Annotated in this window: 102 protein-coding genes, 1 tRNA gene, 1 pseudogene and 1 CRISPR repeat array (2 of these 105 cut by a window edge); of the genes and pseudogenes, 61 read left to right on the plus strand and 43 right to left on the minus strand. The window is 38.8% G+C overall.

What is annotated here, in order from left to right:
• Positions 1 to 190, minus strand: partial view of a sensor histidine kinase gene (locus ACLCDL_RS01430; protein ID WP_423146213.1) — the 5' end (the start) only. 1,007 nt of this gene lie to the left of the window's left edge; the window shows 190 of its 1,197 coding nt (coding positions 1-190); the start codon lies at positions 188 to 190; its stop codon lies beyond the left edge, outside the window.
• A gap of 175 nt (positions 191 to 365) precedes the next feature.
• Between ACLCDL_RS01430 and ACLCDL_RS01435 the strand changes: the two genes are divergently transcribed.
• The gene (locus ACLCDL_RS01435; RefSeq protein WP_423146214.1) at positions 366 to 569 is read left to right on the plus strand and encodes a hypothetical protein; all 204 of its coding nucleotides are present in this window, start codon (positions 366 to 368) and stop codon (positions 567 to 569) included.
• A 124-nt stretch (positions 570 to 693) separates the two neighbouring features.
• Positions 694 to 2,511 carry a sensor histidine kinase gene (locus tag ACLCDL_RS01440; protein ID WP_423146215.1) on the plus strand — a complete coding sequence of 606 codons (1,818 nt, stop codon included), beginning with the start codon at positions 694 to 696 and terminating at the stop codon, positions 2,509 to 2,511.
• A 46-nt stretch (positions 2,512 to 2,557) separates the two neighbouring features.
• Here ACLCDL_RS01440 and ACLCDL_RS01445 read toward each other — a convergent pair whose 3' ends face one another.
• On the minus strand, positions 2,558 to 3,097 hold the full coding sequence (locus ACLCDL_RS01445; protein ID WP_423146216.1) for a hypothetical protein: 540 nt from the start codon (positions 3,095 to 3,097) through the stop codon (positions 2,558 to 2,560).
• Positions 3,098 to 3,344: 247 nt separating this feature from the next.
• Here ACLCDL_RS01445 and ACLCDL_RS01450 point away from each other — a divergent pair, with 247 nt between their 5' ends.
• Positions 3,345 to 5,162, plus strand: coding sequence for an ATP-binding protein (locus tag ACLCDL_RS01450; protein WP_423146217.1), 1,818 nt, complete (start codon positions 3,345 to 3,347; stop codon positions 5,160 to 5,162).
• A gap of 127 nt (positions 5,163 to 5,289) precedes the next feature.
• Here the strand turns inward: ACLCDL_RS01450 and ACLCDL_RS01455 are convergent, their stop codons facing one another.
• From ACLCDL_RS01455 to ACLCDL_RS01500, 10 genes are all read right to left on the minus strand, one after another.
• On the minus strand, positions 5,290 to 6,948 hold the full coding sequence (locus ACLCDL_RS01455) for a UxaA family hydrolase (protein WP_423146218.1): 1,659 nt from the start codon (positions 6,946 to 6,948) through the stop codon (positions 5,290 to 5,292).
• A 12-nt stretch (positions 6,949 to 6,960) separates the two neighbouring features.
• Positions 6,961 to 7,752, minus strand: a complete 792-nt coding sequence (locus ACLCDL_RS01460) for an L-fucose dehydrogenase (protein ID WP_423146219.1) — start codon at positions 7,750 to 7,752, stop codon at positions 6,961 to 6,963.
• Between the two features lie 77 nt (positions 7,753 to 7,829).
• On the minus strand, positions 7,830 to 8,660 hold the full coding sequence (locus ACLCDL_RS01465; protein ID WP_423146220.1) for an amidohydrolase family protein: 831 nt from the start codon (positions 8,658 to 8,660) through the stop codon (positions 7,830 to 7,832).
• 2 nt (positions 8,661 to 8,662) lie between these two features.
• On the minus strand, positions 8,663 to 8,992 hold the full coding sequence (locus ACLCDL_RS01470) for an L-rhamnose mutarotase (RefSeq protein WP_423146221.1): 330 nt from the start codon (positions 8,990 to 8,992) through the stop codon (positions 8,663 to 8,665).
• 16 nt (positions 8,993 to 9,008) lie between these two features.
• Positions 9,009 to 10,259, minus strand: coding sequence for an L-fucose:H+ symporter permease (gene fucP / locus ACLCDL_RS01475; protein ID WP_423146222.1), 1,251 nt, complete (start codon positions 10,257 to 10,259; stop codon positions 9,009 to 9,011).
• 57 nt (positions 10,260 to 10,316) lie between these two features.
• The gene (locus ACLCDL_RS01480) at positions 10,317 to 11,912 is read right to left on the minus strand and encodes an aldehyde dehydrogenase (NADP(+)) (protein WP_423146223.1); all 1,596 of its coding nucleotides are present in this window, start codon (positions 11,910 to 11,912) and stop codon (positions 10,317 to 10,319) included.
• Between the two features lie 106 nt (positions 11,913 to 12,018).
• Complete coding sequence (locus ACLCDL_RS01485; protein ID WP_423146224.1) at positions 12,019 to 12,855, minus strand: fumarylacetoacetate hydrolase family protein; 837 nt, start codon at positions 12,853 to 12,855, stop codon at positions 12,019 to 12,021.
• A gap of 35 nt (positions 12,856 to 12,890) precedes the next feature.
• Positions 12,891 to 13,748, minus strand: coding sequence for a fumarylacetoacetate hydrolase family protein (locus ACLCDL_RS01490; RefSeq protein WP_423146225.1), 858 nt, complete (start codon positions 13,746 to 13,748; stop codon positions 12,891 to 12,893).
• Between the two features lie 10 nt (positions 13,749 to 13,758).
• Positions 13,759 to 15,048 (minus strand): alpha-L-fucosidase, encoded by a 1,290-nt coding sequence (locus ACLCDL_RS01495; RefSeq protein ID WP_423146226.1) that lies wholly within the window; start codon positions 15,046 to 15,048, stop codon positions 13,759 to 13,761.
• 10 nt (positions 15,049 to 15,058) lie between these two features.
• On the minus strand, positions 15,059 to 15,823 hold the full coding sequence (locus ACLCDL_RS01500; protein WP_423146228.1) for an SDR family NAD(P)-dependent oxidoreductase: 765 nt from the start codon (positions 15,821 to 15,823) through the stop codon (positions 15,059 to 15,061).
• Positions 15,824 to 15,973: 150 nt separating this feature from the next.
• On the opposite strand from ACLCDL_RS01500, the gene ACLCDL_RS01505 reads away from it, so the two are divergent.
• The gene (locus tag ACLCDL_RS01505) at positions 15,974 to 16,858 is read left to right on the plus strand and encodes an AraC family transcriptional regulator (protein ID WP_423146229.1); all 885 of its coding nucleotides are present in this window, start codon (positions 15,974 to 15,976) and stop codon (positions 16,856 to 16,858) included.
• Positions 16,859 to 17,299: 441 nt separating this feature from the next.
• Positions 17,300 to 17,373 (plus strand) — tRNA-Ala (locus tag ACLCDL_RS01510).
• Here ACLCDL_RS01510 and ACLCDL_RS01515 read toward each other — a convergent pair.
• From ACLCDL_RS01515 to ACLCDL_RS01540, 6 genes are all read right to left on the minus strand, one after another.
• Positions 17,347 to 18,276, minus strand: a complete 930-nt coding sequence (locus ACLCDL_RS01515) for a family 20 glycosylhydrolase (RefSeq protein ID WP_423146230.1) — start codon at positions 18,274 to 18,276, stop codon at positions 17,347 to 17,349. The two genes, ACLCDL_RS01510 and ACLCDL_RS01515, sit on opposite strands and share 27 nt — an antisense overlap.
• Entirely contained in the window at positions 18,273 to 18,548 is a 276-nt protein-coding gene (locus ACLCDL_RS01520; RefSeq protein ID WP_423146231.1) for a hypothetical protein, read from the minus strand. Before ACLCDL_RS01520 ends, ACLCDL_RS01515 begins: the two co-directional genes overlap by 4 nt.
• Before the next feature lie 166 nt (positions 18,549 to 18,714).
• The gene (locus tag ACLCDL_RS01525; RefSeq protein WP_423146232.1) at positions 18,715 to 19,320 is read right to left on the minus strand and encodes a TetR/AcrR family transcriptional regulator; all 606 of its coding nucleotides are present in this window, start codon (positions 19,318 to 19,320) and stop codon (positions 18,715 to 18,717) included.
• A gap of 189 nt (positions 19,321 to 19,509) precedes the next feature.
• Complete coding sequence (locus tag ACLCDL_RS01530) at positions 19,510 to 20,646, minus strand: hypothetical protein (RefSeq protein WP_423146233.1); 1,137 nt, start codon at positions 20,644 to 20,646, stop codon at positions 19,510 to 19,512.
• A 69-nt stretch (positions 20,647 to 20,715) separates the two neighbouring features.
• Positions 20,716 to 21,630, minus strand: coding sequence for a Gfo/Idh/MocA family protein (locus ACLCDL_RS01535; protein WP_423146234.1), 915 nt, complete (start codon positions 21,628 to 21,630; stop codon positions 20,716 to 20,718).
• 61 nt (positions 21,631 to 21,691) lie between these two features.
• Complete coding sequence (locus tag ACLCDL_RS01540; protein ID WP_423146235.1) at positions 21,692 to 23,218, minus strand: L,D-transpeptidase scaffold domain-containing protein; 1,527 nt, start codon at positions 23,216 to 23,218, stop codon at positions 21,692 to 21,694.
• Between the two features lie 217 nt (positions 23,219 to 23,435).
• Between ACLCDL_RS01540 and hisG the strand changes: the two genes are divergently transcribed.
• From hisG to ACLCDL_RS01585, 9 genes are all read left to right on the plus strand, one after another.
• The gene (gene hisG, locus ACLCDL_RS01545) at positions 23,436 to 24,287 is read left to right on the plus strand and encodes an ATP phosphoribosyltransferase (RefSeq protein WP_423146236.1); all 852 of its coding nucleotides are present in this window, start codon (positions 23,436 to 23,438) and stop codon (positions 24,285 to 24,287) included.
• Positions 24,288 to 24,291: 4 nt separating this feature from the next.
• On the plus strand, positions 24,292 to 25,584 hold the full coding sequence (gene hisD, locus ACLCDL_RS01550) for a histidinol dehydrogenase (protein WP_423146237.1): 1,293 nt from the start codon (positions 24,292 to 24,294) through the stop codon (positions 25,582 to 25,584).
• Positions 25,585 to 25,596: 12 nt separating this feature from the next.
• Complete coding sequence (hisC, locus tag ACLCDL_RS01555; RefSeq protein ID WP_423146238.1) at positions 25,597 to 26,667, plus strand: histidinol-phosphate transaminase; 1,071 nt, start codon at positions 25,597 to 25,599, stop codon at positions 26,665 to 26,667.
• Positions 26,667 to 27,812 carry a bifunctional histidinol-phosphatase/imidazoleglycerol-phosphate dehydratase HisB gene (hisB, locus tag ACLCDL_RS01560; protein ID WP_423146239.1) on the plus strand — a complete coding sequence of 382 codons (1,146 nt, stop codon included), beginning with the start codon at positions 26,667 to 26,669 and terminating at the stop codon, positions 27,810 to 27,812. Before hisC ends, hisB begins: the two co-directional genes overlap by 1 nt.
• A 24-nt stretch (positions 27,813 to 27,836) precedes the next feature.
• On the plus strand, positions 27,837 to 28,445 hold the full coding sequence (gene hisH / locus ACLCDL_RS01565; RefSeq protein WP_423146240.1) for an imidazole glycerol phosphate synthase subunit HisH: 609 nt from the start codon (positions 27,837 to 27,839) through the stop codon (positions 28,443 to 28,445).
• A gap of 1 nt (position 28,446) precedes the next feature.
• Positions 28,447 to 29,196: a 1-(5-phosphoribosyl)-5-[(5-phosphoribosylamino)methylideneamino]imidazole-4-carboxamide isomerase gene (locus tag ACLCDL_RS01570; protein ID WP_423146241.1), complete on the plus strand. Its 750-nt coding sequence runs from the start codon at positions 28,447 to 28,449 to the stop codon at positions 29,194 to 29,196.
• Positions 29,197 to 29,336: 140 nt separating this feature from the next.
• The gene (gene hisF / locus ACLCDL_RS01575; RefSeq protein WP_423146242.1) at positions 29,337 to 30,092 is read left to right on the plus strand and encodes an imidazole glycerol phosphate synthase subunit HisF; all 756 of its coding nucleotides are present in this window, start codon (positions 29,337 to 29,339) and stop codon (positions 30,090 to 30,092) included.
• A 46-nt stretch (positions 30,093 to 30,138) separates the two neighbouring features.
• Positions 30,139 to 30,726, plus strand: coding sequence for a bifunctional phosphoribosyl-AMP cyclohydrolase/phosphoribosyl-ATP diphosphatase HisIE (gene hisIE / locus ACLCDL_RS01580; protein WP_423146243.1), 588 nt, complete (start codon positions 30,139 to 30,141; stop codon positions 30,724 to 30,726).
• On the plus strand, positions 30,726 to 31,637 hold the full coding sequence (locus ACLCDL_RS01585; RefSeq protein ID WP_423146244.1) for a WD40 repeat domain-containing protein: 912 nt from the start codon (positions 30,726 to 30,728) through the stop codon (positions 31,635 to 31,637). Before hisIE ends, ACLCDL_RS01585 begins: the two co-directional genes overlap by 1 nt.
• A 9-nt stretch (positions 31,638 to 31,646) precedes the next feature.
• Here the strand turns inward: ACLCDL_RS01585 and ACLCDL_RS01590 are convergent, their stop codons facing one another.
• From ACLCDL_RS01590 to ACLCDL_RS01600, 3 genes are all read right to left on the minus strand, one after another.
• Positions 31,647 to 32,039 (minus strand): type II toxin-antitoxin system VapC family toxin, encoded by a 393-nt coding sequence (locus tag ACLCDL_RS01590; RefSeq protein WP_423146245.1) that lies wholly within the window; start codon positions 32,037 to 32,039, stop codon positions 31,647 to 31,649.
• Positions 32,026 to 32,244, minus strand: coding sequence for a hypothetical protein (locus ACLCDL_RS01595; RefSeq protein ID WP_423146246.1), 219 nt, complete (start codon positions 32,242 to 32,244; stop codon positions 32,026 to 32,028). Before ACLCDL_RS01595 ends, ACLCDL_RS01590 begins: the two co-directional genes overlap by 14 nt.
• 68 nt (positions 32,245 to 32,312) lie before the next feature.
• A complete protein-coding gene (locus ACLCDL_RS01600) occupies positions 32,313 to 33,101 on the minus strand; it encodes a C40 family peptidase (protein ID WP_423146248.1) in 789 nt (262 codons plus the stop codon).
• Between the two features lie 73 nt (positions 33,102 to 33,174).
• Between ACLCDL_RS01600 and ACLCDL_RS01605 the strand changes: the two genes are divergently transcribed.
• Positions 33,175 to 33,660 (plus strand): universal stress protein, encoded by a 486-nt coding sequence (locus tag ACLCDL_RS01605; protein WP_423146250.1) that lies wholly within the window; start codon positions 33,175 to 33,177, stop codon positions 33,658 to 33,660.
• A 53-nt stretch (positions 33,661 to 33,713) separates the two neighbouring features.
• Here ACLCDL_RS01605 and ACLCDL_RS01610 read toward each other — a convergent pair whose 3' ends face one another.
• A complete protein-coding gene (locus ACLCDL_RS01610; RefSeq protein WP_423146251.1) occupies positions 33,714 to 34,067 on the minus strand; it encodes a 4Fe-4S binding protein in 354 nt (117 codons plus the stop codon).
• Positions 34,068 to 34,165: 98 nt separating this feature from the next.
• Between ACLCDL_RS01610 and ACLCDL_RS01615 the strand changes: the two genes are divergently transcribed.
• The 6 genes from ACLCDL_RS01615 (at position 34,166) to ACLCDL_RS01640 (ending at position 38,618) form a co-directional block, all read left to right on the plus strand.
• Positions 34,166 to 35,188 carry an aldehyde dehydrogenase family protein gene (locus tag ACLCDL_RS01615; protein WP_423146252.1) on the plus strand — a complete coding sequence of 341 codons (1,023 nt, stop codon included), beginning with the start codon at positions 34,166 to 34,168 and terminating at the stop codon, positions 35,186 to 35,188.
• A gap of 45 nt (positions 35,189 to 35,233) precedes the next feature.
• A complete protein-coding gene (locus tag ACLCDL_RS01620) occupies positions 35,234 to 35,443 on the plus strand; it encodes a fructose-6-phosphate aldolase (protein ID WP_423146254.1) in 210 nt (69 codons plus the stop codon).
• Positions 35,440 to 36,123: a cell division ATP-binding protein FtsE gene (locus ACLCDL_RS01625; protein WP_423146255.1), complete on the plus strand. Its 684-nt coding sequence runs from the start codon at positions 35,440 to 35,442 to the stop codon at positions 36,121 to 36,123. Before ACLCDL_RS01620 ends, ACLCDL_RS01625 begins: the two co-directional genes overlap by 4 nt.
• Before the next feature lie 102 nt (positions 36,124 to 36,225).
• Entirely contained in the window at positions 36,226 to 36,810 is a 585-nt protein-coding gene (locus ACLCDL_RS01630; RefSeq protein ID WP_423146256.1) for a nucleotide exchange factor GrpE, read from the plus strand.
• Positions 36,811 to 36,881: 71 nt separating this feature from the next.
• The gene (gene dnaJ / locus ACLCDL_RS01635; RefSeq protein ID WP_423146257.1) at positions 36,882 to 38,033 is read left to right on the plus strand and encodes a molecular chaperone DnaJ; all 1,152 of its coding nucleotides are present in this window, start codon (positions 36,882 to 36,884) and stop codon (positions 38,031 to 38,033) included.
• A gap of 105 nt (positions 38,034 to 38,138) precedes the next feature.
• Complete coding sequence (locus tag ACLCDL_RS01640; protein WP_423146258.1) at positions 38,139 to 38,618, plus strand: GNAT family N-acetyltransferase; 480 nt, start codon at positions 38,139 to 38,141, stop codon at positions 38,616 to 38,618.
• 84 nt (positions 38,619 to 38,702) lie between these two features.
• On the opposite strand, the gene ACLCDL_RS01645 is transcribed toward ACLCDL_RS01640, so the two are convergent.
• The 3 genes from ACLCDL_RS01645 to ACLCDL_RS01655 all read right to left on the minus strand — a co-directional run bounded on the left by ACLCDL_RS01645 (position 38,703) and on the right by ACLCDL_RS01655 (position 41,874).
• Positions 38,703 to 39,284, minus strand: a complete 582-nt coding sequence (locus ACLCDL_RS01645; RefSeq protein ID WP_423146259.1) for a riboflavin synthase — start codon at positions 39,282 to 39,284, stop codon at positions 38,703 to 38,705.
• A 63-nt stretch (positions 39,285 to 39,347) separates the two neighbouring features.
• A complete protein-coding gene (gene accC, locus ACLCDL_RS01650) occupies positions 39,348 to 40,835 on the minus strand; it encodes an acetyl-CoA carboxylase biotin carboxylase subunit (protein ID WP_423146261.1) in 1,488 nt (495 codons plus the stop codon).
• Positions 40,836 to 40,851: 16 nt separating this feature from the next.
• Positions 40,852 to 41,874 (minus strand): threonine aldolase family protein, encoded by a 1,023-nt coding sequence (locus ACLCDL_RS01655; protein ID WP_423146262.1) that lies wholly within the window; start codon positions 41,872 to 41,874, stop codon positions 40,852 to 40,854.
• A 172-nt stretch (positions 41,875 to 42,046) separates the two neighbouring features.
• Here ACLCDL_RS01655 and ACLCDL_RS01660 point away from each other — a divergent pair, with 172 nt between their 5' ends.
• The 9 genes from ACLCDL_RS01660 (at position 42,047) to cas2 (ending at position 57,878) form a co-directional block, all read left to right on the plus strand.
• Positions 42,047 to 42,904, plus strand: a complete 858-nt coding sequence (locus tag ACLCDL_RS01660) for an N-acetylglucosamine kinase (protein WP_423146263.1) — start codon at positions 42,047 to 42,049, stop codon at positions 42,902 to 42,904.
• A 190-nt stretch (positions 42,905 to 43,094) separates the two neighbouring features.
• A complete protein-coding gene (locus ACLCDL_RS01665; protein WP_423146264.1) occupies positions 43,095 to 44,195 on the plus strand; it encodes an AI-2E family transporter in 1,101 nt (366 codons plus the stop codon).
• 69 nt (positions 44,196 to 44,264) lie between these two features.
• Positions 44,265 to 45,170, plus strand: coding sequence for an ABC transporter ATP-binding protein (locus ACLCDL_RS01670; RefSeq protein ID WP_423146265.1), 906 nt, complete (start codon positions 44,265 to 44,267; stop codon positions 45,168 to 45,170).
• A 2-nt stretch (positions 45,171 to 45,172) separates the two neighbouring features.
• Positions 45,173 to 46,477 (plus strand): ABC transporter permease, encoded by a 1,305-nt coding sequence (locus ACLCDL_RS01675; protein ID WP_423146266.1) that lies wholly within the window; start codon positions 45,173 to 45,175, stop codon positions 46,475 to 46,477.
• Between the two features lie 115 nt (positions 46,478 to 46,592).
• The gene (locus ACLCDL_RS01680; RefSeq protein ID WP_423146267.1) at positions 46,593 to 47,525 is read left to right on the plus strand and encodes a Ppx/GppA phosphatase family protein; all 933 of its coding nucleotides are present in this window, start codon (positions 46,593 to 46,595) and stop codon (positions 47,523 to 47,525) included.
• A 96-nt stretch (positions 47,526 to 47,621) separates the two neighbouring features.
• Positions 47,622 to 51,938, plus strand: coding sequence for a hybrid sensor histidine kinase/response regulator (locus ACLCDL_RS01685; RefSeq protein ID WP_423146268.1), 4,317 nt, complete (start codon positions 47,622 to 47,624; stop codon positions 51,936 to 51,938).
• A gap of 134 nt (positions 51,939 to 52,072) precedes the next feature.
• Positions 52,073 to 56,512: a type II CRISPR RNA-guided endonuclease Cas9 gene (gene cas9, locus ACLCDL_RS01690; protein ID WP_423146269.1), complete on the plus strand. Its 4,440-nt coding sequence runs from the start codon at positions 52,073 to 52,075 to the stop codon at positions 56,510 to 56,512.
• A 1-nt stretch (position 56,513) separates the two neighbouring features.
• The gene (cas1, locus tag ACLCDL_RS01695; RefSeq protein WP_423146270.1) at positions 56,514 to 57,545 is read left to right on the plus strand and encodes a type II CRISPR-associated endonuclease Cas1; all 1,032 of its coding nucleotides are present in this window, start codon (positions 56,514 to 56,516) and stop codon (positions 57,543 to 57,545) included.
• A 3-nt stretch (positions 57,546 to 57,548) separates the two neighbouring features.
• Positions 57,549 to 57,878 carry a CRISPR-associated endonuclease Cas2 gene (gene cas2, locus ACLCDL_RS01700; RefSeq protein ID WP_423146271.1) on the plus strand — a complete coding sequence of 110 codons (330 nt, stop codon included), beginning with the start codon at positions 57,549 to 57,551 and terminating at the stop codon, positions 57,876 to 57,878.
• Positions 57,879 to 58,013: 135 nt separating this feature from the next.
• Positions 58,014 to 62,457: a CRISPR direct-repeat array (repeat unit 46 nt; unit sequence GTTGTGGCTAATATCGCAAAGAACAAATCTGAAAGCAAATCACAAC).
• Between the two features lie 17 nt (positions 62,458 to 62,474).
• Here cas2 and ACLCDL_RS01705 read toward each other — a convergent pair.
• The 4 genes from ACLCDL_RS01705 to ACLCDL_RS01720 all read right to left on the minus strand — a co-directional run bounded on the left by ACLCDL_RS01705 (position 62,475) and on the right by ACLCDL_RS01720 (position 66,427).
• The gene (locus ACLCDL_RS01705; RefSeq protein ID WP_423146272.1) at positions 62,475 to 62,936 is read right to left on the minus strand and encodes a DinB family protein; all 462 of its coding nucleotides are present in this window, start codon (positions 62,934 to 62,936) and stop codon (positions 62,475 to 62,477) included.
• A gap of 106 nt (positions 62,937 to 63,042) precedes the next feature.
• Positions 63,043 to 64,434 (minus strand): outer membrane protein assembly factor BamB family protein, encoded by a 1,392-nt coding sequence (locus ACLCDL_RS01710; RefSeq protein ID WP_423146273.1) that lies wholly within the window; start codon positions 64,432 to 64,434, stop codon positions 63,043 to 63,045.
• A 109-nt stretch (positions 64,435 to 64,543) separates the two neighbouring features.
• Positions 64,544 to 65,320: a LytR/AlgR family response regulator transcription factor gene (locus ACLCDL_RS01715; protein ID WP_423146274.1), complete on the minus strand. Its 777-nt coding sequence runs from the start codon at positions 65,318 to 65,320 to the stop codon at positions 64,544 to 64,546.
• A 9-nt stretch (positions 65,321 to 65,329) separates the two neighbouring features.
• Positions 65,330 to 66,427, minus strand: a complete 1,098-nt coding sequence (locus ACLCDL_RS01720) for a sensor histidine kinase (RefSeq protein ID WP_423146275.1) — start codon at positions 66,425 to 66,427, stop codon at positions 65,330 to 65,332.
• Between the two features lie 123 nt (positions 66,428 to 66,550).
• On the opposite strand from ACLCDL_RS01720, the gene ACLCDL_RS01725 reads away from it, so the two are divergent.
• Positions 66,551 to 67,474, plus strand: coding sequence for a Nif3-like dinuclear metal center hexameric protein (locus ACLCDL_RS01725; protein ID WP_423146277.1), 924 nt, complete (start codon positions 66,551 to 66,553; stop codon positions 67,472 to 67,474).
• A gap of 3 nt (positions 67,475 to 67,477) precedes the next feature.
• On the opposite strand, the gene pncA is transcribed toward ACLCDL_RS01725, so the two are convergent.
• Genes pncA through ACLCDL_RS01745 form a run of 4 tightly spaced genes read right to left on the minus strand, consistent with a single transcriptional unit; the run spans position 67,478 to position 70,739 of the window.
• Complete coding sequence (gene pncA / locus ACLCDL_RS01730; protein ID WP_423146278.1) at positions 67,478 to 68,089, minus strand: bifunctional nicotinamidase/pyrazinamidase; 612 nt, start codon at positions 68,087 to 68,089, stop codon at positions 67,478 to 67,480.
• Entirely contained in the window at positions 68,055 to 68,798 is a 744-nt protein-coding gene (locus ACLCDL_RS01735) for a hypothetical protein (protein ID WP_423146280.1), read from the minus strand. The genes pncA and ACLCDL_RS01735 overlap by 35 nt, the downstream gene beginning before the upstream one ends.
• A gap of 27 nt (positions 68,799 to 68,825) precedes the next feature.
• Positions 68,826 to 69,671, minus strand: coding sequence for an aminotransferase class IV (locus ACLCDL_RS01740; protein WP_423146282.1), 846 nt, complete (start codon positions 69,669 to 69,671; stop codon positions 68,826 to 68,828).
• A gap of 30 nt (positions 69,672 to 69,701) precedes the next feature.
• Positions 69,702 to 70,739 carry an RluA family pseudouridine synthase gene (locus ACLCDL_RS01745; RefSeq protein WP_423146283.1) on the minus strand — a complete coding sequence of 346 codons (1,038 nt, stop codon included), beginning with the start codon at positions 70,737 to 70,739 and terminating at the stop codon, positions 69,702 to 69,704.
• A gap of 168 nt (positions 70,740 to 70,907) precedes the next feature.
• Between ACLCDL_RS01745 and ACLCDL_RS01750 the strand changes: the two genes are divergently transcribed.
• The 3 genes from ACLCDL_RS01750 to lat are packed head-to-tail and all read left to right on the plus strand — an operon-like array spanning position 70,908 to position 74,342.
• Entirely contained in the window at positions 70,908 to 71,990 is a 1,083-nt protein-coding gene (locus tag ACLCDL_RS01750) for a DUF6588 family protein (protein ID WP_423146285.1), read from the plus strand.
• 57 nt (positions 71,991 to 72,047) lie between these two features.
• Positions 72,048 to 72,953, plus strand: a complete 906-nt coding sequence (locus ACLCDL_RS01755; RefSeq protein WP_423146287.1) for a 1-aminocyclopropane-1-carboxylate deaminase/D-cysteine desulfhydrase — start codon at positions 72,048 to 72,050, stop codon at positions 72,951 to 72,953.
• 57 nt (positions 72,954 to 73,010) lie between these two features.
• Complete coding sequence (lat, locus tag ACLCDL_RS01760) at positions 73,011 to 74,342, plus strand: L-lysine 6-transaminase (protein WP_423146288.1); 1,332 nt, start codon at positions 73,011 to 73,013, stop codon at positions 74,340 to 74,342.
• Here the strand turns inward: lat and bshB1 are convergent, their stop codons facing one another.
• Positions 74,343 to 75,065 (minus strand): bacillithiol biosynthesis deacetylase BshB1, encoded by a 723-nt coding sequence (gene bshB1, locus ACLCDL_RS01765; RefSeq protein WP_423146289.1) that lies wholly within the window; start codon positions 75,063 to 75,065, stop codon positions 74,343 to 74,345.
• 106 nt (positions 75,066 to 75,171) lie between these two features.
• Positions 75,172 to 75,795, minus strand: a complete 624-nt coding sequence (locus ACLCDL_RS01770; RefSeq protein WP_423146290.1) for a DUF4294 domain-containing protein — start codon at positions 75,793 to 75,795, stop codon at positions 75,172 to 75,174.
• 119 nt (positions 75,796 to 75,914) lie between these two features.
• Here ACLCDL_RS01770 and ACLCDL_RS01775 point away from each other — a divergent pair, with 119 nt between their 5' ends.
• The 4 genes from ACLCDL_RS01775 to ACLCDL_RS01790 are packed head-to-tail and all read left to right on the plus strand — an operon-like array spanning position 75,915 to position 81,280.
• Positions 75,915 to 78,149 (plus strand): RelA/SpoT family protein, encoded by a 2,235-nt coding sequence (locus ACLCDL_RS01775; protein ID WP_423146291.1) that lies wholly within the window; start codon positions 75,915 to 75,917, stop codon positions 78,147 to 78,149.
• A 57-nt stretch (positions 78,150 to 78,206) separates the two neighbouring features.
• Positions 78,207 to 78,680 carry a Fur family transcriptional regulator gene (locus ACLCDL_RS01780; protein WP_423146293.1) on the plus strand — a complete coding sequence of 158 codons (474 nt, stop codon included), beginning with the start codon at positions 78,207 to 78,209 and terminating at the stop codon, positions 78,678 to 78,680.
• Positions 78,681 to 78,703: 23 nt separating this feature from the next.
• Entirely contained in the window at positions 78,704 to 79,978 is a 1,275-nt protein-coding gene (locus ACLCDL_RS01785) for an adenylosuccinate synthase (RefSeq protein WP_423146294.1), read from the plus strand.
• 24 nt (positions 79,979 to 80,002) lie between these two features.
• Complete coding sequence (locus ACLCDL_RS01790; RefSeq protein ID WP_423146295.1) at positions 80,003 to 81,280, plus strand: anthranilate synthase component I family protein; 1,278 nt, start codon at positions 80,003 to 80,005, stop codon at positions 81,278 to 81,280.
• Positions 81,281 to 81,433: 153 nt separating this feature from the next.
• On the opposite strand, the gene ACLCDL_RS01795 is transcribed toward ACLCDL_RS01790, so the two are convergent.
• Genes ACLCDL_RS01795 through ACLCDL_RS01810 form a run of 4 tightly spaced genes read right to left on the minus strand, consistent with a single transcriptional unit; the run spans position 81,434 to position 84,254 of the window.
• Entirely contained in the window at positions 81,434 to 82,222 is a 789-nt protein-coding gene (locus ACLCDL_RS01795; protein WP_423146296.1) for a M48 family metallopeptidase, read from the minus strand.
• Between the two features lie 34 nt (positions 82,223 to 82,256).
• A complete protein-coding gene (gene plsY, locus ACLCDL_RS01800; protein WP_423146297.1) occupies positions 82,257 to 82,904 on the minus strand; it encodes a glycerol-3-phosphate 1-O-acyltransferase PlsY in 648 nt (215 codons plus the stop codon).
• A gap of 57 nt (positions 82,905 to 82,961) precedes the next feature.
• Positions 82,962 to 83,819, minus strand: coding sequence for a carboxylating nicotinate-nucleotide diphosphorylase (nadC, locus tag ACLCDL_RS01805; protein ID WP_423146298.1), 858 nt, complete (start codon positions 83,817 to 83,819; stop codon positions 82,962 to 82,964).
• Positions 83,820 to 83,852: 33 nt separating this feature from the next.
• Entirely contained in the window at positions 83,853 to 84,254 is a 402-nt protein-coding gene (locus ACLCDL_RS01810) for a DUF4783 domain-containing protein (RefSeq protein ID WP_423146299.1), read from the minus strand.
• 88 nt (positions 84,255 to 84,342) lie between these two features.
• Here ACLCDL_RS01810 and gpmI point away from each other — a divergent pair, with 88 nt between their 5' ends.
• Together gpmI and ACLCDL_RS01820 are read left to right on the plus strand one after the other, a co-directional pair.
• Positions 84,343 to 85,863 carry a 2,3-bisphosphoglycerate-independent phosphoglycerate mutase gene (gene gpmI, locus ACLCDL_RS01815; RefSeq protein WP_423146300.1) on the plus strand — a complete coding sequence of 507 codons (1,521 nt, stop codon included), beginning with the start codon at positions 84,343 to 84,345 and terminating at the stop codon, positions 85,861 to 85,863.
• 2 nt (positions 85,864 to 85,865) lie between these two features.
• Entirely contained in the window at positions 85,866 to 86,390 is a 525-nt protein-coding gene (locus tag ACLCDL_RS01820) for a hypothetical protein (protein WP_423146301.1), read from the plus strand.
• A 65-nt stretch (positions 86,391 to 86,455) separates the two neighbouring features.
• Here the strand turns inward: ACLCDL_RS01820 and ACLCDL_RS01825 are convergent, their stop codons facing one another.
• The gene (locus tag ACLCDL_RS01825; protein ID WP_423146303.1) at positions 86,456 to 87,097 is read right to left on the minus strand and encodes a tetratricopeptide repeat protein; all 642 of its coding nucleotides are present in this window, start codon (positions 87,095 to 87,097) and stop codon (positions 86,456 to 86,458) included.
• A 317-nt stretch (positions 87,098 to 87,414) separates the two neighbouring features.
• Between ACLCDL_RS01825 and lon the strand changes: the two genes are divergently transcribed.
• The gene (gene lon, locus ACLCDL_RS01830; protein WP_423146304.1) at positions 87,415 to 89,892 is read left to right on the plus strand and encodes an endopeptidase La; all 2,478 of its coding nucleotides are present in this window, start codon (positions 87,415 to 87,417) and stop codon (positions 89,890 to 89,892) included.
• 41 nt (positions 89,893 to 89,933) lie between these two features.
• Entirely contained in the window at positions 89,934 to 90,893 is a 960-nt protein-coding gene (locus ACLCDL_RS01835; protein WP_423146305.1) for a lipid A deacylase LpxR family protein, read from the plus strand.
• 7 nt (positions 90,894 to 90,900) lie between these two features.
• On the opposite strand, the pseudogene arfB reads toward ACLCDL_RS01835, so the two are convergent.
• Positions 90,901 to 91,308: pseudogene (arfB, locus tag ACLCDL_RS01840) on the minus strand (alternative ribosome rescue aminoacyl-tRNA hydrolase ArfB); the annotation flags it as partial.
• A 64-nt stretch (positions 91,309 to 91,372) separates the two neighbouring features.
• Between arfB and cmk the strand changes: the two are divergent.
• Together cmk and ACLCDL_RS01850 are read left to right on the plus strand one after the other, a co-directional pair.
• Positions 91,373 to 92,053 (plus strand): (d)CMP kinase, encoded by a 681-nt coding sequence (gene cmk, locus ACLCDL_RS01845; protein ID WP_423146307.1) that lies wholly within the window; start codon positions 91,373 to 91,375, stop codon positions 92,051 to 92,053.
• 108 nt (positions 92,054 to 92,161) lie between these two features.
• Positions 92,162 to 93,442 (plus strand): glycosyltransferase, encoded by a 1,281-nt coding sequence (locus tag ACLCDL_RS01850; protein ID WP_423146308.1) that lies wholly within the window; start codon positions 92,162 to 92,164, stop codon positions 93,440 to 93,442.
• 5 nt (positions 93,443 to 93,447) lie between these two features.
• On the opposite strand, the gene ACLCDL_RS01855 is transcribed toward ACLCDL_RS01850, so the two are convergent.
• Positions 93,448 to 93,696: a hypothetical protein gene (locus ACLCDL_RS01855; RefSeq protein WP_423146310.1), complete on the minus strand. Its 249-nt coding sequence runs from the start codon at positions 93,694 to 93,696 to the stop codon at positions 93,448 to 93,450.
• A gap of 186 nt (positions 93,697 to 93,882) precedes the next feature.
• On the opposite strand from ACLCDL_RS01855, the gene rpsA reads away from it, so the two are divergent.
• From rpsA to ACLCDL_RS01920, 13 genes are all read left to right on the plus strand, one after another.
• Positions 93,883 to 95,844 carry a 30S ribosomal protein S1 gene (gene rpsA, locus ACLCDL_RS01860; RefSeq protein WP_423146311.1) on the plus strand — a complete coding sequence of 654 codons (1,962 nt, stop codon included), beginning with the start codon at positions 93,883 to 93,885 and terminating at the stop codon, positions 95,842 to 95,844.
• Between the two features lie 115 nt (positions 95,845 to 95,959).
• A complete protein-coding gene (pyrR, locus tag ACLCDL_RS01865) occupies positions 95,960 to 96,502 on the plus strand; it encodes a bifunctional pyr operon transcriptional regulator/uracil phosphoribosyltransferase PyrR (protein ID WP_423146312.1) in 543 nt (180 codons plus the stop codon).
• Between the two features lies 1 nt (position 96,503).
• Complete coding sequence (locus ACLCDL_RS01870) at positions 96,504 to 97,448, plus strand: aspartate carbamoyltransferase catalytic subunit (RefSeq protein WP_423146313.1); 945 nt, start codon at positions 96,504 to 96,506, stop codon at positions 97,446 to 97,448.
• Positions 97,449 to 97,461: 13 nt separating this feature from the next.
• Positions 97,462 to 97,770 (plus strand): hypothetical protein, encoded by a 309-nt coding sequence (locus ACLCDL_RS01875; protein ID WP_423146314.1) that lies wholly within the window; start codon positions 97,462 to 97,464, stop codon positions 97,768 to 97,770.
• A gap of 115 nt (positions 97,771 to 97,885) precedes the next feature.
• A complete protein-coding gene (locus ACLCDL_RS01880; protein WP_423146316.1) occupies positions 97,886 to 100,924 on the plus strand; it encodes a tetratricopeptide repeat protein in 3,039 nt (1,012 codons plus the stop codon).
• Positions 100,925 to 100,928: 4 nt separating this feature from the next.
• Positions 100,929 to 102,620 carry a porin family protein gene (locus ACLCDL_RS01885; protein ID WP_423146317.1) on the plus strand — a complete coding sequence of 564 codons (1,692 nt, stop codon included), beginning with the start codon at positions 100,929 to 100,931 and terminating at the stop codon, positions 102,618 to 102,620.
• Between the two features lie 41 nt (positions 102,621 to 102,661).
• Positions 102,662 to 103,846, plus strand: coding sequence for an HU domain-containing protein (locus tag ACLCDL_RS01890; protein WP_423146319.1), 1,185 nt, complete (start codon positions 102,662 to 102,664; stop codon positions 103,844 to 103,846).
• Between the two features lies 1 nt (position 103,847).
• Entirely contained in the window at positions 103,848 to 104,543 is a 696-nt protein-coding gene (locus ACLCDL_RS01895) for a MotA/TolQ/ExbB proton channel family protein (RefSeq protein WP_423146320.1), read from the plus strand.
• The gene (locus tag ACLCDL_RS01900; protein ID WP_423146322.1) at positions 104,540 to 104,935 is read left to right on the plus strand and encodes an ExbD/TolR family protein; all 396 of its coding nucleotides are present in this window, start codon (positions 104,540 to 104,542) and stop codon (positions 104,933 to 104,935) included. The genes ACLCDL_RS01895 and ACLCDL_RS01900 overlap by 4 nt, the downstream gene beginning before the upstream one ends.
• A gap of 1 nt (position 104,936) precedes the next feature.
• Positions 104,937 to 105,755: a RodZ family helix-turn-helix domain-containing protein gene (locus ACLCDL_RS01905; RefSeq protein WP_423146323.1), complete on the plus strand. Its 819-nt coding sequence runs from the start codon at positions 104,937 to 104,939 to the stop codon at positions 105,753 to 105,755.
• 25 nt (positions 105,756 to 105,780) lie between these two features.
• Entirely contained in the window at positions 105,781 to 107,073 is a 1,293-nt protein-coding gene (locus ACLCDL_RS01910) for a bifunctional folylpolyglutamate synthase/dihydrofolate synthase (RefSeq protein WP_423146324.1), read from the plus strand.
• A gap of 121 nt (positions 107,074 to 107,194) precedes the next feature.
• On the plus strand, positions 107,195 to 107,935 hold the full coding sequence (gene cmoA / locus ACLCDL_RS01915) for a carboxy-S-adenosyl-L-methionine synthase CmoA (RefSeq protein WP_423146325.1): 741 nt from the start codon (positions 107,195 to 107,197) through the stop codon (positions 107,933 to 107,935).
• A 2-nt stretch (positions 107,936 to 107,937) separates the two neighbouring features.
• Positions 107,938 to 108,660, plus strand: coding sequence for a methyltransferase family protein (locus ACLCDL_RS01920; RefSeq protein WP_423146326.1), 723 nt, complete (start codon positions 107,938 to 107,940; stop codon positions 108,658 to 108,660).
• A 54-nt stretch (positions 108,661 to 108,714) separates the two neighbouring features.
• Here the strand turns inward: ACLCDL_RS01920 and ACLCDL_RS01925 are convergent, their stop codons facing one another.
• Entirely contained in the window at positions 108,715 to 109,530 is an 816-nt protein-coding gene (locus ACLCDL_RS01925; RefSeq protein ID WP_423146327.1) for an energy transducer TonB, read from the minus strand.
• 200 nt (positions 109,531 to 109,730) lie between these two features.
• Here ACLCDL_RS01925 and ACLCDL_RS01930 point away from each other — a divergent pair, with 200 nt between their 5' ends.
• The 4 genes from ACLCDL_RS01930 to ACLCDL_RS01945 form a co-directional block, all read left to right on the plus strand.
• On the plus strand, positions 109,731 to 111,905 hold the full coding sequence (locus tag ACLCDL_RS01930) for a glutamine synthetase III family protein (RefSeq protein WP_423146328.1): 2,175 nt from the start codon (positions 109,731 to 109,733) through the stop codon (positions 111,903 to 111,905).
• A gap of 200 nt (positions 111,906 to 112,105) precedes the next feature.
• Positions 112,106 to 113,290 carry an AIR synthase related protein gene (locus ACLCDL_RS01935; protein WP_423146330.1) on the plus strand — a complete coding sequence of 395 codons (1,185 nt, stop codon included), beginning with the start codon at positions 112,106 to 112,108 and terminating at the stop codon, positions 113,288 to 113,290.
• Between the two features lie 103 nt (positions 113,291 to 113,393).
• Entirely contained in the window at positions 113,394 to 114,782 is a 1,389-nt protein-coding gene (gene lpdA / locus ACLCDL_RS01940) for a dihydrolipoyl dehydrogenase (RefSeq protein WP_423146331.1), read from the plus strand.
• Positions 114,783 to 114,856: 74 nt separating this feature from the next.
• Positions 114,857 to 115,343, plus strand: the beginning of a protein-coding gene (locus ACLCDL_RS01945) for a hypothetical protein (RefSeq protein ID WP_423146332.1). It continues 782 nt past the right edge of the window; the window shows 487 of its 1,269 coding nt (coding positions 1-487); it begins with the start codon at positions 114,857 to 114,859; its stop codon lies beyond the right edge, outside the window.

The following is a 115,343-nucleotide window of genomic DNA, read 5'->3' on the forward strand; positions in this document are numbered from 1 at the left end:
CCGTTTGCAGAAGCTGCTCCAGGCAAATCAGATTTTCCTCTATATCGTCAACTAAAAGAATAGTGAAGTTATGTGCTTTACGTAAGAAAGATGACTCATCTGCTTTTGCTGCCTCTTCAGACCGGATTACCCGCAGTTGTGTGCCTGCAATTTCATCCCCGCTCCAGTTTACTACCGTTTCTGCCCCCATTAATACTCGAAAATTTTGCTTTTATACGCACATGGGGCCATAAAGTTGTGAAAGATAATTTCTGTTAACAAAGGTGTTACACCGCTCATCATGTAGCGCATTACCCCCCTGCTCTAGAAAAACTTTTTGTGTGTTTACCAGTTTTATAACCACCTTATAACCAATAAAATTTGATATGAATAAATTTTTCAGGGCACTGATAGCCGGATACGGTGCTAAAAAACTTGGTGGCGGCTGTTTTTCAACCATCCTCATTTTTATTCTTATATATGTGGCTTTAGGTCAGTGCAATAAACAAACGGCACATGCTTCGGTAACGCATAAAAAACAAAGTACAGTTGTGATAAAACCAGCTGTCGCGAAAACAGAAAAGCATTAAAAATACTAACAGGCACACTCTTGGCGATGTCAGATTAAGGATACCATAAAAATATTGATACCCTTTTCATGAGCAACATCAAATCCCAATTGTCTTAGTATATTAGATGCCCAATAAATAAAAAATGCCCGTAAATAATCCGTTTCTGCAACCACATAATATTATTGAAAACCTGCCGATAGCTACTGCCCTTTTCGAAGGCATTGAAATGAAGCTGGTTTCTGTAAACGAGGCGATGCTTAAACTTTGGGGCAGGGAAAAGAGCATAACCGGTAGCCGCCTTCTGGATTTTATGCCTGAACTGAAAGAACAAAAGTTTCCGGGCTTACTAAAAGAAGTGTACGAAACCGGCAACCCTCATTACGAGTACGATGCAGCCGTTTATATACAGGTTGAAGGTGCACTGAAAGAAATCTTTATGGATTATACTTATAATGCTTTAAAAGATTCATCAGGCAATATTTATGGTATTCTGGTTACAGCTTTAGATGTTACAGAACGTATACTGTCTAAAAAGAAGCTTCAGGAGTCTGAACAGAATTTCAGAAATTTAGTACTTCATGCACCGGTTGCCATGTGTGTTTTAAAAGGCCCGCGTCTGCAGGTTGAAATTGCGAACGAACGTATCTTTGAATTGTGGGGTAAAAAACCCGAAGAGGTAACGCACAAACCTATATTTGAAGGTTTACCGGAGGCCAGGGAACAAGGACTGGAAGAAATTCTACAGCATGTTTATACCACAGGAAATCGTTTTATTGCAGACGAGCGCCCTGTAAATTTGCTGCGAAACGGTAAAATTGAAACTACCTATATCAATTTTGTTTATGAAGCTTTATATGAAACAGATGAAAAAATAACAGGCGTTATGGCTGTAGCTGTTGAAGTTACAGACCAGGTAGAAGCCCGTCATAAAGTAGAAGAAGCAGAAGAACGGGCCCGCCTCGCGATTGAAGCTGCTGATGTAGGAACTTTTGATTTAAACCTTGAAAGCCACGAGATGATCACTTCTGCACGGCTGGATACTATTTTTGGCATAGAAGAGCCAGCTGATCACCGCGATTATGTAGCAAAAGTCCATCCCGAGGATAAATCTGTAAGAGAAAAAGCACACGCAGAAGCGTTAAAAACCGGAAAGCTGTTTTATGAGGTCAGGTTGTTAACAGACAATAATAGCATAAAGTGGGTCCGGGCAGAAGGCAAAGTACACTATGTTAGTTCAAAGCCGTCCCGAATGCTGGGTACAATGACAGATATTACAAGTGAAAAAAACATCCGGCAGCAAAAAGATGATTTTATAGGCATTGCCAGTCATGAGTTAAAAACACCAATGACCAGCCTTAAAGCTTCTTTACAATTGCTAACCAGAAATTTAAAAAACGAACTAACACCTGCGGCTGCCGCGCTGCTTAATCAAAGTAACAGCAGTTTGGCTAAATTAGGTAATCTGATAGAAGACCTGCTAAATGTTACCCGTATCAATGAAGGGCAGCTAAGTATTCATAAAACAAAGTTAAATGTTGCCAAACTTACTAACGGTTGTTGCAATCATATTAAATCCACAGGTTTTGATATCATTTATGAGGGAGACCTCGATTTGCAGATTTATGCGGATATGCTGCGTATCGAACAGGTACTGATTAATATGCTTAACAATGCTGTTAAATATGCACCCAATTCAAAAACGATTGTAGTAAAGGCCGAAAAACTACCTGGATTTGTAAAAATCTCAGTTATAGATAGAGGACCGGGCATACCAACCGACAAGATTCCTCACATTTTCGAAAGATATTACCAGGCAGATAATAAAGGTGTGCAGTTTGCCGGTCTCGGACTTGGACTCTATATCTCTGCACAAATAATTAACAGACACGGCGGTAAAATAGGTGTTGGCAGCGAACCCGGCAAAGGAAGCACCTTCTGGTTCACGATTCCCGAAGAGTAAGAATCAATCTGTATTGCACCGCCGAGAATTTGCAGATACTTGCATCTTACCAGGAAACCTCAAATAGATGATCGTCTTCTTCACGGATACCCTTCTCATTGGGTTCTATTGTAACTGCCATCGGAAAACCCGGAGCTTCTTTGTATTTTCTGAGAAGGCTTATTAAAACACCCCTTTGAAATTCTGCCGGATAAGGCATTTTACATTTCATTTGTGCCCGCTTCTTTTTGTCGTCATAAAAGAGCACTTCGCAATAGCCCGCATCACCGTTTCGATGATTTGCCTGGTATATTTGATTTACCGCCATCAGTGCCGTCTGCAGGTTATCAAACTGGTAGGGAAATGATTCGGTTACAAGCTTACCCAGGGTAAAAAGAGTAAAAGGCCCATACTTTTTTAACACCTCCTGCAGCGTATCCAGAAATTTTTGAAGCAGGTACCAGTCCTGGGTTCTTATATCGCTAATCCCATGCTCGCCCAACAGCTTTTTCACAACCTCAGAATAATTTGGCATTCCTTCTGCTACCGGCTTTAAAATCCGACCACTTACCTCGGCTATGGACGAATATGATCGGAACAGCGACATCTAAAAAATAAATAATGCAAGCTCAAAAAAGGTTTTAGCACAGCATCCAAAAACTAAAATAATTATACTGCAACATCAGTTTCTTTTGTATCTTTCAATTGTTCCATTATTTCCATTCATTCTGAACCTTCTTGTCAAACAATTCGTAAAAGTTTGAATGAAGCAATATGAAGAACTTATATTTTTAATATAACCTTACATCTTCCAATTATTAAAACGATTCTATTGATAGCTAATATTTGACACTGTGTTTCTTTTCTCGCTGCCAAAACAGTATTTTCAATTTGTTACTGACAGAGTTACCAAACAGGATGCAGATCCGATAAATCAGGCACGCATTAAAATGCTGGTTTTCGGCTTATCCGTAAACCTGTTCTTTGCCGGACTTTCTGTTATAATTTACCTTATTTCGGGGCCTTATCTTCAATTTATACGGTCGTTAATTGTTTTTACCGTAGGCGGTATTCTCTTTATTTCGGTTTTAAAGTGGCCAATCTGGCGGCAGGTTTCTCACACACTAATGGCGCTGTTAACAGTGCTTATCTGGTCTAATATTTTTATTTATGTACAGGGAACAAATATTCCCACTTTACAATTCGTCTTTATAATTATTGTTTATACGTTTTATGTACATGGTTTACGGTGGGGAGTTTTTTATGCCCTCGCCAATATTCTGCCTATATTCATTTATACACTGCTTGGAGGAAAAGATTATTTCTCTTTCAATATTCAACCTCAGGTAATTAATAAACCGGCTTATATACTGGTACTTTGTTATAACTTTTCGTTAATAATTTTCCTGCATTATCATTTTTTTAAGGCTTTTATTAAGAATATCTCAAAATTAACCCGTGCAGGCGAAGAGCTTAAAGAACTGAATAGCCGTTTACAGCATACGATGACTGATCTGGAAAAATCATCCAATGCAAAAATTGATTTTCTGTCTGCAATGTCTCACGAACTCCGTACACCTTTAAACGGCGTTATTGGCTTATCGAACGTTTTATTATTGCACCAACCCCGAGAGGATCAGAAAGAAAACCTGGGCATTCTGAAATTCTCCGCTGAAAATTTACTTGCCTTAATTAATGATATCCTCGACTTTAATAAATTGGAATCAGGAAAGATTGAATTGGAAGCAATTCCGTTTAATCTTTCGCAGCTGCTAAACAATATCTGTGGCGGCCTCAGGATAAGGGCAGATGAAAAAGATCTTAATCTGAGCCTCGTAATTGATCCGGAATTAAAAAACACCACTGTTTTTGGCGATCCCACCCGGCTAACACAGGTGTTAGTTAATTTAATTAACAACGCAATCAAATTCACAGAAACCGGATCAGTTACTGTAAAGGCCGCGGTTGTGAAACGAGATCAGTCTGAACTAACCGTTGATTTTTTTATAGAAGATACGGGAATTGGAATTGAAACAACGGCGCTGGAAACAATCTTCGACCCTTTTACGCAGGCATCTAAAAGTATAAACAGAAAATTTGGAGGAACGGGATTAGGGTTGTCTATTGTTAAGGGTATTTTGGAAAAGATGGACTCGAAAATTAACCTGAGAAGCGTTTCAGGGCAAGGCACGACCTTTTACTTTACTGTTTCTTTTGGATATAAGCCCGAAGTGGATTCTGAAAAAGACAGGGAGGCTGTTACAGAACTTTCAAAACCATTAAACTTCTTAAAAGTACTGGTTGCCGAGGATAACCCGATTAATGTTTTGGTAATTAAAAAGCTTTTTTCCACATGGAACATTTCTCCGTTATTTGCCGGTAACGGACGTGAAGCAATTGATGTACTTCTGTCGGAAGATTTTGACATGATTTTAATGGATTTGCACATGCCTGAAATGGACGGCTTCGAAGCAGCGGTTGAGATCAGGCAATTACAGGATAAGCAAAAGTCAGAAATTCCGATTATTGCGCTTACTGCATCTGTTTCTGAAGATATAAAAGAAAAAGTAAAAGCCTGCGGAATGAACGATTATCTTTCAAAACCCTTTAACCCGGATGACCTGAAAGAAAAGTTAGCATTGTATTCGGTGGTTGAAAACTATTCGATCTAACAGTTTACCGGCATTGGTTCACTAAATAACAACAAAAACGTATTACAGAACGAAGTCCGATAGTTATATCGGACTTCGTTTAAGTGTTTTGAGTCAGCAAAGTTCAACTGCCGGATCTCTGTTTATTCTATAGTGAAACACCGCGCTTCCACGGAATAAAATCATTTTGCCCGTGCCTTACTGCAGCAACTTCTGTTTCTCCGCTGGCTACCGCAATTACATAATCCAATATCCTTTCTCCGGCTTGTTGAATTGTTTCTTCGCCTTCTATAATAGTTCCGGTATTTAAATCAATTATATCATGCATCTTATTAAAAAGGGCAGTGTTGGTTGCCAGTTTTATAACCGGAGCTACCGGATTTCCGGTCGGCGTTCCTAAACCGGTTGTAAACAGAACAACATTCGCCCCGGCTGCTACCTCTGCCGTTGTTGACTCTACATCATTGCCCGGAGTACAAAGTAAATTAAGGCCTGCCTTTGTTACTTTCTCAGGATAATCCAACACATCAGTAACAGGTGAAGTTCCGCCTTTTTTAGCAGCACCTGCAGATTTTATAGCGTCTGTTATCAGTCCGTCTTTAATATTCCCCGGTGATGGATTCATATAAAAGCCTGAACCTACGGCCTCTGCCCTGTCGCTGTAGGCTTTAACAAGTTCAGAAAAACGCTCCGCTTTTTCAGTATCAACACAACGGTCGATCAGGTTCTGTTCTACGCCGCATAACTCTGGAAATTCTGATAATATAACAGACCCTCCCAGTGCAACCAGCAGATCGGATGTGTACCCAATAGCAGGATTTGCAGATATACCTGAAAAGCCGTCAGACCCGCCGCATTCTAAGCCAATACACAATTTACTTAATGGCTGAGGAGTACGCTGGCCTTTGTTTGCTTGTATCAGTCCGGCAAAAGTTTGTTTTAAAGCTTCTGTAAGCATGACAGATTCTTTCCCAACCGTTTGCTGATCTAAAATATAAAGCGGCTTATCAAAATTCGGAGACCGTTTGCTGATCTCCTCTTTCAGCATACTTACCTGTGCATGCTGGCAGCCCAGGCTAAGCACCGTTGCACCCGCAACATTCGGATGTGTGATATAGCCAGCTAATAAACCGCATAAAGCCTGCGCATCCTGGCGTGTTCCTCCGCAACCGCCTGCATGTGTTAAAAACTTTATTCCGTCAATATTCGGAAATAAGCGGTTATTTCGGTTTGATGTGTTATTCACCTCCGTTTGCAGATCAGCAGCCAGAATCTGCTCTACATCAAAACCCGACTTGTATAGTTCAATTAATTGGCGGCCCTGATTGTGGTAGATCTTATTCCGGCCATACCCCAGCTGGTCGGTCAGTGTTTCCTCCAAAACATCCAGATTCCTGTTCTCACAAAAAACCATGGGAATAACGATCCAGTAATTGGCTGTTCCTGCACTTCCATCCGAGCGGAGGTAGCCATTAAAAGTTTTGTTCTCCCATTTTGAAACATCCGGCTTTATCCAATCTGTATTTCTGCTGCCCGTAGAAAAATTGTTAGCAGCATGCTTAACATTATTGATGCTTAACAATCCTCCTGCCGGGATATCCGTTTGTGTTTTCCCAACCAAAACTCCGTACATAATTACATCATCGCCTTTTAACAGATCTGAAGATGCGAATTTATGCTTGGCAGGTATAGGATCTTTGATAAGATAAGTTTCGTTACCGAGGGTCAGGTTTTCGCCTGCGGCAATATCCGTAAGAGCAACCACGGCATTATCTGCAGGATGTATTTTTACAATTCTTGTTTTCATTTCTTAATAAATTTAACGTGCATTGGCTAAAGCACGATCCAGGTGGACATAGCCACCATCAACATAAATTAACTGTCCGGTGGTATGGCTGGAGACATTTGACAATAAGAATACCGCCATATTTGCTATTTCCTCCGCTGTTGTCATCCGGTTTTCGAGCGGAATCTTAGCAGTAATTTCTTTTAGCTTTTCCTCGGGGTTAGCGAGTGAAGATATCCATTTTTCATATAAAGGAGTCCAGCATTCTGCAACTACAATTGCGTTTACACGAATACCATATTTTAACAGTTCTACTGCCCATTCGCGTGTAAGGGCATTTCGGCCACCGTTTGCCGCCGCATAAGCTGAAGTTCCGCCCTGCCCGGTATCGGCCGTTTTTGAATTTATATTTACTATCGCTCCTTTAGATTCTTTTAAAGCAGGCAAGGCATAATGAGCCATTAAATAATAATGCACTACATTCTTATGGAGCGAAGACATAAAACCTTCATAGCTTCCGTGTTCAAGGCCTACGCCATCATTTACTCCGGCATTATTCACTAATCCGTCTATACGGCCGTATTTTTTGAGAATTGCTTTTACCGCTTTTTCCGATTCTTCAGGAATTGTAAGCTCTGCCTGTACCTGGAATCCCCGGCCTCCGGACGCTGTTATTTCTGAAAGTGTGTTTTCATTATCCTCTCTGTTCCGGCCAACAATTACCGGGATTGCACCCTCGGAAGCAAGTGTTTTAACAATACCGGCACCAATACCTTTGGCTCCCCCTGTTACGATAATAATTTTATCTTTTAAGTGTAAATCCATTACTACATCTTTTTATGTTTTTTTCTTTTACCGGATGCTCTCCTTCAACGCATTCGGAATGACAAAGTATTTTAATTTTATAGCCGATAAAAGTTCATCGCATTTCCTCCCCAGAAAGCTTCCTGTTCGTTTACTGAAAGTTGCCTGGTGTAATTGCTGACAATTTCTATTACTTCCGAATAACTTGCCGCTACCAAACATACCGGCCAGTCCGAGCCGAACAGAAGCCTTTTTGCTCCAAATACCTCAAAAACAGTGTCTATATATGGGTAGAAATCTTCCTTCTTCCAGTTCTTCCAGTCAGCTTCAGTTACCATTCCCGAAATTTTGCAGGATACATTTTCAAATGCGGCAACAGCCTCTATTTCTTTTCTCCATTCGTTTATTTTACTGTTTTTAATATCCGGCTTTGCCAGATGATCGATAACAAAGGGCTGATCGGGAAAGCTTGAAACAAATTCAGGAAGATATTGCAGCTGATCCGGAAAAATCAGGATGTCATAGGTATAATTGTACTTATTCAACTTGCTGATACCTCTTTTAAACTCCGGCTTTAACATCAAAGCCCGGTCAGCTTCACCCTGCAGTACATGCCTGAAGCCCTTCATTTTTTGAAACCGACTGTAATAATCCAGTCTTTCTTCAACATTTTCTTGCTGAAGATCAACCCATCCGACAATCCCTTTAATGAACGCATTTTCTTCCGCATGGGTAAGATGAAAAGCATTTTCCTCTTCCGACTGGTCGCTTTGAACAGCTATACAACCTTCAAAGCCATGCTGCTTTAAAAGCGGCTGAAGGTCTGCAGGAGTAAAATCTTTTTGGATAGCCCGCATTTCTTCTGTTATCCAACTGTCTCTAACCGGATCGAACTTCCAGAAATGCTGATGTGCGTCAATTCGTACCATCACTATAATTGAAAAATTTTCTCCATCAACACCCATTTCTCACCGGGTTTTGTTCCCGGTAAAGGCTGCTGAAACTTCCACATCAGTTCTTCCCACTCCTGCACTTTTGGATTTGACGCATCCATCTCCCCTTTTTTGCTAAATGAAAAACTATCATTTGTATCCATGATCATAAAGAGCCGGTTACCGAAACGGTAGATTTCCATATTGGCAATTCCGCTGTTTAAAATACTATCCTTTATCTCCTTCCAGATTTCTTTATGATAATTTTCGTATTCTTCAATCAGTTCCGGATCATCTTTCAGATCAAGTGCTAAACAATATCTTTTCATATTTTTTTCCTTCTGATTAATGAGATACCGCCATTTTTAACTGTTTTACCTGCAAGTTTTTAACAGCAAAATAAAGTATTACTACAAAGCACATCGCCGGCACGATGTAGGCTGTCTGGATATTGCTGCTGTCAGAAATCAATCCCATTATTAAAGGGAAAACAGCTCCGCCCACAATTGACATAATTACCAGTGACGAACCAATTTTTGTACGTGCCCCCAGGCCCCTAATGCTTAAGGAGAATATGGTAGGAAACATGATGGACATGAAAAACTCCACACCAACCAAAGCGTAGACTGAGAAAATTCCATCCAGCATCACTGCCATAATCAGCAGAATAAAATTGAGCACACTATAAAGTGCGAGTAATTTTGCCGGTGCAATATATCTCATCAGGAAAGTCCCGATAAAACGGCCCAGCATAAAGCCCAATAAAGCTGCAGAAAGAAACATGGCAGCCGACTTTTCTTCTATTCCGGCAACGTGTTTTGAAAAACGGATAAAGAAACTGCTGACGCATACCTGGGCTCCTACATAAAAAAACTGTGCTGTTACTCCGAGCATCAGGTTCTTTTCTTTCAAAATAGATCCTTCAACCTTGTCAACCCCGTCTTCTTCAATTACATCCGGCAATGTTGTTCTCCATAAAAGGATCGCAACCAGTAATACAACCGAACCTATAACAAGAAAAGGTACCTGTACAGAAGAAGCTTCGTGCTGCAGGTAATTATTTAGATCAGCAGGTGACATGGCCGATTCCTGTTGCTCTGTTAAAGTTTTTCCTGATAAAATAAAAGTGCCGCCAATTAAGGGCGCTAAAGTGGCAGCAAGCCCATTAAAGGATTGAGCAAAGTTTATGCGTTGGGTAGCGCCTTCAGGATCTCCTAAAATAGTAATGTAGGGATTAGCCGCGGTTTCTAAAAAAGCAAGCCCCGAAGCGATAATGAATAAAGCTCCTAAAAAGAAAGCATAACTACGAGTTTCAGCCGCAGGATAAAATAAATAGGCACCAAAGGCAAAAAGAAGCAATCCAACAATTATACCTCCTTTATATCCGTGGCGTTTCATAAATAACGCAGCCGGAAATGCCATTACAAAATATGCAATGTAAGAAGCGGAATCGATAAGGGCTGATTGAAAATCACTCAGCTGGCATGCTTTTTTTAAGTGAGGAATTAAAATTGGATTCAGGTTTAATGCAAAGCCCCATAAAAAAAACAGGGAAGTGATGAGGCCTACTGCAAATAAGGTTTTTTTATTGGACATAAAGTTTGGTTTATAATTGGTTTAGTTAAATATGTACTTATGTAGTCCTCCTTAGATTTATGAGCTAACAGGATTTTTTGTCCATTCGCTGTTTACTAACCGAAAGATATGTAAGGGATTATTGTCTTTAAGTTCTGCGGGTAACAACTGATCGGGAAAATTCTGAAGAGCAACGGGGCGAACAAAGCGCTCAATAGCTGCTGTTCCAACAGAAGTAGTGCGGGCATCTGTCGTGGCTGGAAAAGGGCCTCCGTGTTGCTGCGACGGGCAAACTTCAACTCCAGTCGGGAAACCTCCGAACAAAACCCGTCCGGCTTTGTCTGTTAATAAGTCAGTAAGCGGGCCCACATTGGGCAAATCTTCGTTTCCTGCATGAATAGTAGCTGTTAGCTGGCCGTCTAAACTTTGTATGGCTTCTTCCAGCTGCCTGTAATTTTCGCAGAGAACAAGCAGGGAGCTGGGTCCGAAAACTTCTTCCATTAACGCTTTATTTTTGATAAAAAGAGCGGCATCTGTTGTAAATAAGGCGGCACTCACCTGTGTTCGTTCAGGGTTTGCTTCCGCTTCGCTTTCAGCTATAAAATTTACACCTTTTATTTTTTTAAATGACGCTGTTCCGGAGCAATAAGAACTACAAATAGATTGATTAAGCATTGTCCCTGCCGGAGCCGCTTTTATTTCCCCGGCTAAAGTTTGAATAAATGAGTTTGTTAATTCATCCTTTATCAGAAACACAATTCCCGGATTCGTGCAAAACTGTCCTACTCCCAACGTAATCGAGGCCGCGAGTCCTGAAGCAGTAGCTTCAGATTTTTCCTTTATACATCCCGGTAAAATCACTACCGGATTGATGGAACTCATTTCAGCGTACACCGGAATAGGATCTTTTCTTTCCATCGCTGCTTTAAAAATTGCCATACCTCCGCTTCGTGAACCGGTAAATCCTATTGCTTTTATCACAGGATTTTTTACCACATTGATAGTGTTATTGTTATCAGCGTAAAACATACCAAAAACACCTTCGGGCATTCCTGTCCTTTTTGCTGCCTTTATAATCGCCTGTGAAACCAGATCATTTGTTCCGGGATGGGATGGATGTGCTTTTATAATTACCGGACAGCCTGCAGCTAATGCCGAAGCAGTATCGCCCCCGGCTGTTGAAAATGCAAGAGGGAAATTGCTGGCGCCAAAAACCAATACAGGGCCTATCGGTACAGACATTCTTCTTAAATCTGGTTTAGGAGGCACGCGATCAGGTATTGCAGTATCAATTCTGGCACTTACCCATGATCCTTCTTGAAGGGTTTGTGCAAAAAGTTTAAGCTGACTGACAGTCCTTCCCCTTTCTCCGGTAATTCGTTCTGCCGGCAAGGCACTTTCTGAAACGCAGCGCTCAATCAATTCATCGCCCAAGGCTCCGATTTCATCTGCAATGGCATCCAAAAAGGAGGCTTTTTCTGCTCCGCTTTTTGCTCTGTATATTTTAAAAGCACGTTCAGAAAGGTTCAGGATTTCAGCAATTTCAGCTTCTGTAGCATAGAAAAAGTCTTCTTCTGAATAACTTGCTGCTGCCGGACTAAAGGCTTTAAATGACTCTTTTCCTGCTGCTGAGAAATTAAATCCGATGCAATTTTTCCCTGTTATAGCACTCATAGATTTTGTACTTTATATAACTTATTCTACCTCTATCCTTCATCCAATAGCCATCGAACTCCGCTCAGAATGACGCCTTTTTGTCACTCTGAGCGGAGTCGAAGAATTAAGAGACATAATTTATCAACGTTCCAATGCCTTCAATACTTATCTGAATTTCATCCTTTGATCTCAACGTAAAGTCATTCCCGGGTACGATACAGGTACCGGTCATTAAAAACACACCGTCGGGAAAGCTGCACTCCCGAAAAAGAAAATCTACCAGTTCTGTATGGCTTCTTTTCATCTGGTTAATTTGTATACTGCCTTCAAATGCGCTTTTATTCTCTCTTAAAATTACCATCCTGATTTCAGTTTCGGAGGAAATAGGATCCTCAGGAATATAAATACAGGGGCCTAATCCTGCACATCCGTCAAAAACTTTTGCCTGAGGTAAATACAAAGGATTTTCTCCTTCAATACTTCTCGAACTCATGTCATTCCCAATCGTATATCCCGCAATTTTTCCTGAACTGGTAATGAACAGTGTAAGTTCAGGCTCGGGTACATCCCAGGTAGAATCTTTGCGAATATTTACAAAACCTTTATGGCCAACAGTGCGATGAGCAGTAGCTTTAAAGAATAATTCAGGGCGTTCTGCCTCATATACCTTATCGTAAAAAGTGGCTCCTCCCGATTCCCGGGATTCTTCCATCCTGGCCGCTTTGCTTCTTAAATAAGTTACGCCGGCAGCCCATATTTCCTGCTTGTTTACAGGAGGTAATAGTTTTTCGCTATTCAGGATCTCCTTCGTTTCAAGCGGCTGAAGATTTTCTATGATATTTTGAATTTTTACATACAAATCATCCTGATTTATCAACTCATCCCAATCGGTATTTTCAATCAAATAGCAGGAATTTTCATTTTCAACAATGCTATTTAAGCGGGTTCTGTAAATCTTCATCGGACTTTTATCAGGAGATTATTGTTTTGTAAGTTCTATTTACCATATCCTTTCACCCGTTGCCTTGATGTTCCCAACCCATCTATTCCTAATTCAACAATATCTCCGTCTTTCAGGTAAAGCGGTTCTGGTTTCATACCCATTCCTACACCGGCCGGCGTTCCGGTAGTAATGATATCTCCGGGAAGCAAAGTCATAAACTGGCTGACGTAGGATACAAGAAAGGGGATATTAAAAATCAAATTGGAGGTATTTCCGTTCTGCATCACCTGTCCGTTTAGTTTAAGCCATAACCCAAGGTTGTGTACATCGGCAACTTCATCTTTAGTAGCCATAAAAGGGCCTAAGGGTGCAAATGTATCACAGCCTTTGCCTTTATCCCAGGTACCGTTCCGCTCCAGCTGAAATTCCCTTTCAGAAACATCATTGTGCAAAACATAGCCGGCAATATATTCCATTGCTTCCGCCTCTGCTACATAACTTGCTTTTTTACCCATTACTACTGCAAGTTCAACTTCCCAATCGGTTTTTTTAGAGTTTTTAGGAATAATTATATCATCGAAAGGGCCCACAATTGCCGTGGTAGCTTTCATAAAAATAACAGGCTCCGGCGGAAGCGGTGCATTTGTTTCTTTTGCATGATCGGCATAATTTAAACCAATGCAAACCAACTTAGACGGCCGGCCAAGCGGACTACCCAAACGAACATCTGCAGGAAGTTCCGGAAGGTTATCGCGATGCTCTTCAACAAACTTTTGTAAACGGTTTACCCCATCGCTTTCAAAAAAATGTTCGTTATAATCTTCTCCAAAAGCAGATGTATCATATTTTTTATCGTTTAAAATAATTCCTGTTTTCTCTTTTCCGGGTTCTCCGAATCGTATTAATTTCATATCGTGTGCCTTAGTTCAAATTTAATTTTATTACTGTATCGTAGGGATCTTGTTTTACCTGATCAAGATATACAAAAACCCCTTCCGGCTGCTGTTTATATTTCAAGGTTTGTTTATTTACCGAAGCTGCGGTTACCTTCCCTTTAAGACCCGGAATGAAAATATATGACTTACCTACAGGTTTTAACACGTGAGCGAAATAAACTTTATCCTTTGAAGTGACTACGCCCCAGTCTTGCGGAGGAATAACATTTCCACGGGTCCCATAAATACTTTCACCGTTATTTTTCACCCAGTTTCCTACTACTGCAAGTGTATCAGTAAATTCACTTTGAATTTTCCCGTTAGGCATCGGCCCAACATTTAGCAGGAAGTTTGCATTACGGCCCGCCGCGTTCACCAAATAGTGTATAATTTGCTTAACAGACTTGTAGTTATTGTCTTTTATATTAAATCCCCAGCTATTGTTAATAGTTTCGCAGGTTTCTAAAGGAAGATTTCCGATTTTAGAATTGCCGCTGAAACCGGTAGTGTTTTCTCCGGGAAGGTCCTTCTCAAACATTTGAAAATCTTCGCCCTCAAATGGTGCAAGGTGGTGGTTATTACCAACAAGAATTTTAGGATTTAGAGAATGGATTAAAGAGTAAATCTCGTTATAATGCCAGTTAACAGTTGGCCTTTCCCAATGGCCGTCAAACCATATTCCTTTTACTCCGGGATATTTTGTGATTAATTCCGTCAGCTGAGTTTTCATAAAAGAAATGTAGCTGTTCCAGTCGGTATCGGCAGGCGCCCCGTTTACAATAGGTTTTCCAAAGCCATAATCCGGTCTTCCCCAATCTAACAGTGAATAATAAAAATGCAGCTCAATCCCTTCTTTCTCGCACTCTTTAGCAAGCTCCATTAAAGGATCTTTTTTATAAGGGGTTGCATCAACAATATTGTACGGAGAAGCTTTGGTTTGAAACATACTGAATCCGTCGTGGTGCCTTGAAGTGATGGTGATGTATTTCATTCCGGCATTCTTTGCCATTTGCACCCATTGTTTTGCATTAAATTCCTGTGGATTAAAGAAATTTGCCAGTCGTTTATAATTATCATACGGAATTTTTTCCGTGTGCATTACCCACTCACCATCTCCTAAAATGCTGTATATTCCCCAATGTATGAACAAGCCAAACTTCATGTCCTGGAAATCTTTTCTGGATTCAAGATTAGCCGCAGAAGGTTTGTATGTAGTTTGTGCGTTTGTAAACAATACAATTGCTAAGAGGTATGCCGAAAGCAGTATTTTCTTCATCTTTTTTAAATTAGGTGTTCAATTTTATAAAGCCGCCGTCAATAGCGTAATCAGAGCCGGTAATAAAAGAAGCCTCGTCTGAGCAGAGGTAAACAATTAAATTGGCAATTTCTTCAGGTTTTGCCATTCGGCCGATAGGCTGCGTTTTGGAAAGTTTTTCAAACATTTCCTGTTCCTGACCGGGATAATTTTTCTTCAAAAAACCATCTACAAAAGGCGTGTGAACCCTACCCGGAGAAATACAATTGCAACGAATATTGTCTTTCAAAAAATCTTTGGCAACAGAAAACGTCATAGAACGCACTGCTCCTTTACTCATGGAATAAGCAAACCGATCTGAAAGTCCCAAATCTGCAGCTACTGAGGACAGGTTGAGTATTATTCCTCCGCCATTCTTTTTCATTAACGGAATAACCGCATGCAGGCAATTGTAAACTCCTTTAACATTTACCCGAAGAATCCGTTCGAAATCTTCTTCTGAAGTATTTTCTGCATTTCCTATATGCGATACTCCTGCGCTGTTTATCAGAATATCAATAGGGCCGATTTTATTAAATACCTCCGCTACTTCAGTTTGATTGCTTACATCACAGAGATAAAAATCAGCCTTGCCGTTTTCTGCTGAAATCTCGTCAGCCGTTTCTTTTGCTCCCTGCATATTCACATCCAAAATGGTAACAGCAGCACCCTGCGATGCAAAAACCCGGGCAACGGCTTTGCCTATTCCGCTTCCGCCACCGGTTATTACAGCCGACTTTCCTTTTAAACTAAACATATATTTTCAATTTTTTGGAAGATTAATAATTGGTAAGGCAAAATACACGGATTTTTTAATTTTAAATATTGCTTTATTACCCATTTATTATGCTATTTTGGCATCTACTTTACTATTATTAGCAGTTTTAGTATATCCAACTGAATTCTGATGAAGCCACAATTATTAAAAGTAGCAACCGGCATAACCGATTCGTTCAGCGTACGGCAGGATAACGTTCCCTATATAAATAACAAATGGCACTATCATCCGGAAGTAGAACTTATCCATTTTGAAAAAGGAAATGGCACCCAATTTATTGGCGACAATATTAAATCCTTTACCGATGGCGATGTTCTGCTTGTTGGTTCTGATTTACCTCATTACTGGCGTTTTGATGAGCGTTATTTTCATAAAAGCACAACAATATTGACAGAAACTGATATACGCGTTGCACATTTCTCGGAAAATTTCTGGGGCGAGCGATTTTTACAGCTGCCTGAAAACAAAGCAATACGGGATGTGCTCGAAAAATCAAAAAGAGGCTTACAGGTTACGGGTGAGTCAAGAAAGAGAGTAGCCTTTATCCTTGAAAAAATGCTGATAAAAACTGGTACGGAGCGCTTGATATTGCTATTGGAGGCTTTGCTGGAAATCGGCAGTTCTGAAAATTATGCTAGTTTATCCTCTATCGGGTTTAGTTACATACCTAATGACCCTGAGAGCGACCGCATGAGCACTATTTATGAATATTGCATTGCAAACTTCCGTAAAAATATATGTACAGAAGAGATTGCCGCTATTGCTCATTTAAGTCCAAATTCATTTTGCAGGTATTTTAAATCGCGTAACAGGAAAACTTTTTCTGAATTTATGATTGAAATACGGGTGGGTTATGCCTGCAAACTGTTAATTGAAAATAACAGTACCGTAAAAGAGATTTGCTTTGATAGCGGATTTAATAATTTTGCCAGCTTTCATAAATATTTCAGGATGAAAACCGGCAAAAGCCCCTTACGGTACAGGAAAGAATTTTTGAGGGAAAAAAGTTTGTGAACAAGTAACCACATTTTTCTCGTTTTTAAAATACTGCACACAATTTCTCAAAGAAAAAGTTAAGACAGTAATAAAATTCACAGAATCATGGAACATGTGTTTACTTTAGCGAATAAAATTATACAGTCGAAGAAAATAGTGACGAATGCCAGAGAACCTTTCCTGATGTTCTTTTTATTTATTATTTTTCTTTTAATATCCTTTTTTTCAATTAATTAGTTTAGGTAAGTTGTACGGGAGGAGCTTTAGGATTGAATTAAACCTGTTTGTTTCACCTACCTGAAAGCTCCTCAATTTCCTGTTTAGATAGCTAACTCTGCCTATCCTTTCTTAAGATAAAATTAGCAGTTCTATTGATCTCCTCTATCAACTAAAGTTTCGACTACTTTAATAATATTTATTTGTCTCTTATCAACTTTTCATTACTTTTGCCACCTCAACGGGGGATTAGCTCAGCTGGCTAGAGCGTTTGCATGGCATGCAAAAGGTCATCGGTTCGACTCCGATATTCTCCACCTGAAAAAAGGCCTTACAATATACTTGTAAGGCCTTTTTTGTAATAAAACTTTGATAAATACTAATCCGGCTTCTCCAGTCACCGTTTCCGGATAAATCATTATGCCTCTTGCAGAAGCGTACTTTACCAGGTCCTTCAAGTCTGCCTGAGAATAATATTGCCCCTTAGAACCGAACTTTTGCAACCTGGGAAAAACTTTAGATTCCACCCGAAAACCTTCATCATCAGACAGGTGCAAATGAAGCACATTTAGCTTCACCATCGCCATTGCATCAATGTTTCTTTTTAATACATCTATCGGCAAAAAATGTCTGGCAACATCTACCATCATTCCCCGCCACCTGAAACGAGGCCCATCGCTGATTGTTACCTCAGGTAAATAATAACCTTCTGCATCTGCTCCTACCAATTGAAACAATGTTTCCATACCTCGCAATGCACCAATGGTGCTGTTTGCAACTAAGGAGGCTTTCGATGAGTCTACAGAGAGTTGGTAAGCTTCATCTGTTCCGGGTAAAGGTTCTCCCTTTGTTTTCACCTGAAGGGTAAGGGTGGCATTATGTTTTTGTTCGTTCAACACCACCCGCTCCTGTTCAAAGTATGCAAGCGTCCTTGCATTGAGTCTTGTCAGCAGTCTGTTTGTTGCAGCTTCAAGCCGTTCATCTTTTTCAGCACCTGAAAGATTAATGCTAAACTGTGAGGTAATGCGTAGTTTACCACCTGCAGCATGCAGACTTTGAGGATATGGCATTAAGTTAATTGTTGATTTTAGCGGCAACTGTGTTTGTCCAGACTGTGCTCCTGCACTCTCTGCAAGTAGTAGCAAAAAAAGTCCGGCAAAAAACTTATTCAGTTTTTTCATAATTATTTTTTCCAGTGCAATGCTTTGAAGGGTTGTCATTCATTTTCCTTTACCCTGTCTGCTATTACATCAAACATACCCAACAGGCTTCCGGCAGCATGATCATCATCTTTCTTCTTTAGATTCACATTAACATCGTATCCGCTGGCATTAAAGTAAACTGTAATATCGTCATCGGTCACCTTGGCATTGTCAATTTTTGATATTTCATTTCCTGTTGAGTCTTGCACTACACCCGTAATCTTGTCATCCTTTTTTTCCAGTACAAAAAACATGTTCGCGTCGCCGTTAGGTGTACCCTTTACTAACACGTTCCACTTTCCTGCAAAAAAATCTGCACCTTTTTTAACTTATGCATCTACGTTCTGAGACATTAGCAGGAAAAGTAATCCTGCGAAAAATAAGCTTGCTTTTTTCATGATTAATTTGTTTTTTTTAGATTCTAAATTTGTATTAATGAATAATTTAAGTAGTTGCTTATCTGCCTATGACACCTTCTTTTTCAGGTATTTTTTTGTTTAGTTCATCGAAATCTGTCAAATATTTATCTAAAGCCTGAATCCCCTTTTCGGTACAAATACCTCTCAGGTAAACTCCCAGCGTATTCAGTAAAATGGCATTTGGAGATAGACGTAACTTTTTAAAATCTCCTTTCCTTACAGCCGAAACATATAGAATTGACATACCCTCCAACACAACCTCTGCTATAACGTCTTCCATAATGTGTCCTTCCTCCTTTCCCTTATTAACAATCTGAATCAGTTCCTTCCAAAGTTTCTCAGCATTACGCACCTCTACCTTCTTTTCAAGTTCCGGGTAGTAATAATGCAGGTCCTTGAAAAAAGTCTTATTGATGTTGAACTCCATGTCAAATCCTTGCCGCCATGCATAAAAAAGAAGAACAGGAGCACTCTCACCCTGGTAAAGATTTTCAAAGACCTCATGTTGTTGCAAATAATGTAATTCCAATGCCTGTTCTAATAAGTCTTCTTTGTCTTTGAAGTGTTTATACAGGGTTTTAGTTGAAATACCTAAAAGAGCAACCAATTTATTATTTGACATCTTCCGAATACCCTGCTGCAAAAAAATAATTTAGAGAAGCCTTCAGAATTTCGTTCTTTATGTCATCCATGCTGGAAATTATTTTTTAAATATAAATTTCCATTTTTAATCTTTAAAGAGAAAAAGGTAATAGTCTGAGGTTGATTTTCGGGAGCTTAATGCTCCGTTTTAACAGAAAACGCCCTTAAGGAAAGCAAAACCAGAACAAATTTATTTCACACGAAACGATTCAAGTTCGGCATCAATTTTTTCATTCCACTTTTGCTGTATTGCTGCGTTTTGCCCGTGTCCGGTTTCATCATCGTATTGATCTTCAAGACGATTCATTTCACGAAAGGATTCGATATACTCATATCTCAAAATACTGTCGAAATTATCTAAGGTTAATTTTTCCGACTTAATTTTTTGTTTGAACCGTTCTGCAACCACTTTAACGATATCAAAATGTCTTTGTTCATGATTTAAGCTGTAACTGTCTTTTGCTTCTGGCCGCACCCAGGAAGAGGATGGAGTGGCGAAAACCTTGAGCGCTACACGAAGCTCAATGAATCCCTTAACTACCTCACTCCTTCCCTCGTATGCCAGACTTGGAAAAATTGTTGCAGCATACCGGCTTCCGGCAGGCACAGGAGCCCGGAAATCTTTCCAGGTCAATGGCCGCTTAATATCATAAAAAACAGTATCAGGATCGGCACTTTTTTTATATTCTTCGAAAATAAGTTTTATTCCTTTTGCCAGCTTTTCGTTGGTGTCAGCTTCCCTGTTTATCCAGTTATTAAAAAAATCCAGGCCGGCAATAAGCGATTTTCTTAATGCAGGCTCTACAACTGCAATTCCATTTACGGAACGAAGATATTCGGCTCCTCCTTTATATTCGATCAAGGATATGTTTTTATCTTTTCCCTGCAATTGGAAATCAATTACTAATTCCACGTTCCCTTTTATTCTTCCCGGCTGCTCCGTTTCTACAACACTGCATTTCTTCAATACAATAAGTACAGGACGAAGTTTAGGATTTCTGGAAACGCTTTGTAGAAAAAAATCGCGGAATGTTTGAAACGATCCACCCTGCAGATCAACTGTTTGTCTTTGGAGTTTTTCCTGAGCAGAATTTAAAACAAGTAATTCTCCGATACGATTCTTATCCATCCGCTGATCTCTAAAATCAGAAATATAAAATTCCTTGGGAGTGAAGCTTACCTTTTCCGGTTTCAAAACAATAGGCAATACCGCAGACTGTCCTGCTGCACATTCTGCAACAAGAAAGATTGAAACAACGGTTGAAAAAAATAAAATGCGGTAAATGCGCCTGGCGCTTATTCTGTTAAAACTAATTGAGATTCTCACCTTTTCTTCCCTGCTCCATTACAACGAAAGGTTTTACAAAATGTTATATTTAAGATTAGCAGAATCTGTTTATTCCAGCTCCTCTACTCGTTTTACAATGTATTCGCAAATTTCATGAGTTAATAAGGCATCCCTTTTTGAAATCATAGGTTGCGAGTTTGTAGTTAAAGCGGCAATAAAATCATCGAGCATACCTTCAAAACCTCTTTTATAAAGTGTGGGTTCCCAATCACTCGTCCCTGTTTTAATTACCTGGCGTTCTTTTTCAATGTAAAGATCAGCTACATTATATACAGTACGCTTTTCAGAAGCATTCATAACTTCAATCTTTTCTTCGGTTGTACCGGTATCCCGATCCATAATACCTATAGCCACCGGGCCTTTTTTTGAAACAAACTGAACTACCAGATGGTGGAGCATGTTGCCTCTTTTTTTGCCGTGAACAAGTACCTGATCTATTGTGTACGGAAACAAAAACCGCAGCGTATCCACTACGTGTATAAAATCCTCAACCACAAATCTTCTTATAGAATCGGGCAGCGATTTACGATTTTTCTGCATTATGATAACGGACGGCTCTTCCATTTCTTTCAATTGCCGGTATACAGGAGCAAACCTCCGGTTAAATCCCACCACCAGCAAAAGTCCTTTTCCTTCTGCTAGATCAACCAGCTCTTTTGAAAGCCGGTATTCCATGGTGATAGGTTTGTCCACATAAACATGAATTCCGTTTAACAGCAATTCATTTACTATTTCAAAATGTGCATCGGTTGCTGCATGCACGAAAGCCGCTTTTATCCCTGCATTTATTAAAGACTCAAGCGTGGTATGCCGGTTTACAATCCTGAACTTCTCTCCGGCCTCGTTTAGCTTGCTTTCGTTTCTTGAACATAAGTGAAATTCGATATTTGGCTTGTTTGCCAATACCGGAAGATACGCTTTTAACGCAATATCTCCCAATCCTATAATACCTGCCTTTAACATATTCAACTAAGTAAAGTACAAATAAAGGATTTATTTAAAATATCGCACAAACAGGTTCAACTCAGGATAAAGCCTTTCCCAGCGTACGGGAGAGGATCTGATCGAGGTGATACACATCCGGCCGGATCTGAATTTTACCCTCAGAATCTACCCAACAAGTCATATAATCCAGATAAACAGGAACTTTATTTTTAATTGAAAATGATCTTGAGTCTTCGCTATTTCCTTTAAATTCAGTTTGAATAGTATTAAACATACTGCCTGTAGGAGCTATAGCCTCCGCCAAGGCCAGCGGATTTTCTACCCGCACACATCCGTGGCTGATGGCCCTGTTATTTAAATTAAATGCTGATTTTACCGGCGTATCATGCAGGTAAACACTGCTGGAATTCTTGAAAAGAAATTTCATCTTTCCCAATGCATTCTCATCGCCGGGGCTTTGCTTAAACTCAAGCTGCAAATTATCCCTCGTTACTGCATCCCAGTCAATATTGTCGGCATCCATCTGTTCGCCCTTATAAAAAACCTGTATGCCGTTATTGCTTAAATAATAAGGGTCTTCCATTGCTTTTTGTGCAATCTCTGTCTGTACAATGCTTTTCGGAATGTTCCAAACCGGATTTACTACAATGGTATGTATAGCACTGCTGAGAATGGGTGTTTCATGATTATGAGGGCGGTCGTTAATATCCCCGCTGTCATTATACTGACGTAATTTTTCATAGTAATTAATCTCTTTTGATTCACCAACACATACTTTCATAGAAAGCTTAGGCTTTCCTGAATCAAAAAATGTGAGCCGAAAATCGGGAATGTTAACCCAGACATAACGATTATCTTGGTCTCTCCCTGTTTTCCATCTTAATCGTTCCAGATTTAATTTAATTGTTTTTGCAGTTTCTTCTTTACTTAATCCGGGATATTGGAACCCGGAAACAAGGGCTTGCTGCAACTTTTTATAAGACGGATCTTTAGGTTGAATGCTATCGAGAAAGGTTTTCAAATCTTTTTCCCGAAAAACCTTCAGCATTGCCAAACTATCTGGTCGTGCTGTTTTTATATAATACCTGGCAAAAATTCTTCGAGGATTAACGATGCCGTACTGAAGCGCATTTGAATAATCAATGAGCGAAGTAGCGGTTAGCACCTCGAGCCTGGCAATGCTTTTATACGCTTCATCGGCAGATTTAATTCCATGTTTGTCATAAATTTTATCTGCCAGGGTTTTAAGCTCCGTATAATGAAAAAATTCCGGATCAAGACCATGGTCAGTAGCTTTTTGAAAGTAGTTCAATATTTCTTTCAATTGGCCGTCTTTGATGTAATTGACCACAAAAAAGGGCTCGTATTCATGTTTCTTATAAAAACTATTAATAAGGTTAGGATTTCGCACATCTTCTTCCGACTCTGAAAGGACTTGTTTGAAAACTTTATAATACGCAGCAGAATCAACCTTTTTAAATACACGGTTTTTAGATTCTTTAAATAAAATTGCTCCGATATCTGATCGTGATTTTTTGCATGACTGGAAAATTGTTGTACTAAATAATAGAAAAATAAAGAGGTATTTTATGTTTTCTTTCGTCATAATTTTTGTTTAAGCTGTTAAATTTTGAGTTTTAAAGCGGTAATTATATCTTTGTGCTCCCGACTATTGATCAGGAACCAAATAGTATGCCATTAGTTGTTATAACACATTTCTTGCATTTCCATCATCGCCCCCAGCGGCGATAAAAGATTTGTAAGTTTCTGCGTGAAACATGGTTTATACTTAATATTGTGGTCTGATTAATAAAACTTAAACATTGAAAACACTCAAAATAGCTATCCAGAAATCGGGTAGATTAAACGAAAAATCAGTAGAGCTTCTTAAAAACTGCGGTTTAAGCTTCGAAAACTATAAAAGTTCCCTTATTTCCCAGGTATCAAATTTCCCCTTGGAGATTCTTTTTCTGAGAGATGACGATATTCCTGAATACGTTCAGGATGGAATAGCTGATATCGGAATAGTAGGCGAAAACGTTATCAGCGAAACCGAGGTATCTGTAAGTTTCTTACAGCGTTTAGGCTTTGGAAAATGTTCCCTTAAACTGGCAATACCCAGTAATTCTACCATACAATCCATTGCTGATCTGGAAGGAAAATCAATCGCTACGTCCTATCCGGTTATACTAAAGAAATTCTTAAAGGAAAATAATGTAAAGGCAGATATCCGTACCATTTCCGGTTCGGTAGAAATTGCCCCGGGATTGGGGTTAAGCGAAGCAATCTGCGACCTGGTTTCAACTGGCGGCACCCTAAAAAGCAATGGTTTAAAACCTTTTGCAGATGTATTGCATTCAGAAGCTGTTTTAATTGGCCGCAAGGGCGAAGAAGAAAATCCACTGATCGTCGAATTGATTCAACGTGTACAGTCTGTTTTACGTGCTAAAGAAACCAAATACGTAGTCTTAAATGTTGAGCGTAAAAACCTGGAAAGTATTCAATCGCTTTTGCCGGGTATAAAAAGTCCTACAGTTGTTCCATTAGCCGAAGAAGGCTGGGTTGCTGTGCATACCGTTATTCCGGAAAGGGATTTCTGGGGACGGATCAGCGAACTTAAATCGGCCGGAGCGCAAGGAATTGTAGTAATGCCTATTGAAAAAATTATTCTCTGAACAGATGTTAACAAGCTATAAATATTCTGAGTTAAACGATCAGCAAATTACAAAATTGGTTGAGCGGAATGTGGATGAAGACAATAGCATTCGAAACAAAGTTGAAGAAATTATACAGGAAGTAAGGGAAAACGGAGATAACGCATTAAAGATTTTCGCAGAAAAATTTGACCGGGTTAAACTGGACAGTTTATCATTAAATAAGGTTCAGATTGCTGAACTGGCGGCAAATGTTGAAAAAGAACAACAGCAGGCATTACAAACAGCTTTTAACAATATCCGAAAATTTCATCTTTCTCAATTAGTAAAAGAAGAAAAAATAGAAACAATGCCCGGAGTAAACTGCTGGCGTGAGCATCGTGCTATTGAAAAAGTGGGTTTATACATTCCGGGCGGAACAGCGGTTTTGCCAAGCACCTTTTTAATGCTCGGCATTCCTGCACGCATTGCCGGCTGCAAGGAAATTGTAGTGTGTTCTCCTCCCCAGTCGGACGGCAGCATAAATCATTATATTGCTTACTGCGCCGTGCTTCTTGAAATTGATCATATATTTCTTGCAGGAGGATCTCAAGCAGTTGCCGCTATGGCTTACGGAACAGAAAGTATTCCGAAAGTTGATAAGATATTTGGCCCTGGCAACCAGTTTGTGACGAAAGCAAAAACGCTTATCCAATCAAGCACTCAAACAGCTATTGATATGCCTGCAGGACCATCGGAAGTACTGGTTATTGCAGATGAAAATGCAAATCCGGGTTTTGTAGCCGCCGATTTGTTGGCCCAGGCTGAACACGGCAAAGATTCGCAGGCAGTTCTGGTAACAACATCCGGAACACTGCTTGAACAGGTAATCATTAACCTGAACGGGCAGCTGAATCTTTTACCCAGAAAAGAGATTGCAACAAAGGCAATAGAAAACTCATATGCAGTATTAGTTTCAGATTTAAATGAGGCTATAAAATTCAGCAATAAATACGCTCCTGAACATTTAATTCTTCAAACGGCAAGCTGGGAAGACCTTATTCCCAGGATCAGCAATGCCGGCTCTGTGTTTCTGGGTGATCTTACGCCCGAAAGTGCCGGAGATTATGCTTCAGGAACCAATCATACACTGCCCACCAGCGCTTATGCCCGTTCTTATTCGGGAGTTTCTGTTGACTCATTTGTAAAGAAGATCACTTTTCAGCACATTTCAGAACAGGGAATAAAAAATATAGGGCCTGTTGTAGAAACGTTAGCAAGCCTGGAAGGATTACAGGCGCACAAAAATGCAGTAAGTATCCGGTTGAAAACAGTATAAAAGAATTCAATCATGAGTTTTGATTTAAAAAAAATAACAAGAGAAAATATACAGAACCTGGTACCTTATTCATCGGCAAGAGATGAATTTCAGGGAGAGGCTTCCATCTATTTAGATGCGAACGAAAATTCTTTTGGCTCGCCTTTAGCCACTAATTTTAATCGTTACCCCGATCCTCTTCAGCTGGAGGTAAAAGAAAAGATCAGCAAAATAAAGGGAGTTCCTCCTGTAAATATTTTTTTGGGTAACGGAAGCGATGAAGCTATAGATATCCTTTTCCGTGCCTTCTGCCGGCCGGGTATTGACAATGTTATTCTGCTTCCCCCTACATACGGCATGTACCAGGTTTGCGCCAACATCAACGATGTTGAAATACGAAAAGTTTCCCTGACTGGGGATTACCAGCTCAATCTTGACGGCATTGCGGAAGCAATTGATGAAAACACGAAACTGATTTTTATTTGCTCCCCTAACAATCCTACCGGAAATTCAATAGACAGGGAAGCTATTGAAACGATTCTGGCGAATTTTAACGGCATCGTTGTAATTGATGAAGCTTATATAAATTTTTCGCGGCAGCGGTCATTTATTCAGGAGCTGACTGAATACAGCAATTTAGTGATACTTCAAACTTTATCAAAAGCCTGGGGATTGGCTGGTTTACGGGTCGGAATGGCCTTTGCAAGTCAGGAGATTATCGAAGTATTCAATAAGGTAAAACCTCCCTATAATATAAATGAAGCCTCGCAACGACTTGCTTCAGAAGCATTGAACAATGTTGAGCAGGTAAATAACTGGATTAAGGAAACTATTAAGGAACGCGATAACCTGGTTTTGGGACTGAAAAAATTCGGTTTTGTGGAAAACATTTATCCTTCTGACGCAAATTTCATTCTTGTAAAAACTACCGAACCTGTAAAAATCTATAATTTCCTTGTTGAGAAAGACATCATTGTTCGTGATAGGTCGAAAGTAGAATTGTGCGAAGGTTGTTTACGGATTACAGTGGGTATTCCATCTGAAAACGAACGTCTTTTGTCTGCCTTAAAAGAGTACAAACCGGTTAATAATTTAATAGCTTAATGAGTACTTTAAAAAAAGTTTTATTTATAGATCGGGATGGCACACTTGTGTTAGAGCCGGAAGACTACCAGATCGATTCGTTCAGCGAACTTGAATTTTACCCGCATGTATTTGAATACATGGGTAAAATAGCCCGCGAAATGGATTTTGAACTTGTTATGGTTACCAATCAGGATGGGCTCGGAACTCCCTCTCATCCGGAAGAAAATTTCTGGACCATCCACAACTTCATTATCAAGGCATTAAAAAACGAGGGAATAACTTTCAGCGAGGTAATTATTGATAAAACCTTTCCTCACGAAAATGCGCCTACCCGCAAACCCGGCACCGCCCTTCTCACCAGGTATTTCAATGCAGAGGAATACGATCTGGCTAATTCCTATGTAATCGGCGATCGTATTACAGATGTTGTTTTAGCCAAGAATTTGAATTGTAAAGCAATCTGGTTAAAAAAGGATGAATTACTCGGATCGGATGAGATTAAAGAGCAGAAGTCTGAGTTAAAGGAATTTATCTCTTTAGATACTACAAACTGGAAAGAGGTTTACGAATTTCTTAAAATTGGAAAACGCGAAATTGAACACCGCCGGACAACGAAAGAAACTGATATTTATATAAAGATAAATCTTGACGGAAAAGGTGAAGCAAACGTTTCTACAGGTTTATCATTTTTTGATCATATGCTCGATCAGATTGCCAGGCATGGCAGCATCGATCTGACAATTACCGCGAAAGGTGATTTGCATATCGACGAACATCACACCATAGAAGATACCGGAATTGCTTTAGGCGAAGCATTTTTAGAAGCCTTAGGAGATAAACGTGGAATTGAACGATATGGCTTTTGCCTCCCTATGGATGATTGCCTGGCCCAAGTCGCAATTGATTTTGGTGGCAGGAACTGGATTGTATGGGATGCAAAGTTTAACCGCGAAAAGATAGGAGAAATGCCAACAGAAATGTTTTTCCACTTCTTCAAGTCTTTCAGTGATGCTTCGAGATCGAACCTGAACATAAAAGCAGAAGGACAAAACGAGCATCATAAAATAGAAGCTATTTTCAAAGCGTTTGCCAAATCTATTAAAATGGCGGTAAAAAGAAATGCCGAAAACATGGCTTTGCCAAGCACAAAAGGTGTTTTGTAAATAGAATAAACCAAACTCACTCTGATGGAAAAAAAAGATGTAGGGATAGTATATTACGGAGCAGGCAACCTTTTTTCGTTAACTGCAGCTTTAGACAGGCAACAGGTTTCTTACGGGATGATTACTTCTGCAGATGAGTTTGATTTGTACGACCGCTATATTATCCCCGGCGTTGGACATGCGGGTGCAGCTATGCAAAAACTGGAAGAAACAGGTTTTGTTCCTTTGATAAAAGAATTAAAAAAACCGGTTCTGGGCATTTGTGTAGGAATGCAGTTATTAACTGATTTCTCTGAAGAAGGCAGCTCTTCCCTCACTTCTATTATTCCTTTAAATACCGTTCAATTTAATGCTGAAATTTTAAAACTAAAAGTTCCGCATATGGGTTGGAATAAGGTAACGGTAGAATTTGAAAATGAGCTGTTTAAAGGAATTGAAAATAATTCATACTTTTATTTTGTACATTCATACTTTATAGAATTTAATTCTAAATTTACTCTTGCATCGGCAGATTACGGAATTAAATTCTCAGCATCAGTAAAAAAGGATAATTTTTTTGGAGTACAATTTCATCCTGAAAAATCAGGAGAAGCAGGCGAAAAAATATTAAAGAACTTTACATACCTAAACTAATATGTATATTATTCCGGCAATTGACATTCTGGACAAAAAAGTTGTCCGTCTTCGTGAAGGAGATTATGAACAGGTTACCTTTTACGATGTTACCCTCGAAGAAATGATTGAGAAATATCAGTCAAACGGAACTGAATTTGTTCATATCATTGATTTAAACGGTGCCCGTGGTGATTTTAGCAATCAACAGTACCTGTTTGATATCATCCGCAAAACTGAAATGAAAGTACAGTACGGAGGCGGTGTAAGAAGCATTGAAAAAGTTAAGGAATTAATTGATTCCGGAATTCACCGGATAATTGTAGGAACCCAGGCCATTACAAATCCAAAATTTTTACCGGATCTGAGTAAAGAGATTTGTGGTAAAGAAAAATGTTCAGACCAGGTAGTTGTAGCTATTGATGTGCTGGATGAAGTTATAAAGTATTCAGGCTGGATGGAAAGCTCTCCTATCAAATTGATGGATTACGTGGATCGTTGCTTATCCTTAGGCTTTTTCCGCTTTCTGTGTACTGACATAAATAAAGACGGAAAATTGGGCGGTGCTGGTGTTGAATTATACCAGAAACTGCTTGATCACTCGCCTTTTATTAAACTGATTGCTTCCGGTGGTATCAGCTCTATGGAAGATATATATACCTTACAGCAAATTAAGGTGGAAGCATGTGTTGTAGGCAAGGCAATTTATGAGGGCCATATCACTATAGAAGAAATCCAGGACTGGAATCTGAAATCGCTGATTTCATTTTAAGGATTCAATCTGTTTTCACTTTATATGTGATGTTTATCATCACGAAGCAAAGAGTTTTTAGTTTATTAAGAAAAACGAATTTTCATTTTCAGCAGAAAGAAGTCCGATAAATCTTTTTGCAGCTTATATTTTTACTGTTAATGGTCTCAAAAAGAATTATTCCCTGCCTTGATGTTAAAGACGGGCGAACAGTAAAAGGAGTAAACTTTGTTGACCTCCGCGATGCGGGCGATCCTGTAGAATTAGCCTGGCAGTATTCCCGTCAGGGCGCCGATGAACTTGTCTTTCTTGACATTACAGCTACCCACGAACGCCGCAAAACCATGGTAGAATTAGTAAAAGCGGTTGCACGGCAAATTAATATTCCTTTTACTATTGGGGGAGGAATTAATGAAATTGCCGATGCGGATATCCTGTTAAACTCCGGCGCAGATAAGATATCTGTTAACTCGGCCGCCGTACGGAATCCGGCCCTGATAAGTGAGCTGGCAAATGCATTCGGAAAACAGTTTGTAGTAGTTGCAGTAGATACCAAAATAGTAGAAGGTAAAAACCTGGTGCATTTAAACGGCGGCAGAATCGCTACCGAATTAGAAACGGAAAGCTGGATAAAACAAACCGAGGAATTAGGTGCTGGCGAAATACTGCTTACTTCCATGAATCATGATGGCACAAAAAATGGCTTTGACTGCGATCTTTTAAAAAAGATCAACGATACCATATCCATTCCCCTGATTGCATCAGGCGGAGCAGGAACTACAGGGCATTTTATAGAAGTGTTCGAAAAAAGCAATGTTGATGCCGCCCTTGCCGCTTCTGTTTTTCATTACGGGGAGATAATGATACCTTCGCTGAAAAATGAATTAAGAAATAACAATATCCGGGTAAGGCTTTAGCTGCACTGAATGCAGAAGCTTCTTCCTGGAGCAATTAAAATATTAAATGAACATTGATTTTGATAAATCAAACGGGCTGGTACCTGTAGTTATCCAGGATGAACAAACCCTGGAAGTACTGATGCTCGGATATATGAATGAGGAAGCTTACCGGAAAACGCTGAATGAAAAGAAGGTTACCTTTTTTTCCCGCTCGAAAAATCGTTTATGGACCAAGGGCGAAGAAAGCGGAAACTTTCTGCACGTTGTAAACATTGCTGAAGACTGCGACAACGATACCCTACTTATAAAAGTTAATCCCCAGGGCCCAACATGCCATACAGGGTCCAGAAGCTGTTTTTCTACAGATTATAACCAGAATTTTATTTTCCGCTTAGAGCAGATTATAAAAGACCGATATGAAAATCCAAGGGAAGATTCCTACATCAATAAACTCAGAGGAAAAGGTTTAAACAAGATTGCACAGAAAGTTGGAGAAGAAGGCGTTGAAACCGTAATAGCTGCGTTAAACGAAACAGAGAAAGACTTAATAAACGAGGCGTCCGACCTTGTGTTCCACCTGCTGGTACTGTTAAAAGAGAAAAATATAAGCTTAAAAACCATAAGTGATAATCTTTCGCAAAGGCATAAATAATGAAAGTTGAGCGAATAGCGGCTTTACCCGGCCATCAGAATCCTGTTTATACCGTTGAAAGTTCGCAAAAACCCGGTATTTTCTTTTCGGCAGGGAATGATAAAGGAGTAGTTGAATGGAGCATAAAAACATTGTCGCATATAAAAGTGCTTGTTCCCGCTCCAACTTCTGTTTATGCTCTTCATGCCGTTAGCAATTTCCCGCTTCTAGTAATCGGGGAAAGAAGCGGAAACGTACGGGTATTCGATTTTGCACAGCAAAAAGTTGTTGCTACCCTCTCCCATCACCGCCTGCCCATATTTGATATTACTTCTGTAAAAAGAAAAAACGAATTGATTATTTCTTCCGAAGATGGCTCTGTTTCTATCTGGGACCTCAACGATTTCAAGCTTTTATATTCATTTAAAGTTTCAGCAGATACAGTCAGGTCAATAACCGTAAATCCGGATGAAACACTGGCAGCTTTTGGCTGCAAAGACAACCTGATCCGTATTTATAACCTGGAAGATTATTCTTTTTTCAAAGAACTTGAGGGACATACCATGCCGGTTACTTCCGTTCAGTTCTCACCCGATGGAAGATTCCTGCTTAGCGGCGGCAGAGACGCCAGGCTCAATATCTGGAGCACACTCGATTTTTCTCTGAAAGAAACCATTATCGCCCATCTCTTTGCCATTTACGACATCCGGTTTCATCCATCTAAACCCTATTTCGCAACAGCCAGCAGGGATAAAAGCATTAAAATATGGAGTTCTGAAACTTTCACTCTTCAAAAGGTTTTAAGCCGCGAAAAAGGGATTGAAATGCATAGTTTATCCGTCAATAAGATCTGCTGGGATAGCAGTACGGGATATTTAATCTCCGCCGGAGATGATAAAATTGTTATGATCTGGAACTTTGAATTTGAGTAAAGAATTTATTTACTCCACGAATTCCAAATCATCAACACGTTCAAAATGTTTTATATTTAATGTAGCAAAAGGTAGCTTGTTTGCAATTGCTGTAGCTGCAATAAAAAGATCTGCAATTCCTATTTGTTTTCGTTTCTTTTTTAAACTATTATTAATATCAACAGCAAGTTTTACTACGGCCTGATCAAAAGGTAAAACTTCTATCTTATTAAGTAAATCTTCCCAATAACTTTTTTGAGGTTCTGTAGCACCTGCGTAAATCTCATATTCAGTTATTGCCGAGATAGAAAAAGTATAGCCTTGTCTAACCAATGCTACCAATCTTGAATTTCTTTTATCGGTTTTACGAAAAAGATCAATTAGAATAGAAGTGTCAACAAGTATTACTTTATCGCCATTCATCAATTTCTTTTCTTGCCTGCTCAATCAGTTCAAACTGCTCATCGTTCAAGGTTGGGGCAGATAATAAAAAACTTTCAAGTTCCGTCGGTGCATCTTTCCTAATTTCCTTATCAACCTCTTCTTTAAGCTTTAACCATTGGGTTGGTGACAGTTTTTTAGCAATACTAACTAATTCGTCAAACCCAATATCTATTTGTACTTGCATAATCAAATTTAATGTTTTAAAAGCAAATGTTCAGTTTATACTTATCCATCTATTAACACTACTAAAACTCACACATACCGCTTAATTACCCTCAGTTTATGTGTTTGCCGCTGCAATTCTTCACTATAAATTCCATTTGGGTTTAATGAATCAATTTTTACCCTGCCGGAAGCGTGAATGATCTGAGTGGAACTTATAACTATTCCTACATGGGTTATACGTCCCTGATCATTATCAAAAAATGCAAGATCACCGGCCTGAACATTCTCTAAGGAACTTATCAGTTCTCCCTGTTCAGCCTGCTGCCAGGCATCTCTTTTAAGCCTGACTCCAAAAAGTTTAAATACTATTTGGGTAAAGCCGGAGCAATCTATACCAAAAACAGAGCGTCCTCCCCATAAATACGGCGCATTTAGAAAAAACTTTGAACAACTTATTACCTTGTCTTTAAAAGCACTTTCAGGAAGCTTAATTGAAGTACCTTCAACCTGGTATTCTTCTTCATTTAACGTAAACTTACCCTGGTCGGATACAGGAATTGAACATCCCGCAACTAAATACAAGTAGCTATCTTTGCTTATATTCTTGACAGCATGATAAACTTCAAGACTTAACACATTTTCTGCTTTGCTGAACTTTTGATATTCCTCATACTCTGCTTCGACATATTGCTTTACATCAATCCATCCCGTATAATCCTCGTAAGCAGTTTTTATTTCAACCCACTTATCTGTTTTCTGAATAATTTCAAAGCAATCACCAAATAATAACTGCGTTGTTATTTCACTTTTATCAGAAGGCTCGGCCCTTACCGGAACGATGGACAAATTACAAATACCGTAGGTGCTGCTCGTCATAAAAATTAAACAAAGAAAAAAAATTTAACTTTATAAAGGAAAACTTACTTTTCAAACCAAGTGTTTTATAATTATGAACCCTTTAAATCAATTACACAAAATTTTAATCGCCGTTGAAGACAGCGATTATTCTACGATAGCTACAAGTTATGGATTTGATCTTGCAAAAAGTCTGGGTGCCGAAGTTGCCCTGTTGCATGTGAACGATATTCCAACAGGTACTCCCTACGTTGGAGATCCGATATTAAATGAAGCTCCGGCCATGATCCCTGAAATAATAGCGGCACAGGAAGAAACAGGTAAAAAATTATTAAACAAAATAGCGGATACGTACGGCTCGAACTTAACTATTTACACATTTAACAAAATAGGAAACCCGATTGATGAAATACTGATAACTGCTGAAGAATGGAATGCGGACATGATTATCCTTGGCACTCATGGCAGAACCGGAATAGATCACTTTATTTCAGGAAGCGTAGCAGAAAAAGTTATCAGAAAGGCCGATTGCCCTGTTCTTATTATCCCGAATAAAACAAAAAAGGGAAAAGGTGAATAATAAAAAAAGCGACCTAAAAATCGCTTCTTCTATTAGTATTCTGAGTGTGCTCTTTATGCCTCTGCATGCAGCCATGCTTTCTTGGCAAGCAACTCTTCTTCTGTTTCGCGAACATCTTCATCATCCACACAGCAATCAACAGGGCAAACTGCTGCACATTGAGGTTCATCGTGGAAACCTTTACATTCTGTACACTTATCAGAAACTATATAATAAAATTCGTCTGAAATAGGAGTCTGAGACTCTTCTGCATCTAAAGTTGTTCCGTCTCCAAAATCAATTATACCGCGTAAAGCCGTCCCATCTGAGAAACGCCATGCTGCCCCTGCATCGTAAATGGCATTATTAGGGCATTCAGGCTCACAAGCTCCGCAATTAATACATTCATCTGTTATTTTAATCGCCATGACTGTCTGAATTCTTAATCTAAAACCTAATATTTGCAAATAATTGCTTATCTGCAAAAAACTGAGCAAATATAACATTATTTGAAGATTATAGTTTGATGATTTCTATTTTGACATTGGAGAAACGAAAAAATGCGTTCAGAGAACTGGGCCAGTATCTGGCAGACCCGGATGAGCAATTAAACCAATTAATTAATTCAGCCCATCACCATAATCCATGGTTTACACCTCAGGAAACACACAGAGCGGTGAAGGCCCTCGCACAGATGCTGAATAAAGAAGATATAGATCACTGGTTAGGGTACGTTCAACCCATTACTGAAATAAAAAAGATCGGTCTTGTGCTTGCAGGCAATATTCCACTTGTTGGCTTACACGATATTTTATGTGTTCTTGCAACGGGCAACCATGCACTGATAAAGTTATCTTCCCAGGATAAAAAACTCATCCCGCATCTTTTAAATATGTTAACTGAATTTGAGCCTGCCTTTGCTTCACACTTCTCTTACACAGAAAAGTTAGAAGCATTTGACGCTGTTATTGCTACGGGCAGCAACAATACAGCCAGGTATTTTGAATATTATTTTGGAAAAGTACCGCATATCATACGGAAAAACAGGAACAGTGTAGCAGTTCTTTCAGGAAAAGAAAGCCCTGAACAGTTAGCGGCTTTAGGGGATGATATTTTTAGTTATTTCGGCCTGGGATGCAGAAACGTTTCAAAACTTTTTGTACCGGTACAATACTCGTTCACCCCCTTATTTCAAGCGATAGAGCGCTTTAATACTGTTGGTAATCATTATAAGTACATAAACAATTACGATTATAATAAATCTATTTTTCTGGTTAACGGAAACAAGCATTTGGATAACGGCTTTTTACTGATCAAACAGGATGAAAAAACAGCTTCTCCTCTTGCAACTGTTTACTATGAAGAATATGAAACTCTGGAGGAGCTTAACACTAAGTTAAATGCGTTGTCGAACGAACTTCAATGCGTGGTGAGTATGCTCCCTTTACAGGTAAAAGAGTGTCTGGTAGATTTTGGACAAAGCCAGCACCCTAAACTCTGGGATTATGCCGATGGAATAAATACGATAAAATTCCTTCAGGACTTGTAAAATTCTCCGGTTCCATTTGCAGGGAAAATTTTACCTTTGATCAAAATGTATATTATTAAAGTAAAGGGAGTAGCAAAAATTCCGGATTATGTACAATTACGGGATGAAAAGTTTACTCTTCTGGCTTATTTCAGGGTCGACAGACCTGAAAAATCACTGGAAAAAATTGGATTAGGGGATAAGACGGACTACATAATGAACCTTGTTAAGAATCTTCCTTTCGGGCAGATCGTTAAATTAGATATTGAGAAATGATCGGTAATTCAGTAATAAAACTCCAAAACGTTGATGTTTACCAGCAGAAACACCTGGTATTATCGAATGTAAATTTACATATAGATAAAGGAGAGTTTGTTTTCCTTATCGGGCAGACAGGATCGGGAAAGAGCAGTTTGTTAAAGATTATTTACGGAGATCTCCACATTGCTGCCGGAGAAGGCCACGTAGCAAGTTTTGATCTAAAAAAATTAGCCGAAAAGGATGTACCTTTTTTGCGCAGAAAGCTCGGAATAGTGTTTCAGGACTTCCAGTTGTTAACCGACAGGACAGTAGAACAAAACCTGCAGTTTGTTATGCGTGCTACCGGATGGAAAGAAAAAAATTTGATTTCAGAACGCATACGCGATGTACTGGAAAAAGTAGGCCTGCGTTCAAAAATAAAGAAAATGCCGCATGAACTTTCCGGCGGCGAACAGCAGCGGGTAGTTATTGCAAGAGCATTGTTAAACGATCCGGAAATTATACTTGCAGATGAGCCTACGGGGAACCTAGATCCTGAAACATCAGAAGAAATTGTTTTACTGCTTAAAGCTATAAGCAGTTCTGGCACTGCGGTTTTAATGGCTACACACGATTATCACATGATCCGCACTTTTCCTTCCCGGATTATTAAATGCGAAAACGGGCTGGTTCATGAAGATGTAAAAATTGTATAATCAGTTATTTACAGCAGGTCAAAATGTTAGAACAGTAAAAAATATCACTGACAGCATGACCGTTTTTTTGTATTGGCAAAAATTTTGTCAAAAGAGATTATTATGAATATTTCAGACATGTTGAAGAAAAAGATTCAGAACCAGGAAGAAGAATTACAAAATGCTGAAAATCCTCAATCGGGACAGGAGCAGGAAATAATGAACGAGCAGAACAATACAGCTGATGATGCCCAAAATGCTGAAGTAGAAAAACTTCGTGCCGAAGTGGTTGAACTAAACAACAAATACGTGAGACTGTACGCCGAATTTGATAATTTCAAGCGCCGTACAAGTAAAGAACGCGTGGAATTGCTTCAAACAGCCGGAAAAGATGTTCTCGTAAGCCTTTTACCTGTTATAGATGACTTTGAACGGGCCTTGAAGGCAATGGAAGTGGCTACCGAGGTAGCGCCCGTAAAAGCAGGCGTTGAATTAGTTCATAATAAGTTGAAAAATATTCTGTCCCAGCAGGGATTGAAAGAAATGGAATCAAAGGGAGCGCCTTTCGATCCGGATTTGCAGGAAGCTATTTCTAACATACCTGCCCCTTCTGAAGATTTAAAAGGAAAAGTAATCGACGAAGTCGAAAAAGGTTACTATCTTAATGATAAAGTTATACGATTTGCAAAAGTTGTTGTAGGAGCATAAACAGTGAGTGAATTGAATGAAAGGATTAGAATTAGATGCTCTTCCATTCAATAATCAATCTTAAATAAAAGATGTCAAAAAGAGATTATTACGACATATTAGGCGTTTCCAGGAATGCCGCAGCCGATGAGATTAAAAAAGCTTATCGTAAACTGGCCATTAAGTACCACCCCGACAAAAATCCCGGCGATAAAGAGGCAGAAGAGAAGTTTAAGGAGGCTGCTGAAGCATACGAAATTTTAAGCAGCCAGGAAAAACGCCAGCGTTATGACCAGTTTGGACACGCGGGGACAAGCGGAGCCGGCGGATATGGCGGCGGAATGAACATGGAAGATATCTTCAGTCAGTTTGGAGATATCTTTGGAGGCGGAAGCCCGTTTGAAAGTTTTTTTGGTGGCGGGCAGCAGGGACGCGGTGGAAGCCGTCGGGCTGCAAGAGGAACCAATCTCAGAATTAAAGTAAAATTAACCCTTGAGGAAATTGCCAAAGGAGCAGAGAAAAAGATCAGGGTTAACAAACAGGTAGTTTGCCAAACATGTGATGGAACCGGGGCAAAAGACCGTTCTTCATTCAGCACCTGTAATACATGCGGTGGCTCGGGAAGTATTCGCCGGGTTACTAACACCATCTTGGGGCAAATGCAAACTACCAGCACCTGCCCTACCTGTAACGGAGAAGGAACACAAATTACCTCGAAATGCACTGCCTGCCACGGCGATGGTGTTGTAAGAGGAGAAGAAACAATTTCCATTAACATACCAGCCGGTGTAAGCGAAGGAATGCAGTTATCCATGGGAGGAAAAGGAAATGCAGCTCCAAGAGGAGGCTCTCCGGGCGATCTGATTATTCTGATTGAAGAAATCCCTCATGAATTTTTAAGTCGTGAAGGTAATAATGTGGTGTACGACCTGCATATCAGCTTTATTGATGCAGCCCTGGGCTCAAGTGTGGAAGTGCCTACCATCGATGGAAAAGCAAAAATAAAAATAGAACCGGGAACACAGGGAGGTAAAATTTTGCGATTAAAAGGCAAAGGAGTACCCGAAGTAAACTCGTACCATCGTGGAGACCAGCTAGTGTATGTGAATATCTGGACGCCAAAAGCCCTGTCAAGAGAAGAGCGGGATCTTCTTGAAAAACTCCAGGCATCTCCTAATTTCAAACCGCAGCCGGGAAAAAATGAAAAAAGTTTCTTTGATCGGATGAAAGAATATTTTGAGTAATAAATAAATTTATCAGAAATATGAACGCCTGCTTCAAGTTTGAAGCAGGCGTTTTATTTTATTTTAAATCTATACCTGTTGTCACGTTACTAAAAATCTAATTAAATGAATCTTACCTACCCTAAGCTAAGGCCCGCTAAACCTGAAGACCTGGCTGAAATACAGCAACTTTATATTGATACCATTTCCACAATTTGTAAAAAAGATTATAATGAAAATCAAATTCAGGCCTGGATTTCAGGTATTGAAAATAAGCAACGCTGGATTGATGCGCTTATAAAACAACATTTTGTAGTAGCAGAATTAAATGATGAGATTATTGGTTATGCATCATTAGCTGATGGCTGCCATATTGATCTTTTTTATGTGCATAAAAACTACCAAAGACAAGGTATTGCAAATCAATTGCTCCAGGAATTAGAAAAAGAAGCAATCAAATTACAGATTAACATTTTAACTTCCAATGTAAGTAAGACAGCTAAACCTTTTTTTGAAAAGAACGGATTTAAGGTAGTATTAGAACAGGTAAACAACATAAAGGGCGTTGAAATTATGAATTACAGAATGATAAAAGAACTGGCATAAGCATGTATTCTTAAGATAGAGTAATCAGAAGATCAGAGAAGCATTTATGTGAACGGCATTGCTGAAAAAATAAAACGCGGATTTTCACTTCATTAATCTTGCCACGTACTTGCCAATAATATCAAATTCCAGATTTACACTATCTCCCGCTTTGACATGCTGTAAATTAGTATGCTCAAAAGTGTAAGGAATGATAGCAACAGAAAACCGGTCTTCCCGCGAATTGACTACTGTTAAACTAATCCCATTCACGCAGATAGAGCCTTTTTCTACAGTCACATTTCCTGAAGAAGAATCGTATTTGAACGTATAAAACCAGCTTCCGTTTTCTTCCTGCACCGAAACGCAAGTTGCAACCTGATCTACATGCCCCTGAACAATATGCCCATCCAGGCGGCCATTCATCTGCATACAGCGTTCCAGATTTACAAAATCACCTGCTTTCAAAGCATTGAGGTTGGTTTTTTGAAGGGTTTCATGTATTGCTGTTACAGTATGTTCCCCGTCTTTTAAATCAACTACTGTTAAACAAACTCCGTTATGAGCAACGCTCTGATCAATTTTCAACTCGTTTGAAATAGCGCTTCTGATACTGATATGCAGGTTATCCAGCTCTTTTTTCACCGAACTTACAACACCCAAAGTTTCAATTATTCCTGTGAACATGAAGGCAAATTTACAACTTCAGATTTACTTGCGAGCGGTGCATGGATTAGTAGTAGCATGCTATCAGATATTTTTCCTGTTACGCTGCCAGTTAGAAACAGGAGCTTCGTTTGGTTCTGTTACAATGGCATTTTGCTGCGAGTTTTTTAGAAGCTTTGCTGCAAGTAAGGCTGCGATCAAAGCTTCCTCCTCATCGTCAATTTTAAGTGATCCGGGTTTGTAGTATTTATTTACAAAATGAGTATCAAAGTTCCCTGAACTAAATGCGTGATGCTGCATCACAAATTTTCCGAAACCCAATGTAGTTTTTATTCCGATTATTTGGTACTCGTCAATTGCACGTACCATCCGGGTAATTGCTTCTTCGCGGTCTTTTCCGTAAGTAACCAGTTTGGCTATCATTGGATCGTAATAAATAGGTATTTCCATTCCCTGTTCAAAACCATCATCAACCCGCACACCGGGGCCTTGCGGTATTTTATAGGTTTCAAGTGTTCCGATATCAGGTAAAAAATCGTTTTCAGGATCTTCTGCATAAACCCGTAATTCAAGAGCATGACCCTGAATCTGCAGGTCTTCCTGTTTAAAGCCTAATACCTCTCCGCGAGCAATTTTTATTTGTTCCTTAACCAGGTCAATCCCCGTTATAAGTTCAGTTACCGGGTGTTCAACCTGCAGACGGGTATTCATCTCTAAAAAATAGAAATCGAGATTCTCATCTACAATAAACTCAACTGTTCCGGCACCGGTATATTTACAGGAACGGGCGATATCAACAGCACATTTACCCATCTTTGCCCGCTTTTCAGCATCTAAAACAGATGAAGGTGCTTCTTCAATGACCTTTTGATGCCGCCGCTGTACGGAACATTCTCTTTCAAATAAGTGCACTATATTGCCGTGTTCATCACCCAGTATCTGTATCTCAACATGGCGGGGAGAAGTGACATAACGTTCAATAAAAACAGAACCATCGCCAAAGGCTGAAGTAGCTTCTGAAACCGCTAACTGCATTTGCTCTTCAAACTGTTCCGCTTGTTCTACAATACGCATCCCCTTTCCGCCGCCACCTGCCGCAGCTTTTATAAGAATTGGAAACCCCACTTCCTGCGCCCGTTTTTTGGCCTCCGTTATATCTGTAATTGCTTCTTCCGTTCCGGGAACCAGTGGAATTTCATATTTTAACGCAGCGGCCTTTGCAGATAATTTGTTTCCCATAATTTCCATTGCTTCAGCAGATGGACCGATTAACTTTATTCCTGCTTCTTTCAGTCGACGGGCAAACTCCGCATTTTCAGATAAGAACCCGTACCCAGGATGAACTGCATCTACGCCGGTAATTTTACATGCCTCTATTATTTTCGGGATAGATAAATAGGATTGTGCAGAAGACGGAGGGCCAATACAAACTGCTTCATCCGCATAGCGTACGTGCAGGGCACCTCGGTCTGCCTCAGAATATACGGCCACGGTTTTTATACTCATCTCACGGGCAGAGCGCATGATCCGTAAGGCAATTTCACCACGGTTAGCAACAAGGATTTTTTTCATGTTAATCGGAAGCCCTTTAATGATCTATTTTATTTAACACGTTAATCGTATAATCAATCATTTCCGAATCAATATCCAGATGGGTTACAAAACGCAATAACTGTTTACCAAACATGGTGCATTTAACTCCATACTGACTTAAACGTTCTACTATGGTACTGTTATGCGCCTTGTGGTCAACCTCACAAATCACAATGTTGGTTTCGACCGGCAGCACACTTAGTATGTAGCTCTGCTCTCCCAATGCTGCAGCTAATATCCGGGCATGTGCATGATCTTCTGACAAACGTTTTATATTATTATTGAGGGCATAAATTCCTGCTGCCGCAAGATAGCCGGCCTGTCTCATTCCTCCGCCCAGCACTTTACGGATTCTTCTGGCTTTTTGTATGGTTTCAGCACTGCTAAGTAATACCGAGCCGACAGGTGCGCCAAGTCCTTTTGATAAGCATATAGAAATGCTTTCAAACATACGGCCATAAGCAGCAGGTTCGTCTTTTGTTTCTTCGAGTGCATTAAAAATGCGGGCACCATCCAGGTGCAGCGATAAATTCTTCAGCCGGCACAAATGATATATTGGTTCGATATCCTCGAGTCTGTAGTAGCTGCCTCCTCCCCGGTTAACTGTATTTTCTAAAGAAACAAGGCTGGATTTTGGATGGTGAATATTATCAGGGTTTATAGCATCTTCAATCAGATCTGCTGTCAATCGTCCCCTGTTACCTTCAAGCAATCGCACCGAAGCCAGCGAATTAAAGGCAATCCCACCTCCCTCATAATTGTAAATGTGAGCAGTCTGATCTGTTATTACTTCCTCCATTGGGTTCGTAAAACATTTAATCGCTATCTGGTTGGTCATTGTACCAGAGGGGCAAAAAAGCCCTGCTTCCATACCAAACATTCTGGCGGCTTTCTGTTCAAGTGCTGCAACTGTTTCATCTTCCCCGAAAACATCATCTCCTACTTTTGCAGAGAACATAGCGTCCAGCATTCCTTTTGAGGGTTTTGTAACGGTATCGCTGCGAAGATCAACTATCATAAGATTAAAATATATTTATTTTAAAGAGGTTTTATAATTTTTACAAGACGCTGTTAACTTCAGCATAAACTTATATATTAGCAAATATTTAGGTACTTAAAAAAATCTTAGTGTATCCTTAACACTAAGAATATTTTTTTTCTACCTTAGCAGAACTAACTTATTAAATTTTATGATCATCATTGCAGACGGAGGGTCTACTAAAACGAACTGGTGCCTTATCAACAACGAAGGCAAAAAAATTTATTTTAATACCGAGGGCTACAATCCATATTTTGTTGACCGCAACTATATAACTAATTCATTAAAAGAAGGTTTACCAAAAGATCTTCCATTAAGCGAGATTAAAGAAGTTAACTATTACGGGGCTGGTGTTCATAACGAAGAGAAAGTTATTTTAATGGAAGATGCTTTTAAAGCGGTATTCACCTCCAGTAAAATCAATATCGGCCACGACCTTTTAGCTGCTGCACGTGCGCTTTTAGGAGTAGATTCAGGATTTGCCGCGATTTTAGGAACGGGCACAAACAGCTGCATTTACGATGGTAAAGATATTACACATCAGATCAATTCTGCTGCCTATATTTTAGGAGATGAGGGCAGCGGCTGTTATATCGGAAAGAAACTGATTACAGATTATTTAAGAGGTTATATGCCTGAAGCGGTACGAGAAAACTTCTGGGAAACATACAAACTTACTGCCGATGAAATTGAAGAACGTGTTTATACGCAACCTTTAGCCAACCGCTTTTTAGCCAGCTTCGCGAAATTTGCTTATGATAATAATATCAATATTGAATACACCAGGAAAGTTGTAAGAACTTCTTTCGAGGATTTCTTTAAAAACCTGGTAACACATTATCCTGATTATCAAAGCTACACCTTTAACTGCATCGGTTCTGTAGGATATAACTTCAGAAACGTTCTGGAAGAACTGGTAATTGAAAACGGCATGAAAGTCGGAAAAATCCTGCGTTCTCCAATTGATGATCTTGTTAAATACCATATTGAATTAGCCCCTTCTATTTAATAAGGAGCAAAAGAACTTCAAAATTAAATAAGGCCCGCATGCGGGCTTTATTTTTTAACAGCCATCCTGCCTTTTCTTTTATTAAACAGAACCTAATTGAATTTCTCGCTGCCTTCTTCCATCGCCTGTTCGTTTTAATCAATTCCAAAAAATTATTGTTATCATTGATTTTACTCCGAAAACTTGTACAATGAAAACTACTGCTTTATATAAAGCAACCCATATTGTTTTACTGCTGGTTTTGGTAACCGCGGCACTATACTTTACCCGCTCAGTTCTTATTCCGCTCACATTTGCAGCAATTCTTGCTATGCTGCTTATGCCTTTAAGTAAGAAGCTGGAAAGTAAAGGTGTTAACTGCGCTTTATCAGCACTTATAAGTATTCTTGTTTTGCTCCTGTCTTTTGCACTTATAGGAGCGGTGTTAAGCTGGCAGCTTTCTGATTTTACAAAAGACCTTTCAGGAATTGAACAAAAAGCTACTGATTTTTTAAAGCAGATACAGGAATACATTAACAGTCGTTTTGGAATAGCACCACAGAAGCAGCAGGAAATATTAAAACAACAATCTGAACAGGGAGGAAGCTCTGCGAAATTAATTGCGAATATTACTTCAACTTTTGTAAACCTTGCAGTTAATATCATTCTTGTGCTTGTTTACATCTTCCTGTTTCTTTATTTCCGGGGCCACCTGAAAAAGTTTCTTTTAAAGGTGAGTCCTGTAACTCAGCGGGAAAACATAAACCGTATTACCAGCGAAGCAAGTAAAGTATCGCAGCAATATCTTACAGGCCTGGCCATGATGATTGGAACTTTATGGATACTTTACAGCATCGGCTTTTCAATTATCGGGGTAAAATATGCTATTTTCTTTGCCGTTTTATGCGGATTGCTGGAAATCATTCCATTTATAGGCAATCTGACCGGAACAACCCTGACAATTGTAATGTCCCTTGTACAAGGTGGAGATGTGAAAATGGCAATAGGAATACTCGTCACCTACGGACTGATCCAGTTTATACAAACCTATATTTTGGAGCCGGTAATAGTAGGAAATGAAGTGAATATTAATCCTGTATTTACTATTGTTGGAATAGTTGCCGGAGAGGCCCTTTGGGGAATTGCCGGAATGGTGCTTGCCATCCCTATGCTGGGCATTGCTAAAATAGTATGCGATCATTTTGAGCCTTTGAAACCTTATGGTTTTTTGCTTGGGCAGGAAAAGCATAAAAAGAAAACACGTTCCTGGCAAAACATTAAAGACTTCTTTTCATCAAAAAGAAAAAGATGAGATAAATACGTTTATGTAACTCCTCCTTAAGAAATTTATCTAATTTCATTTAAAAGAATTTTACAAATAATGTTAAGCATCAGAAATATTGTAAAACAATATGCTACCCAATGTGCGCTGGATGAGGTAAGTTTAGAAATAGAAAGAGGCAGCATTTTTGGATTATTAGGCCCGAACGGAGCAGGAAAAACATCTCTTATCCGTATTATAAATCAAATTACCGCTCCTGATTCTGGGGAGGTCTTTTTCAAGGGCGAAAAGTTAAACCCATCGCATATTGAAAAAATCGGCTATTTACCGGAAGAACGTGGCCTTTACAAGAAAATGGAGATCGGCGAGCAAATGCTGTATCTGGCACGTTTAAAAGGACTTTCTGCAGCGGAAGCCACTAAAAAAATCCGTTATTGGTTTGAGCGGATGGAAATGCAATCGTGGTGGAAGAAAAAAATTGAAGACCTGAGCAAGGGAATGCAGCAAAAAGTACAGTTTGTGGCAACAGTTGTCCACGAACCTGAGTTGATTATACTTGACGAACCATTTACCGGATTTGACCCCGTTAATGCAGAACTGATAAAAGATGAGATACTTGAATTAAACAGGAAAGGTTCTACCATTATTTTTTCTACACATAGGATGGAATCTGTAGAACTGTTATGTGATAATATCGCCCTGATAAACAAAGCCCGTAAAATTTTAGACGGCCGCGTGAAGGATATTAAAAACTCGTACCGGAAGAATATCTTTAAAATAGAATATACCGGAAATTCTGATCTATCTAACGCCGAATCTGTTTTTGACGTAGTAAAAATGAATGCTTCTGCAGACTGTAATGAGATAATACTGCAGCTAAAAGAGGGCAAAACCGCAAACGATGCTTTATTATTTTTTATCCCTCAGGTACAGGTGCAGCAGTTAACAGAAGTTATACCGAGCATCAACGAAATATTTATTCAAAAGGTAAAATCACTAAACTAGCCATGAAAAAAACTTTGCTAATTATCAGGCGTGAATATTTAAGCCGTGTGAGGAAGAAAACATTCCTGCTCATGACTTTCCTGGTACCTGCACTAATAATAGGTATGTACGCCTTAATATTTGCCTTAACAATAAGTGGAAGCGATACCAATACACAAATTAATGTTATAGATGACAGTAATATTTTCACCGGAAAGTTTAAGGACACCAAAACACTTCATTTTATAACGGTTGATGAAAAACTGAATGAGGCTAAAAGCCAGCTAACTAAAGAGGGAGAAGCGTTCCTGCTATATATACCTGAAAAAGCAGACAAAGGAACGCCGGTACAGCTATTTGGAGGCAAAAAAGCCGGTCTTTCGGTTGTGGGTTCTATTGAAGGCCAGATGAAAGATATTTTGAAGGCTAAAATGCTGGTAGATGCAGGTATCGACCCTGTTATGCTTTCTGAAATAAAACCGGTAATTGATATACAATCCAAAGAAATTACCGAAGAAGGAGAAAAAGACAGCAATGCCGGAGTAGCCGTTGGAATCGGAATTGCGGCAGCTATATTGATCTATATGTCTTTGTTTATTTACGGCGCACAGGTAATGCGTGGTGTAATTGAAGAAAAAACAAACCGGATTGTTGAGGTGGTCATATCCTCGGTAAAGCCTTTTCAGTTAATGCTTGGGAAAATAATAGGAATCGGACTTGTTGGATTAACACAATTTCTTTTATGGATCATCCTTTCTGGTACCTTAATGACAGCAGCAAGCCAGCTTTTGATGAAGGACAAGGCAGCATCTTTTCAAACAGAAAGTTTTTCTCCTGCACAGCAGGCTCCTCAAATGAACCAGGGTCCGGCCATGGGGGTAATAAAGGCTGTCCAAACTGTTCAGTTCAGCTATATTCTTCCTTTTTACCTGATTTACTTTCTGGGCGGATACATGCTCTATAGCGCCCTGTTTGCCGCAGTAGGCTCCGCTGTAGATAACGAAACCGAAACACAGCAGTTTATGTTCCCCATGACTTTGCCCTTATTGTTTACCTACATCATGTCGTTCAGTTTCATTATCAACAATCCCGACAGCACACTTTCATTCTGGCTTAGTATTATCCCGTTCACCTCCCCTATTGCCATGATGGTACGCATTCCTTTTGGCGTTCCCGAATGGCAACTCGCTCTTTCTGTAACACTGTTAATTCTCGGTTTTATTTTAACTACCTGGGTTGCTGCCCGGATTTATCGTGTGGGCATTTTAATGTATGGTAAAAAATCAAGCTACAAAGAGCTTATTAAATGGTTTAGTTATAAAGAGTAAAATGGCTTCATAGCGGTGATAGTTCATGATTAATAGTTAATAGCAATCGGATAATATTAGCAAATGGATATACTTAATCCCTAACACCTATCTCCTAATACCCTAATACCTGCATATGTCTCAATCCTACATCGCCGTACTGGATCTTGGCACGAATACCTTCCATTTGCTCATCGCTGAAGTATCTTCAGAACATCCGGAACTGGTTTTCCAGGAAACAGTTGCAGTAAAACTTGGCGAAGGCGGAATAACTGCAGGAGTAATTACAGAGGCTGCTTTTGAAAGAGGAAAAAAAACGCTGAAGCATTTTTCACAAATTATAAAAAAATTTAAAGCAGACCATATACGGGCCGCCGGAACCGCAGCGCTCCGATCTGCGGCTAACGGGAAACAGTTTATACAAGAAGTAAAGGAAGAAACCGGAATAGAAATAGAGATAATTGATGGCGACCGTGAAGCGGAACTGATTTATAAAGGCGTGAGACAAGCTGTAAAAATAGAAGCAAGCGCACTTATTATGGATATTGGAGGCGGGAGCGTTGAATTCATTATTTGCAATGCAGAGTCTCTTATCTGGAAAAAAAGCTATCCGGCAGGTGCTGTCCGGTTAATGGCACTTTTCCACAAATCCGATCCCATTTCAGATTCAGATATTCAACAAACAGAACTTTACCTTAAACAGCTGCTTACCGACTTAAAGATCGCTTGCGATAAATTCAATCCGAAAATTCTTATAGGTTCAGCCGGAGCGTTTGAAACATTTGCAGAATTAATTACAGAAAAACTTGGGTTACCAGACCTCCACAACAACAGAAAAGAATTTAGCTTTTCAAAACACCAGTTTAACCTGATAGCCGATTATCTATTTCGGAGTACGCACCAGCAACGCGAACAAAACCCGCGTATTATCCCCGTAAGGGTAGATATGATAATTACCGCTACCATTTTAACGCGTTTTGTTTTAAATGAATTTGAGATTGATCAGACAAAAGTTTCTTACTATGCTCTTAAAGAGGGCCTATTATTCGACGTTATTGAAAAAATCTGAATTCCTCTACCAAACTGACTTCCAAAACTTTTCCTTCTTTCTTATATAACTTTCGCAATACGTATTTCGTACAAGAGCCATTTACATTTTAACTGAATGTTCTCAATAAAATCTTATTCATCTTCTCAGCAGGCCTTGAAAAGAAAAATTTCTGTATTTATCCTTCTGATTTTAGTATTCAGCACTGGTTTTATACAGGCGCAAACGCTAAATAAATTTAAACATATCTCTATTGAGGATGGCTTGTCGGAATTAAATGTAAGAACCATTTGCCAGGACAAATATGGATTTATGTGGTTTGGAACCCGTGACGGATTAAACAGATACGACGGCAAGAAATTTAAAATCTACAAGAATAATCCTGGTGATCCTCATAGTTTAAGTAATAACTTCATTCTTTCTACCACTATTGATTCGAAAGGAACGCTTTGGGTTGGAACAATTGCCGGATTAAACAAATACGACAGGGATAAAGACAGGTTTGCATCTTTTAAAGCAAACAGCAAGGATAAAAACAGCCTTTCGAATAATTCCGTAAACACTATTCTGGAAGACAGTTACGGCAATCTGTGGGTTGGAACCTCGAACGGATTGAATTTATTAGATAAAAAAACAGGAAAATTCATATCCTATTTTAATGAAGTAAATAAGCCGCAAAGCATCAGCGATAATCATATTATAACACTGTACGAAGACAGTGGACGAAACTTATGGATAGGAACGCTGCACGGAGGATTAAACCTTCTTAACAGGAAAACAAACAGCTTTACACATTATCAATTCAATCCCAAAGACAATAAATCTGTTAGTGCAAATTACATTGGTGCGATTTTCGAAGACAGCAAACACAGGCTGTGGGTTGGTACACGCGGAGAAGGCTTAAACCTGTTTGACAGGAAAACCAATACGTTTACACATTACAAACACGACGACCTTAACCCGAACAGTTTATGTAATGATATCCTTTATTCAATAATCGAAGATGAAGGTAAATTATGGATCGGTTCAGAAAATGGTGGCTTAAGCATCTTCGATCCGGATAATAATAAATTTATAAACTATCGTAAAGACGATATTGACCGTACAAGTTTAACAAGCAATACCATTTACACCATCTTTAAAGACACTGACGACAATTTATGGCTGGGAACCTACAGCGGAGGAGCTAACTTTTACAATAGAAGCGCCAATAAAATACGTCACTATAAACACACATCTTCGCCGCAGAGCCTTAACAATAATATTATTTTAAGTATCCACGAAGATTCTGAAGACAACCTTTGGGTTGCTACCGATGGTGGCGGACTAAACTTGTTTGATCGCAAAACAAGTGATTTTACTCATTTTGTACATAAGCCGGGAGATAAAAGCACCATTTGCGGCAATTACGTACTAACGGTTAAAGAAGACAGCGACAAAAATATCTGGATTGGAACCTGGGGAGACGGCATCACAGTAATGGGGCCGGACAAAAAAGTAAAAAAATATTTCAAACACGATCCTAATGACCCGAACAGCCTGAGCGGAAATAATGTTTATTTCATTACCGAAACAAAAGATAAAAATATCTGGATAGCCACTTTCGATAATGGCTTAAATATGTATGATAAAAAGACAGGAAAGTTTATCCGTTTTGAAAAAGACATCCGTAATCCACAAAGCCTGGGAAGCGAATCTATTTATACCATTTTTGAAGACAGCAAAGAAAACTTATGGGTTGGCACCTATAACGGAGGACTTGAATTATTGGACCGCAAGTCAAAGACTTTTAAAAAATTCCTTCACAGTTCTAAGCCCGGAAGCATCAGCGATAACAGCGTAAACTGCATATTCGAAGATAGCAAAGGAAATTTATGGGCGGGCACATACACCGGCCTCAACTTGTTGAACCAGAAAAACGGAACTTTTAAAACCTATACCACTAAGAACGGATTACCCGGCGAGATTATTTTTTCAATTCTGGAAGACAACCAGGGCTACCTCTGGATAGCTACTAATAAAGGGATTTCTCAATTCTCACCAAAAACGCAATCATTCAAAAACTATTCGGTGGAAGACGGATTGCAGGATAATGAGTTCAAATCAAATGCTGCTATGAAAAGTCGTTCAGGCGCATTGTACTTTGGCGGAGTTAACGGCTTTAATGAGTTCTATCCCGAAAAAATCTCCAAACAGGTACTTAATCCTCACATAGCCATCACGGATTTCCAGATCTTTAATAAGAGCGTGGAAATTGCCCTGAATGAAGAAGATCCTTCCCCATTAAAGAAAAATATTATCGAAACAAAAGAGATAACATTAAGCTACAGGCAATCCGTTATTTCTTTTGAATTCGCCTCTTTAAATTACACCTATCAGAATAAAATTAAATATGCTTATAAGCTGGAAGGATTTGATACCGACTGGAATAAAGTAGATAACCAGCGTACGGCTACTTATACCAACCTTAACCCCGGTACGTATATTTTTAAAGTAAAAGCTACCAAAAGCAATGGCGAATGGTCGGAAAAAACCGCGGAGATTAAAATAACGATTGTTCCTCCATTCTGGCTTACCTGGTGGTTTAAAGGCATCATCACACTCGTTATTATCGGATGCTCCTATTCTTTTTACATAGGCAGAATGAACCGGATAAAAAGGCAAAAAGCCGAGCTTGAACACCAGGTTCAGCTTCGTACAGAAGAAGTTGTTCAGCAATCGGAAGAGCTGAAATCACAGGCAGATCATTTACAGTCCCTTAATGAAGAACTGCAGGTACAATCGGAAGAGCTCCAGATGCAATCCGAAGAACTGCAGGCTTTAAACGAAGAGCTGGATACTCAACGGCTTGAAGCTGAAAATGCAATGAAAGAAGCTGAAAAAGCGAATCAGGCAAAATCTATCTTCCTTGCTACCATGAGTCATGAGATACGTACACCGATGAACGGAGTTATAGGGATGGCCTCACTGCTTGCTGAAACTCCGCTTAATTCTGAGCAGGAAGAATATGTTAAAATAATTAATACAAGCGGCGATGCCTTGCTTACTGTAATAAATGACATTCTTGACTTTTCCAAGATCGAATCGGGCAACATGGAAATTGAACCGCATGATTTTGATCTTCGTAAATGTATTGAGGATGTGATGGATGTTTTTTCAGGTAAAGCGGCTCAGTTAGGAATTGACCTCGTTTATCAGATCGATCACCGTCTTCCGGTAATGATAACTGCAGATAGCTTACGACTTCGCCAGATTCTTATCAATTTAGTAAGCAATGCGCTGAAGTTTACCCAGCAGGGAGAAGTATTTGTAAGTGTAACGCTTGAAAAGTCAACTGCTACCAGCATGGAAATATCCTTTCATGTAAAAGATACAGGTATTGGAATTCCGGAAGATAAACTTTCACGTTTATTTAAAGCCTTCTCTCAGGTTGATTCATCTACCACAAGAAAATATGGTGGTACCGGCCTGGGGCTGGCAATCAGCGAACGCCTGGTTAAACTGATGGAAGGCTCCATCTGGGTAGAAAGTAAAGAAGGACATGGAACTACCTTCAGTTTCAGTATAAATTGTCAGGCTGCTCAACATTCGCTCCGTCAGTACGCAAACTTTGATACCAGCGGAAATGAAGGTAAAAGCATCCTGATTGTTGATGATAATCTTACCAATTTAACCATATTAAAAACCCAGCTGGAACTTTGGAAATTAGTACCGGTAATGGCAACTTCGGGTAAAGAAGCGCTTGAACTTCTTTCATCGAATGCAAAATATGATCTGGTTATAGCGGATATGCAGATGCCTGAAATGGACGGCATAGCGCTGGCAAAGGAAATTAAACATAAAGAACCGGCACTTTCCATTATTCTGCTTAGCTCGGTAGGCGATGAAAGTCGTTCGAAATACCCGCACCTGTTCAGTTCGGTACTAACAAAGCCGGTTAAACAGAACCAGCTTTTCAAAGTAGTTCAAATGGAATTAAAGCAGAAAGGCCAGGCCGGGCAGTTGGAAGACATAAAGAAGAAAGCGATTCTTTCTGAAGATTTTGCACAAACGCATCCTCTAAATATCCTGATCGCAGAAGACAATCTTATCAATCAAAAGCTTGCTACACGAATACTGAATAAGTTAGGCTACGAACCGCAGATAGCAAACAACGGTAAAGAAGCTGTAGAAATGCTTCAGCAACATCCCTTTGATATCATTTTCATGGATATGCTAATGCCCGAAATGGACGGACTTGAAGCAACACGCCTTATAAGAAAAGATTCAGTTAACCAACCTCAAATTGTCGCCATGACCGCTAACGCCCTTCCCGAAGACCGCGAAGAATGCTTAAAAGCAGGTATGAACGACTATATTTCAAAACCAATAAAACTGGAAGAACTGGTAGAGATATTACGAAAAATAGCTTTACTGGTTAGTGAAAAGAAATAAGGGAATTTCTTAAAAATAAAAAGGCGAGTTGCCCCGCCTTAAATGTTTTCACAACGGAATAATCCTTATTGTGATTTGCTTTGATTTGTATCTCAAAGGAAAACTTTTTATCTTGAAATTCCAAATTTCACAATATGAAAAAAGTTTTAGGACTGGATTTAGGTACAAACTCGATTGGATGGGCACTTGTTGAGCAGGATTTTGAGAATAAGCAAGGGAATATTTTAGGGATGGGGAGCCGGATTATTCCGATGAGCCAAGATATTAAAGATGAATTTGGCAAAGGCAATTCCATATCTCAAACAGCAGATAGAACCAAATTTAGAGGAGTCCGCAGATTACGCGAACGTCATTTATTAAGACGCGAACGTTTACATAGAACTTTAAATGTATTAGGTTTTCTACCTGAACATTATAGCAGTCAAATTGATTTTGAGCACCGCTTAGGGAAGTTTTTAGAGGAAAAAGAGCCCAAATTAGTTTATGACAATAAGGATTTCATCTTCAAAAAGTCTTTTGAGGAAATGCTGGAAGATTTTAGACAGCACCAGCCAGGACTTTTGAATCGAAAAAACAAAAAGGGAGATGATGCAAAAATCCCTTATGACTGGACGATTTATTATCTCCGCAAAAAAGCACTTACTCAAATAATAGAAAAGGAAGAGCTGGCTTGGATTATCTTAAACTTCAATCAAAAACGCGGTTATTATCAATTACGTGGAGAGGAAGAAGAAGAAAATCCAAATAAATCAGTTAAATTTTATTCATTGAAAATAATGGATGTCACTGCCGATGAAAAGCCTAATGCTAAAGGAGAAACATGGTATTCGCTGCATTTAGAAAAAGGCTGGATTTATCGGCGGGCGAGCAAAACACCTTTGTTTGATTGGAAAGATAAAGTCAGAGATTTTATTGTTACAACTGATTTAAACGATGACGGGACAGTAAAAACCGATAAAGAAGGTGCAGAGAAGCGCAGCTTCAGAGCACCCGGCGAGGAGGATTGGACATTAATCAAGAAAAAAACAGAACAAGAAATTGACAAGTCTGATAAAACAGCCGGGGCATACATTTATGACACACTGCTGCTGCATCCTAGTCAAAAAATTAAAGGAAAATTAGTTCAAACTATTGAGCGCAAGTTTTATAAAGAAGAATTAAAAGCTATTCTTAAGAAACAAATAGAACTTCAACCTAAGCTTTTTACAAATGATTTGTACAATGATTGTATTCGGGAATTGTACCGGAATAATGAAGCACATCAAACAACTTTGAGCCAGAAGGACTTTGTCCATCTATTCGTGGAAGATATTATATTCTATCAGCGCCCATTGCGCAGTCAAAAATCCTCTATCGGCAACTGTTCTTTAGAGTTCAGAAAGTACAAAGACGAAAATGGCATCGAAAAAACAGAATACTTGAAAGCCATTCCGAAATCACATCCGTTGTACCAGGAGTTTCGCTTGTGGCAATGGTTATACAATCTAAAAATCTATAAGAAAGAGGATGATTCGGATGTAACAGGGCAATTCATAAAGGAGAAAGAAGAGCTTGTTAATCTTTTTGATTTTTTAATGTCGCAAAGGGAAGTTGACCATAAGGATATTATAAAACATCTGTTGGTTTCTTCTCAGGTGAAAGGAAAAGCATTAAATGCTGAGATTGCCAAATATCGCTGGAATTATGTTTATGACACTGTAAAGGATGAATCAAAAAAATACCCTTGCAATGAAACCGGTTATGAGATTAGAAGAAGGCTAAGTAAAGTTGAAAAAGTTCCTGCCGATTTTTTAACACCAAAAATTGAGCAGCGACTTTGGCATCTTATTTATTCCATAAGGGATAAAATCGAATTTGAAAAAGCATTAAAGTCTTTTGCCAATGAACACAAATTGGACGAAGCCTCTTTTGTTGAGAATTTCAGAAAGTTCCCTCCTTTTAAAAGTGAATACGGTTCGTTTTCCGAAAAAGCCATTAAGAAACTGCTGCCGTTAATGCGGATTGGAAAATATTGGAACTGGGATAAAATTGATAATAAAACGAAAAATAGAATCAGCAAAATTATCACAGGCGAGTACGATGAAGAAATGAAAAATCGTGTTCGCGAAAAGGCTGTTCATTTAACAGAAGAAGAAGATTTTCAGGGATTGCCATTGTGGCTGGCTCAATATATTGTTTACGATAGACATTCGGAAGCCGGCATTGCGGGAAAGTGGAACTCTGTTGCGGATTTAGAGAAATATCTCGAAGAATTCAAACAGCATTCTCTGCGTAATCCAATTGTAGAACAAGTGGTTACTGAAACATTACGTGTAGTAAAAGATATTTGGGAGCAATATGGAAACGGCTCAAAAGATTTCTTTAAAGAAATTCATATTGAACTGGGACGTGAAATGAAAAATACGGCGGAAGACCGTAAGAGAATTACCAATCAAATCACAGAAAATGAAAACACCAATCTTCGTATTAAAGCATTATTAACTGAGTTATTAAACGACAGCAACGTAGAAAATGTCCGGCCTTTTTCACCCATACAGCAAGAGGCATTGAAGATTTATGAAGACGGTGTATTGAATTCTGATGTGGAAGTTCCAGAGGATATTTTAAAAATCAGTAAAACTGCACAGCCTGCTAAATCCGAATTGCAGCGATACAAACTGTGGCTGGAACAAAAATACCGTTCGCCTTATACTGGAGAAATTATTCCGCTGAATAAACTATTTACCTCCGAATATGAAATTGAGCATATTATTCCACAAGCCCGATATTTTGATGACAGCTTCAGCAATAAAGTAATTTGTGAATCAGCCATAAACAAGTTAAAAGACAAACAACTGGGTTTTGAATTTATCAAAAATTATCACGGAACCACTATCGAAACAGGATTCGGACGAACCGTAAAGGTATTTGAAGAAGAAGCCTATCAAGAGTTTGTAAAAGGGCATTACGCTAAAAATCGTTCTAAGAAAACTAAGCTCTTATTAGATGAGATTCCGGACAAAATGATTGAGAGACAGATGAATGACACCCGTTATATCAGCAAATTTATTTCCAATATATTATCCAATATTGTTCGGGAAGATAAAAATGACGATGGCCTTAATTCAAAAAATGTATTGCCGGGAAATGGAAAAATTACATCAACATTGAAGCAGGATTGGGGATTAAACGATGTTTGGAACGATTTGATTTTGCCCCGTTTTGAACGAATGAATCAACTTACGAACAGTAAAGTTTTCACTGTCTGGAACGAAAACTACCAAAAGTTCTTACCAGCAATTCCATTAGAATATTCAAAAGGCTTTTCCAAAAAGCGTATTGACCATAGGCATCATGCATTGGATGCATTAGTCATTGCCTGTGCAACAAGAGACCACGTCAATTTACTAAATAATCAATCTGCAAAATCCGAATCAAAACGATTTGATTTACAGAATAAGTTGAGAAGAAAAGAACCATACTTCAATCAAAAAGAAAACAGGCAAAAAGAGGCGTTTAAAGAATTTTTAAAACCTTGGGACAATTTCACACTTGACGCAAGAGAAGCTCTAGAAAAAATCGTGGTGAGCTTTAAACAAAATCTTCGTGTCATCAATAAGACAACAAACAAGTATGAAAAGCTTGTTGAAAAAAATGGAAAAATTAGTAAGGAATTAGTACCTCAAATCAAAGGCGATAGCTGGGCTATTCGCAAACCGATGCATAAGGATTTTGTTTATGGAACAGTGGATTTGCCAAGAGTAAAATTAGGAAAAGGTAAATTTATAACAGCTATCCGGAAAACCTTAGATACTACTTTTGATGAGAAACGTATAGAAAGCATCACTGATACAGGTATTCAAAAGATTTTAATTAATCATTTGGAAAAATATAAAAGAAGGTTGGATGAGAGAGGAGATGAAATTCCACCTGAAAGCTTAGCTTTTACTCCTTTGGGAATTGAGGATATGAATAAAAACATTAAAGTTCTGAATGGAGGTAAATTTCATCAACCCATATATAAAGTTCGTGTTTTTGAAATAGGCAGCCGTTTTGCTTTAGGGCAAACGAGCAATAAAAAAACTAAGTATGTAGAAGCTAAGGATGGTACAAACTTATACTTTGCTATTTATATTGATGAAAAAGAAAATCGGAACTTTGAATCCATACCTTTAAATATTATTATTGAACGTCAAAAGCAAGGTGAAAACTCGGTGCCTGAAAAAAAAGTAATAGAGGACAAAGGGCAAAAAAAAGAATTGAATTTATTTTTTCACCTGTCACCAAATGATTTAATATATATTCCAACGGTAGAAGAGCGAGAAACTTTATTGAGAATTGATTTTTCCAATTTGACAAAAGAGCAAATGAAAAGGATCTACAATGTGAATGACTTTTCTACCACTTGCTATTTTAAACCCAATTATATTGCAAAAGCAATTGTACCAAAAGAGGTTGATATGAACTACAATAAGCAGAAAAACAAAATAACAGGTTCATACGACACAAAAACGGCGAGTTTTGATGGTGAACAAATTAAAGACATATGCATTAAATTAAAAGTGGATAGGTTAGGAAATATTTCAAAAGCTTAAAATGATTAAACGCACTCTTCATTTTAGCAACCCGGCCTATTTAAACCTAAAAGACAACCAATTATCCATAGACCTGCCGCATCTAAAAGTCTTAGGCGAAAAAGAATCAAAGAAAAGTGTTCCGATAGAAGATGTCGGAATTATCCTGCTTGACCATAAGCAGATAACGATTACCCATTCCTGTATCGCTGCCCTGCTTCAGAATAATGCGGTTCTAATTACCTGCGACGACAGCCACCATCCTACCGGGATGATGCTCCCCCTGGATGGGCATGATACGCAGAGCGAGCGCTTCCGTTATCAGATTGATGCTTCCCTCCCACTGAAAAAGCAGTTATGGCAGCAGACTGTGCAGGCTAAAATACTGAACCAGGCAGCAGTACTGGCTGAACGCGGCATTCCATACGATAATATGCTGTACTGGGCAAAGTCGGTCCGTTCCGGTGACCCCGATAATTACGAAGGCCGGGCTGCTGCTTATTACTGGAAAAATGTCTTTCCAAAAAAGATTGAGTTTTTCCGCGGGCGGGAAGGTGACCCGCCCAACAATCTGCTGAATTATGGTTACGCAATCTTGAGGGCCATTACAGCCCGGGGGTTAGTATGTTCAGGGCTTCTTCCAACTTTGGGAATACACCATCGCAATAAATATAATGCCTACTGCCTTGCTGATGATATTATGGAACCGTACCGCCCTTATGTTGACCAGATTGTTTTAGGTATTATTGACCGGGGAGAAAACTTCCTGGAACTGGGCACCTCCATCAAATCACAACTCCTGAGCATTGCCAGTGTAGACGTGAAATTTGAGAAGAACCGGAGTCCCCTAATGGTCGGCATGCAGACAACTACAGCTTCCCTGGCCAAATGTTATGAAGGTACTGCCCGAAGAATAAACTATCCAATTATCAAGCAACTGGAGCTTCGCAGGAATTATAACGTGCAGCATACAGATGAAGCGATAAGTATGGCTGCCGATGGTGCGGATTCTTATGAGAAGAACGTGGAAGATGAATCCGAACTTCCCTTTTAAATCATGCGTTTAAATGAATACCGTATTTTGTGGATCTTAGTATTTTTCGACCTTCCTACTGAAACTAAAAAAGACCGGCAGATCTATTCGAAATTCAGGAAAGATATTATGAAAGACGGATTTGCTATGTTCCAGTTTTCCATTTACCTGCGCCATTGCAGCAGCCGGGAAAATGCGGATGTACATATTAAACGGGTAAAAAAGATGCTGCCACCTAAAGGACATGTGGGGATAATGACCATCACAGATAAGCAGTTTGGCATGATGGAATTATTTTACGGGAAAGAGGAAAAAGAATTACCTTCCACACCTCAACAACTTGAATTGTTTTAAAAGAAGTTCGATTTGGAACGTATCAGAAAGAAATTTTAAGAATTAAAAATCCGGAAGCCATTTTACGCAACCGGATTTTTTTAATTCTAATTTTGTCTTTAACGAGTTCTTTTTCAGTTCGATAAGCCAAGGTATGTTGTGGCTAATATCGCAAAGAACAAATCTGAAAGCAAATCACAACGAACTTTTACCGGAGCTTCTTTATAGATCAGTTGTGGCTAATATCGCAAAGAACAAATCTGAAAGCAAATCACAACTGATTCTACCGCCGGGACAAATGGGATAAAGTTGTGGCTAATATCGCAAAGAACAAATCTGAAAGCAAATCACAACTATGCCTCGTAAACCAAAAAAGCATCCTCTGTTGTGGCTAATATCGCAAAGAACAAATCTGAAAGCAAATCACAACCGTTATAGATCCTGTAATTCTTTACGCTGTGTTGTGGCTAATATCGCAAAGAACAAATCTGAAAGCAAATCACAACAACAGCACCCATAACCTGCAATTTACCGTGGTTGTGGCTAATATCGCAAAGAACAAATCTGAAAGCAAATCACAACTTAAAGACATGGCAGCACCTTCAACAGCTTGTTGTGGCTAATATCGCAAAGAACAAATCTGAAAGCAAATCACAACCCCCCTATCCAGTAACGGTAAATTACAATGTTGTGGCTAATATCGCAAAGAACAAATCTGAAAGCAAATCACAACCAAACTTGGATTTCTCCTGATTCCAAAACTGTTGTGGCTAATATCGCAAAGAACAAATCTGAAAGCAAATCACAACTATGCCCAAAAATAGTCCATTTTCAACTAAGTTGTGGCTAATATCGCAAAGAACAAATCTGAAAGCAAATCACAACTAACCATGCCTCAACCACATCACGCTTATTGTTGTGGCTAATATCGCAAAGAACAAATCTGAAAGCAAATCACAACCATTGGGTTCTCCAGGCCTGTGATTCGGAGTTGTGGCTAATATCGCAAAGAACAAATCTGAAAGCAAATCACAACAAAATGGTGGGTGACGTGCAAATACTGAAAGTTGTGGCTAATATCGCAAAGAACAAATCTGAAAGCAAATCACAACAAAATGGTGGGTGACGTGCAAATACTGAAAGTTGTGGCTAATATCGCAAAGAACAAATCTGAAAGCAAATCACAACAGTTGAGATAGTGTTTCATAAATGGAAGAGTTGTGGCTAATATCGCAAAGAACAAATCTGAAAGCAAATCACAACTACAGCAGCGAGGTTTTGTGGCTTCCATCCGTTGTGGCTAATATCGCAAAGAACAAATCTGAAAGCAAATCACAACTATAATCATCTGTATAAGAGAATCGCGGGAGTTGTGGCTAATATCGCAAAGAACAAATCTGAAAGCAAATCACAACGAGCGCCAAAATGGGTTGTTACTACAATTGTTGTGGCTAATATCGCAAAGAACAAATCTGAAAGCAAATCACAACTACAACTTCCACTTTTCCCAAAGAGAATAAGTTGTGGCTAATATCGCAAAGAACAAATCTGAAAGCAAATCACAACAAGTTCAGCGCCTACCTTTTTAGTATTTGTGTTGTGGCTAATATCGCAAAGAACAAATCTGAAAGCAAATCACAACCTTCGGACATGGCACTGTAGACCTCTTTCGTTGTGGCTAATATCGCAAAGAACAAATCTGAAAGCAAATCACAACACGGGTTTTATCATCCTGAAAACGGATGCGGTTGTGGCTAATATCGCAAAGAACAAATCTGAAAGCAAATCACAACAAGAAGAAGAAAGCTCTTATGTGAATTTAAGTTGTGGCTAATATCGCAAAGAACAAATCTGAAAGCAAATCACAACAAAACCCGGCGATAAAATTTTAGACACACAGTTGTGGCTAATATCGCAAAGAACAAATCTGAAAGCAAATCACAACGTTTACATTGAGATTTCCTTTGAAATTATGTTGTGGCTAATATCGCAAAGAACAAATCTGAAAGCAAATCACAACGCTTCCGTAATAATTGAAACGGCTGATTCGTTGTGGCTAATATCGCAAAGAACAAATCTGAAAGCAAATCACAACGACACTCAAAAAGTAAGCACGTTAGAAAATGTTGTGGCTAATATCGCAAAGAACAAATCTGAAAGCAAATCACAACAGTTTGTCGAGTTCAGACTTAAATGTTGCCGTTGTGGCTAATATCGCAAAGAACAAATCTGAAAGCAAATCACAACACTAAAACATTAAATGTAAGCTTATGGGGCGTTGTGGCTAATATCGCAAAGAACAAATCTGAAAGCAAATCACAACCGAAGCCTGCAAAGAATTGCACGAAGATGGTTGTGGCTAATATCGCAAAGAACAAATCTGAAAGCAAATCACAACGGTTAAGGATCTCGGTTAAAGATCCTTAACGTTGTGGCTAATATCGCAAAGAACAAATCTGAAAGCAAATCACAACGGCAGCTGGAAAGATGGCCTTTTTAAATCCGTTGTGGCTAATATCGCAAAGAACAAATCTGAAAGCAAATCACAACAGTCGGACTTTTAGGTTTTGTAATTTGGTTGTTGTGGCTAATATCGCAAAGAACAAATCTGAAAGCAAATCACAACATAGCGGCGTTTATGATTTCTGCGTCCGGGTTGTGGCTAATATCGCAAAGAACAAATCTGAAAGCAAATCACAACAGGAAGCTATTGTAATTGTAGTTCCTTGATGTTGTGGCTAATATCGCAAAGAACAAATCTGAAAGCAAATCACAACATCATTACTCTTTCTGCGTCTTCCCTTGTAGTTGTGGCTAATATCGCAAAGAACAAATCTGAAAGCAAATCACAACTGTGGTTGACTTCCGGCAATCACTGTTTGTGTTGTGGCTAATATCGCAAAGAACAAATCTGAAAGCAAATCACAACGTGGTTGACTTCCGGCAATCACTGTTTGTCGTTGTGGCTAATATCGCAAAGAACAAATCTGAAAGCAAATCACAACAACTCCCTCCCTCAGGTAAATAAACAGGCTGTTGTGGCTAATATCGCAAAGAACAAATCTGAAAGCAAATCACAACAGCCTGTTAACCAGAATGGATGGCGCAATCGTTGTGGCTAATATCGCAAAGAACAAATCTGAAAGCAAATCACAACAGGTGTGGAAGATATGAGCGTTAAGTCAGCGTTGTGGCTAATATCGCAAAGAACAAATCTGAAAGCAAATCACAACTATAATCAGGCGCTGACAAAGGTAAGCCTAGTTGTGGCTAATATCGCAAAGAACAAATCTGAAAGCAAATCACAACAGAAACATACTAAGGAGGAACTAAGACATGGTTGTGGCTAATATCGCAAAGAACAAATCTGAAAGCAAATCACAACCACTTTCTTGTTTGCTTCTACCAAATCAAGTTGTGGCTAATATCGCAAAGAACAAATCTGAAAGCAAATCACAACAGGGTGTTCTTTTCAGGCTATATTTCCCGGGTTGTGGCTAATATCGCAAAGAACAAATCTGAAAGCAAATCACAACAAAACGTGACATTTGGTAGAAGTCCATTAGGTTGTGGCTAATATCGCAAAGAACAAATCTGAAAGCAAATCACAACGATCTGTTGCCGATAGGTTTGAAAACTGGGGTTGTGGCTAATATCGCAAAGAACAAATCTGAAAGCAAATCACAACTGATAGCTCTAATTTCATATCTTGAGGTTAGTTGTGGCTAATATCGCAAAGAACAAATCTGAAAGCAAATCACAACACCTGTGAACATTTCTATTTCTTTTTTTCGTTGTGGCTAATATCGCAAAGAACAAATCTGAAAGCAAATCACAACTATATTTGAATATAGCAAATTAAAAAATGTGTTGTGGCTAATATCGCAAAGAACAAATCTGAAAGCAAATCACAACTACCGTTGTTGCGTTAAAGACTGTTGGTTCGTTGTGGCTAATATCGCAAAGAACAAATCTGAAAGCAAATCACAACAGCGATTGAATCTCCCTGTTTAAATACCAAGTTGTGGCTAATATCGCAAAGAACAAATCTGAAAGCAAATCACAACTTTTATGAGGTACGAATAAAATCAAAAAAGGTTGTGGCTAATATCGCAAAGAACAAATCTGAAAGCAAATCACAACTTGTTTGCCACTGATGTCTGCAAAAAGCGGGGTTGTGGCTAATATCGCAAAGAACAAATCTGAAAGCAAATCACAACTTATGCCGATGAGCATATCCCTGTCAGATCGTTGTGGCTAATATCGCAAAGAACAAATCTGAAAGCAAATCACAACATTTGGGGTGTCGTGACGTGGTGTTGTTGTGTTGTGGCTAATATCGCAAAGAACAAATCTGAAAGCAAATCACAACTACAGATAGCAGGCTACTTTTCTAAAGATCGTTGTGGCTAATATCGCAAAGAACAAATCTGAAAGCAAATCACAACACGATAAAGGGCCAATGACATTAACGCCGGGTTGTGGCTAATATCGCAAAGAACAAATCTGAAAGCAAATCACAACTACGGCTCGGAACTCAAAGCTAAAGGCAAAGTTGTGGCTAATATCGCAAAGAACAAATCTGAAAGCAAATCACAACTTCTGCAAAAACGTTCATTAACTATTCAACGCCCGTTTTAAGGCCATAATATATCCCAAATGCAGGCCCTCATGTACTGCTACAAAGCGGATTGCATCCTCAATACTATTTAATTCCACTCCATAGCTGGTAGGATAGCTTGTATAAGATGAAAAGATTTTATCGGCATAATCTTTTTCAAGATCCTGCAAAGTACTTACAGCAAGTTCCTGAAGTGAGGTATATTCACTTTGGTGGATAAAACTTTCGGGCTTTGTTCCTTTCCTGTACTTTGTAAAAACTTCCATATCTACCTTTGCCGTATTACCCGAAAGTTGATAGCATAAAGCCTGCTGACTTCCAATGATATGGCCCAAATGCCAGATAAGATTGTTATTAAAATTAGCCGGAATCCGGTTTACCTCTTCAATTGAAAGGCCCGACAAAACATTCAGAAAGTTTTTCCTTGTTTGAGTTAGTATGTTGAAGTAGTTATCCATAAGTTTTTCTTGCGAAGATAAATTTTTGAACCTTTAATAAATCCTAAAAAATAAAAAGGGGATAAATATGACATATTTATCCCTAAAAATGGTTAGCAAGGGTAAGTTAATGGTGATGCTCAGAAGCGGTGTTGACGGCAGGTGCAGGGCTCTCCTTTAAATTTAATGCATACAAATACCCGTCGGCACTGCCAAAAAACGCAGTTCCGGCAACAATTGCCGGAGAGGAAACAATAGGCCCCAGCTGATAAAGTTCATTCATTACTTCAACACTCGTCTGGTATAAAGAAGCATCTCTGGTACCTGCAACAAAACTGAAATCAATATTTCCTTCTTTATTTAGGATTTCCGAGGCATATTTCTTTCTTCCCGCTGTAGCAAACTCATCCTGTCTTTCGCCGCTATTCAGGTTTAATGCATAAAGCTTGCCTGTATAATCACCAAAATAAAGGGCATTACCTGCAATTGCAGGCGATGAATATAAATAGCCATTGGCTTTAAAGTGGTATTTTTCCTTACCGGTTTTAGCGTCGAGTGCTAAAAAAAGAAAAGAATCAGAAGTGCCGAAATAAACGATCCTATCTTTAACAGCAGCCGTATTTACTACCCAGGATCCGTTTGCTGAATATTTCCAGACAAGCTTTCCGCTACCGGCATCTAAAGCGTAAAAATAGCCGTCTCTTGATCCAAAATAAATAGCACCATCATCGTAAGCAGGAGAAGATTCTATACCTTCCATTAAATGATATTGCGGGTCATCACCAGTCTTAAACTTCCATTTCTCTTTGCCTGTATATGCATCCAACGCATACATATAAGTATCCCAACTGCCGAAATAAAGCGTATTATCAGCTAAAGCGGGACTTGAGCGGACAATTCCGTTGGTCTTAAATTTCCATTTTAATTCTCCGCTTTCTGCATCGAGAGCATACATATTACCGTCGCTGCTGCCGAAATAAACTGTGAGATGTTTATCGTCTTTATTAATTACCGGGGATGAAAGGAAATAATCATACAAATCCTCCATATACATATCGGCAGGTTTCATTGTCCAATAAGCTTTTCCGCCAACTTTCTTCTCGCCTCCGGTTTTAAATTTCCATTTCTCTTTTCCTGTTTTGGTATCCAGGGCATAGTAATACCCGTCGTAACTTCCAAAATACACGGTATTTTTAAACACAGCAGGAGAAGAGTGAACAGCACCTCCGGTTTTAAACCTCCACAAAAGGTTACCGTTTTCTACATCAATAGCATATAAATTCTTATCCTCACTTCCAACATAGACAACACCTTCAAACACAGCAGGAGAAGAAAAAATTTTACCAGCCGTTTTAAATTTCCAGCTTAAGCCGTTAAAGCCCTGGTAATTTTTAGACGGATATATGCCGCAATGCGTCTCACATCCATGAAACATTGCCCATTGCACTGAATAATTTTGTGAAAAAGCCGCAGAAGTACTGAAAATGCTTAGCAGCAGAAGCATGAATTTAACTTTCATCTGTTCATTTTTTCTTAAAGTAACAGAACAAGGTTCCGCACTGCAAGTAAAAACTGACAAGAGGCGCATTAGACGGGACAAGAAGCATTTTTATTGCTATAAGAAGAAATTACTCTAATATTTTTTCGAGGGATGATTTGTAGTTGCGGCTTAATTTTAGCTTAGTTCCGTCTTTGAGCAGAATATAAGAATCTCCATGCAGGTAAGGTTCAATTATTTCGATATGGTCTATATTTACAATATGTGATTTATGGATACGAGCAAATTTTTCCGGATCTAAAAGATCTGAAAGCTGTTTAAAAGTATAATTTGCTGTTCTGCTTTCCGAACCTGTATAAAGCCTTACAAAATTCCCTTCGCTTTCAATAAAGGAAATTGTATCTACAGGCACAAAACTGATCTTACCGTTATTTTTAGCCAAAAGCCTCTTTTTATAAGCTGCCTTTACCGATGGCTGCAACAACGCAAGCAAGGCTTCTGCCTGCTGTATTTTTAACTGATTCGTGCTGCTACGGATCTGCACCCTTGCCTTATCGAGGCTTGCATAAAAACGTTCGTCATCGTAGGGCTTCAATAAATAATCTACCGCTGATTTTTCAAAAGCTTTTAAAGCGTATTGATCAAAGGCTGTTACAAAAATAAAAGCCGGGCAATATTCCTTGCTAACTGTTTCCAATACCTCAAACCCGTTTAGTTCAGGCATTTGAATATCCAGAAATACAAGGTCAGGTTTCAACTGTATAATTGCAGCGGCAGTTTCGTTTCCATCGCAACAGCTTGCCAAAACATCTATGTCTTCTTTTCCCGAAAGCAAGGTTTCAATGGAAGTTCGTGCAGCCGGCTCGTCATCCGCAATCACTATTGAAATTTTTTTATTGGTAAACACAGTCGTACATTAAGTTAAAGGAATTTTTAATACAGCTTTTACTCCCCCGTTCTCATGATTGATGGAAAAACAACTCCCACTCCCGTAAATTTCATTCAATCGTGAAGTTACATTCATTAATCCGATACCACCATTGCTGCCCGAATCTATAAATAAGTTCCCCTCATTAAAAACGCTTAGAGTTAAGTAATTTTCCTGCACTACTGCCTCAATTATCAGTTGCGAGGCATTGCTCTGTTTTGCAATACCGTGTTTTATGGCATTTTCAACAAGTGGCTGTAAAATAAAATGGGGCACCGGTTTGTTAAGGCATTCGTTACTGATATTCTTAATTATTTTGAGCCGGCCTTCAAAACGAATAGCTTCTATGGCAAGATACAGGTCAATAAACTCAAGTTCTTTTTTTAAGGCAACTATTAATTCTGTATCTGAATACAATGTGGAGCGTAAAAAATCGCCCAGCCGGGAAGTAATCTTAATCGCTTTATCATGTTCAGAAGTTCGTATTAAAGAATTTATTGTATTTAGAGTATTGAAAAGAAAATGCGGACTCAGTTGTAATTTCAATGCTTCCAGCTGTGCTGCCTGAAGCTGATTTCTTAATTCTGTATTCTTTAATTCAACTTTTGCAGTGTGCAGCGCATTCTCTTTGCTTTTGAGATTTACACTGTCGGCAAAAACAACAACGACGATAAAGATATAAATAGCAAGGTCCCAGGCTACTTGCGAGAGATATGAATTTAAATATTCTTTTGCAGAAAACCGGCTGATGCTGGTATCCATAATAAAAGTCATTGCAAAAAGCCGCAAATGAGAAAATAACGATAAAATGCAAAGGGCAGCCAGTACCTGAATTCTCAGGTTTTTCTTCCATTCCGCCGTATCTAAAGGAAACTTCTCATAAATGTACATGATCACCGGAGTAAGTAAGGCGCATAAATACCAGGAAGGCAATTGCCTGATGAAAAGATGGAGCCAGTTTGCATCCGGGTTTCTGAGCTTTTGATTAAGATACATTTGAACAGAAATACTGAAGGCAGCCAAAGTCCATATTCCAAGTATTTTAAACGCTTGTACCGCAGAAATTTTCTTTACAGGAAATTGCATTTATAAATTCAATCAGGATACAAATTAAAAATTAAACACCAGAAGTATCTTTATTTTAAAGAAATTGTTTGTTTAATCGCCTTCAGAAAGTTTACTTTATATATAAAAAGCAGCATTAAAATTATGAAGGCTAAAACTATAAAAGAAACTAATGGAAGAAGACAGTTCCTGCTTAACTTCAGCACCTTCGTTGGAACTTCTTCTTTGCTTATGCTGCCGGGCCTTTCTGTCGCAGAACAGCTGTTCAGGAATAGAAAGGATTATACCGTTAAGGAGATAATTGATCGTATCCTGAAAGAAATCCCCGGAGCGCCGTTTAAACAAACGGTGGATACTTTAAAAACAGGCAATCCAAACCAGGTGGTAAGCGGAATAGTAACAACCACCTTTGCCACTATTGAGGTAATTGAAAAAACGATCAAAGCAGGTGCAAATTTTATCATTGCACACGAACCTACCTTTTACAATCATTTAGATGAAACTGCATGGCTTGAGCAGAATGAAGTATTTGAATATAAAAATGAATTGCTTAAGAAACATAATATTGCTGTTTGGAGGTTTCACGATTACTGGCACGCTAATAACCCGGATGGCATACTAAACGGCTTTTTACAAAGCATGGCGTGGGAAAAACTGTATGACCCTAATCATCCGAATGTTATTACGTTATCTCCTGCTCCATTGACTCAGATAATCGACCGCATTAAAGCGAAATTGTCTATTCCTCATGTAAGAGTAATAGGCGACCGCTCACAGGCCTGCAGCCGTATCGCATTTTCTTTAGGCTCGGCAGGAGGACGATCTCAAATAAGCCTTATCCAGAAAACAAAACCGGATGTTTTAGTTTGCGGTGAAGTTCAGGAGTGGGAAACAAGTGAATTTGTACGGGATGCAAGATTGGCAGGAAAAGATCTTTCATTAATAGTATTGGGACATGCAGTGAGCGAGGAAGAAGGAATGAAAGAGCTTGTAAGATGGCTGCAACCGAAGATACCGGATATAAAAATCATGCATATCCCAGCTAAAAACCCTTTCAGCTGGGATTAAAATTTATTTAAGAAGACTGCTGCTTTGTATAATTTTGCCGCCTCTCCGCTTTATATCTTCCTTTGCTGTTGTAAAAGCTTCGGCATTTATAGGGCGGGTAGCATCTTCTATTATCAGGGTATCAAATCCTTCACCTATAGAGTCCTTTGCAGAATAATAAACACAGTAATCAGCAGCTAACCCGGCTATATATACATGGCGTACTCCTTTTCCCCGGAAGTAGTCGGCAAGGCCGGTCGACCTTAAATAATTATTATCGTAGAACGCGCTGTAACTGTCAATTTCCGGGTTCGTTCCCTTCCTGAAAATGGCTTCTACCCTATTTGTAGAAAGATCCCTACTTATCGCGGCACCGTCCGTTCCCTGAATACAATGGTCGGGCCATAATACCTGGGAGAAATTATTTAACTCGATTATATCAAAAGGATGGCTTCCGGGATGACTGGAGGCAAAACTTTGATGGCCGCAAGGATGCCAGTCCTGACTTGCAACTACGAGGTCAAAATGCTCCTGCAATTTATTACATACAGGAATTATCTCATCTCCTCCGTGAACAGCCAAAGAACCACCGGGAAGAAAATCATTTTGAATATCTATTAGCAATAAAGCTTTCATGGGGTTTGTTTTGAGAAATAATCCGAAGCTTTACTTCTGAATTAAGACTGTGTATAAATCTGAACATGCAGGCGGTTGCAACTGCCCCGAAGGTATGCCAGAGAAAATGTGTACCAACCTGCAGTATTCCCCATTTGTCTGAAATCCGGAAAAATAAAGCAAAACTAAATGAAAGCAAGGCGAATATAACCCATTTACCATGCAGAAAGTTGGTGCGGTAAAGATACACAATTACCGGAACCAAAACCATCAGGGCCATGAAACTATAATTCATATTGTTGGCAAAATGAGAATTGGCATGACTGTAATAATAATTAGTGAAGAATTCAACCGAGAAAAAGGATGCAAACACCAGGACACTTGCTACCGGGCCGCCTAAAATTTTATTCCAGAACCAGCCGCTGGTTAAAAAGCAAAGTATCAGGATTGGCAGCCAATCCAGCGAAATAAAAAAACTGTATTTACGCAGCCCATGGTAAAGAATGCCTCCTATCCCTCCTACCAGTAACACCCAGGTAGCAATGCTTAAAAAAGTATGTTTTACAGAAAATCCTCTCAGTTTATATAGCCAGTACAGTGCCAGGAAAAGAAAGAGAGCAGACGTAATTGCGTTTAAAGGTTCAGGAAAAAGATGTTTTAAATTGGTTTCTGTATAGATCATTCCACCATCGGGTGGCAATATTTTTATTAAAAAAGTATGGGATATCACGCGTAAGCTTTTTGCTAAAGAAACAGCTTATTTCGGAGAATTGTTCAGCTTTCCAAGCAAAAAACGTGTTACTTCATTGAAATAGCGCTTGTTATTATATCCCATTACCCATTGTATTCCTTTAATGGAATTGGTAATAAAAACCTCTTCTGCCTCATTTAAAATATCGGGATTTATCTGCGCTTCTATTACCGGAATCTTACTTTTCTGAGCTAACTGCATTACTACCGAACGCATAACTCCAGCCACACAGCCTTCTGTTAACGCGGGAGTGTAAAGGCTTTTATCGTAAAGCACAAATACATTTGAGCTCATTGTTTCACACAAAAAACCATGGTGATTTAATATAAAAACTTCGTCCAGATTATTTTGAACGCGAAATATTCCTGCAAGCACATATACCAGGGAGTTACACGTTTTAAGATTTGAAAGAGCATTTACCGGTTTAGTAACTTCATCGTATACATCCAAAATAAGCCCTTTCTGATTACTGGTGTAAATAACTTCATCTATTTTACTTACCTCCAAAGCATAGCCGAACTTATTATTTACTGGCGTGTATAAGCCGTCGCCCTCTCTGAAAACCGTCAATCTTACCCGTGCATTCTGCCCAATTTGAGTTCTTTTTAACAGATCCCCTACCTTTTCTCTTAAAAAAAAAGCATCAATTTTTGAATAACCTTCCAGTTTTAAGGTTTTCATACCAAGCTGAAGCCGCTCTGCATGACGGTCGGCAAATTTAAGCTCTCCGTTAATTACACGCATCGATTCAAATAACCCGTCGCCATAGCGAAATGCCCTGTTATTTACGGGTAACACCGGATGATCCGCAGGAAAAATCTCCCCGTTATAATTAATGAGCTGTCTGGGCATGTATGCAATTATTTTATGATGTGCTTAACGTTAAACAGAAGAATTTGTGATAACATATTTACGCCATTTTTCTAAAACTTCGGTAAAGTCCTGAGGAAGTGCAGATTCAAAATGAATATATTTTTTTGTGCCTGGATGAATAAATCCGAGTGACTTTGCATGTAATGCCTGCCGGGGAATAATTTCAAAACAGTTTTCAATAAACTGGCGATATTTAGAAAAAGTGGTTCCCTTAAGTATCTTATCTCCTCCGTACGTGGAGTCATTAAATAAAGGATGCCCGATATGCTTCATATGTGCCCGTATCTGGTGCGTTCGACCCGTTTCAAGCTGGCATTCTATCAGGGTAACATAATTAAAACGTTCTAAAACCTTGTAATGTGTAACAGCCCATTTTCCTTTAGTTTCATCATCATATATAGCCATTACTTTTCTGTCTTTTAAGCTTCTGCCAATATATCCGGTTACGGTGCCATCATCTTCCAGATCTCCCCAAACAAGCGCCTGGTATTTCCGCTCAATGCTATGCTCAAAAAATTGCTTGGCCAAAAAAGCCATTGACCTCTCATTTTTACTTATTACCAGAAGTCCCGAAGTATCTTTATCTATCCGGTGTACCAGGCCCGGCCGTCCGTCATTACCGGGTAATTGCGGCAGTTGCTGAAAGTGATAAACCAGGCCGTTTACCAAAGTTCCGGTATAATTATTATATCCGGGATGTACTACCATTCCGGCAGGTTTATTTACAATCAACAGATCATCGTCTTCAAAAACAATTTCCAAAGCAATATTTTCCGGATACACTTCGGTATCCCGAGGCGGATGCGGCAATACAATGGAGATAACATCGTTGGGTTTTACCTTGTAACTTGCCTTTATTGTTTTCTCATTAACCAGCACATTCCCCGAGTCTATCGCGTTTTGAATACGGTTACGGGATGCATTTTCAATGCGATGCATCAAAAACTTGTCAATACGCAACAAACTTTGCCCTTTATCAACAACCACGCGTAAATGTTCGTACAGGTCTTGTTCTTCAGCTTCTGAAATTTCTGTTTCTTCTGACATTCGGCACAAATATCATTATTCGGGTAAACATTAACAGAAGATTATTGTTAAAATTGCAATCTATTCTACTCTATGATGAAAAACTTTACTAAAAAGGCGGCTGTATTTCTCAATTTTTTTCCTTTCCTCATCAAACAGATTTACTTCAAAGAATAGTATTTTTACTCCATGAAAAGAATACAAAAGATTGTTCAGACAATGCTTATTTTAACAGGCGTTGTATCATGGAGCGCTGCATTTTCTCAAACAAATGTTTCCGATTTAATTAAATCGAGCCCGGCGGATGCCACTAAAATGGCAGAAGCTTATCTTAATCCCTTTTTTAAAGGTTTCGGTTTTGGGTTAAACTCTGGCTGGAACTATACCGCCAAAGCAAAAAATGCCGGCCGCTTTGAATTAAGGGTTGCCTTAACAGGATCGTTAGTTCCTTCAAAGGATAAAACTTTTGATGTGACTACCCTGGGCTTATCTAATTCAATTCAATTGGCAAATGGAGAAAACCCCTTGTCTCCTACTGTTTCAGGAAGCAAAGTTGCGGGTCCGTTAATGAATGTAAAAGATAGTGACGGAAATACATTAGAATCTTTCAATCTTCCTGCAGGCGCAAATCTACCCATAGTTCCCACTGCCCAAATCCAGGGAACAATCGGTTTACCAAAAGGCATTGATCTCACGCTTCGGGGTATACCGGAAGTAAAACTTCCTGATAACGGAGGTGCTATAAATATGATTGGAGGAGGAATTAAATTAGAAATTCTGCCTTTGATTGCCGGAAAAACAGCAAGCAAAGTTTTGCCTTTTGATCTGGCAGTAGCATTAGGGTATACACAGTTTAATTATAAGCTGGATCTGGATGCAAGACCCGTTGGAAATGCACAACCTAAAGACCTGCAGCAGAATACAGATTTCTCGAATCAGCAACTAAAGGCAAAGCTTTCGGGCGTTAATGCAGAAGTTATTTTATCTAAAAAACTGCTTGCCTTTATCCCTTTTGTTAGTGTTGGCTACAATACTTCTAAAACCGATGTGGCATTAAAAGGCAATTATCCTGTTATAACCGACTTTCTCCTGACCGTGCCAACTTATACTACTTACACAGATCCTGTAAAAACCAACAAAACGGATATAAGCGGCTTACGCGGCAATGTCGGTTTCCAGCTAAACCTGGCAGTTTTCCGTCTTTTCGCAGCTTATAGCTTGGGCGAATACAGTTCAGTAAATGCAGGTATTGGTTTAGGATTTGGCAAATAAACTGAATAGTAAGATACAGTAGAGCTCCGTAAAAGGAGCTTTTTTATTTATCTTAAGATGATAGATCTGAAGTTTTATAGCCCGACAGAACAAATCTCCCACCCTCTTTTCATTGATAAAGGTGTCCGTGTTTTCTTAAAAAGAGATGATCTTATTCATCCCTTTATCTCAGGAAATAAATGGCGTAAGCTGAAATACCTGCTTTTGAAAGCAGAAAAAGAAGGTAAAAATAAGCTGGTAACCTTTGGCGGAGCATGGTCAAATCATTTACTGGCTACAGCTTGTGCCGCCGCAAAGTTTGGATTTAAAGCTGTCGGAATTGTACGCGGAGAAGCTGTAGAGAACGAAGTGCTTCTGCTATGTAAGCTTTTCGGAATGGAGTTACAATTTGTTGACAGGGAACACTACCGAGACAAACGCACCTTATATAATGAAAGATTCAGCGCTGATACTTCTGCCTTTTTTATTGATGAAGGAGGATATTCGGAAGAAGCTGTGAGAGGTTGTTCTGAACTTGCAGATGAACTTGATAGAGATTTCGGTCATGTTTTTTGTGCCTGCGGAACCGGTGCTACTGCCGCAGGAATAATTAAGGGATTGTCTTCCAGAATTCCTTCCTGCCATTTCCACGGCGTTCCGGTATTGAAAAATGGAGAGTTTCTAAGGGTGGAGATTAATAAGCTATTAATCGGCGATTATCCTTTTTCTCTTCATACTACTTATCATTTTGGAGGTTATGCTAAAACTAAACCGGAGCTTTTAAAATTTATCCATAATTTCTCTTCCAGATCAGGAATCCTGCTTGATCCTGTTTATACCGGCAAAATGATGTACGCCTTGTTCGACCTTATTGAAAAGGATCATTTTAAACAAGGCGCAAAAATTGCAGCTATTCATACAGGGGGATTATTCGGCTTGTTAGGCATGAAAGAAAAGTTTAAAGAAATCCTCCCAACCGCATAAGCTGATATAATTCGTTCAACCCCCGCTTTTTCTTAAATTTGGAAAAACAGGAGGATTATGTACAATTTATCTATTCCACCCGCTCAGGTGCAACCTGCTCTCAATAAACATTTACTTGCAGATGGATATGACCTTACTTTTGATATGGAAAAAAGTGAAGGCGTTTATATTTACGATTCCAAGTACAATCGCCGGCTACTGGATTTTTTTACCTGTTTTGCTTCTGTACCTTTAGGATATAATCATCCTAAAATGCTTGCTGACGAATCATTTAAAAAAAATCTGATGCTGGCAGCTTTAACTAATCCTTCAAATTCTGATATATATACCCAGCAGTACGCCCAGTTTGTAGATACCTTTTCGAAATTTGGTATGCCGGGCTACTTGCAGCACGCGTTCTTTATTGCCGGGGGAGGCCTTGCTATTGAGAATGCTTTAAAAACAGCTATGGACTGGAAAGTTCAGAAGAATTTTCAAAAAGGATATGACCAGGAAACGGGAACAAAAGTTCTGCATTTTGAGCATGCATTTCATGGACGAACAGGCTATACCATGAGCCTTACCAATACTTCGCCCGAAAAAACAAAATGGTATGCGAAATTCGACTGGCCTCGCATTCCTCCACCCATAGCCCGCTTTCCCCTTACTGAACAGAATCTGCCGGAACTTCGTATAAAAGAAGAATTGTCATTAGATCTTGTAAAAAAAGCTTTCCAGAAGAATAAGGATGAGATATGCGCAATTATTATTGAACCTGTACAGGCAGAAGGGGGCGATCATCATATACGAAAAGAATTTTTTGAACAGCTGCGTGTTATTGCCGATGAGAATGAGTGTTTTCTAATTTACGATGAAGTACAAACCGGGGTGGGTATAAGCGGCAAATTCTGGTGCCATGAACATTTTGGTGACAAAGCGCAACCTGATATGATAACATTCGGTAAAAAAATGCAGGTATGCGGGATACTTGTAGGGAATAAAGTAGATGAAATAGAGACAAATGTTTTTTCTGTCCCTTCACGAATAAATTCTACCTGGGGCGGTAACCTGGTTGATATGGTAAGGGCAACTAAAATCCTGGAAATAATTCAGGAAGATAATCTGATTGAAAATGCCGCTGAAGTGGGAGAATATTTACAACAACACCTTCACCAAATTGCTCAGAAATACGAAGTGGTACAGAATGTGAGAGGTAAAGGCTTACTTACCGCTTTTGATTTTCCTGACAAAAAACGCCGGAACGCTTTCATTCAAAAAGGTTTTGAAAACAGAGTAATGTTTCTGGGTTGCGGTGAATCCACCATTCGCTTCAGGCCGGCATTAACAATCCGGAAAGAACATATCGATGAAGGAATAAATGCAATGGAAAAGATACTTCGTACTCTTTAACTATTGCAACTGAAACAGGTTATCTACACCCAGCAATCGGCGGCACGTAAATCCTTCGGCATACGGAGCATTGATATATTTTCCAAACTCTCTTGCCCGGGCTTCTACTACTTTTAAAAACTCGGGGGTTGAAATATACGTTTCATTCTCTTCCTCCGTATAATCCGGATTATAGAACTGGCTTTTAAATGCCTGAATACTGGCAACTTTTTGCTCCCAGAACTCGCTTACATCTATTAAAATATCCGGTTTTATATAAGCATCCTGTATAAATTGCAGCAGTAAGCGGGGGCGCCATGCTTCCTGTACTACACTCGCATATTCGGTTCTGATCTTAATAAGTCCCGAAAGGAAAACTGAATCGTTTACCAGATCTCCGGACCTGCCATGATCTGGGTGACGATCGTGCAACGCATTACATAAAATAATCTCCGGCTGATACTGCCGGATCTTTTCAATAACCCGTAGCTGATGCTCTTCATCATTTTTGAAAAAGCCATCCCGCATTGCCAAATTTTCACGTATTGTTAATCCAAGAATAGTTGCAGAATCGGCAGCTTCTTTGTCACGTGTTTCTGCAGTCCCTCTTGTTCCCAGCTCTCCGCGTGTCAGGTCAACAATTCCAACCTTTTTTCCTTGTTTAATATGTTTTATAATGGTTCCGGAACAGCCAAGTTCAGCGTCATCCGGGTGAACGGCAAATACGAGGATATCTAATTTCATTCAGAAGAATTTGTTTAATGATTCAGCAAATTTGTGGGTCAAATTTAACAATTAAAGCATCACTAAACCCTTAAATCTATTTCATATTTTGCAGTTAAAGAAATTATCAATTATACCTGTTATACCTGTAAGCAGACGATTGAATAATTGTTTCTATATCCCTTTCCTGCTGGGCATCATACTGTTCTTTAAGATTATGCCCAAAAACCCTTGCTATAGACTGGTAAAAGAAAGCTGAAAAGCCTCCCTTTAGTTCTTTAAGCATGTCATAACTGCTATTTCCTGTCTCCCTGTCAATCAGCTTAATCAATATTTCGCCCTGGGTTATTGTCATATTTTTAATTTCCCGGTTAAACATATCTTTTATTTCTTTTTCACAGGCTTTAACCAGTTTCCGCTGCTCTCTCCGGTTTTTAGTAATAGCGAGGTCCTGTTGCAGTTTATTGTAACGATCGCGTGCAAACAAAGCGTAAGGCATTACTTTTAAAACATTGTAGCGCAAACGGTAGAATTTTGCCCTGTCGGCAGCACTTCTGTAAATCCGTGAATCAAATACTACAATTTCAGGTAAGGGCATCCATGGAATAAGCTCTTCTTCCACTTTTGTCAGAGCTACACGAATGGTATCGTTTTTGCCCTTAACATATGGATCGTATTTTTCCTGCGCTGCACAGAATGTAAGATTTACAAAAAACAAACACAAAACGGCCGCAAACCTCAAAATTTTCATAAATTTAGTAGTGCAAAAATACACTGAAATAATTTATTTATTAATATCAGAATATACGAAAATGTAACCCCGAAGGTTATCAAATTCGTTTTTAATTACAGAAGCTTTATAATTGAGATATGAATGAGATTGTGATCGATCTGGAAGCTGAAAAAAAAGAAATTTTAAAACGATACCGTGCTTTATTAAGGGCTTGTAAACCTACTTTGCAAAAAGGAGATAAACGGCTGATACGCCAGGCTTTCAATATGTCATTAGAAAGCCACAAGGATATGAGGCGAAAATCAGGTGAACCTTATATTTATCATCCTATTGCTGTTGCACAGATTGCCGCTGAAGAAATTGGATTAGGCACAACTTCTATTGTTTGCGCCTTATTGCATGATGTGGTAGAAGATACTGCCATTACACTGGATGATATTGAAAGAGAGTTTGGTAAAAAAGTTGCCAAAATCATTGACGGTTTAACAAAGATATCCGGTGTTTTTGACTACAACAGCTCACTTCAGGCGGAGAATTTCAGAAAAATGCTTCTTACCCTAGCAGATGACGTACGGGTAATCCTTATAAAACTCGCCGACCGTTTGCATAATATGCGGACCATGGACTTTATGCCACGTGATAAACAGCTTAAGATATCATCAGAAACAGTTTATCTATATGCGCCACTGGCTCATCGCCTTGGTTTATACGCCTTAAAATCAGAACTAGAAGATCTTTCCATGAAATACATGGAATCTGAGACTTATAAATTTATTGCCCGAAAGCTGAACGAGAAAAAAGCCGAACGGGAACTTTATGTAAAAGAATTTATAGGACCGATAAAGGAAATTCTGCATGAACAGGGCTTGCATGCCTCGGTTTACGGAAGGCCAAAATCAATACATTCCATATGGAATAAAATGCGGAAAAAAGGAGTACCCTTTGAAGAAGTGTACGATCTTTTTGCTATTCGTATTATTTTAGACAGTCATCTTGAACATGAAAAAGCCGATTGCTGGAAAGCGTACTCAATTGTTACAGACCTTTATAGGCCAAATCCTGACCGTTTACGTGACTGGGTCTCCTCTCCTAAAGCCAACGGATACGAATCGCTGCACACAACGGTAATGGGACCAAAAGGACAATGGGTAGAAGTTCAGATCCGTACCAAACGCATGAATGAGATTGCAGAAAAAGGTTTTGCTGCTCACTGGAAATACAAAGAATCTTCGTCTGACAGCGGCTTAGATCAGTGGATACAGAAAGTAAGAGAACTGTTAAGCAATCCCGAATCCAATGCTCTGGACTTTCTGGATGATTTCAAGATGAACCTGTTCTCGGATGAGATTTTTATTTTTACGCCAAAAGGAGCATTGATACAACTTCCGATGAATGCTACCGCTTTGGATTTTGCTTTTGAAATCCATTCCGACCTCGGAGCAAAATGTATCGGTGCCAAGGTAAATCATAAACTGGTTCCGCTTTCTTACCAACTGCAAAATGGTGATCAGGTTGAAATTATAACTTCAGGCAAGCAAAGCCCCAAAGAAGACTGGCTGAGTTTTGTAGTAACAGCAAAAGCCAAATCGCGGATTAAATCAGCCCTTAAAGAAGAAAAACGCCGTGTTGCCGAAGAGGGTAAAGAAATACTCGAACGTAAATTAAAATCATTAAAAATAACGTACAATACCGAAAATATCACCAAGCTTACGAACTTCTTTAAACTGGGTTCAACGCTTGATCTTTTCTATAATGTAGCCAAAGGAGAACTGGATTTAAAAGATCTGAAAGAATTTCAGGCTTCTGAAAAGGTAGTAGAAAACAGGTCGCCACAAATTATCGAAGAATCGCAGATAGAAGGTATCCGTAATAAAGTAAAGGCAGCGAGGGACAGCGATACCCTTTTGATTGGCGAGGACATGCAAAAGATTGACTACAAACTTTCTAATTGTTGTAATCCTATTCCCGGCGACGATGTTTTCGGGTTCATAACCATTAACGACGGCATCAAAATTCATCGTACCAATTGTCCGAATGCAGCTAAATTAATGTCGAGCTATGGTTACCGGATTGTGAAGGCAAAATGGACTTCTCAAAAGGAACTGGCCTTTTTAACCGGACTTCGTATTACCGGAATTGACGACATGGGCTTAATAAATAAATTAACTACCGTTATTTCAAACGATTTTAAGGTAAACATGCGTTCTATTACTGTAGACAGTAATGAAGGAATTTTTGAAGGCTCCATCATGGTTTATGTAAACGACACCCATCATCTTGACAATCTGATAAGAAGGTTGAAACAGGTAAAAGGCGTAACTTCGGTTACACGGTTTGACTCTGATACTGAGCGGATTGGGAAAGCCTCCTAAAAGAAAATTTAGGATTCTGTTTTTTTTAGATAAATTTGAACGCAAGTAAAAACGAATATGCCGGGACAAGAAACCATCAGCATGGTTAAAAAAATTTTCGAGGCCTACCTGGAAAACAAAAATCTCCGTAAAACTCCGGAACGTTTTGCTATTCTGGAGGAAATCTATTCTCGGAATGACCATTTCGATGTAGAATCTCTGTACATACACATGAAGAATAAAAAATACAGGGTAAGCCGGGCAACGGTTTACAACACGCTGGAGCTTTTAGTTTCGTGTGACCTTGTTACCAAGCACCAGTTTGGTAAAAACATGGCTCAGTTTGAAAAATCGTACGGATACAAACAACATGATCACATCATATGCCTTGATTGCGGAAAAGTAGTAGAATTCTGTGATCCGAGAGTCGGGCAAATACAAAGTATGATGGGCGACCTCCTTAAATTTGACATCAAACATCACTCACTTAACCTGTATGGCAATTGCACTAAACTGAAAGCAGGTTTCTGTGAATCTTACTCTAATAATTAATTTAAATCTCTCTTTAATTTATAATGGCAGTTGACGTTTTATTAGGCCTTCAATGGGGCGACGAAGGAAAAGGAAAAATTGTGGACGTTCTGAGCCCTGAATATGATTTGATAGCACGCTTTCAAGGCGGGCCAAATGCAGGGCATACACTTGAGTTCGATAATCAGAAATACGTACTGAACACAATTCCCTCCGGGATTTTCAATGAAAAAACCATGAATCTGATTGGAAATGGTGTAGTAATTGATCCGATAATTTTAAAACGGGAACTTGATAATCTTAAAAAAAGTGGTTTTGATCCTGTTGAAGCTAAAAAGCTAGTTATTGGCCGCAAAGCGCACCTGATACTTCCAACACACCAGCTTTTGGATGCCGCATCAGAAAGCCGCATGGGAGAAGGCAAAATCGGATCAACTTTAAAAGGAATAGGCCCGACTTACATGGATAAAACCGGAAGGAACGGACTTCGTGTAGGTGATATCCTGCTTCCGGACTTTATTGAGCGCTACGAAAAGCTGGTAAACAAGCATAAATCCATCCTTTCGCACTATGGAGAAATTCCGGACTTTTCTCAAAAGGAAAGGGCGTTTTTTGAAGCTATAGAATTTTTAAGGACCATTCCGCAGGTTGACAGTGAACATTTTGTTAATAAATATCTTAAAGAAGGAAAAACGGTACTTGCCGAAGGTGCTCAGGGTACCATGCTGGATGTTGATTTTGGATCTTACCCTTTTGTAACTTCTTCAAATACAACCACAGCGGGTGCTTGCACAGGATTGGGTGTTGCTCCACAAAAGATTGGAAAAGTGATAGGCATTTTTAAAGCTTATTGTACACGTGTTGGTGGCGGCCCTTTTCCAACAGAACTGCACGATGAAACTGGAGAAGAACTTCGTAAGGTAGGACATGAATTTGGGGCAACTACCGGCCGTCCCAGAAGATGTGGTTGGATTGATCTTCCTGCCTTAAAATATGCAATTATGCTGAATGGCGTAACCGAACTTGTTATGACAAAGGCTGATGTTTTAAGCGGATTTTCTAAAATCAATGTTTGCACACATTATCAGTATAATGGTGAGGTAATTGATTACATGCCGTATGATATTTGCTCTGTTCCTGCAGTTCCGGTATTAAAGGAACTTGAAGGATGGAATGAGGATTTAACAGAGATCCGATCGCCTGAGCAAATCCCTGCTAAATTACAGGCTTATTTAGAATACCTGGAAACAGAGCTGCAGGTTCCTGTACGATATTTATCTGTAGGGCCAGACAGAGTACAAACGCTGATTCTAAACTAAGACTTCAGCTACGCTTATTTTAGCATGCTGAAGGAAAATACATATCAGTTACAACACAAAGAGCTGTTTAAATATAAAGCTTTGGAATGGGCTGCTTCGTTTGAGGTAGCCTGTTTTTTTGATTCAAATGGCTTTGCTGATCCGTATTCCGCTTTTGATGTTTTAATAGCTGCAGGAAGCAAATCCGAATTAAAAGCAGCTACCGGAAATGCCTTTGCAGAATTACAATCATTTTTGGATTCGCATAAAAGCTGGGCTTTGGGCTTTCTTAGCTATGACCTTAAAAATGAAACCGAAGACCTGAAATCTTCAAATCCAGACCAACTCCATTTTCCTGATCTTTTCTTTTTTGTTCCCGAACACCTGATTTTAATAAAATCTCAATCTATACAAATACGTTCTGAAAATCCGGATGAAGTTTATGAAAACATCTTGAAATGCGTTCCGTCTGATAACAATATCGGGTATCCAGGACAGGTAAAGCAACGGTTTGAAAGATCGGAATATATCGCTGCAGTAGACCAGCTAAAACATCATATCTCTGTGGGAGATATTTACGAAATTAATTTTTGCCAGGAATTTTACTCTGATCACTCGTCTGTTAATCCTGTTGAAGTGTATAAAAAATTAAATCAGATATCTCCCACCCCTTTTTCAAATTTTTTCAGGCTAAAAGATAAATACATACTTTCTGCTACTCCTGAGCGGTTTTTAAGAAAAAGGAAATCCAAGCTTATCTCGCAGCCAATAAAAGGAACCGCAAAAAGAAGTGATAAAGCAGCAGAAGACATCGCAATAAAAAAAAGTTTAAGAGAAAACTTAAAAGAACAGGCCGAAAATGTAATGATTGTTGACCTCGTCAGGAACGACCTTACGAAGTCTGCTATTCCCAATACGGTAAAAGTAGAAGAACTATTTGGCATATATAGCTTTAAACAGGTTCACCAAATGATTTCTACAGTTGTATGTGAAGCAAATCCACTTCTTCCAGTTACACAACTGATTAAAAATACCTTTCCAATGGGATCCATGACGGGCGCACCGAAAATTCGTTCTATGCAATTAATTGAGCAATATGAACGTACAAAAAGAGGCATATTTTCAGGAGCTGTAGGATATTTTTCTCCCGATGGCGATTTTGATTTCAATGTGATTATCCGAACGCTTTTGTACAATTCTTCTTCTAAATATCTTTCTTTCCAAACCGGAAGTGCTATTACTTTTGATTCTGCTCCGGATAAAGAATATGAAGAGTGCCTGTTAAAAGCAAAAGCTATTCTGGAGGTGTTGCAGGGTGGATAAATTTCGGCGAAACTCAGTTTTAATTCCAGGTTCTGCCTAGGAAAACTCTTAACAGGATAAGTTGAAAGCAGTGGTAAACAAATAAGCCTTTTCAATAATTGAAAAGGCTTCATTAAAAAAAGGTTGTTCTTCTACCTTGCTTAGTAATACTTTTTAAGGTTTATAGTATTTTTGAGCTTCAGGCAAGCGTTTCTGAAGATTCCGTATACGGGTTTCATCACTCGGGTGAGTACTTAAAAATTCTGGCGGAGCACCACTTCCTTCTTTAGCACTTGCCATTCTTTGCCAGAAGTCGATTGCCTTAGCAGGATTATAACCTGCCATTGCCATAAAGATCAAACCGAGACGGTCTGCTTCACTTTCCTGATTGCGGGAATATTTGAGCAGTGCTAACTGGCCGCCCAAACCATATAGCTGGCCAATTATTTCAGACCCGCCTGAAGCCACTCCTACCACGCCTCCACCCAACTGCGCTGCTGTCATTTGAGATGCTCGTTCTGACGCATGGTGGGCAATTGCATGCGCAATTTCGTGCCCCATTACTGTTGCTAATCCTGCATCAGTTGCTGTAACTGGTAAAATTCCGGTATAAACTGCCACTTTACCTCCCGGCATACACCATGCATTGATTTCTTTACTTTCTACCAGATTAAATTCCCAGTTGTAGTTATACTGATCGCCATAGCCATTTTCTCTCATATATCTGTCAATGGCAGACGCGATCTTATTTCCAATAGATTTTACTCTTTGTGCATCAGCAGAGTTTTTAATAACCTTGGTTTTGGGATCGCCTAGAAATTGTTTGTAAGCCTGGGTTGCTTCTTGCTGTATTTGTGATTCGTCTACCAGGCTAAGCTGCTTCCTTCCGGTTAAAGGAACTGTTGCACAGGCAGCCAGCAGCAGTACGAATAAAAAAATTAAGTTAAATTTAAGTCCTTTCATACATTTCTGTTTTGTGCTTTAACATTTAAAAATGTCAGGCGGTTTTTCTCTTAAAGAGATTTACCTTGGATTCTTTCCCTTTTAATATCCGCTCAATGTTTTTTTGATGTGTAACCAGGATCAGTACACAGATGCACATTCCATATAATACCAATGAGCGCAGCGAGGTATGGAATACAAATATTACACTAAGAGGGAACGTAAATCCAGCAGCTATTGAGCTTAATGAAACGTAATTTGATAGTAATAATACTATTAAAAAAACACTCACACACAGCATAGCTGCCTCGAAATGTACTGCCAATATCATTCCAAATAATGTTGCTATACCTTTCCCCCCTCTAAAACCGGCAAAAACAGGAAATAAATGGCCCATAACCGCGGTAATTCCTAAAGCAAGCTGATAGTTAACAAATTGTACGGAATTTTGAGGGCCTGTAACAGAAAGACCTATTAAATATACAAGATTGGTAGCAGTCCATCCTTTGAAAATATCAATAAGCATCACGCTGATACCTGCTTTTTTTCCTAATACCCTGAATGTATTGGTAGCTCCGGCATTTCCGCTTCCATATTCTCTTACATCTATACCATAAAACGCCTGGCCGATCCAAACTGCGGTAGGAATTGATCCGAAAAGATACGCTGCCAAAAGTGCTGAAATCGAGTATATAGATATCATTCGCCTGCAATAATACTAAAACTAAAACCTCATTTAACTGAAAGTTTTACTTTAAATTTATTCTACTGTTGCCTTTAAACTCATATCCAGACTCTTAACAGAATGAGTTAATGCTCCCATAGAAATATAGTCAACTCCACATTCGGCATATTCATAAACATTCTCTTCAGTTATTCCACCTGATGCTTCTGTGATAAATCTTCCATTGACTAACTCAACGGCCTGTTTTAAAGTTTGATAATCGAAATTATCTAAAAGTATTCTATCTGCACCACCAGCATCTATAACCTGTTTAAGCTCTTCTATGTTTCTTACTTCTATTTCAATATGTAAATTCCTGTTTGTTTTTTTAAGATAATCTTTTGCTCCTGAAAGAGCTTGTTCAATACCACCTGCATAATCCACATGATTATCTTTTATCAAAATCATATCATACAGTCCAATCCGATGATTTACTCCTCCTCCAATTTTAACGGCCGCCTTTTCGAGGAAACGAAGATTCGGGGTAGTTTTGCGGGTATCCAGAACTTTAGTAGACGTATTTTTCAATTTGTTCACAATCCGGCGGGTAGTTGTTGCAATGCCACTCATGCGTTGCATAGTATTTAAAACAAGTCGTTCAGCTACCAGAATAGAGTGGATGCTACCGCTTACATGTAAAACTATATCTCCGGGTTTTACTTCCCTTCCATCCTCTATAAATATTTCTGTTTTAAGGTTAGAATCTACTTCTTTAAAAATTGCATCGGCAACATGAATACCTGCTAAAACGCCGTTTTCTTTTATTATAAGCCGGGCTTTGCCTTGTTTTCCTGCTGGAATAGTTGCAAGAGAAGTATGATCTCCGTCACCAACATCTTCCGTTAATGCCTGTCGGATAAAATTGTGCAATAAATCTTTATTTTCCTCTGTCATTTGCCGCAAAAATATAAAAGTTACGAATAAAACTTACTCATTTGCTTCTATTCGCACTTCTGTAACAAGAAATTTCCCGGCAATATTCTTCATAGAAATCGAGGTACGAAAACTGCCTTTATCTGTAGTAAGGATAAACACCACAAAGCGGTAATTCGGATTAGATGTTAAACGATGGATAATCTTTACTCCTGCAGGAGGATGTTTTAAGAAAAAGTCTTTCAAAACAGCTTCTGCCTGTGTTTTTGAATATACATCTTCTTCCGTTAAAACAGTCAGTTCAACATCCGAATCAAAATGATGAGCCAATTCTTTAGAGTTTCCTGTTTTAAACAATGCTGTCAATTCATCAATAATATCCACTTTTGCGTAAGATAAAGGCATTATCCAGAGAAGGAAAAAAACTATTGCAATACTGCTAAAGGTTCTGTTCATAACGTAATATTAGCAATTCTTACACGAAAAACATACCATAAAACTCATAAAGTAATTTACAATTTAAAACAACCTGTATATTTGCAGGGTGGAAAATAAAAAATTAGCACTCCTTATTCTGGATGGATGGGGCTATGGAAAACAAGATAAATCAAATGCAATAATTGCAGCCAAAACGCCTTTTTTTAATCATTTATTAGCAACATATCCTAATTCAAAACTCGAAGCATCAGGTGAAGCGGTTGGCTTGCCCGCCGGCCAGATGGGAAATTCTGAAGTAGGGCATATGAATATTGGTGCCGGAAGAGTTGTGTACCAGGAATTAGGCCGCATACACAAAGCAGTGCTTGACGGCGAACTCTCCTCCAACCCTGTAATTACAGAAGCTTTTGACTATGCGAAAAGAGAAAATAAGCAAGTACATTTTATAGGTCTTGTTTCCGACGGCGGGGTTCATTCGCACACCCGTCATTTATTTGGCTTATGCGATGCTGCCCGCAATCATAAAGTTGATAATGTTTTTATCCACGCATTTTTAGATGGACGAGATACCGATCCTAACTCAGGAGTTGGTTTCATCAGCGAACTGGAAACTTATCTTACCCATTCAACCGGAAAAATTGCTTCGGCCATAGGCCGTTATTATGCTATGGACCGGGATAATCGCTGGGAAAGAGTAAAACTGGCTTACGATCTGATGGTCAAAGGCGCAGGTACTCCGTCAACCAGTATAGTTGATTCTATACAGGCCTCTTATGCTGAAGGTGTAACTGATGAGTTTGTTAAACCGATTGTAAAGGTTGATGAGAATGGGAAACCGCTGGCGACAATCGAAGATGGCGATGTAGTAATCTGTTTTAACTTCAGAACTGATCGGGGAAGGGAAATAACAATTGCTTTAACTCAAAAAGCGTTTCCTGAATACGATCTGAAACCTTTGGCGCTGGATTACATCACCATGACCAGCTATGACGATACATTTAAAAATGTTAAAGTAATTTTCAGGAAAGAAGATCTTACTCAGACGTTAGGAGAAGTGCTCTCAGAAGCCGGGAAAACGCAGGTACGGATTGCAGAAACAGAAAAATACCCGCACGTTACTTTTTTCTTTTCCGGAGGACGTGAAAAGGAGTTTGAAGGTGAAAAACGGCTGTTAATTCCTTCGCCAAAAGTTGCTACTTACGATCTGCAACCTGAAATGAGCGCTCAGGGTATCCGGGATACGATTTGCCAGGAATTGCAGGATAACAAGCCTGATTTTGTATGCCTTAACTTTGCAAACCCAGATATGGTAGGTCATACAGGTGTTTTTGAAGCAGTTATTAAAGCAGTTGAAACGGTAGACAGTTGTGCACAAAAAGTAGTTGAATGCGGTTTGGAATTAGGCTATTCTTTTATCATCATTGCCGACCATGGCAACGCCGATTATATGGTTAATGAAGATGGTTCGCCAAACACAGCCCATACAACAAACCTGGTGCCCTGCATTTTAATAGACAAGGATTATAAATCGATAAAAGACGGAAAACTGGGCGACATTGCTCCTACCATTTTAAGAATTCTCCAGGTTCCTATTCCGGAAAAAATGACCGGAAATGTTTTAATATAAAAATGAAGCTTCTTTTAACGGCAGTTTTATTTGTTATGGCAATAAGTGCTTGTAATAAACAGGATAAAACTGCCCCTAAGTATTATTTTGATCTGAAAAGCTTTTTTGATAAAGAAGCAGAAAATCTGAATAGAATTTCTCCGCTCGTTTTAAAAAAAGTACAGAAGAACCAGCAGTCTGAAGAAAAAAAGATTAAAATAAGCAACTGGAAAAATGAATTGGAATTATTTAAAACTTCCGATCTGAATAAGCCCGCATGGAAAAACAGTTACACTGTTCAGAAACAGGAGAGTAAGCTAATTTATCTGGCTAAAGATCCTGAATTAAGAACAAGGAAAGTTCAGATTGAATTTACTGAAAAGGGATCAGTAAAAAATATTACTATTAATAATGAGGTTAATAACAGCCTGTATTCATCAAAAGAAGAACTTATTTATTATCCTGATTCCTTATACCGAATTGTAAAAGAACAGACAGTAAGAGTGTTAGGAGACAATTTTTACAGGATACAAGGCCAAATCCAGTAAAATAAAAAAGAGCTGGATTATTTTTTCCGGCTCTTTTTTATTTCGATCGCTATCTATATAAACTATTATTTATTATTAAGGCTTGTAATATAAACCTTTACTTTTTTCATTTCATCGGCAATATCCTGTCGGCCGGGATTTGAATCTAAAACATGCTGAAGATCAGAAATAGAAGATTTGAATGAATTAGCCGCTAATGATTTATCATAAAATTTAGGAATTTTCTGCCCTTTTAAAATACCATAATCGCGATAAGCGATTGCCCTGTTCTGGTAAAGTTTCACATCCTCGGGGTTTAATTCGATCGCCTTTGAAAAATCACGGATACTTGCCTGTAAAAGTTTTTCACGTTCGGCAGGAGAAAGAGAACTGTTCATTTGTACAGCAAGTTGATTTCTGGCTTTTCCACGGTAATAATAAGCAGAAACCTCTCCCGGCCTCAACGAAATTACCTGTCCGAAAGAGCTTATTGCTTTTTGGAAATCGCCCGAATGATAGTACGAATAACCGAGCATGTACTGCACATTTGCATTGTTATTTTCACTTGGTAAGGCTTTTTCAAGATGTGTTATAGCCATTTTGAAATTACCGTCAATTAACGCTTTCTGCCCTAATCGTACGTATGGATTTTCTTCTTTTTTAGATTGAGCATCTGCTGCTCCGGAAACAGACAATAGTAAAAATGCAACTACAAAAAATGATTTCATTTAATCTTGAAAAATTTGTTAATTATGTGAATAACGGCAAATAAAGCATTTTATTTCGATGCTTTTCCTTTTACAATAATAAATATAAGTTGAACCAGAAACTCCAATTCCTACAAGTTTTTTTAATGTTTAGCATTTTACTGACTTTTTTACAGCCTTTTTATTTACATTTATTTATTTCAAACAATAAGGGGGAATAATTCAGGGTTATAAGAATATATCAGGAGATTGGCATATTGCTTGTACCACTGCTTAACATTACAAAAAATCAAACGCACTTTTAGTTTTACTGTCACATTGACTTTGAAAGGAAATTAATGAACAACGATACATTCGATTTTAATCAGGCACTACCTATAATAAATGAAGATACCGAATTCTTTCCTCTGATGTCGCAAGAGGATGAGGAAGAAATGAATAATGAGCAAACTCCCGAAATTCTATCCATATTACCTTTACGAAACACTGTTTTATTTCCCGGAGTTGTCATTCCGATTACAGTAGGCCGCGATAAATCCATCAAATTAATAAAAGATGCATACAAAGGCGATAGGATAATCGGGGTTGTTTCTCAAAGAGATGTTGCAATTGAAGACCCTAATTTCGATCAGTTGAATGAAGTGGGTACTATTGCCCTCATTATTAAAATGCTGCAAATGCCCGATGGTAGCACAACTGTGATCATTCAGGGAAAACAACGTTTCCGTTTAAGAGAAGAAGTTTCGAATGACCCCTATATAAAGGCCACCATTGATAAATTTGAGGAGATCCGGCCAAAAGTTGATAAAGAATTTAAGGCTATGGTTGCTTCTGTGAAGGAAATGGCCATGCAGATTATCCAGTTATCGCCAAATATTCCCAGCGAAGCAAGCATTGCAATAAAAAATATTGAAAGCACTTCTTTCCTTATAAATTTCATCTCGTCAAATATGAACGCAGATGTGCCCGTAAAACAGCAACTGCTGGAGGTTGCAAATTTACGCGAACGGGCAAAAATGGTTCTGGAACACCTTACTACCGAACTGCAGATGCTGGAATTAAAAAACCAGATTCAAAGTAAGGTACGCACCGATCTTGATAAACAGCAAAGGGAATACTTCCTGAATCAACAGCTTAAAACAATTCAGGAAGAGTTGGGTGGAAACTCTCCTGACCTGGAAATTGAAAACTTACGGGAGCGGTCTCAAAAGAAAAAATGGAGTGATGAAGTTGATTTTCAATTTCATAAAGAGTTGGATAAATTAGGAAGAATGAATCCCGCAGCAGCGGATTATTCTGTTCAGATAAATTACCTTGAACTCTTGCTTGACCTGCCCTGGAATGATTTTACAAAAGATAATTTTGATTTAAAACGGGCAGAAAAGATCTTGGATAAAGATCACTACGGACTGGAGAAAGTAAAAAAACGGATAATAGAATATTTGGCTGTGCTGAAGCTAAAAAGTGATATGAAAGCTCCTATTATCTGCCTGGTTGGCCCTCCCGGGGTTGGAAAAACTTCGCTGGGAAAATCAATAGCCAAAGCCTTAGGCAGAAAATACGTTCGGATGGCATTGGGCGGAATCCGGGATGAAGCAGAAATTCGCGGCCATCGGAAAACTTATATTGGTGCCATGCCTGGCCGTATCATTCAGTCTATAAAAAAGGCGGGTAAATCCAACCCTGTTTTCGTACTGGATGAAATTGACAAAGTCGGCAATGATTTCAGAGGTGATCCTTCTTCTGCTTTGCTCGAAGTGTTAGATCCTGAGCAAAATAATGCCTTTTATGATCATTATGTTGAGATGGATTACGATCTGTCTAACGTAATGTTTATTGCAACGGCTAATTCCTTAAGCACAATTCAGCCAGCCCTTTTAGACAGGATGGAGATTATTGAGGTAAATGGATACACTATTGAGGAAAAGATAGAGATAACTAAGCAGCATTTACTGCCAAAGCAGTTGGAGCAGCACGGATTGAAGAAAAAAGATCTTACCTTAAAACCAGCTATAATAGAGAAAGTTATCGAAGATTACACAAGAGAATCGGGTGTGCGGGGTCTCGAGAAAAAAATAGGTTCTTTGGTTAGAGGTGCTGCTACCAAGATAGCCATGGATGAAGCATATAACTCAACTTTTAACGATACAGATGTAGAAAAAGTGCTGGGAGCTCCTATTTTCGACAAGGATTTGTATGAAGGAAATGAAGTTGCCGGAGTAGTTACAGGTTTAGCCTGGACCCAGGTTGGCGGAGATATTCTTTTTATCGAAGCAAGTTTAAGCCCGGGCAAAGGAAAACTTTCTTTAACGGGAAACCTGGGGGATGTGATGAAAGAATCTGCAACAATAGCAATGGCTTATTTAAGAGCGCATTCAACAAAATTCAATATTGATAACCGTTTATTCGATACCTGGGATGTACATGTTCACGTTCCTGCCGGTGCAACTCCTAAAGATGGCCCTTCAGCCGGAATTACTATGTTAACTGCATTAACATCTGCCTTCACTCAGCGCAAGGTTAAATCACACCTGGCAATGACAGGTGAAATTACACTGAGAGGAAAAGTTCTACCGGTTGGTGGTATCAAAGAAAAGATACTGGCTGCAAAACGGGCAAACATAAAGGAAATAATTCTTTCAAAATCCAACGAGAAAGATATTCTGGAGATCAAGGAAGATTATATAAAAGATTTGAAATTTCATTATGTAACAGATATGAAAGAGGTAATAGATCTGGCTTTAACAAATGAAAAAGTAAAAGATCCAATTGAGTTGAAAATACCTGAAACACCAACTGCGGTTCTTGTATCTTAATTATTAAAAGCTGGGTAATCCAGCTTTTTTATTTTTCATGTATGTTGTATAAATTTCCCCTCTTTCTGTTCTGCACGCTTTGCCTCTTTAAAAACGCATGGGCGCAACAAAAAGCCTATAAAAACGAATTCGGATTCAGGAGTGACAATGATTCTTATTTAGCTCTGGGCCAGGACCAGTATTATACGAATGGCTTATTTATCTCCTTCAGGCATGCGGTAAATCAAAACACTATTTCTTCGCAGCTGCAAAAAAAGATCTGGGAAATTGAAGCTGGCCAGTATATGTATAATTCCAAAACGGGAAAAATACGTAAAATTTCTGATGTTGACCGGCCTTTTGCTGCTTATTTATATGCAGGCGGAAAAATAAGTTGGCTGAAGAAAAATGAACAGATTTTTCAGGGTAGTTTTCAAATAGGTACAATAGGCCCTTCAGCAAAAGGAAAGGAAGCACAAGAATTTTTACATAATACATTTGGCTTTTATAAGATTTCAGGCTGGGAATACCAGGTAAAAGATGAAACAGGGCTAAATCTGGCTTTTGATTATTTAACACTTGTGAAGCGAAATTCGGCCCAAAATACAGATATCAGTTTTGCGGGATCTGTACGTGCCGGAAATACTTTTTCAGGTGCAAGTACCGGCATTTTATTCCGTACAGGCAAAATAAACCGGCTTTTTGAGACGGCAAGTACAAACAGTCTTGTTTCTAATAGTTCAGCGGATAGCAGTACAGAAAAAGAGATTTTCTTTTTTGCAAAACCGTCACTTAGCTTTATTGCTTACGATGCATCTATTCAGGGTGGAATGTTCAGGGAAGATAAAGGTCCTGCAATCTTTGATCCGAAAAGGTTTGTTTTTTCGCAGGAGTTGGGGTTAATGTATTCACAAAAAAGATGGACATTGGACTTTTCTCTGATTTTCAAATCGAGAGAGGTAAAAAGCACCGCTAAACCTCATCAGTACGGGGAAGCATCCGTTTACTACCGCTTTAATTAAATCTGCCCTAATCAAAAATATTCCTTCTGTTTAATTTCTTAATCGCCTGTTGTTGTTTATTTCTAAGCCGTTGCTCTATTGCCGATTTCTTTGGCCTGGTAGCTTTTCTTACCTTTTGTTCCTTTAAGGCGTTGGTTAACAATACTACCAATTTTTGAACAGCACGTTCTTTATTTTGCAGTTGGCTTCGTTCTTCTTCACAAACAACCTGAATAATATTATCGCCTATGAGCTTATTTTTCAACTTATTCTGTATTTGCTGTTTTTGTTTATCTGTAAAAAGTTGAGTGGAGTTAAGATCAAAATTCAGTTCTGCTTTAGTAGCAACCTTATTTACATTTTGTCCGCCTTTACCACTGCTCCTTGAAGTTTTAAAAGTGATATCCTTAATCAGATCCTGTACAGGTATTTCCATACACAAATATCCAAATTAATCGGCGCTGATAAAAATTACATGGAAAAGGCTACTTTTGTGGGCGATGAATAATAACATCGTTGTAGCCATTGATGGCTATTCTTCCTGCGGAAAAAGTACTCTTGCTAAAGCATTGGCAAAAGAACTTCATTTTATTTATATTGATAGTGGCGCCATGTACAGAGCGGTTACGCTGTACTTTATGCGAAATTTAATAGATATCAATAATACGGAACAGGTTGAAAAAGCACTTGAGGAAATTCATCTTAACTTTCACTCCCGGGATTATCAGACTCATATTACACTTAATACTGAGGAAGTATCTGATGAAATACGCCAGATGTACATTTCGGATAATGTGAGCGAAGTAAGCGCAATAAAAGCAGTAAGACTTGAAATGGTGAAGCAACAGCAAAGGATGGGCCGGTCAAAAAATATAGTTATGGATGGCCGAGATATTGGAACTACCGTTTTTCCACATGCTCAGGTTAAATTTTTCATGACCGCAGATCCTAAAATACGGGCCGAACGAAGATTTAAAGAACTTATGGCAAAAGGCGAAGAACTTACTCTTGAAGAAGTTTTTGAAAACCTTGCACATCGCGATTATCTTGATACTACACGCAAAGAAAGTCCGCTGATACGGGCAGAAGATGCGATTATTCTCGACAATACAAACATTACTGAAGAAGAACAACTGCAATTTGCTATTGAAAAAGTAAAACCTTTCCTTCCCAAGGCCTGATAGTTTCCTTAAAATACTTTTAAAAAGAGAACTAATTGTTTTTAACTCGCGTCATTCGCTATTTTTTTAAACTTTTCCGTATGAGTAAAGGTTTTATTCTTACCACCTATGAGAATTACTATTTTTACTATCGGAACCCGTGGCGACGTACAGCCTTATGCTGTTTTGGGTAAAGCTTTAGCCAACAGAGGACATGACGTCACTTTATCTACTGCCAAAAACTTCGGGGAACTGGTGAAAAAATATCAGCTAAAGTTTCATCCGGTAGATGTTGACTTTGAAGAAATATTAATCTCCCAGGAAGGCGAAAAAATAATGAAAGGAAATCCTTTTACTATTCAGAAATCGCTTAATAAATTGCTCTTTCCTATCGTCGAAAGATCGCTCAACAAGTTTTATCAGTTGGCTCAAACCAGCGATTTGATTATATACCGCCCAAAAACTCTGGCAGATGTTTTTTTAAAGGAAGTAAATACAAAAGCGATAATGGCCGCCGTAGTACCGGCAATGGAAGAAACGGCTGCTTTTATAAATCCTAATTTCAGCGGATTTAAACTTCCCTGCTTTATGAATCGCTGGAGCTACAAATTAAATCAGTTCCGCTACAGGGTTTTTAAAAAGCCTATTTCCAGCTTTCAGCTAAAAAATGGTTTGGAAGAAAATATTCCGGTCCATCCCAATGAAATTCCATGTATTTACGGCATTAGTCCTCATTTTTTGGAGCGCCCGGAAGACTGGTCTGAAAATCATCTGCTTACCGGCTTTTGGTTATCAAGTAACAAGGCAAAACTGAATCCTGATTTATTAAGCTTTCTTAAAGCCGGTTCCCCTCCTATCCTGATAACATTTGGTAGCATGCCCATAAAAAAGGAAATCGCCTTGATGATTTTAAAAGCTATAAGTAATATCAAAGAACGGTTTTTAATTGTTGCAGGCTGGGCAAACTGGGATATTGAACTGCCTGATTTTCACGATTCGTCGACGGTAAAAATCGTTGAATCTGTACCTTATGAAACTGTATGCCCGCTGGTAAAAGCTGTTGTGCATCATGGAGGGATAGGAACTACAGCAGAATGTTTACGTGCAGGAAAACCGATGTTTCCATGTCCTGTAATTTATCCTATGGGAGATCAGTCCTTCTGGGCCGAACTGGCATATAAAAAAGGAATTGCGGTAAAACCGGTTCCTTTATCTAAATTAACAGAGAAAGTATTTGTACAGAAGATACGGGAATTAATAACAGACCTAAGCCTTTACAAAAACAGCAAAGCTTTGGCTGAACAACTGAATGCAGAAGACGGCCTGCAGAAAGCAATTGATTTTATTGAAAGTTACAGCCAAAGTCCCGATTCATCGGCTATTGCTGTTGCTGAACCATTAGCAAGCTAAAGTGCCTATTCCGATTCTTTCTTTTTAAGTTCTTCTTCTGTAGACTCCGAAGGAGCCCGTTGTTCTTTTAGCTCTGCAAACGAGCCATACATCTGCTCATCAAACGGTTTATCATAATAACGTCCCTCCTTGTCGTCCTCTGTTTTCACAGCATCAATTATATTGGGATCCTTTTTATTTTCATCGCTTATGTCTGCATTAATTTCATCTTCTCTTCCGGTAGGTTTGCCTTTTTCTTTATGAGGATCAATCATACTTGTTAGGTTTTAATTATAGAAACAACAACCCGCCTTTTTTAAAGTTTACGTAAAAGTTTAATATCCTGTTGAAAATCAAAACTCTTCTGAAATAAAAAAACAAATTTGTTTCAAATAAAACTTTTTTTCTTTCTACCTTTGCAGTCCTGATTCAAAATCAGGAAAAAGGAGAAAAATTAATTAATGGCCAAAAAACAAGAAGCAGAAAAGGAGCTACATGCTAAAGCAGCAGAACTCCATGGCGAAGAAACCCAACCGGTAAAACAAAAAGAAAACATTGAATCAGAAGCTGATTCATTGTCAATTGAAGACATTAAGTCAAAAACATTAGTAACCCCATCAGGAGATTTTGACTGGGATGCTGATGAAAAAGGCTTCGGCAATTACAGCAAAGAAGAACGCGAAAAGTTCGAACAAATGTATGCCGGCACGTTCAACTCAATCAACAAAGGTGAAATTATCACCGGAACTGTTGTTTCTATTAACAACAAGGATGTGGTATTAAACATCGGATTCAAATCTGACGGTTTAGTATCTCTTTCTGAATTCCGTGATATGCCTGACTTAAAGGTTGGCGACACTGTTGACGTTTTTGTTGAATCGCAGGAAGATGTTAACGGGCAATTGGTACTTTCACGTAAACGTGCAAAAACACAAAAGTCATGGGAGCAGATTAATGCCGCTTTAGAAAACGATGAGATCATTAACGGTTTTGTAAAGAGCCGTACAAAAGGTGGACTTATTGTTGATATCATGGGAGTTGAGGCTTTCTTACCTGGTTCTCAGATAGATATTAAACCTATTCGCGATTACGACATTTATGTTGGTAAAACAATGGAATTCAAGGTTGTTAAAATCAACCACGAATTTAAAAACGTTGTGGTTTCGCATAAGGTTCTTATTGAAGACGATCTTGAAAATCAAAAAACAGAGATCGTTGCAAAACTTGAAAAAGGACAAGTTCTTGAAGGAACTGTTAAAAACATTACTGATTTCGGTGTATTCATTGATCTTGGCGGTGTTGACGGTCTTCTTCACATTACTGATATTTCTTGGGGACGTATTGACCATCCGAAAGAAGTTCTGTCACTTGATCAAAAAATCAATGTGGTTGTTCTTGACTTTGACGATGAGAAAAAACGTATCGCCCTTGGTTTAAAACAACTTACACCTCATCCTTGGGAATCACTTGATACTGCTATCGAAGTTGGTTCTAAAGTAAAAGGTAAAATTGTTACTGTTGCTGATTACGGCGCATTCCTTGAAATCACTCCTGGTGTTGAAGGATTGATCCACGTATCAGAAATGTCATGGTCACAAAACCTTCGTAACCCGCAGGAATTTATGAAAGTTGGCGACGAAGTGGAAGCGGAAGTTTTAACTTTAGATCGCGACGAGCGCAAAATGAGCCTTGGTATCAAACAACTTACTCAGGATCCATGGCAGGATATCGCTGCTAAGTATCCGGTAGGAAGCAAACACAAGGCAGTAGTTAAAAATATGACTAACTTTGGTGTATTTGTTGAGATCGAAGAAGGAATTGATGGATTAATCCACATTTCTGATCTTTCATGGTCTAAAAAAGTAAACCATCCTAATGAATTTACAAAAGTTGGTGATGAACTTGATGTAGTTGTATTAGAACTTGATCAGGAAAACCGTAAATTAAGCTTAGGCCATAAACAACTGGAAGAAAACCCTTGGGATACTTTCGAAACAATCTTCACGCTGGATTCAATCCATGAAGGTACAGTTTTAAAGGTTACTGATAAAGGTGCTATTATTGCTTTACCTTATGGTGTTGAAGGATTTGCGCCAAGCAAACATACAATCAAAGAAGACGGTAAAGCTTTAAAAGCTGATGAAGTTGCGAATTTCAAGATCATTGAATTCAATAAAGATTCTAAACGTATTGTTGTATCGCACTCTCGTATCTGGGAAGAAGCTAAAGCTGAAGCAAAAGCTGTAGAAAACACCCAAAGAAAGAACGATCAGAAAGCTGCTTCAAGTGCAGTTAAAAAAGTGAAAGAATCAGTTGAAAAATCAACTCTCGGAGATTTAGGTGTTCTGGCACAACTGAAAGAGCAAATGGAAGGTGCGGAAAACAAAGCCAAAAAATCTAAAAAATCAGAAGAAGAAGCATAAGGTTCTTTAACCGATATTCAAAGCTTGTCAGTAATCTGACAGGCTTTTTTTTATTTCTTCCACTTGCCGTTTTTAATATCCTCCTTCTTTCCTATCTTTGCCAAAACCCAAACTGATGCAAAACTTAACTTTGCTTGACGGTCAGAAATTCCAGATTACTATTCAACGTCTTTGTCATCAGTTAATTGAAAATCACAACGACTTTTCCGGATCAGTAATTCTGGGAATCCAGCCACGCGGAATTCTACTTTCAAGACGTATAACTGAGGAACTTAGAAAAATTCTCCCTGACGCTACTATCTTAAGCGGTAATTTGGATATTACTTTTTATCGGGATGATATCGGGCGAAAAGATGGCCCTATCCTTCCCAACAGCACGCAAATAGATTTCATTATCGAAGGAAAAAAAGTAATACTGGTAGATGATGTTTTATGGACAGGCCGAACTATACGAGCTGCTATGGATGCAATGCTTGCTTTTGGCAGGCCTGAAAAGGTGGAATTACTGGTTTTGGTAGATCGTCGTTTTTCGCGGCATCTGCCCATTGAGCCCGATTATATTGGCATACAGGTAGATTCTATAAACTCTCAACGGGTAGCAGTAAGCTGGAAAGAGACAGATCAGGAAGACAAAGTAACATTATTATCGGAAAAATAAGATGGCAGAACTGGCTCAAAAACTAAGCACACGGCATTTATTAGGAATTAAAGATCTGAACACACGAGACATTGAACTTATTTTTGAAACTGCCGATACATTTAAAGAAGTTCTTAACCGCCCAATAAAAAAAGTACCCTCACTCAGGGATATTACAATAGCCAATATTTTTTTTGAGAACTCAACACGCACGAGGCTTTCTTTCGAACTCGCTCAAAAAAGGCTTTCTGCTGATATTGTAAATTTTGCTGCTTCCTCCTCATCGGTAAGTAAAGGAGAAACACTGATTGATACCGTAAATAATATCCTTTCAATGAAAGTGGATATGATTGTTATGCGTCATCCGTATCCCGGCGCCGGAATTTTTCTAAGCAAGTACGTAGATGCCCAGATTGTAAATGCCGGAGACGGGGCACATGAACATCCAACTCAAGCCTTGCTTGACGCTTTTTCTATCAGAGAGAAATATGGGGATGTGGCGGGAAAAAAAGTAGCCATAATAGGAGATATTCTGCATTCAAGGGTAGCCCTTTCAAACATACTTTGTCTTAAAAAATTAGGCGCCGAAGTAATGGTATGCGGCCCTACTACACTTATCCCAAAATACATTCATACCCTTGGGGTAAAGGTTGAACACGATTTAATTAAAGCCCTTAACTGGTGCGATGTTGCCAATATGCTTCGCATTCAGTTGGAAAGACAGGATATAAAATATTTTCCTTCATTAAGAGAATATTCCATGCTGTATGGATTAAACAAAGAGATACTTGATTCTCTTGATAAAGAAATTACCATCATGCATCCTGGCCCTATAAACCGTGGCGTTGAAATAACAAGTGATGTTGCGGACAGCAAACAATCCATCATTTTAAATCAGGTAGAAAACGGAGTAGCAATTAGAATGGCTGTGTTATATTTACTTGCCAGCCAGAAAAACTACGATTGAGCCGCCCAGTGAAATGACATCTTCTGAAAAAGAGTTTATAACATATTGGAGCAAAGCACGCAGAGAATGGAACTGGGGAAAAACCTTTGCAGTTGGTGTATTGTACATTAGTTTGCCTGTGATTATACTTTATGACCTCGTGAATTTTTTCATTATAGGCGATGTAGTTTACCCGTATTTCAGTTTTACTCATTTTTTCAACCTGCTCTTTAAGTTCATTTGGACAGGAATTCCTGGAGGATTTATTTATGGCTTATATAACTGGAACAGCAGGGAGGTCCGATATAAAAAACTCCTCAAAAAAGAACGAATGGAAGAGTGATAGGTATTTATTCATACCATTTCAAATAAAATTTCGTTATTTGGGTGTTTTCAACAGATGTTAGTTTCTTATAAACGGTAAGATTTTCAATAGAAATAACTTTGCACATATTTTGATGTCTATGCACTTTAAATATACTACCATAACCTTCGGATTTTGTCTTCTAACCTCTGTTTCTCTTGCCCAAACTACTTCCTGGTTCGAAGTAAACCAGTCATACAAAACAGCAATAGAATTATTACAGAAGGAAAAATACGCTGCCGCCAACGAACAATTTTCTAAAGTAGAAGAAGCCCGCCTGATTCCTTCGTCACAGGCGGCAGACTTAAAACAGGTTTCTCTTATTAAAGAAAATGCTCAGTATTATCAGGCAGTTTGTGCTCTTGAGTTGGGTAATCAGGATGCAGAAAGCCAGTTTTCGAAATTTATAAAAGAATATCCGGCAAGTGCCAATACCAAACTGGCTTATTACCATGTAGGCAGGTCGTATTTTAAACAAAAAAATTACGCCAAGGCAATTGAATGGTTCAAAAAGACGGATGCCTCCAGTTTAACCGGAAAAGAAAGTACCGAATACCGGTTTAAGTTGGGTTATTCCTATTTCTTTAATAAAAACTATGCAGAAGCTGAACCTTTGTTTGGAAAACTAAAGGATGAAGATACGCAGTACACAGAAGCTTCTATTTATTACTATGCTTATCTCAATTATTTAAGCGCAGACTATAAAACAGCCTTACGGGAGTTTGAACGGTTAAAAGGTTCAAAAACCTACAGCGCCAGCTACCCTTATTACATTTCAGCTCTTTACTTTTTAGATAAAAGATATGACGACGTTTTAAGTTATACTATCCCGGCCCTGCAAACAATAGATGAGCAGTATAAAGCTGAAATGTACCGCATTGTAGCAGCAACGTATTTTGCTAAATCTGATTTTAAAAAAGCAGCCGAATATTATGAGAAATTCCAGGCGAAGGATAATGGTAAAACACAGAACAACCAGGATAATTACCAGATAGGATATACCTTTTCGCAATTAGAGGATTATAAAAGAGCCATTAAAGAACTGGAAAAAATGGATATCCCGGATATTTATTATCAAAACGGGATGATAACCTTAGGAAAGGTCTTTCTTAAAACCAACAATAAACAGGGTGCAAGAAACGCTTTTTTCCGGGCGTCGAAGCTTGATTTTGATAAGAAACTTAAAGAAGAAGGTTTATTCTATTATGCAAAGCTGTCATACGAATTAGAATTTCATACGGTTGCGTTGGATGCAGTACAGGAATTTATTAAAACTTATCCGAAATCAAAACGCATCAACGAAGCCAAAACGCTTTTAGGAGAAGTGCTGCTATCCACAAAAAACTACAAAGAGGCAGTCAATATCTTAGAAACCATTGAGAATAAAAGCTCCGAAACTAAGGCCGTATATCAGCGTGTAACTTACTATCGCGGACTGGAATTCTACAATGAAAGAGCATTCGAGAATAGTATTTCAATGTTTATGCGTTCGCACAACAACGCGGTAGATGATGAAATTGAAGCTTTAAGTTACTATTGGAAAGCGGAAGCAATGTATGAGGTAAGGAAGTACGGAGAATCTGTAGATAATTTCGAGAAGTTTCTTGCTTTGCCTGCTGCAAAGAACACAGATGTTTACAATTACGCAAATTATGCATTGGGATACTCTGCTTTCAGAAATGAAAGCTATATGAAAGCTGCTAATTATTTCGACAGGTTTTTACGGGGCGATGAACGGGATCAGAACACCATACGGGATGCCACCTTACGCCTTGCAGATTCTTATTTTGCAGCTAAAGCGTACGACAAAGCGCTTGCACAGTATAATAAAATCATCGCCTGGAATTCCCAGGGTGAAGATTATGCGCTGTTTCAGCGGGGAATGATTGAAGGCCTGCAGGGGCAAAACGATGTCAAAATAGCCACCCACGAATCGCTGTTAAAGCAATTCCCCAATTCAAACTATGCAGACGATGCCGGCTTTGAAATTGCGTATACCTATTTTGTGAAAGGAGATTTTGACCGCTCTAAAAATGACCTGACTGCTCTGATAGAAAAATATCCCCGCAGCAGTTATGTACCCAGAGCGCTGGTAACCATAGGCCTTGTTCAGTTTAATCAAAGTCAGGATGAAGAAGCATTAAAGACTTTTCAACGTGTAATTAACGAGTATGCTACTACAGATGAAGCGCATCAGGCACTTGAATCAATTAAAAATATTTATCTGAACAAAGGCGAAGCAGATGCCTTTATTACCTATGCAAATTCAACCAACATTGGTAACTTAACCACTGCAGAGCAGGATAATATAACTTTTGAAGCGGCAAATAATCGTTTCCTAAAAGGAGATTACCAGGGAACGTTTGAAGCTGTAAATGCTTATTTCGACAAGTTTCCCCGCCCTATTCATGAAAAGCAGGCTCGATTTATCCGGGCAGAAAGTCTTACAAAATTAAACAGGCCGGATGAAGCTATCCCCGACTACACTTTTATCCTGAACGACTGGACCAGTGAGTATACAGAAAGAGCGTTAATAAGTATTTCCAATATTTATCTTAAACAGCAAAAGTATAATGAGGCTATAGTTTATCTTAAAAAGCTGGAGTTGACTTCCGAATATAAATCTCATTACAGCTATGCCGTAAATCACCTCATGGAGGCTTATGCCAATATGGAAATGCCCGATGAAACATTAAAATATGCAGAGCTGATAAAGACATTTGAAAAATCATCGCCGGAAGAAAAGTTAAGAGCCGATCTTTTTAGCGGTAAGGCTTACCTGGTAAAAGGTGATACCACTGCCGCCACTAAAATTTTTGCCGATGTATCAACAAAAACGCAAACGGTAACTGGAGCGGAAGCAAAATACAATCTGGCGAATTTACAGTACCTTAAAAAAGATTACAAGACAGCTCAGAAGACTGCTTTTGAATTGATAAACAAAATGCCTTCGCATGATTACTGGGTAGCAAAGAGCTTTATTCTGCTTGCAGATACGTATGTAGCTCTAAATGATACATTCCAGGCTAAAAGCACTCTGCAAAGTGTAATAGATAATTACGAAGGTAAGGATGACGATATTATTCCTACTGCAAAAGAGAACCTTGAGAAATTAAACGAAAAGAAGAAGTGATATAATGAAACCTCGACATATAGTAAAATACACCTTTTTTTTAGTAACGTTTGGTGCCTGTACTAATTTATATGCACAGGTAAAACCCACAGATAAAGCTCCGAAACCAAAGCCAGTAGATACCGTAATGACCGAAGAGATTGAAGTTGTAAGGGCATACCGGCCGGTATTGGCAGATGCTGTTAAAATACGTCGTAGCCCTGACCTGGATAATAAAAAACCCTTTAAGCCTCAATTAAGTTACAACATCATTGACAACAAATTTGAGCTTAACAGGGATATCAAACAGCTGCAGGCACAGGAATTAAAAGAACAGCAGCCCGCTCCGCTTAAAAATAATTACGTAAAAATCGGAGCAGGAAATTTGAATACCGGAGTCGGCGAGATTTATTTGAATACCGGCAGAGATGAAGCACTACAGGCCGGATTGTTCTTTAAGCATCTGAGCCAGGAAGGCGACATAGACAAACAAAAGCTATCACGACAGCAGGCTGGAGTATTTGGACGTAGCATTATGGACCAGATTACACTAAACGGAGAAGCCGGATTTGACCGCTTGGGTACCTACTTTTATGGAATTCACCCTAACATGTCTGCCACAGGATATGAACCTGCAAAACAACGTTTAAGCACCCTCAGCCTCAAAGGAGAACTTCTTAAAAATTACACTGAAAACGAGAGCGAATTTTCTTATGCTGCAAAGGCTGACGCTTACTTCTTCAGCAATTACGCCACAAATAAGGAAAACACCTTAACATTAAGCGGATTTCTGAATAAGGCCTGGAATAAATTCAATTTCGGGGTGAACACCTCGCTTGATTTAACCGCTACTAAAGATAGTGTGACTAACTTCGGCAACAGCATATTCAGATTAAATCCCTACGCAAAATTTCAGGGAGACAATTATAAGTTAATAGTGGGGATTAATTTTGTTCAGGAGTTTGGTGATATTTCCCGTACTAACCTGCTGCCTGCAATTATTGCTGAAGTTCCGGTTGTTCCAGGATACGCAACACTTTTTGCAGGATATTCAGGTGATGTATCAAAAACTTCTTTACGTGATCTGAGCTATGAAAATCCTTACCTGGTTAATCATATCTCTATATCGAATGCTCTGGAAAAATCCAATATATACGGAGGAATTAAAGGAAATGCAGGCTCAGGATTTGGGTTTAAGGCATCGGTATTTTACAAGAACGTGGAAGATCTTCCTTTATTCGTTCACAGCAAAACAAATCTCCAGAAATTTGACATCGTGTATGATACCGGAAGTACCAAAATCTTAGGTTTCGATGGTGAAATCAGTGTAAACGCTTCGGAAACCTTTAACTGGACGGGAAAAATAACCATCAATAATTACAAAACATCTTCCGAAAGAGAAGCATGGTATAAACCAACTTTCCGGCTCGCCTCCAATGCAAAAATATCCATCAGCAAAAAATTCAATTTAGACGGAGAACTGGTGTTAAACGGAGATACAAAAGCAAAAACTTATACTCTTACTCCTACACCCGAAGAAAGAATCGTATCTGTAAAAAGTTATGTGGATTTAAGTGCTGGTGCTGATTATCTCTTCAGAGATAAAATTGGCGTATTTCTTCGTGTAAACAATATTTTAGGTAATGAGTACGAACGTTTTCTGTATTATCCCAAATTTGGGCTGAATATATTGGGCGGATTTAATTATTCGTTCTAACATGTTTGGCTGAATAAAATTTTAAAATTATTTTTACCGGGATGGATATAGCTCAATATATTTCTGATTTATTGAAGGAGAAGAAGGAGGTAAGTATACCGGGGATAGGAACTTTATATACAGAAATAAAGAGTGCCAGCTTCCATCAGGCAAGCAACAGTTTCTTTCCACCATCGGCTGCCATTTTTTTCAGGCCTGAACAAAGTGAGCCTAAGCTGCTGGTAGACTATATCATAAAAAATAAAAATCTATCGGAGCAATCGGCCCGTTATTTTGCAGAAAAGTTTGGAGAGTCGTTAAAAACAGAGCTGGAGCAAAAAGGCAGTGCAGAACTTTCCTCTTTAGGAACTTTTGAAAAAAAATCCGATCAATATAATTTCTCAGCATTCAATCAATTTACACCTGCTAAACTTTTCGGCTTAAGCCCCGTATTTGAATTAGAAATTCCAGTTGAGAGTGCCGCAATCCCCTCTCCTGCTGTTAGCAGTGAAAAAGAGGAAGAGGTTTTTGAAAATAAAATTGAAAAGCCTGTAACAGGTACCGAAGACCAGGTATCTTCTGAAAAAGAAATGGATCCGGAAACTTTAAATATTAATTTCCCTGAATACCATTTTAATCTGGCAGGTGAAGAAGCTATCCCGGAAGAAAGATTTTCAACAGCAAAATGGCCCTTTGTCCTGTTAGGTATAGCAATTCTGGCTGCAATAGCAGTTTTTGCGTACACGCTTTATCCGGAAACATTTAAAGGCTTGATAAACCGAAACAAAACTGCTGACAAGAAACCGGTAAAAGTAAATCAGCCTAAAACAATAAATCCTGTAAAAGAACCTGACACAACAACCGAACATATTCTTGGTGCCAAATCTCTGGCGGATACGATTTCAGAGAAACTCGAAAAGGCTGGTCTTGAATATGAAAAGCCTTCGGATACGATTTCTCATGTAACAACCGAGGTAAAAACAATTCCGTTAAAGGAAGAAATAAAATACGAAATTATCAGCTCTACGTTTGACCGTAAAAGTGAAGCCGATACTTATATCAGGATCATGAAAAGTAAAGGAATTGATGCCCGGATTGTTCAGAAGCCAACTAATAAACGGAAGTTCTATATCAGCCTGGGATCTTTTAGAAATCTTACAAAAGCAAACGAAGAAAAACGAAGAATACAAAAAGAAATAACTAAAGAAGCCTGGATTTTAACCCTAAAGAATAAAGTTAACCAATAACATGTTTTTATTACAAATTGATTCGCCGATTATTGATACAGCTAAAGCAGTAGCAACACCATTATCACAACCAACTCATGAGCTGAGATTTATTGATTTACTTCAACAGGGGGGCTGGGTAATGTTTCCGCTGGTGTTTCTCTTTTTCTTTGGACTCGTAATTTTTATTGAAAGATATCTGACTATTCGAAAAGCTTCCAGAAACGACTCTAATTTAATGCAGCAGGTAAAATCAAGTATCTTTTCAGGAAAACTTGACTCAGCCGTAGCATTGTGCAGAAACAGTAATACGCCACTTGGCCGTATGCTTCAAAAAGGCCTTCTACGTATAGGTCGTCCGATAAAAGACATTGAAGGTGCCATTGAAAATGTAGGAAAACTGGAAGTTTCAAAACTTGAAAAAAATATAAGTATTCTTGGTATTGTTGCCGGTATTGCGCCCATGCTTGGATTCGTTGGAACCATTTCGGGTGTTATTAAAATTTTCTACAACATTTCCTTGTCAGATAATATCAGTATGGGAATTATAGCCGGTGGTTTGTACGAAAAAATGATTACGTCTGCTGCTGGTTTGATAGTTGGTATCATTGCTTATGTAGGATACCATATTTTAAATATCATGGTAGATCGTGTAATTCTTAAAATAGAAACAGACGCTGTTGAATTTATTGATTTGTTAGAAGAGCCCGGACAATGAATTTAAGACGAAGACAAAGGCCGCATGCAGAGGTACACACTGCAGCAATGAACGATATCATGTTTTTCCTGATGCTGTTTTTTTTAATTGCATCAACGGTAACAAATCCGAACGTGATCAAGCTATTGCTGCCAAAATCGGGATCGGGGCAATCAGTATCTAAAAAAACTATTACCGTAGCCATTACCAAAGATCTTGAATATTACATAGAAAAAAAGCCGGTAAGTATGGAGCAGTTGCAGCCAACTATTCAGAATTACCAGAAACAAACACAGGAATTAACAATTGTTTTATATGTAGACCGGACTGTTGCCATCCAGGATGTAGTTCAGATAATGGATATAGCCAACAAGTTAGGTGTGAAAATGGTATTAGCTACAGAACCCAAATAAGATGCAGTATCGGGAAGAAAATAACTATCCAAAGGCAGTTCTGTTTTCTACAGCTATTATGGCTGTGTGCGTATTGATCAGTTATTTTATTATTATCGGACTACCTGTTCAGGAAGAGGTTGGAACAGGCGGCATCGTAGTAAATTACGGAACAGTGGAGGAAGGAATGGGAACAGATTACATGAGTGTTGAGGAACCTTCTGTATCTCCCAATGCAAATAATACTCCTCCCGACAAAGTAGTACCAAATACAGAACCTCAAACAACACCTTCTGTAGAGTCGAGTGATAAAACTGTAGTTACTCAGGAAACGGAAGACGCTCCTGTAATTAATACCAAAGAAAAAAAACCAAACAGCACACCGTCCACCTCCCCCGAAACAAAGAAACCTACTACTCCGGTAGTTAATGAAAATGCCTTGTATAAAGGGAAGAAAAATACCGGTACAGGACAGGGAGATGGAACAGGCAGTACACCGGGAAACCAGGGAGATCCAGACGGAGATCCTTTAGCACCCAATTATGGCCAGGGAGGTTCCGGAAACGGAAATGTAAGGCTTACCCTGGCAAATCGCCGCTTTGTTGACCTTCCTGCTATTAACGACAACGGACAAAGTTCGGGAAGAATTGCTGTAGAAATACGTGTTGACAAAAATGGCGAAGTAGTTTATGCACGGGCAGGTGCAAAAGGAACAACCTTGTCAGATCTGAATCTTTGGCGCAAGTGCGAAACTGCTGTTCTGGGTTCAAGACTTAACCAGCTTGAATCAGCACCTGACGTACAGGTTGGCGTAGTGGTTTTTAATTTCAAGGTTAAGTAAAACAACTGTTCTTTTATATCGGAGAATGACATATTCAGAAACCATAGAATATTTATACTCCCGTTTACCCATGTTCACCAAACTTGGTGCTTCGGCAATTAAAAAAGACCTTACCAATACACGAATATTCTGCAGTCGATTGAGGAATCCTCATCAAAAATTCTCTTCGTTACATATTGGCGGCACTAACGGCAAAGGATCTGTTTCAAATATGCTTGCTGCTATACTACAGGTTGCGGGATACAAAACAGGGCTATATACCTCTCCTCACCTGCGTGATTTCAGGGAACGCTTTAGAATTAACGGTGAAATGATTGCCGAAACCGAAGTTGTAAACTTTACTGAAAAACACCGGCAGGATATTGAAGAAATTGAACCCTCCTTTTTTGAACTTACGGTTGCATTGGCATTTAATTATTTTGCGGAACAGGCAGTTGATATTGCGGTTATTGAAGTTGGTTTGGGCGGCAGGCTTGATTCAACCAATATAATCAGCCCCCTTCTTTCTGTTATTACCAATATTGGCTATGACCATGTTAACCTGCTTGGCAACTCTTTAGAGGAGATTGCTTTTGAGAAAGCAGGTATTATCAAAGCAAATACGCCGGTGGTTATAGGTCAAAAACAACCGGAAACTACGGAGGTATTTTTAAATAAAGCCCGTGAAGAAGCAGCGAAAATTCAGTTTGCTTCAGACAACTGGCAAATTGAAGAAGTTTTCAGAAAAGATGAAGAAACGCTCGTAGTTTCTATACTTTCTGCTTCCGACTTAGACGCAAAAACAACCTATGAGCTTGATTTGCCCGGAACTTATCAGGCTAAAAACCTGCTTACTGTATTGTCTGCAGTTGAAGAGCTTAAAAAACAGGGCTTTAAGATTACAGATGAGCATATAAAAAAAGCGCTGAAACAGGTTAAAAAACTTACAGGGTTGCAGGGCCGATGGGAAATCATCAGCAAAAGGCCTTTATTAGTTGCCGATACCGGACACAATGAAGATGGGATAAAGGAAGTACTAAAAAATATTGAGGCGACATCTTTTGAAAAATTACACATGGTAATTGGTATGGTAAAGGATAAGGATATAGCTAAAATACTTTCTTTATTACCTAAAAACGCGAACTATTATTTCTGCCAGCCGCAGTTAGAACGAGCTAAACCGGCAGCCGAACTTTTTAAGGAAGCAGCAGCCCACGGATTAAAGGGACAGTTTTTTTCCACGGTTGATGCCGCATTGGAGGCAGCAAAAAAAAGCGCTTCTGTTAACGATTTAATCTTTGTTGGCGGAAGTACTTTTGTAGTGGCTGAAATTATATGACTTCAATACCTTCTGATAAAAATTAACCTGTACAAAAAGCAGATTATATTGTTATCCTTTTATATAGGAATTAAATCTTTTTTTAACTTGCATGCCACAATTATAACCCGGATTAAAGATTATGGAAAAAACTGAATTAAAAGACGAGGTTTTTAAAGAAGATATCAAAAATGCATCAGATTTTAAATTTGGCAGTAAAGTAGCCAATGTCTTTGATGATATGGTAAGCCGTTCCGTGCCATTTTACGGTGAGATACAGCGAATGATAGCTGAACTTGCAGCCGATCGTGTACAGGAAGGAACAGACGTTTACGATCTGGGTTGCTCAACCGGAACTACCATGATCGGTATGGATACCCTCGTACCGGAAAATATCCGTTTTATTGGGATTGATGATTCGAACGAGATGCTGCAGAAATGTGAAGCTAAGTTAAAAGAAAGAGGAATAAAACGTCCATATGAATTAAGAGTTGGTGATTTAAACCAGGGAATAACTATCAGCAATGCTTCAGTTGTTGTTTTATGCCTTACACTGCAGTTTGTACGCCCTATACATCGCGAAAAACTAATCAAAACAATAGCAGAAGGTTTGGTTCCGGGCGGTGTATTGATCCTGGTAGAAAAAATATTAGCCGAAGACAGCACATTTAACCGGGATTTTATAAAATATTATTACGATTATAAACGTAGGAATCATTATAGCGAAATGGAAATCTCTCAAAAAAGAGAAGCTTTGGAAAACGTTTTAATCCCCTATAAATTAACTGAAGATATTCTTTTATTACGGGAAGCGGGCCTGGAGCATTGTGAGATATTTTTTAAATGGTATAACTTTTCAGGCGTTATCGCTACAAAAAAATAAATATGATAGCTATCGGCAATTTTTTCTTCAAATACAGAAATTTTCTATTTATAGTTCTATATGCGGCTCTGTTTATCCCATCCCCGTCTTTATTTCGCCCTGAAGTTTTTGGGGAGAAATATTACCTGATACCGATATTGCTGGGTTTATTTATTACAATTTCCGGACAGGCCATAAGAGGGTTAACAATCGGTTTAGCTTATATTGTAAGAGGCGGAAAAGATAAAAAAGTATATGCAGACCAGCTCGTAACTCAGGGCGTATTTAACCATTGCAGAAACCCGTTATATGTTGGCAATATTCTTATGCTGCTTGGAGTAGGGATTCTATCTAACTCTCTAATATATGTGGTTATTATAATGCCTTTGTTCCTTTTTATATACCAGGCCATTGTATTGGCAGAAGAAAACTTTCTGAGAAGTAAATTTGGTGAACAGTTTAATAATTACTGTAGCAGAGTGAACCGGTGGCTTATTAATTTTAAAGGCTTGGGCACTACAATAAAAGGAATGCATTTTAATGCGAAGAGATGGATATTAAAAGAATACAATACACAATTTGTATGGCTTGTTGGTATCACCCTGATTCTCCTGGTAAAATATCCTCAGCTAACCCAATACGATACTGATTTTCAAAAAGTACTTACTATTTCCATACTTACTATCCTGGTTTTGGTTTACGCTACCGTTAAATATTTGAAAAAAAGTGGAAAAATGGTGGAATGATTTAAAAGAGGATGCCCGAATCTTTTTAAACCCGAGGCATCCTCTATAATATCCCTATTCAGCTAAATTGAAAAATATAGGAATGGTATACTGCACTCTCACCTTTTCTCCATTTTGCTCTCCGGGAATCCAGAAAGGTGCTTTTTTCAAAACTCTTATTGCCTCTTCATTACATCTGTAACCAATACCCTGTAGTATTTCAATATTTGTCAGTTCACCCGTACGTTCTACTACGAAACTTATTAAAACCTTTCCCTTTATTCCGTTTTCTATAGCAATTTCCGGATAACGCAGATTTCTGCTTAGAAAGTTAAAAAATGCTTTCTGTCCTCCTGGAAATTCAGGCATTTTTTCTACACTCCTGTAAATTTTGGTAATATTATCTTCTGTTTTGGTTGTTATTTCTCCATTACCGTGACTTGTTGCTATACTTTCGATTTCAGTTGTACTTTGCCCCTCTGATGAAACGTTTGCAATTACTTCCGTTTGAAGCTCTTCAATAGTTGGCACTTCTTCATTTGCTAATTCTGCCCGATCTACTTTTATTGGGATAAACTTCTTTGTTTTAACCCTCTGGCTTTTGGTTTGGTGCTGTTCAGGAGGAACAGCCGGTTTTTTAGGACTTATAGGAACAGCCGGAAGATCAGGAGTCAGACTTACCTCTACTATTTTTTCTTTTTTAAGTGAATTATTATAAAGAAAAACTCCGCAAATAATTCCTCCAAAAATCATAGAAGAAATAAGTAAAGCTTTTATTAAACGATTAGAGTAGTTCTGCCGCAATTCATAAGCTCCGTAAGATTTATTCCTGTTTGCGAATACAAGATCAAGCCACTCGTTCCTGTAAACATTGGTTTTCAAACTTATCATATTATCGGTTTTCTTATATGATGAAGAAATTTTTACAATTCCATAAATTATATAACCAAAAAGAAAACTTAAAACTTAGCGTATAAAATTCATTTTTTATCATTTTTTTCAACAATTATTATTTTTTTAATAGATTTTTATAAAAATTTGAACAGGAAAACATATTTTTGTTCAAAAAATAAATAAAATCAACAAAAAAAATGTCTAATCTTCGTTTTCAGGCATTAAATGCCGTCCTTACCCGGACAATCCCAGAGGTAAAATTTCCTTCGACTAAAATGTCTGAGTTCTTCGCCACCAATGTTTTTGATAAGAAGAAAATGAAAGAATATCTTTCGAAGGAAGCGTACGAAAGCATTAACAACTCCATTATAGAAGGAGTACCTTTTAATCGTGAGATCGCCGAACAGGTTGCATCTGCAATGAAAGCATGGGCAATCAGCAAAGGCGTTACTCATTATACCCACTGGTTCCAGCCATTAACCGGGACTACGGCAGAAAAACACGATTCATTTTTTGAACCTTCCAGCGATGGTTCTGCCATCGAAAAATTTTCGGGAGATGCCTTAGCGCAACAAGAGCCTGATGCTTCAAGTTTTCCTAACGGCGGTATCCGCAGCACCTTCGAAGCACGTGGCTACACTGCATGGGATCCTTCCTCACCTGCATTCATCATCGGCCAAACCTTATGTATTCCAACTGTATTTGTTTCTTATACAGGAGAAGCCCTGGATTATAAAGCTCCATTATTAAAAGCGTTAAGCGCGTTGGATAAAGCGGCTGTAAGTGTGGCCCAGTTTTTTGACAAAAGCATTGAAAAAGTAAATGCCTCATTGGGTATTGAGCAGGAATATTTCCTTGTTGATTTAGCCTTATTTAATGCACGGCCTGATTTACATTTAACCGGACGTGCGTTATTTGGACATATGTCGGCCAAAAATCAGCAGTTAGAAGACCATTATTTTGGTTCAATTCCTGACAGAGTTCTGGCTTTTATGCAAGAGCTTGAAATTGAAGCGATCAAATTAGGTATTCCTTTAAAAACACGCCACAACGAGGTTGCCCCTTCGCAGTTTGAATGTGCTCCCATTTATGAGGAAATTAACCTTGCTATCGATCATAACCAGTTATTAATGGATTTGATGGATAAAGTTGCCAGACGCCATAACTTCAAAGTCCTTCTTCATGAAAAACCGTATGCAGGAATCAACGGATCCGGCAAACACAACAACTGGTCGTTAATCACCAATACCGGCAAAAACTTGTTATCGCCAGGAAAAACTCCAAAAAATAACCTGATGTTTTTAACTTTCTTTGTTAACACCATCAGAGCGGTTTACGAGCATGCCGACCTGCTTCGTGCTTCCATTGCTTCAGTAAGCAACGATCACCGTTTGGGCGCTAATGAAGCTCCGCCTGCAATCATTTCTATTTTCCTTGGCAGTCAGTTAAACGATGTGCTTGATGAAATTGAAACTTCCCGCGTTACTTCTAAAATGAAGCAGGAGCCGGCTTTATGGACCAATATTCCTAAAATCCCTCAAATTCTTTTGGATAATACCGATCGTAACCGTACCTCTCCGTTTGCTTTCACCGGAAATAAATTTGAATTACGTGCAGTTGGATCTTCAGCTAATTCAGCAAATCCCATGACTATTTTAAACCTGATTGTTGCAGAACAATTAAACAAGTTTAAAAATGAAGTGGACAAGCTGATTAAAAAAGGCGAAAAGAAAGATGTTGCTTTAATGACTGTTATTAAACGTTACATTAAAGAATCCAAGAACATTCGCTTTGAAGGAAACGGCTACAGCGACGAGTGGGCAAAAGAAGCTGAAACAAGAGGTTTATCTAACATTAAAACTACTCCCAAAGCGCTGGATGTTCTTCTTTCAGAAAAGACAGAGAAATTATTTGAAGAAACCGGAGTTTACAGCAAGCGTGAATCTCATGCCCGCCATGAAATCTTGTTAGAAAACTATTACAAGAAACTTCAGATTGAAGCACGTGTTATTGGCGATCTGGTTTCAAATATTGTTATTCCTTCGGCGATAAATTATCAAACTGAATTAATAAACAATGTGTGCGGCTTAAAAGAGATCGGCTTAGGGGAGGAAACTTATAAAGCTCAGGTGGATATTATTACCAAGCTTTCCAGGCACATTAACTTTATCAGCGAAAATGTACTGGCAATGGTAGAAGCCCGCAAAAAAGCGAACGTAATCGAAGATCTTCGTGAAAAAGCGATCGCATACGATGAAACAGTAAAATCATACTTCGAACCTATCCGCTATCATGTAGATAAACTTGAAGTACTGGTAGATGACAGCAAATGGCCTCTGCCAAAATTCAGAGAATTGTTGTTTATTAAATAGGAAATTAACAGGGCGCATTGCCTTATAGTTTATTACTCCTAAAGTTTTTATAGCTGAAGCCCCTTTTGGGGCTTCTTTTCTATCACATAAACATTTTTCACGCTATTTAAATGCTCTTTGTTCCATGCAAAGCCCTCCCCTTAACTCAATCCATACTCTTTACACTATCAAATCTCAAATCTATCTCCTAACTTTGACGCATGTCAGATCTGAAGTATAATCAACGCGGTGTCTCTGCCGGAAAAGAAGACGTACATAATGCGATTAGGAATATAGATAAGGGCTTATTTCCCAAAGCATTCTGCAAAATCATTCCCGATATTTTAGGAGGCGACGAGCAATGGTGCAATATAATGCATGCAGACGGAGCAGGCACAAAATCCTCACTTGCATACGTTTACTGGAAAGAAACCGGAGATATTTCGGTTTGGAAAGGTATTGCCCAGGATGCTATTATCATGAATATTGACGACCTTTTATGCGTTGGAGCTTTGGATAACATTCTTTTATCTTCAACTATCGGCCGTAATAAGAATTTAATTCCCGGCGAAGTAATAGCTGAAATAATAAATGGTACTGAAGAAATACTAGCTGAATTACGTGAACTTGGAATAGGGATTTATTCAACAGGAGGTGAAACTGCAGATGTTGGCGACCTTGTTCGCACGATCATTGTGGATTCGACAGTAACCTGCAGAATGAAACGTGAAGAAGTTATTTCGAATGACAAAATTAAAGCAGGGGATGTAATTGTAGGCCTTGCATCCTACGGACAGTCTACATATGAGAAAGAATATAACGGCGGTATGGGATCAAATGGTTTAACTTCGGCAAGGCACGATGTTTTCCATAAATATATTGCAGAAAAATATCCGGAAAGCTACGATCCCTCCGTTCCATATGATTTAATTTTTGCTGGAAATAAAAAGCTGACCGATGGAATTGAAATAGATTCTCCAATTCCACTCCAAATGACTGCAGGAAAGCTGGTACTCTCGCCTACCCGAACCTATGCTCCTGTAATTAAAAACATTCTTGAAAAACACCGGCAGCAGATTCATGGAATGGTCCATTGCAGCGGAGGAGCTCAAACCAAAGTACTTCATTTTATCGAAAACCTCCATGTTATTAAATACAATCTTTTTCCGGTTCCACCTTTATTTAAATTAATCCATGAACAATCAGGAACAGAATGGCAGGAAATGTATAAAGTTTTCAATATGGGACACCGGATGGAAATATATGTTCCAGAGGAAATTGCAAAAGAAATTATCGAGATTTCAAATCGTTTCGGAATTGAAGCACGGATTGTAGGCCATGTAGAAGCAGCCTTGCAGAAGCAAGTGACTATCCATTCTGAATTTGGAGAATTTACCTATAAATAGTCAGGTCAGTTTTTAACTCAAGAAGACATTAAGCATAATTAGTGTTTCACATAACAAGCCAGATTTAGTAGATTTGGCCGCAGAAAATTAAATATTTTATAATATGAATTACGACCTAATAGTTATTGGCAGTGGCCCGGGCGGTTATGTAGCAGCCATTCGTGCATCGCAGCTTGGATTAAAAACTGCTGTTGTTGAACGCGAATCATTAGGAGGTATTTGTCTCAACTGGGGATGTATTCCAACTAAAGCCCTTTTAAAAAGCGCCCAGGTTTTTGAATATATAAATCACGCTGCCGACTATGGCATAAAAACGCAGGAAGCTTCTGTTGATTTTGGAGCGGTAGTAAAAAGAAGTCGTGATGTTGCTGACGGAATGAGCAAAGGAGTACAGTTCCTGATGAAAAAGAATAAAATAGATGTTATCAGCGGAACAGGAAAAATAAAAAAAGATGGCAAAGTAGAAGTAAAAGCAGCGGATGGTTCTGTTAAAGAATACACAGCAAAACATACTATTTTAGCAACCGGAGGCCGTTCTAGGGAATTGCCAAACTTAAAGCAGGACGGCAAAAAGGTAATAGGCTACCGTCAGGCAATGGTTCTTCCAGAACAACCAAAATCAATGGTAGTTGTGGGTTCGGGCGCTATCGGCGTTGAATTTGCTTACTTCTATAATTCAATAGGTACAAAAGTTACTATTGTAGAATTCCTCGATAATATTGTTCCGGTAGAAGACGAAGAAATTTCAAAACAATTACTTCGAAACTTTAAAAAAGCGGGCATCAATATCATGACCAATTCAACAGTTGAATCTGTTGACACTTCCGGAACAGGATGTAAGGTGCAGGTAAAAACTGCTTCGGGAACAGAAACTTTGGAATGCGATGTAGTTCTTTCTGCTGTTGGAGTAACTCCAAATATAGAAAATATCGGACTTGAAGAAGTTGGTGTAAAAACTGACAGAGGACGTGTAGTGGTCGACAAGTTCTACAACACCAGTGTTCCGGGAGTATATGCAATTGGAGATATAGTTCCTGGTCAGGCCCTGGCACACGTGGCTTCTGCTGAAGGTATTATTTGCGTAGAAAAAATTGCCGGTCATCATCCTGAACCTTTAAATTATAATAACATACCCGGATGTACTTACTGTTCGCCCGAAATTGCGTCTGTAGGATATACAGAAAAAGCGGCTAAAGAAGCAGGTTATGAGATCAAAGTAGGTAAATTCCCATTTTCAGCTTCCGGAAAAGCCAGTGCGGCAGGTGCCAAGGACGGTTTTGTAAAGGTTATTTTTGATGCTAAGTACGGAGAGTTTCTGGGTGCGCACATGATTGGGGCAAACGTTACTGAAATGATTGCCGAAGTAGTGGTTGCCAGAAAACTGGAAACTACCGGAATGGAAATCATAAAGTCAGTACATCCGCATCCAACAATGAGCGAAGCTATCATGGAAGCTTCCGCAGATGCATACGGCGAAGTAATTCATTTATAATTTCTTTACAGAAAATTATTATCATTTCAGTTAATAACATAAGGCTTTTTGCCTTATGTTATTTAAAACTGACGATGAAAAAAACAATATTATTTACCCTTCTTCTTATAAAGATCGCTACTTTAAACGCCCAGGAAAAGAAACGTACAGGAGAAGTAGTTTTAAAAGATGGTACAAAGCGGGCAGGATTTATCTACTATAAGAACTGGAACGTCAACCCTGAAGAAATTAAATTCCAGGAAACCATAAATTCTAAACCTGAAATCTTAGGAAAATCTGATATTAGTTCTTTCACTGTAAAGGATGAAGAAATTAATGAAAATTATAAGTTATTTACAGTAAATATTGACACCTCAAAACAAGCCCTCGGAGAATTAGACTCAAATCGACTAGCCGAAAATAAACGAAAAACAATATTTCTTCAAACACTGCTAACGGGCAATATTTCGCTTTATCTGGTAAAATTAAACTCCAACCGCGAACAGTATTTTTTTCAGAAAAAAGATGAGGAACCTGTAGAATTATTCAACAAAAGATACTTAAAAGGTTTTGTTCTTTTAC

Origin of the sequence: Rubrilithobacter danxiaensis, assembly GCF_047272945.1 — a bacterium.
Classification (GTDB): domain Bacteria; phylum Bacteroidota; class Bacteroidia; order Sphingobacteriales; family Sphingobacteriaceae; genus Rubrolithibacter; species Rubrolithibacter danxiaensis.

Coding starts and splice junctions, on each gene's coding strand:
- ACLCDL_RS01435 (WP_423146214.1), top strand. CDS start 366: ATGAATAAATTTTTCAGGGCACTGATAGCCGGATACGGTGCTAAAAAA.
- ACLCDL_RS01440 (WP_423146215.1), top strand. CDS start 694: ATGCCCGTAAATAATCCGTTTCTGCAACCACATAATATTATTGAAAAC.
- ACLCDL_RS01445 (WP_423146216.1), bottom strand. CDS start 3,097: ATGTCGCTGTTCCGATCATATTCGTCCATAGCCGAGGTAAGTGGTCGG.
- ACLCDL_RS01455 (WP_423146218.1), bottom strand. CDS start 6,948: ATGAAAACAAGAATTGTAAAAATACATCCTGCAGATAATGCCGTGGTT.
- ACLCDL_RS01460 (WP_423146219.1), bottom strand. CDS start 7,752: ATGGATTTACACTTAAAAGATAAAATTATTATCGTAACAGGGGGAGCC.
- ACLCDL_RS01465 (WP_423146220.1), bottom strand. CDS start 8,660: ATGGTACGAATTGACGCACATCAGCATTTCTGGAAGTTCGATCCGGTT.
- ACLCDL_RS01470 (WP_423146221.1), bottom strand. CDS start 8,992: ATGAAAAGATATTGTTTAGCACTTGATCTGAAAGATGATCCGGAACTG.
- fucP (WP_423146222.1), bottom strand. CDS start 10,259: ATGTCCAATAAAAAAACCTTATTTGCAGTAGGCCTCATCACTTCCCTG.
- ACLCDL_RS01480 (WP_423146223.1), bottom strand. CDS start 11,912: ATGAGTGCTATAACAGGGAAAAATTGCATCGGATTTAATTTCTCAGCA.
- ACLCDL_RS01485 (WP_423146224.1), bottom strand. CDS start 12,855: ATGAAGATTTACAGAACCCGCTTAAATAGCATTGTTGAAAATGAAAAT.
- ACLCDL_RS01490 (WP_423146225.1), bottom strand. CDS start 13,748: ATGAAATTAATACGATTCGGAGAACCCGGAAAAGAGAAAACAGGAATT.
- ACLCDL_RS01495 (WP_423146226.1), bottom strand. CDS start 15,048: ATGAAGAAAATACTGCTTTCGGCATACCTCTTAGCAATTGTATTGTTT.
- ACLCDL_RS01500 (WP_423146228.1), bottom strand. CDS start 15,823: ATGTTTAGTTTAAAAGGAAAGTCGGCTGTAATAACCGGTGGCGGAAGC.
- ACLCDL_RS01505 (WP_423146229.1), top strand. CDS start 15,974: ATGAAGCCACAATTATTAAAAGTAGCAACCGGCATAACCGATTCGTTC.
- ACLCDL_RS01515 (WP_423146230.1), bottom strand. CDS start 18,276: ATGACAACCCTTCAAAGCATTGCACTGGAAAAAATAATTATGAAAAAA.
- ACLCDL_RS01535 (WP_423146234.1), bottom strand. CDS start 21,630: ATGTTAAAGGCAGGTATTATAGGATTGGGAGATATTGCGTTAAAAGCG.
- ACLCDL_RS01540 (WP_423146235.1), bottom strand. CDS start 23,218: ATGACGAAAGAAAACATAAAATACCTCTTTATTTTTCTATTATTTAGT.
- hisD (WP_423146237.1), top strand. CDS start 24,292: ATGTTAACAAGCTATAAATATTCTGAGTTAAACGATCAGCAAATTACA.
- hisC (WP_423146238.1), top strand. CDS start 25,597: ATGAGTTTTGATTTAAAAAAAATAACAAGAGAAAATATACAGAACCTG.
- hisB (WP_423146239.1), top strand. CDS start 26,667: ATGAGTACTTTAAAAAAAGTTTTATTTATAGATCGGGATGGCACACTT.
- hisH (WP_423146240.1), top strand. CDS start 27,837: ATGGAAAAAAAAGATGTAGGGATAGTATATTACGGAGCAGGCAACCTT.
- ACLCDL_RS01570 (WP_423146241.1), top strand. CDS start 28,447: ATGTATATTATTCCGGCAATTGACATTCTGGACAAAAAAGTTGTCCGT.
- hisF (WP_423146242.1), top strand. CDS start 29,337: ATGGTCTCAAAAAGAATTATTCCCTGCCTTGATGTTAAAGACGGGCGA.
- hisIE (WP_423146243.1), top strand. CDS start 30,139: ATGAACATTGATTTTGATAAATCAAACGGGCTGGTACCTGTAGTTATC.
- ACLCDL_RS01585 (WP_423146244.1), top strand. CDS start 30,726: ATGAAAGTTGAGCGAATAGCGGCTTTACCCGGCCATCAGAATCCTGTT.
- ACLCDL_RS01590 (WP_423146245.1), bottom strand. CDS start 32,039: ATGAATGGCGATAAAGTAATACTTGTTGACACTTCTATTCTAATTGAT.
- ACLCDL_RS01595 (WP_423146246.1), bottom strand. CDS start 32,244: ATGCAAGTACAAATAGATATTGGGTTTGACGAATTAGTTAGTATTGCT.
- ACLCDL_RS01600 (WP_423146248.1), bottom strand. CDS start 33,101: ATGACGAGCAGCACCTACGGTATTTGTAATTTGTCCATCGTTCCGGTA.
- ACLCDL_RS01605 (WP_423146250.1), top strand. CDS start 33,175: ATGAACCCTTTAAATCAATTACACAAAATTTTAATCGCCGTTGAAGAC.
- ACLCDL_RS01610 (WP_423146251.1), bottom strand. CDS start 34,067: ATGGCGATTAAAATAACAGATGAATGTATTAATTGCGGAGCTTGTGAG.
- ACLCDL_RS01615 (WP_423146252.1), top strand. CDS start 34,166: ATGATTTCTATTTTGACATTGGAGAAACGAAAAAATGCGTTCAGAGAA.
- ACLCDL_RS01620 (WP_423146254.1), top strand. CDS start 35,234: ATGTATATTATTAAAGTAAAGGGAGTAGCAAAAATTCCGGATTATGTA.
- ACLCDL_RS01625 (WP_423146255.1), top strand. CDS start 35,440: ATGATCGGTAATTCAGTAATAAAACTCCAAAACGTTGATGTTTACCAG.
- ACLCDL_RS01630 (WP_423146256.1), top strand. CDS start 36,226: ATGAATATTTCAGACATGTTGAAGAAAAAGATTCAGAACCAGGAAGAA.
- dnaJ (WP_423146257.1), top strand. CDS start 36,882: ATGTCAAAAAGAGATTATTACGACATATTAGGCGTTTCCAGGAATGCC.
- ACLCDL_RS01640 (WP_423146258.1), top strand. CDS start 38,139: ATGAATCTTACCTACCCTAAGCTAAGGCCCGCTAAACCTGAAGACCTG.
- ACLCDL_RS01645 (WP_423146259.1), bottom strand. CDS start 39,284: ATGTTCACAGGAATAATTGAAACTTTGGGTGTTGTAAGTTCGGTGAAA.
- accC (WP_423146261.1), bottom strand. CDS start 40,835: ATGAAAAAAATCCTTGTTGCTAACCGTGGTGAAATTGCCTTACGGATC.
- ACLCDL_RS01655 (WP_423146262.1), bottom strand. CDS start 41,874: ATGATAGTTGATCTTCGCAGCGATACCGTTACAAAACCCTCAAAAGGA.
- ACLCDL_RS01660 (WP_423146263.1), top strand. CDS start 42,047: ATGATCATCATTGCAGACGGAGGGTCTACTAAAACGAACTGGTGCCTT.
- ACLCDL_RS01665 (WP_423146264.1), top strand. CDS start 43,095: ATGAAAACTACTGCTTTATATAAAGCAACCCATATTGTTTTACTGCTG.
- ACLCDL_RS01670 (WP_423146265.1), top strand. CDS start 44,265: ATGTTAAGCATCAGAAATATTGTAAAACAATATGCTACCCAATGTGCG.
- ACLCDL_RS01675 (WP_423146266.1), top strand. CDS start 45,173: ATGAAAAAAACTTTGCTAATTATCAGGCGTGAATATTTAAGCCGTGTG.
- ACLCDL_RS01680 (WP_423146267.1), top strand. CDS start 46,593: ATGTCTCAATCCTACATCGCCGTACTGGATCTTGGCACGAATACCTTC.
- ACLCDL_RS01685 (WP_423146268.1), top strand. CDS start 47,622: ATGTTCTCAATAAAATCTTATTCATCTTCTCAGCAGGCCTTGAAAAGA.
- cas9 (WP_423146269.1), top strand. CDS start 52,073: ATGAAAAAAGTTTTAGGACTGGATTTAGGTACAAACTCGATTGGATGG.
- cas1 (WP_423146270.1), top strand. CDS start 56,514: ATGATTAAACGCACTCTTCATTTTAGCAACCCGGCCTATTTAAACCTA.
- cas2 (WP_423146271.1), top strand. CDS start 57,549: ATGCGTTTAAATGAATACCGTATTTTGTGGATCTTAGTATTTTTCGAC.
- ACLCDL_RS01705 (WP_423146272.1), bottom strand. CDS start 62,936: ATGGATAACTACTTCAACATACTAACTCAAACAAGGAAAAACTTTCTG.
- ACLCDL_RS01710 (WP_423146273.1), bottom strand. CDS start 64,434: ATGAAAGTTAAATTCATGCTTCTGCTGCTAAGCATTTTCAGTACTTCT.
- ACLCDL_RS01720 (WP_423146275.1), bottom strand. CDS start 66,427: ATGCAATTTCCTGTAAAGAAAATTTCTGCGGTACAAGCGTTTAAAATA.
- ACLCDL_RS01725 (WP_423146277.1), top strand. CDS start 66,551: ATGAAGGCTAAAACTATAAAAGAAACTAATGGAAGAAGACAGTTCCTG.
- pncA (WP_423146278.1), bottom strand. CDS start 68,089: ATGAAAGCTTTATTGCTAATAGATATTCAAAATGATTTTCTTCCCGGT.
- ACLCDL_RS01740 (WP_423146282.1), bottom strand. CDS start 69,671: ATGCCCAGACAGCTCATTAATTATAACGGGGAGATTTTTCCTGCGGAT.
- ACLCDL_RS01745 (WP_423146283.1), bottom strand. CDS start 70,739: ATGTCAGAAGAAACAGAAATTTCAGAAGCTGAAGAACAAGACCTGTAC.
- ACLCDL_RS01750 (WP_423146285.1), top strand. CDS start 70,908: ATGAAAAGAATACAAAAGATTGTTCAGACAATGCTTATTTTAACAGGC.
- ACLCDL_RS01755 (WP_423146287.1), top strand. CDS start 72,048: ATGATAGATCTGAAGTTTTATAGCCCGACAGAACAAATCTCCCACCCT.
- lat (WP_423146288.1), top strand. CDS start 73,011: ATGTACAATTTATCTATTCCACCCGCTCAGGTGCAACCTGCTCTCAAT.
- bshB1 (WP_423146289.1), bottom strand. CDS start 75,065: ATGAAATTAGATATCCTCGTATTTGCCGTTCACCCGGATGACGCTGAA.
- ACLCDL_RS01770 (WP_423146290.1), bottom strand. CDS start 75,795: ATGAAAATTTTGAGGTTTGCGGCCGTTTTGTGTTTGTTTTTTGTAAAT.
- ACLCDL_RS01775 (WP_423146291.1), top strand. CDS start 75,915: ATGAATGAGATTGTGATCGATCTGGAAGCTGAAAAAAAAGAAATTTTA.
- ACLCDL_RS01780 (WP_423146293.1), top strand. CDS start 78,207: ATGCCGGGACAAGAAACCATCAGCATGGTTAAAAAAATTTTCGAGGCC.
- ACLCDL_RS01785 (WP_423146294.1), top strand. CDS start 78,704: ATGGCAGTTGACGTTTTATTAGGCCTTCAATGGGGCGACGAAGGAAAA.
- ACLCDL_RS01790 (WP_423146295.1), top strand. CDS start 80,003: ATGCTGAAGGAAAATACATATCAGTTACAACACAAAGAGCTGTTTAAA.
- ACLCDL_RS01795 (WP_423146296.1), bottom strand. CDS start 82,222: ATGAAAGGACTTAAATTTAACTTAATTTTTTTATTCGTACTGCTGCTG.
- plsY (WP_423146297.1), bottom strand. CDS start 82,904: ATGATATCTATATACTCGATTTCAGCACTTTTGGCAGCGTATCTTTTC.
- nadC (WP_423146298.1), bottom strand. CDS start 83,819: ATGACAGAGGAAAATAAAGATTTATTGCACAATTTTATCCGACAGGCA.
- ACLCDL_RS01810 (WP_423146299.1), bottom strand. CDS start 84,254: ATGAACAGAACCTTTAGCAGTATTGCAATAGTTTTTTTCCTTCTCTGG.
- ACLCDL_RS01820 (WP_423146301.1), top strand. CDS start 85,866: ATGAAGCTTCTTTTAACGGCAGTTTTATTTGTTATGGCAATAAGTGCT.
- ACLCDL_RS01825 (WP_423146303.1), bottom strand. CDS start 87,097: ATGAAATCATTTTTTGTAGTTGCATTTTTACTATTGTCTGTTTCCGGA.
- lon (WP_423146304.1), top strand. CDS start 87,415: ATGAACAACGATACATTCGATTTTAATCAGGCACTACCTATAATAAAT.
- ACLCDL_RS01835 (WP_423146305.1), top strand. CDS start 89,934: ATGTTGTATAAATTTCCCCTCTTTCTGTTCTGCACGCTTTGCCTCTTT.
- cmk (WP_423146307.1), top strand. CDS start 91,373: ATGAATAATAACATCGTTGTAGCCATTGATGGCTATTCTTCCTGCGGA.
- ACLCDL_RS01850 (WP_423146308.1), top strand. CDS start 92,162: ATGAGAATTACTATTTTTACTATCGGAACCCGTGGCGACGTACAGCCT.
- ACLCDL_RS01855 (WP_423146310.1), bottom strand. CDS start 93,696: ATGATTGATCCTCATAAAGAAAAAGGCAAACCTACCGGAAGAGAAGAT.
- rpsA (WP_423146311.1), top strand. CDS start 93,883: ATGGCCAAAAAACAAGAAGCAGAAAAGGAGCTACATGCTAAAGCAGCA.
- pyrR (WP_423146312.1), top strand. CDS start 95,960: ATGCAAAACTTAACTTTGCTTGACGGTCAGAAATTCCAGATTACTATT.
- ACLCDL_RS01870 (WP_423146313.1), top strand. CDS start 96,504: ATGGCAGAACTGGCTCAAAAACTAAGCACACGGCATTTATTAGGAATT.
- ACLCDL_RS01875 (WP_423146314.1), top strand. CDS start 97,462: ATGACATCTTCTGAAAAAGAGTTTATAACATATTGGAGCAAAGCACGC.
- ACLCDL_RS01880 (WP_423146316.1), top strand. CDS start 97,886: ATGTCTATGCACTTTAAATATACTACCATAACCTTCGGATTTTGTCTT.
- ACLCDL_RS01885 (WP_423146317.1), top strand. CDS start 100,929: ATGAAACCTCGACATATAGTAAAATACACCTTTTTTTTAGTAACGTTT.
- ACLCDL_RS01890 (WP_423146319.1), top strand. CDS start 102,662: ATGGATATAGCTCAATATATTTCTGATTTATTGAAGGAGAAGAAGGAG.
- ACLCDL_RS01895 (WP_423146320.1), top strand. CDS start 103,848: ATGTTTTTATTACAAATTGATTCGCCGATTATTGATACAGCTAAAGCA.
- ACLCDL_RS01900 (WP_423146322.1), top strand. CDS start 104,540: ATGAATTTAAGACGAAGACAAAGGCCGCATGCAGAGGTACACACTGCA.
- ACLCDL_RS01905 (WP_423146323.1), top strand. CDS start 104,937: ATGCAGTATCGGGAAGAAAATAACTATCCAAAGGCAGTTCTGTTTTCT.
- ACLCDL_RS01910 (WP_423146324.1), top strand. CDS start 105,781: ATGACATATTCAGAAACCATAGAATATTTATACTCCCGTTTACCCATG.
- cmoA (WP_423146325.1), top strand. CDS start 107,195: ATGGAAAAAACTGAATTAAAAGACGAGGTTTTTAAAGAAGATATCAAA.
- ACLCDL_RS01920 (WP_423146326.1), top strand. CDS start 107,938: ATGATAGCTATCGGCAATTTTTTCTTCAAATACAGAAATTTTCTATTT.
- ACLCDL_RS01925 (WP_423146327.1), bottom strand. CDS start 109,530: ATGATAAGTTTGAAAACCAATGTTTACAGGAACGAGTGGCTTGATCTT.
- ACLCDL_RS01930 (WP_423146328.1), top strand. CDS start 109,731: ATGTCTAATCTTCGTTTTCAGGCATTAAATGCCGTCCTTACCCGGACA.
- ACLCDL_RS01935 (WP_423146330.1), top strand. CDS start 112,106: ATGTCAGATCTGAAGTATAATCAACGCGGTGTCTCTGCCGGAAAAGAA.
- lpdA (WP_423146331.1), top strand. CDS start 113,394: ATGAATTACGACCTAATAGTTATTGGCAGTGGCCCGGGCGGTTATGTA.